Annotated in this window: 93 protein-coding genes, 11 tRNA genes and 3 pseudogenes (1 of these 107 running past the window's edge); 26 read left to right on the top strand and 81 right to left on the bottom strand. The window is 34.8% G+C overall.

Translation table 11 applies throughout. The features are described from left to right. Together DET63_RS22485 and gerKC are read left to right on the top strand one after the other, a co-directional pair. Positions 1-276 carry the final stretch of a GerAB/ArcD/ProY family transporter gene (locus DET63_RS22485; RefSeq protein ID WP_000185782.1) on the top strand. It extends 831 nt beyond the left edge of the window, so the window shows 276 of its 1,107 coding nt (coding positions 832-1,107); the start codon falls outside the window, past its left edge; it ends in the stop codon at positions 274-276. Further along, entirely contained in the window at positions 257-1,381 is a 1,125-nt protein-coding gene (gene gerKC, locus DET63_RS22480) for a spore germination protein GerKC (RefSeq protein ID WP_113937899.1), read from the top strand. The genes DET63_RS22485 and gerKC overlap by 20 nt, the downstream gene beginning before the upstream one ends. 31 nt (positions 1,382-1,412) lie before the next feature. On the opposite strand, the gene treC is transcribed toward gerKC, so the two are convergent. From treC to treR, 3 genes are all read right to left on the bottom strand, one after another. Then, positions 1,413-3,074 carry an alpha,alpha-phosphotrehalase gene (gene treC, locus DET63_RS22475; RefSeq protein ID WP_113937898.1) on the bottom strand — a complete coding sequence of 554 codons (1,662 nt, stop codon included), beginning with the start codon at positions 3,072-3,074 and terminating at the stop codon, positions 1,413-1,415. 13 nt (positions 3,075-3,087) lie between these two features. After that, positions 3,088-4,515, bottom strand: coding sequence for a PTS system trehalose-specific EIIBC component (gene treP, locus DET63_RS22470; protein ID WP_002063769.1), 1,428 nt, complete (start codon positions 4,513-4,515; stop codon positions 3,088-3,090). Positions 4,516-4,656: 141 nt separating this feature from the next. Then, on the bottom strand, positions 4,657-5,367 hold the full coding sequence (gene treR, locus DET63_RS22465) for a trehalose operon repressor (RefSeq protein ID WP_002063767.1): 711 nt from the start codon (positions 5,365-5,367) through the stop codon (positions 4,657-4,659). Positions 5,368-5,815: 448 nt separating this feature from the next. On the opposite strand from treR, the gene DET63_RS22460 reads away from it, so the two are divergent. Further along, positions 5,816-7,213 (top strand): amino acid permease, encoded by a 1,398-nt coding sequence (locus tag DET63_RS22460; RefSeq protein ID WP_113937897.1) that lies wholly within the window; start codon positions 5,816-5,818, stop codon positions 7,211-7,213. 31 nt (positions 7,214-7,244) lie between these two features. Here the strand turns inward: DET63_RS22460 and DET63_RS22455 are convergent, their stop codons facing one another. Then, the gene (locus DET63_RS22455) at positions 7,245-8,948 is read right to left on the bottom strand and encodes a putative bifunctional diguanylate cyclase/phosphodiesterase (RefSeq protein ID WP_113937896.1); all 1,704 of its coding nucleotides are present in this window, start codon (positions 8,946-8,948) and stop codon (positions 7,245-7,247) included. A gap of 729 nt (positions 8,949-9,677) precedes the next feature. Continuing rightward, entirely contained in the window at positions 9,678-10,001 is a 324-nt protein-coding gene (locus DET63_RS22450; protein WP_016097214.1) for a hypothetical protein, read from the bottom strand. A gap of 344 nt (positions 10,002-10,345) precedes the next feature. Here DET63_RS22450 and DET63_RS22445 point away from each other — a divergent pair, with 344 nt between their 5' ends. The 3 genes from DET63_RS22445 (at position 10,346) to DET63_RS22435 (ending at position 14,783) form a co-directional block, all read left to right on the top strand. Then, positions 10,346-11,875 carry a cardiolipin synthase gene (locus DET63_RS22445; protein WP_113937895.1) on the top strand — a complete coding sequence of 510 codons (1,530 nt, stop codon included), beginning with the start codon at positions 10,346-10,348 and terminating at the stop codon, positions 11,873-11,875. 127 nt (positions 11,876-12,002) lie between these two features. After that, complete coding sequence (locus DET63_RS22440) at positions 12,003-12,896, top strand: ATP-binding protein (protein WP_000892986.1); 894 nt, start codon at positions 12,003-12,005, stop codon at positions 12,894-12,896. 3 nt (positions 12,897-12,899) lie between these two features. Further along, a complete protein-coding gene (locus DET63_RS22435; RefSeq protein ID WP_113937894.1) occupies positions 12,900-14,783 on the top strand; it encodes a vWA domain-containing protein in 1,884 nt (627 codons plus the stop codon). 37 nt (positions 14,784-14,820) lie between these two features. Here the strand turns inward: DET63_RS22435 and DET63_RS22430 are convergent, their stop codons facing one another. The 3 genes from DET63_RS22430 to DET63_RS22420 are packed head-to-tail and all read right to left on the bottom strand — an operon-like array spanning position 14,821 to position 17,504. Next, positions 14,821-15,243 carry an NUDIX hydrolase gene (locus tag DET63_RS22430; protein ID WP_113937893.1) on the bottom strand — a complete coding sequence of 141 codons (423 nt, stop codon included), beginning with the start codon at positions 15,241-15,243 and terminating at the stop codon, positions 14,821-14,823. 60 nt (positions 15,244-15,303) lie between these two features. Then, the gene (locus DET63_RS22425) at positions 15,304-16,269 is read right to left on the bottom strand and encodes an L-threonine 3-dehydrogenase (RefSeq protein WP_113937892.1); all 966 of its coding nucleotides are present in this window, start codon (positions 16,267-16,269) and stop codon (positions 15,304-15,306) included. Between the two features lie 44 nt (positions 16,270-16,313). Further along, positions 16,314-17,504 (bottom strand): glycine C-acetyltransferase, encoded by a 1,191-nt coding sequence (locus DET63_RS22420; protein ID WP_113937891.1) that lies wholly within the window; start codon positions 17,502-17,504, stop codon positions 16,314-16,316. Between the two features lie 212 nt (positions 17,505-17,716). Here DET63_RS22420 and DET63_RS22415 point away from each other — a divergent pair, with 212 nt between their 5' ends. Then, a complete protein-coding gene (locus DET63_RS22415; RefSeq protein ID WP_113937890.1) occupies positions 17,717-18,448 on the top strand; it encodes a class I SAM-dependent methyltransferase in 732 nt (243 codons plus the stop codon). 184 nt (positions 18,449-18,632) lie between these two features. On the opposite strand, the gene DET63_RS22405 is transcribed toward DET63_RS22415, so the two are convergent. From DET63_RS22405 to DET63_RS22395, 3 genes are read right to left on the bottom strand one after another with little or no spacing between them, the layout of a single operon-like run. Then, positions 18,633-19,454 carry an ABC transporter ATP-binding protein gene (locus DET63_RS22405; RefSeq protein ID WP_002134356.1) on the bottom strand — a complete coding sequence of 274 codons (822 nt, stop codon included), beginning with the start codon at positions 19,452-19,454 and terminating at the stop codon, positions 18,633-18,635. A gap of 12 nt (positions 19,455-19,466) precedes the next feature. After that, positions 19,467-20,525: a FecCD family ABC transporter permease gene (locus DET63_RS22400; protein WP_113937889.1), complete on the bottom strand. Its 1,059-nt coding sequence runs from the start codon at positions 20,523-20,525 to the stop codon at positions 19,467-19,469. Beyond that, the gene (locus tag DET63_RS22395; protein ID WP_113937888.1) at positions 20,522-21,526 is read right to left on the bottom strand and encodes a FecCD family ABC transporter permease; all 1,005 of its coding nucleotides are present in this window, start codon (positions 21,524-21,526) and stop codon (positions 20,522-20,524) included. Before DET63_RS22395 ends, DET63_RS22400 begins: the two co-directional genes overlap by 4 nt. 162 nt (positions 21,527-21,688) lie before the next feature. On the opposite strand from DET63_RS22395, the gene DET63_RS22390 reads away from it, so the two are divergent. Together DET63_RS22390 and DET63_RS22385 are read left to right on the top strand one after the other, a co-directional pair. Further along, complete coding sequence (locus tag DET63_RS22390) at positions 21,689-22,654, top strand: ABC transporter substrate-binding protein (protein ID WP_113937887.1); 966 nt, start codon at positions 21,689-21,691, stop codon at positions 22,652-22,654. A 379-nt stretch (positions 22,655-23,033) separates the two neighbouring features. Continuing rightward, positions 23,034-24,383 (top strand): peptide MFS transporter, encoded by a 1,350-nt coding sequence (locus DET63_RS22385; protein WP_061674012.1) that lies wholly within the window; start codon positions 23,034-23,036, stop codon positions 24,381-24,383. 42 nt (positions 24,384-24,425) lie between these two features. Here the strand turns inward: DET63_RS22385 and DET63_RS22380 are convergent, their stop codons facing one another. Together DET63_RS22380 and DET63_RS22375 are read right to left on the bottom strand one after the other, a co-directional pair. Then, positions 24,426-24,605 (bottom strand): acid-soluble spore protein H, encoded by a 180-nt coding sequence (locus DET63_RS22380; protein WP_002010492.1) that lies wholly within the window; start codon positions 24,603-24,605, stop codon positions 24,426-24,428. Positions 24,606-24,812: 207 nt separating this feature from the next. After that, positions 24,813-25,100: an ArsR/SmtB family transcription factor gene (locus DET63_RS22375; protein WP_001075217.1), complete on the bottom strand. Its 288-nt coding sequence runs from the start codon at positions 25,098-25,100 to the stop codon at positions 24,813-24,815. A gap of 499 nt (positions 25,101-25,599) precedes the next feature. Here DET63_RS22375 and DET63_RS22365 point away from each other — a divergent pair, with 499 nt between their 5' ends. Then, on the top strand, positions 25,600-26,028 hold the full coding sequence (locus DET63_RS22365) for a TlpA disulfide reductase family protein (protein WP_080001734.1): 429 nt from the start codon (positions 25,600-25,602) through the stop codon (positions 26,026-26,028). A gap of 203 nt (positions 26,029-26,231) precedes the next feature. Continuing rightward, positions 26,232-27,851 carry a lactate permease LctP family transporter gene (locus DET63_RS22360; RefSeq protein ID WP_113937886.1) on the top strand — a complete coding sequence of 540 codons (1,620 nt, stop codon included), beginning with the start codon at positions 26,232-26,234 and terminating at the stop codon, positions 27,849-27,851. A 38-nt stretch (positions 27,852-27,889) separates the two neighbouring features. On the opposite strand, the gene aspA is transcribed toward DET63_RS22360, so the two are convergent. The 3 genes from aspA to gloA2 form a co-directional block, all read right to left on the bottom strand. Continuing rightward, positions 27,890-29,323, bottom strand: coding sequence for an aspartate ammonia-lyase (gene aspA / locus DET63_RS22355; protein ID WP_002029742.1), 1,434 nt, complete (start codon positions 29,321-29,323; stop codon positions 27,890-27,892). Between the two features lie 180 nt (positions 29,324-29,503). Continuing rightward, on the bottom strand, positions 29,504-30,802 hold the full coding sequence (locus DET63_RS22350; RefSeq protein WP_113937885.1) for a hemolysin family protein: 1,299 nt from the start codon (positions 30,800-30,802) through the stop codon (positions 29,504-29,506). 107 nt (positions 30,803-30,909) lie between these two features. Continuing rightward, positions 30,910-31,296 carry an SMU1112c/YaeR family gloxylase I-like metalloprotein gene (gene gloA2, locus DET63_RS22345; RefSeq protein ID WP_060751662.1) on the bottom strand — a complete coding sequence of 129 codons (387 nt, stop codon included), beginning with the start codon at positions 31,294-31,296 and terminating at the stop codon, positions 30,910-30,912. 91 nt (positions 31,297-31,387) lie between these two features. On the opposite strand from gloA2, the gene DET63_RS22340 reads away from it, so the two are divergent. The 3 genes from DET63_RS22340 to DET63_RS22330 all read left to right on the top strand — a co-directional run bounded on the left by DET63_RS22340 (position 31,388) and on the right by DET63_RS22330 (position 35,266). Continuing rightward, positions 31,388-32,566, top strand: a complete 1,179-nt coding sequence (locus tag DET63_RS22340) for a NupC/NupG family nucleoside CNT transporter (protein WP_113937884.1) — start codon at positions 31,388-31,390, stop codon at positions 32,564-32,566. 186 nt (positions 32,567-32,752) lie between these two features. Next, positions 32,753-33,769 carry an LCP family protein gene (locus tag DET63_RS22335; protein WP_113937883.1) on the top strand — a complete coding sequence of 339 codons (1,017 nt, stop codon included), beginning with the start codon at positions 32,753-32,755 and terminating at the stop codon, positions 33,767-33,769. A gap of 234 nt (positions 33,770-34,003) precedes the next feature. Beyond that, positions 34,004-35,266: a VanW family protein gene (locus tag DET63_RS22330; RefSeq protein ID WP_113937882.1), complete on the top strand. Its 1,263-nt coding sequence runs from the start codon at positions 34,004-34,006 to the stop codon at positions 35,264-35,266. Between the two features lie 54 nt (positions 35,267-35,320). On the opposite strand, the gene DET63_RS22325 is transcribed toward DET63_RS22330, so the two are convergent. After that, the gene (locus tag DET63_RS22325) at positions 35,321-35,593 is read right to left on the bottom strand and encodes a hypothetical protein (protein WP_016097207.1); all 273 of its coding nucleotides are present in this window, start codon (positions 35,591-35,593) and stop codon (positions 35,321-35,323) included. A gap of 15 nt (positions 35,594-35,608) precedes the next feature. Then, positions 35,609-36,127: an RNase A-like domain-containing lipoprotein gene (locus tag DET63_RS22320; protein WP_002125157.1), complete on the bottom strand. Its 519-nt coding sequence runs from the start codon at positions 36,125-36,127 to the stop codon at positions 35,609-35,611. A 400-nt stretch (positions 36,128-36,527) separates the two neighbouring features. Between DET63_RS22320 and DET63_RS22315 the strand changes: the two genes are divergently transcribed. After that, a complete protein-coding gene (locus DET63_RS22315; RefSeq protein ID WP_113937881.1) occupies positions 36,528-37,076 on the top strand; it encodes a TVP38/TMEM64 family protein in 549 nt (182 codons plus the stop codon). A gap of 63 nt (positions 37,077-37,139) precedes the next feature. Here the strand turns inward: DET63_RS22315 and DET63_RS22310 are convergent, their stop codons facing one another. The 3 genes from DET63_RS22310 to DET63_RS22305 form a co-directional block, all read right to left on the bottom strand. Next, positions 37,140-38,840 (bottom strand): M4 family metallopeptidase, encoded by a 1,701-nt coding sequence (locus DET63_RS22310; RefSeq protein ID WP_113937880.1) that lies wholly within the window; start codon positions 38,838-38,840, stop codon positions 37,140-37,142. Between the two features lie 168 nt (positions 38,841-39,008). Then, the gene (gene nprX, locus DET63_RS30065; RefSeq protein WP_002174820.1) at positions 39,009-39,140 is read right to left on the bottom strand and encodes a quorum-signaling peptide NprX; all 132 of its coding nucleotides are present in this window, start codon (positions 39,138-39,140) and stop codon (positions 39,009-39,011) included. A 2-nt stretch (positions 39,141-39,142) separates the two neighbouring features. Further along, positions 39,143-40,414, bottom strand: coding sequence for a tetratricopeptide repeat protein (locus DET63_RS22305; protein ID WP_016101848.1), 1,272 nt, complete (start codon positions 40,412-40,414; stop codon positions 39,143-39,145). A 199-nt stretch (positions 40,415-40,613) separates the two neighbouring features. Here DET63_RS22305 and DET63_RS22300 point away from each other — a divergent pair, with 199 nt between their 5' ends. Beyond that, positions 40,614-42,077, top strand: coding sequence for a nicotinate phosphoribosyltransferase (locus tag DET63_RS22300; RefSeq protein ID WP_078178067.1), 1,464 nt, complete (start codon positions 40,614-40,616; stop codon positions 42,075-42,077). A gap of 223 nt (positions 42,078-42,300) precedes the next feature. On the opposite strand, the gene DET63_RS22295 is transcribed toward DET63_RS22300, so the two are convergent. From DET63_RS22295 to fdhF, 9 genes are all read right to left on the bottom strand, one after another. Next, positions 42,301-44,661, bottom strand: a complete 2,361-nt coding sequence (locus DET63_RS22295) for a heavy metal translocating P-type ATPase (RefSeq protein ID WP_113937879.1) — start codon at positions 44,659-44,661, stop codon at positions 42,301-42,303. A 20-nt stretch (positions 44,662-44,681) separates the two neighbouring features. Beyond that, positions 44,682-45,059, bottom strand: a complete 378-nt coding sequence (locus tag DET63_RS22290) for an ArsR/SmtB family transcription factor (protein ID WP_002010461.1) — start codon at positions 45,057-45,059, stop codon at positions 44,682-44,684. Between the two features lie 209 nt (positions 45,060-45,268). Beyond that, entirely contained in the window at positions 45,269-45,820 is a 552-nt protein-coding gene (locus DET63_RS22285) for a class I SAM-dependent methyltransferase (protein WP_113937878.1), read from the bottom strand. Positions 45,821-45,946: 126 nt separating this feature from the next. Beyond that, positions 45,947-47,362, bottom strand: coding sequence for an amino acid permease (locus tag DET63_RS22280; RefSeq protein ID WP_002063741.1), 1,416 nt, complete (start codon positions 47,360-47,362; stop codon positions 45,947-45,949). 103 nt (positions 47,363-47,465) lie between these two features. After that, positions 47,466-48,599, bottom strand: coding sequence for an alanine dehydrogenase (gene ald, locus DET63_RS22275; protein WP_113937877.1), 1,134 nt, complete (start codon positions 48,597-48,599; stop codon positions 47,466-47,468). A 368-nt stretch (positions 48,600-48,967) separates the two neighbouring features. After that, on the bottom strand, positions 48,968-50,839 hold the full coding sequence (locus tag DET63_RS22270; protein WP_113937876.1) for a glycerophosphoryl diester phosphodiesterase membrane domain-containing protein: 1,872 nt from the start codon (positions 50,837-50,839) through the stop codon (positions 48,968-48,970). Continuing rightward, the gene (locus tag DET63_RS30375) at positions 50,826-50,993 is read right to left on the bottom strand and encodes a hypothetical protein (RefSeq protein WP_157264618.1); all 168 of its coding nucleotides are present in this window, start codon (positions 50,991-50,993) and stop codon (positions 50,826-50,828) included. Before DET63_RS30375 ends, DET63_RS22270 begins: the two co-directional genes overlap by 14 nt. A 1-nt stretch (position 50,994) precedes the next feature. Continuing rightward, positions 50,995-51,477: a helical membrane plugin domain-containing protein gene (locus DET63_RS22265; RefSeq protein ID WP_002010449.1), complete on the bottom strand. Its 483-nt coding sequence runs from the start codon at positions 51,475-51,477 to the stop codon at positions 50,995-50,997. A 12-nt stretch (positions 51,478-51,489) separates the two neighbouring features. Continuing rightward, positions 51,490-54,432, bottom strand: a complete 2,943-nt coding sequence (fdhF, locus tag DET63_RS22260; RefSeq protein ID WP_113937875.1) for a formate dehydrogenase subunit alpha — start codon at positions 54,430-54,432, stop codon at positions 51,490-51,492. A 295-nt stretch (positions 54,433-54,727) separates the two neighbouring features. On the opposite strand from fdhF, the gene fdhD reads away from it, so the two are divergent. Together fdhD and DET63_RS22250 are read left to right on the top strand one after the other, a co-directional pair. Next, positions 54,728-55,534 carry a formate dehydrogenase accessory sulfurtransferase FdhD gene (fdhD, locus tag DET63_RS22255; RefSeq protein ID WP_033727980.1) on the top strand — a complete coding sequence of 269 codons (807 nt, stop codon included), beginning with the start codon at positions 54,728-54,730 and terminating at the stop codon, positions 55,532-55,534. 348 nt (positions 55,535-55,882) lie between these two features. Further along, the gene (locus DET63_RS22250) at positions 55,883-56,389 is read left to right on the top strand and encodes a GNAT family N-acetyltransferase (protein WP_002010444.1); all 507 of its coding nucleotides are present in this window, start codon (positions 55,883-55,885) and stop codon (positions 56,387-56,389) included. Between the two features lie 362 nt (positions 56,390-56,751). Here DET63_RS22250 and DET63_RS30800 read toward each other — a convergent pair whose 3' ends face one another. Further along, entirely contained in the window at positions 56,752-56,874 is a 123-nt protein-coding gene (locus tag DET63_RS30800; protein WP_002010441.1) for a hypothetical protein, read from the bottom strand. 333 nt (positions 56,875-57,207) lie between these two features. Here DET63_RS30800 and DET63_RS22245 point away from each other — a divergent pair, with 333 nt between their 5' ends. From DET63_RS22245 to DET63_RS22235, 3 genes are all read left to right on the top strand, one after another. Then, on the top strand, positions 57,208-57,879 hold the full coding sequence (locus DET63_RS22245) for a response regulator transcription factor (protein WP_002134324.1): 672 nt from the start codon (positions 57,208-57,210) through the stop codon (positions 57,877-57,879). Between the two features lie 77 nt (positions 57,880-57,956). Further along, on the top strand, positions 57,957-59,405 hold the full coding sequence (locus DET63_RS22240) for a sensor histidine kinase (RefSeq protein WP_002134322.1): 1,449 nt from the start codon (positions 57,957-57,959) through the stop codon (positions 59,403-59,405). Positions 59,406-59,551: 146 nt separating this feature from the next. Continuing rightward, positions 59,552-60,064 (top strand): GNAT family N-acetyltransferase, encoded by a 513-nt coding sequence (locus tag DET63_RS22235; RefSeq protein WP_113937874.1) that lies wholly within the window; start codon positions 59,552-59,554, stop codon positions 60,062-60,064. 34 nt (positions 60,065-60,098) lie between these two features. On the opposite strand, the gene pdxR is transcribed toward DET63_RS22235, so the two are convergent. Next, positions 60,099-61,499 carry a MocR-like pyridoxine biosynthesis transcription factor PdxR gene (gene pdxR, locus DET63_RS22230; protein WP_113937873.1) on the bottom strand — a complete coding sequence of 467 codons (1,401 nt, stop codon included), beginning with the start codon at positions 61,497-61,499 and terminating at the stop codon, positions 60,099-60,101. 120 nt (positions 61,500-61,619) lie between these two features. Between pdxR and DET63_RS22225 the strand changes: the two genes are divergently transcribed. From DET63_RS22225 to DET63_RS30795, 3 genes are all read left to right on the top strand, one after another. Beyond that, on the top strand, positions 61,620-62,546 hold the full coding sequence (locus tag DET63_RS22225) for a DMT family transporter (protein ID WP_113937872.1): 927 nt from the start codon (positions 61,620-61,622) through the stop codon (positions 62,544-62,546). A 206-nt stretch (positions 62,547-62,752) separates the two neighbouring features. Beyond that, positions 62,753-63,277 carry a DUF4871 domain-containing protein gene (locus DET63_RS22220; RefSeq protein ID WP_113937871.1) on the top strand — a complete coding sequence of 175 codons (525 nt, stop codon included), beginning with the start codon at positions 62,753-62,755 and terminating at the stop codon, positions 63,275-63,277. A gap of 120 nt (positions 63,278-63,397) precedes the next feature. Beyond that, entirely contained in the window at positions 63,398-63,520 is a 123-nt protein-coding gene (locus DET63_RS30795) for a hypothetical protein (protein ID WP_002134312.1), read from the top strand. A gap of 202 nt (positions 63,521-63,722) precedes the next feature. Here the strand turns inward: DET63_RS30795 and DET63_RS22215 are convergent, their stop codons facing one another. The 19 genes and pseudogenes from DET63_RS22215 to DET63_RS22120 form a co-directional block, all read right to left on the bottom strand. Next, positions 63,723-64,925: an NAD(P)-dependent malic enzyme gene (locus DET63_RS22215; RefSeq protein ID WP_002134310.1), complete on the bottom strand. Its 1,203-nt coding sequence runs from the start codon at positions 64,923-64,925 to the stop codon at positions 63,723-63,725. Positions 64,926-64,984: 59 nt separating this feature from the next. Beyond that, positions 64,985-66,331, bottom strand: coding sequence for a 2-hydroxycarboxylate transporter family protein (locus tag DET63_RS22210; protein WP_016093372.1), 1,347 nt, complete (start codon positions 66,329-66,331; stop codon positions 64,985-64,987). Positions 66,332-66,453: 122 nt separating this feature from the next. Next, on the bottom strand, positions 66,454-67,161 hold the full coding sequence (locus DET63_RS22205) for a response regulator (RefSeq protein ID WP_002063727.1): 708 nt from the start codon (positions 67,159-67,161) through the stop codon (positions 66,454-66,456). 2 nt (positions 67,162-67,163) lie between these two features. Beyond that, a complete protein-coding gene (locus DET63_RS22200; RefSeq protein ID WP_113937870.1) occupies positions 67,164-68,768 on the bottom strand; it encodes a sensor histidine kinase in 1,605 nt (534 codons plus the stop codon). 78 nt (positions 68,769-68,846) lie between these two features. Further along, the gene (locus DET63_RS22195) at positions 68,847-70,829 is read right to left on the bottom strand and encodes a methyl-accepting chemotaxis protein (protein WP_016093373.1); all 1,983 of its coding nucleotides are present in this window, start codon (positions 70,827-70,829) and stop codon (positions 68,847-68,849) included. A gap of 295 nt (positions 70,830-71,124) precedes the next feature. Then, complete coding sequence (locus DET63_RS22190) at positions 71,125-71,853, bottom strand: C39 family peptidase (RefSeq protein ID WP_113937869.1); 729 nt, start codon at positions 71,851-71,853, stop codon at positions 71,125-71,127. A gap of 43 nt (positions 71,854-71,896) precedes the next feature. Beyond that, positions 71,897-72,718 carry a transporter gene (locus DET63_RS22185; protein WP_113937868.1) on the bottom strand — a complete coding sequence of 274 codons (822 nt, stop codon included), beginning with the start codon at positions 72,716-72,718 and terminating at the stop codon, positions 71,897-71,899. A gap of 234 nt (positions 72,719-72,952) precedes the next feature. Then, the gene (locus tag DET63_RS22180) at positions 72,953-74,188 is read right to left on the bottom strand and encodes a sensor histidine kinase (protein WP_113937867.1); all 1,236 of its coding nucleotides are present in this window, start codon (positions 74,186-74,188) and stop codon (positions 72,953-72,955) included. Between the two features lie 11 nt (positions 74,189-74,199). Continuing rightward, positions 74,200-74,871 carry a response regulator transcription factor gene (locus tag DET63_RS22175; RefSeq protein ID WP_113937945.1) on the bottom strand — a complete coding sequence of 224 codons (672 nt, stop codon included), beginning with the start codon at positions 74,869-74,871 and terminating at the stop codon, positions 74,200-74,202. Positions 74,872-75,083: 212 nt separating this feature from the next. Continuing rightward, positions 75,084-75,788, bottom strand: coding sequence for a metallophosphoesterase family protein (locus DET63_RS22170; RefSeq protein WP_113937866.1), 705 nt, complete (start codon positions 75,786-75,788; stop codon positions 75,084-75,086). A gap of 419 nt (positions 75,789-76,207) precedes the next feature. Then, positions 76,208-77,584 (bottom strand): ABC transporter substrate-binding protein, encoded by a 1,377-nt coding sequence (locus DET63_RS22165; protein WP_113937865.1) that lies wholly within the window; start codon positions 77,582-77,584, stop codon positions 76,208-76,210. 27 nt (positions 77,585-77,611) lie between these two features. Continuing rightward, positions 77,612-78,433, bottom strand: coding sequence for a carbohydrate ABC transporter permease (locus tag DET63_RS22160; RefSeq protein WP_113937864.1), 822 nt, complete (start codon positions 78,431-78,433; stop codon positions 77,612-77,614). Then, positions 78,430-79,362 carry a carbohydrate ABC transporter permease gene (locus DET63_RS22155; protein WP_113937863.1) on the bottom strand — a complete coding sequence of 311 codons (933 nt, stop codon included), beginning with the start codon at positions 79,360-79,362 and terminating at the stop codon, positions 78,430-78,432. The genes DET63_RS22160 and DET63_RS22155 overlap by 4 nt, the downstream gene beginning before the upstream one ends. After that, positions 79,362-80,459, bottom strand: coding sequence for an ABC transporter ATP-binding protein (locus tag DET63_RS22150; RefSeq protein ID WP_113937862.1), 1,098 nt, complete (start codon positions 80,457-80,459; stop codon positions 79,362-79,364). Before DET63_RS22150 ends, DET63_RS22155 begins: the two co-directional genes overlap by 1 nt. Next, the gene (locus DET63_RS22145) at positions 80,456-81,022 is read right to left on the bottom strand and encodes a glycerol-3-phosphate responsive antiterminator (protein ID WP_002169199.1); all 567 of its coding nucleotides are present in this window, start codon (positions 81,020-81,022) and stop codon (positions 80,456-80,458) included. Before DET63_RS22145 ends, DET63_RS22150 begins: the two co-directional genes overlap by 4 nt. A gap of 307 nt (positions 81,023-81,329) precedes the next feature. Continuing rightward, positions 81,330-81,437: pseudogene (locus tag DET63_RS22140) on the bottom strand (GNAT family N-acetyltransferase); the annotation flags it as partial. 153 nt (positions 81,438-81,590) lie between these two features. Further along, complete coding sequence (locus tag DET63_RS22135) at positions 81,591-82,469, bottom strand: ankyrin repeat domain-containing protein (protein ID WP_113937861.1); 879 nt, start codon at positions 82,467-82,469, stop codon at positions 81,591-81,593. 439 nt (positions 82,470-82,908) lie between these two features. After that, on the bottom strand, positions 82,909-83,412 hold the full coding sequence (locus DET63_RS22125) for a nitrous oxide reductase accessory protein NosL (protein ID WP_113937860.1): 504 nt from the start codon (positions 83,410-83,412) through the stop codon (positions 82,909-82,911). A gap of 136 nt (positions 83,413-83,548) precedes the next feature. After that, the gene (locus tag DET63_RS22120) at positions 83,549-83,803 is read right to left on the bottom strand and encodes a hypothetical protein (RefSeq protein WP_113937859.1); all 255 of its coding nucleotides are present in this window, start codon (positions 83,801-83,803) and stop codon (positions 83,549-83,551) included. 257 nt (positions 83,804-84,060) lie between these two features. Here DET63_RS22120 and DET63_RS22115 point away from each other — a divergent pair, with 257 nt between their 5' ends. Further along, on the top strand, positions 84,061-85,365 hold the full coding sequence (locus tag DET63_RS22115; RefSeq protein WP_113937858.1) for a CitMHS family transporter: 1,305 nt from the start codon (positions 84,061-84,063) through the stop codon (positions 85,363-85,365). A gap of 69 nt (positions 85,366-85,434) precedes the next feature. Here DET63_RS22115 and DET63_RS22110 read toward each other — a convergent pair whose 3' ends face one another. The 20 genes and pseudogenes from DET63_RS22110 to DET63_RS22020 all read right to left on the bottom strand — a co-directional run bounded on the left by DET63_RS22110 (position 85,435) and on the right by DET63_RS22020 (position 113,226). Further along, entirely contained in the window at positions 85,435-86,127 is a 693-nt protein-coding gene (locus DET63_RS22110; protein ID WP_044444439.1) for a response regulator, read from the bottom strand. Continuing rightward, on the bottom strand, positions 86,127-87,737 hold the full coding sequence (locus DET63_RS22105; RefSeq protein ID WP_113937857.1) for an ATP-binding protein: 1,611 nt from the start codon (positions 87,735-87,737) through the stop codon (positions 86,127-86,129). Before DET63_RS22105 ends, DET63_RS22110 begins: the two co-directional genes overlap by 1 nt. Before the next feature lie 308 nt (positions 87,738-88,045). Further along, a complete protein-coding gene (locus DET63_RS31080; protein ID WP_369811976.1) occupies positions 88,046-88,864 on the bottom strand; it encodes a methyl-accepting chemotaxis protein in 819 nt (272 codons plus the stop codon). Positions 88,865-88,984: 120 nt separating this feature from the next. Continuing rightward, positions 88,985-90,022: pseudogene (locus tag DET63_RS31075) on the bottom strand (HAMP domain-containing protein); the annotation flags it as partial. A 259-nt stretch (positions 90,023-90,281) separates the two neighbouring features. Continuing rightward, positions 90,282-91,856 carry a flotillin lipid rafts scaffold protein FloT gene (locus tag DET63_RS22095; protein WP_113937855.1) on the bottom strand — a complete coding sequence of 525 codons (1,575 nt, stop codon included), beginning with the start codon at positions 91,854-91,856 and terminating at the stop codon, positions 90,282-90,284. Positions 91,857-91,868: 12 nt separating this feature from the next. Next, the gene (locus DET63_RS22090; RefSeq protein WP_016121430.1) at positions 91,869-92,417 is read right to left on the bottom strand and encodes an NfeD family protein; all 549 of its coding nucleotides are present in this window, start codon (positions 92,415-92,417) and stop codon (positions 91,869-91,871) included. Positions 92,418-92,663: 246 nt separating this feature from the next. Continuing rightward, a complete protein-coding gene (colA, locus tag DET63_RS22085) occupies positions 92,664-95,561 on the bottom strand; it encodes a collagenase ColA (RefSeq protein ID WP_061689358.1) in 2,898 nt (965 codons plus the stop codon). Between the two features lie 302 nt (positions 95,562-95,863). Continuing rightward, positions 95,864-98,785 (bottom strand): leucine-rich repeat domain-containing protein, encoded by a 2,922-nt coding sequence (locus DET63_RS22080; RefSeq protein ID WP_113937854.1) that lies wholly within the window; start codon positions 98,783-98,785, stop codon positions 95,864-95,866. A gap of 128 nt (positions 98,786-98,913) precedes the next feature. Then, the gene (gene yhbH / locus DET63_RS22075; protein WP_016089393.1) at positions 98,914-100,089 is read right to left on the bottom strand and encodes a sporulation protein YhbH; all 1,176 of its coding nucleotides are present in this window, start codon (positions 100,087-100,089) and stop codon (positions 98,914-98,916) included. Positions 100,090-100,539: 450 nt separating this feature from the next. Further along, a complete protein-coding gene (locus DET63_RS22070) occupies positions 100,540-102,435 on the bottom strand; it encodes a PrkA family serine protein kinase (RefSeq protein ID WP_113937853.1) in 1,896 nt (631 codons plus the stop codon). 403 nt (positions 102,436-102,838) lie between these two features. Next, complete coding sequence (locus DET63_RS22065; protein ID WP_113937852.1) at positions 102,839-104,908, bottom strand: sensor domain-containing protein; 2,070 nt, start codon at positions 104,906-104,908, stop codon at positions 102,839-102,841. Positions 104,909-105,031: 123 nt separating this feature from the next. Further along, a complete protein-coding gene (trmL, locus tag DET63_RS22060) occupies positions 105,032-105,520 on the bottom strand; it encodes a tRNA (uridine(34)/cytosine(34)/5-carboxymethylaminomethyluridine(34)-2'-O)-methyltransferase TrmL (protein WP_000538149.1) in 489 nt (162 codons plus the stop codon). Positions 105,521-105,578: 58 nt separating this feature from the next. After that, a complete protein-coding gene (locus DET63_RS22055; protein ID WP_113937851.1) occupies positions 105,579-106,466 on the bottom strand; it encodes an amidase domain-containing protein in 888 nt (295 codons plus the stop codon). A 44-nt stretch (positions 106,467-106,510) separates the two neighbouring features. Beyond that, entirely contained in the window at positions 106,511-107,653 is a 1,143-nt protein-coding gene (gene queG, locus DET63_RS22050) for a tRNA epoxyqueuosine(34) reductase QueG (protein WP_002115986.1), read from the bottom strand. A 200-nt stretch (positions 107,654-107,853) separates the two neighbouring features. Beyond that, positions 107,854-107,927 (bottom strand) — tRNA-Gly (locus DET63_RS22045). Between the two features lie 115 nt (positions 107,928-108,042). Further along, positions 108,043-108,696 (bottom strand): DsbA family protein, encoded by a 654-nt coding sequence (locus DET63_RS22040; RefSeq protein ID WP_002091101.1) that lies wholly within the window; start codon positions 108,694-108,696, stop codon positions 108,043-108,045. Positions 108,697-108,881: 185 nt separating this feature from the next. Further along, positions 108,882-109,658 carry a transglycosylase domain-containing protein gene (locus DET63_RS22035; RefSeq protein WP_113937850.1) on the bottom strand — a complete coding sequence of 259 codons (777 nt, stop codon included), beginning with the start codon at positions 109,656-109,658 and terminating at the stop codon, positions 108,882-108,884. A gap of 518 nt (positions 109,659-110,176) precedes the next feature. Beyond that, positions 110,177-110,638 carry an NUDIX hydrolase gene (locus DET63_RS22030; protein WP_002063701.1) on the bottom strand — a complete coding sequence of 154 codons (462 nt, stop codon included), beginning with the start codon at positions 110,636-110,638 and terminating at the stop codon, positions 110,177-110,179. A gap of 332 nt (positions 110,639-110,970) precedes the next feature. Further along, positions 110,971-112,005: an acyltransferase family protein gene (locus DET63_RS22025; RefSeq protein WP_181777948.1), complete on the bottom strand. Its 1,035-nt coding sequence runs from the start codon at positions 112,003-112,005 to the stop codon at positions 110,971-110,973. Positions 112,006-112,506: 501 nt separating this feature from the next. Next, entirely contained in the window at positions 112,507-113,226 is a 720-nt protein-coding gene (locus tag DET63_RS22020) for a YebC/PmpR family DNA-binding transcriptional regulator (protein WP_002091105.1), read from the bottom strand. A gap of 661 nt (positions 113,227-113,887) precedes the next feature. On the opposite strand from DET63_RS22020, the pseudogene DET63_RS22015 reads away from it, so the two are divergent. After that, positions 113,888-114,205 (top strand): annotated as a pseudogene (locus tag DET63_RS22015) (DUF3884 family protein). A gap of 208 nt (positions 114,206-114,413) precedes the next feature. Here the strand turns inward: DET63_RS22015 and DET63_RS22010 are convergent. From DET63_RS22010 to DET63_RS21965, 10 genes are all read right to left on the bottom strand, one after another. Continuing rightward, positions 114,414-114,495, bottom strand: a tRNA-Leu gene (locus DET63_RS22010). Between the two features lie 9 nt (positions 114,496-114,504). Next, positions 114,505-114,575 (bottom strand) — tRNA-Cys (locus DET63_RS22005). Between the two features lie 14 nt (positions 114,576-114,589). Then, a tRNA-Gly gene (locus tag DET63_RS22000) sits at positions 114,590-114,664 on the bottom strand. 5 nt (positions 114,665-114,669) lie between these two features. After that, positions 114,670-114,744 (bottom strand) — tRNA-Gln (locus DET63_RS21995). A gap of 64 nt (positions 114,745-114,808) precedes the next feature. Then, positions 114,809-114,884 (bottom strand) — tRNA-His (locus tag DET63_RS21990). Positions 114,885-114,903: 19 nt separating this feature from the next. Next, positions 114,904-114,977: transfer RNA gene (locus DET63_RS21985), tRNA-Trp, on the bottom strand. An 8-nt stretch (positions 114,978-114,985) separates the two neighbouring features. Next, positions 114,986-115,069: transfer RNA gene (locus DET63_RS21980), tRNA-Tyr, on the bottom strand. A gap of 10 nt (positions 115,070-115,079) precedes the next feature. Then, positions 115,080-115,155: transfer RNA gene (locus tag DET63_RS21975), tRNA-Thr, on the bottom strand. 14 nt (positions 115,156-115,169) lie between these two features. Then, a tRNA-Phe gene (locus DET63_RS21970) sits at positions 115,170-115,245 on the bottom strand. A 9-nt stretch (positions 115,246-115,254) separates the two neighbouring features. Further along, positions 115,255-115,330, bottom strand: a tRNA-Asp gene (locus tag DET63_RS21965). Positions 115,331-115,343: the final 13 nt, after the last annotated feature.

Below are 115,343 nucleotides of genomic sequence, written 5' to 3'. Positions count from 1 at the left end.
ACTGTTGTAGCTTCTATTGCTAGTTATTACTGTGCCGCTTCTATAGGAATTGGACATATCTTCAATCTGGCTAATCATAAAAAGGCTGTTCCAATCGTTGGTATTATTGCTTTTAGTGTAGCCCTATTTATAGATACACCTGAAGAATTAAAAGTAATTGCAACTTTTACTGATAAGTTCACGTATATTTTCATAGTTGTCCTCCCTCTTTTATTTCTACTTTATTCAGTAATAAGGAATAAGAAAGGAGAACAGTATGTTCCAAAAAAGAGTTAAATTACTTTTTATATTATGTACTAGTGCATTCCTTTCTGGCTGTTGGGATCAAGAACCATTAAGAGAAGCGAGATTAGCTTATAGCATTGGATATGATATTACGGAAGAAAATAAACTTCAGCAAACGCTTGAACTCGTAAAAAGTTCAAGCGGAGAGCAATCTTCATTCGAGAATGAAATACATTCAGCAAACGGGCATAACATAAGGGATACAAGCGATGCCCTAAAAAAAAATGTGACTGGGAATATTCGCTATTTTAAATATGGTGTTCAATTACTAGGAACCAAAATTCTAAAAAAAGGTATACTCCCCTATTTAGATGTCAGCTTTCGGGACCCAACAAACCCAACTGCTTTAGTAAAACTTATTGCAGTAGATGGTGAAACATCCGAGGTACTAGAAAAAAAGAAGGTAGGAAATTTACTAATTGGAGATTTTCTAAAGAAAAAAGTGAAAAGCTTAGAAGATATGAGTGTATTTCCAAAAGAAACTTTAGAAACAGCTGCTACAAAAATGTTAGATCCCGGTAAAGACTTTACCCTCCCTTCTATAAAAATAAAAGGAAAAGAAGTAATTACAAACGGGTTAGCTTTATTTAACAACGATAAATTAACTGGGCATTTACCTTTGAAACAATCTGTTCTATTCGTGTTATTAACCGGAAAAATGGGAACAAGTGCCCGTATAACCCAAAAACTTACTAGCGATGAATCAGAGAAGACATCTGATTATTTAACAATGGAAGTGAGCAATCGGAAACTAAAAAGAGACTTGAATATAACGACTGACAAAAAAGGAAATGTTTACGCTCATCTAAAACTAAAGCTACAAGTAATCGCTCTTGAAGCACCGAGAGATAATCTTTATAAAATGGGAGAAAGAAAAAAACTAAACAAAGAATTATCTAAGCAGCTCACAAAAGAAGCAAAACAAATAACGAAAAAGCTACAAAAAGCAAATTGTGACGCTTTCGGTATAGGTAGAAATCTTATCGCTTATCATCCAGAGTTATGGAAGAAAAAGAATTGGAATAAAGATTATGCAAAGGTAAAATTTAAACCGGAAGTAGAAGTAAAGATTTTATATAGTGGCGTCTTAAAATAAAAAGGTTGGACGCCCGCCGGCATCCAACCTTTTATTTCATATAACGATATACAATTGACTCATACGGTCTTAAGTTAAGATTGGTAATATCTTTACTTGAATCTTTGTAATTTGATAATAATACTTCTTGTTTCATACCATCTAATTGAACATGAACTGGTACAGAATACGTTATTTCTTCTCCATAGAAGTTATTTATAACAAGTAATACTTCATTATTTACAGTACGTGTATACGCCCAAATGCTAGGATGATTTCCATCTAAAATAGCATATTTCCCTTCTGTAAGGACATCGTATTTTTTTCTAAGTTCAATTAGCTTTTTATAATGATAAAATACAGATTCTCTATCTTCTAATGCCTTCTCTACGTTTATTTCTTTAAAATTTTCAGCCACAGAAATCCAAGGTGTACTTGTTGTAAAACCACTGTTCACCTCTTCATTCCACTGCATCGGAGTACGGGAATTGTCACGAGATTTTTGTTTTAAAATCCCGATAATCTCTTTTTTTGATAATCCTTCTTCTAGCTTTATATCATATATATTTAACGACTCTACATCACGATATTGCTCGATGGACTCGAATTTAGGATTCGTCATACCGATTTCTTCACCTTGGTAAATGTAAGGCGTTCCTTGCAACATATGCATAGCTGTCGCTAACATTTTCGCAGATTCATTTCGGTACTTCTCATCATCACCAAACCGTGAAACGATACGAGGCTGGTCATGATTACACCAGAATAACGCATTCCATCCTCCGCCCTTTTGCATTTCAATTTGCCAATTAGACATAATTTCTTTTAATTTAATGAAATCAAAATCAGCTTTCGTCCACTTATCACCATTCGGATAATCTACTTTTAAATGATGGAAACTAAACGTCATGCTTAGTTCATTGCGCTCAGGATTCGAATATTTAATACAATTATCAATTGTCGTAGATGACATTTCTCCAACTGTAATTACATCTTTCCCTTCAAAAACATTTTGGCTCATCTCTTGTAAATATTCATGGACGCGTGGACCATCTGTGTAATATTTACGCCCATCACTTGTAGCAGTGGTGCCTTCATCACTTAAAAATCTTTGATCTTTTGAAATTAAGTTAATAACATCAAGGCGGAATCCTTTTACACCTTTATCGAGCCAAAAGCGCATCATATCGTACACTTCTTCACGAAGCTTTTCATTTTCCCAGTTTAAATCAGCTTGCGTCTCATCAAATAGATGTAAAAAATATTGCCCTGTTTTCTCATCATATTTCCAAGCAGATCCTCCAAATTTAGACTGCCAATTATTCTTTTCATCACGCCAAATATAATAATTTCGATACGGACTATTCTTATCTTCTTTTGCTTCTTTAAACCACTTATGCTCCGTTGAACTATGATTTACAACGATATCAAGCATGATTTCAATGTCACGTACTTTCGCTTCTTTTAAAAGCTCTTCAAACTCTTCCATCGTCCCGTAAGATGGATCAATGCTGTAATAATCACTTACATCGTATCCATTGTCATTTTGTGGTGATCGGTATATCGGTGTTAACCAAATATAATCCACTCCAAGTTCCTTTAAATAATCTAATTTCTCTGTAACTCCCTTTATATCACCGGTTTCTTTATTATAGTAACTATTAAAGCTCTTCGGATAAATTTGATAGACTACACTTTTATGCCAATCTTTCATGCTTAATTTCCTCCTACTTCTGTTTTACTCGTTTCGCAAATAACCATGTTAATGTAAATGGAATTACTACTGCGATTATCATCCCTACAATAAACATTGGAATCGATTTCGGAATGATAGAAATAAATGCTGGCAATCCGCCAATTCCGATTGCTGGTGCTAATACACCATTTAATGTAATAAATATCGCTGCTATAGCAGACCCAATAATCGCTGCATAGAACGGGAATTTATTTCTTAAATTCACACCGAACATCGCTGGCTCTGTAATACCGAAGTACGCTGAGATTGCTGATGTTGATGCCATACTTTTATCATTTTGATTTTTAGAAATCCAGAACATCGCTAGTGCCGCACTACCTTGTGCAATGTTAGAAAGAGCAATCATCGGCCAAATAAATGTACCGCCGTGCTGTGCAATTAGCTGCAAATCAATTGCAATAAACATATGATGCATTCCTGTAATTACGAGCGGTGCATATAATGCTCCAAATAATACTGCTCCAAGTACTGGTACCGTTTCATATACGCCAACTAATCCAGCCGTTAATAAATCGCCAATATGACGTGTAACTGGACCGATAATTCCTAACGCTAATACACCTGTTACAACGATTGTTGTAATTGGTACAACTAATAATTGAATTGCGTTTGGCACATGTTTCTTTAAGAAGATTTCAACTTTACTTAATACGAATGCTGCTACTAAAATGGGTAAAATTTGACCTTGATACCCTACCTTTTCAATTTGGAATAGCCCTAAAATATCGAAGTACTCAATCTTTTGTCCCTCTAAACCAGTCGCTGCTTTTCCATAATCCCACGCGTTTAATAAGGCCGGATGCACAAGCATTAATCCCATAACAATCCCTAGTATTGGACTACCACCAAAGCGCTTCGTTGCTGACCAACCAACAAGTGCCGGTAAGAATACGAATGCTGTATTGGCCATCATATTAATTAAATCCCAAAGCCCACCTAAGTTCGGATATACTTCTAATAAATTTTTCCCATCAAAAAATAAGTCCTTTGCCCCTAACAGATTATTAATCCCCATTAGTAAACCTGCCGTAATAATTGCTGGCAAAATCGGCATAAATACATCTGAAAATACTTTTACAAACTTTTGAACTGGATTTAATTTTTTATCCCCTGAACCTTTTACGTCAGCTACTGTCGATTCTTCCATACCTGCAAGCGTTATCAATTCAGCGTATACTCGATCGACATCACCTGGACCAATTACAATTTGAAATACCCCAGCGTTATGAAACGCTCCCTTTACTAATGAAACAGACTGTAATTTATCATTATCTATTTTATTTTCATCTTTTAAAGCGATACGTAGCCTCGTTACACAGTGCGCAGCTTGTTCAATATTGTCTTTCCCACCAATATACTGCAACACTTCTTCTGCTGTTTTACGATAGTCTTTCCCCATATTCCCGTCCCTCTTTTCTTTTTTTGATACCGTTTACACTTACATATTAACTCGTATATATAAGTTAGTCAACACTCATATATATAAGTTGATGATTTTTTTATAAATAAAGAGATGGAACGATTATTTCGCTCCATCTCTTTATTTTCTTCGCGCCACATCCGAAAAGTGAAAAATATCTAAGCGGTGACGTGATTCCGTATATTCGAACTGACTCCCATCGTATAAATGAGTAAAGTTTTTTACAACGACAACATAGTCTGTTCCATTTAAATCTAAATACTTTCGGTCATCATCTGTACATGGCTGTACTTCAATTACCCTCTGTGAATAGCTAATATGTAGTCCTAATTCTTTTTCGATGTATTTATAAATCGATGCAGTTGCAATTTCTCTCGTTAATCCTGGAATATATTCCGATACAAAATGGTTTATATCTAAAATTACTTTTTCTCCATCAATATTTCGTACGCGTTTAATATGATCTATTTCCGTTTTTTCTTTCACATTTAATAACTTTGCTACATCTTTCGTCGCTTTCATTTTCTCTATTTCCACGACTTCTGTAATACAGTAACGTCCTAAACGTTCATTTTCTTCTTGAAAACTTACAATACCACCAAAGTTAAATTCAATGTTTTTGCGCTTTAATACAAAAACACCTTTTCCGTGTATTTTTTGAACATATCCACGCTCTTGCAATAAATCTACAGCTTTTCTTACAGTACCCCGGCTTGCCTCGTACTGCTTCATTAATTCCGTTTCTGATGGAATTTTGCATCCTTCTTTTAATTGTTTATTATCAATAGACTTGCTGATTTCTGTATAAATTTGTTCATACTTACTCATCATCTACAATAGCCCCTTGTCACCTTCTAATTCTATATGTATTATACCACGCTATACTCTTCTGCCAATCTCTCACTTATTTTCCAGTACAAGAAAACTATAGGTAAATATTTAGTCCCTAAAACGTATTTTTATAAATTTTTTAATATTTTTCTTTTCATTCAAAAAAACATATAGTATACTAACTTCAAAATCAGAGGAGAAAGGGAGCAAAGAACTATGCTTACTTATACAACTGTAGTTACATTTGCACAAAAACATCATCATCATACTTAACCCTTGAAACCTAGCGGAAAAATTACGCGTAGGTACAAGGGTTATTCCCGTTGTACCTACGCTTTGGCAAAGAGCCATGTAGGTATTTTTTATCTACATGGCTCTTTTTTTATTGCCAAAAATGCTAGTAAAAAATGATGTTTAAGCAAAACTTACTACAAAGGAGTTAACAAAAATGGAAACGAAAAAATGGGGATTATGGATTTTAATAGCTTTTGTTATCGGGAATATGGTTGGTGGCGGTGTATTTATGCTTCCAGCAAACTTAGCGCAAGTATCAGGTCCAATGGGATCTACACTTGCATGGAGCATTACAGGACTGGGTGTATTTATGATCGCTCTCGTATTTGGTAATTTAGCAATTCGTAAACCAGAATTAACAGCAGGACCACAAAGTTACGCCCAAGCAATGTTTACTTCCCAAAAAGCAGGTAAAGTTGCAGGATATAGTATGGCTTGGGGGTACTGGGCTGCTAATTGGGCTGCTACAGCATCTGTAATTATTTCCTTTGCAGGATATTTATCAACCTTCTTTCCTGTTTTACAAAGTAAGCAAATTCTCTTTTCAATAAATGGATTTTCACTAGAGCTCGGAAAAGGATTAACTTTCATGGTATGTAGCCTTATGTTATGGGGGATTCAATATATTCTGTCTCAAAATATTGATAGAGCCGGAAATATGAACCTTCTTGCTACCATTGCAAAGATTATCGGATTTACAATGTTTATTGTTATTACATTATTTATTTTTAATGCCTCTAATTTCGGGGACGGTCAAACATTTATGAATGAAGCTGGACAACCTATTTCGTTGGGGGGACAAATAAATTCAGCAGCTATCGCAACACTTTGGGCATTTATCGGTATTGAGTCAGCAGTTATGCTCTCTAACCGCGCAAAATCTCAGCGCGATGTTAAGAAAGCTACGATTTTCGGATTAATTATCGCTCTTCTTATTTACATGGCAATTACTCTACTCACAATGGGCGCTCTCTCGCAAGATGCTTTAAAAGAGTCTCAAAAGCCATTAGTAGATGCTTTAAATTTAGCAATTGGTACTAAAGGTGCTTATATAATGGCACTACTTGCGCTCGTATCTTTATTTGGATCTACTGTAGGCTGGATCGTTGTTAGCTCAGAAGTACCTTACCAAGCAGCAAAAAAAGGACTTTTCCCTAAGGTTTTCGGAAAAACGAATAAAAAAGGAAGTCCTTCAAAATCATTATTTATTACAAATGTGATGACACAAATTTTCTTATTTTCGACGATTTCTGGTACTGTTTCAGAAGCATATAATTTCGCTATTGTTGTAGCAACATTAGCATTTTTAATCCCGTACCTTGTTTCTACCTTGTACCAGTTAAAATTAGTTATTACGGGGGAAACGTATGATATAATGCCTGGATCTCGAGTAAAAGATGGGATCATTACTGCATTAGCATTTTTATATTCCTTATGGGTTATTAAAACGGGAACTGCTGATTTAAAAACATTCTTCTTAGGCATTGGTTTGTTTGTATTAGGTCTTCTTCTTTATCCAGTTTTAATGAAAGATTCACAAAGAAAACAATAAAAAAGAGAAGCTTTTCGCTTCTCTTTTTTTATTAAAAATCAGTTAATAATTTTTCTTTTAGTTCCCCTATATCTAACGGTTTCGCATAATAAAAACCTTGTACAAAGTCGCAACTCATTGATTTTAATAAACTTTCTTGTTCTACCGTTTCTACCCCTTCAGCTACCACTAATAAATTTAAACTATGGGCGATTTCAATAACCGATTTTACAATCGTTCGCTCTGGTTGTGCATGATCATAATGAAACTCACGAATAAAATTACGATCAATTTTCACAATATCAAGTGGTAGTTGTTTTAAATAATATAATGAGGAATACCCTGTTCCGAAATCGTCTAAAGCGATTAAAATTCCCATACTTCTTAATTCTTGTAATGTAGCAATAATATAATCAAAATGACGTACAGCTATACTTTCTGTTATTTCTAATATTAAACGATTTGGCGGAAACCCTGTTCGCTTCAATATACTACGAACAGATAAAATAAATCGCTTTTGCATCAATTGTTGTATTGATAAATTAACAGATAACTTCAGTCCCTCTTGATAATCTGGTAAAGTTTTAAACAGTCGACATGACTTTTCTAGTACCCAGTCTCCTAGTTTTATAATAAGTCCACACTCTTCAGCTACAGGGATAAATTCACTTGGCGAAATAGGACCTTCTTCTGTCTTACAGCGTACTAAAGCCTCAATACCAGTACATTTCTTTGTTTTCAAATCAATAATGGGTTGTAATGCCACTTTTAATTCTTCGTCACGAATCGCTTTTTGCAAAGCAAATTCTATTTTCATTCTACGGTTTATTTTCGCACGTAATTCATCTGTAAAGAAGCACGCCACATTTCTTCCTTGCTCTTTCGCACTATACATGGCTAAATCCGAATTTTTTAATAACGTTTCAACGTCTTTTCCATCTTGCGGATAGGAACAAAGTCCTAGACTAGCTGAAATATATACTTCATGACCTTCAAGCATAAATGGCGCTTGAAAGCATGACAACACGGATGTCGCTAACTGCCTCATCTCATCATGTGTATGAGTTTTTGTTAACAGTACAAATTCGTCGCCACCAAGCCTAGCTAGAACATCTTTCTCTCCTAGCACATAATGCAACCGTGAAGCAACTTCGCTTAAAAGTAAATCTCCTATCATATGACCTAACGTATCATTCACTAATTTAAAACGATCTAAATCAAAGTAAATCATGCCAAACTCTATTTTCTCTGCAATCATCTTATTTACAGTCGTAATTAACTGTAAACGGTTCGGTAAACTTGTTAACGCATCATGATAAGCAAGTTCCCTATAACGACTTTCGCTTAATCGTAATCTTTGTTCTGCTTCTTTCCTACTACTTATATCATTTCGAATTGCAATAAATTGATAAGGTTCTCCCTTTTCATTTAAAAATGGAACAATTGTTGTTTTAACCCAATAATACGAACCATCTTTTGCTTGATTTCGAATTTCCCCCGTCCAAACTTTTCCACTCAAAATACGCTTCCATAGGATTTGAAAAAATGCTTTCGGATGATATCCGGAATTTAAAATACGGTGATCTTTTCCTATTAACTCTTCTCTTTTATATTTTGAGATTTTACAAAATTTATCATTCACATATGTAATAAGACCATTTCGGTCTGTAATAGCAACAATTGAAGACTCATCTAATGCTAATTTTAAATCTTGCAATGAAGAGTCATATAATGCATGACCTCTTTGTTCTAGCATGCGCACCTCTCCTTGCTTCCTATCTGACTAAAACACAACTCGTTTCTCTTCATAGAAATAGAGATATTTCATTTTCTAACAATACGCCTTTACATAAAATGAAACTTTAATCAGTGGGGGGGTGTTCATCCCCCACTGATTATTAGCCTTCACCAATTGGGCTTTTATCTCCCACCTAACTTCCTCACATTCACCGAATTTTGAGGTGGGAGTCTTACTGCCCGTTAATGCGGGATAAATCACAATTTTTTTCTAAATAGGCCGATTAAAATAACATAATATTATTTATAAAAAAAAGCAATATGGTGCTGTTTTAATTATAGTAGAAGCTTCTCATCTCTCTACTTATCTAAGCTTATTATACAGTATTCTCTTACATTCTTTGAATTTGTAAAGTGACAATTTCATCACTATTAGCCTCTGCTCCCTACTAATACGACCTCACACCTAACCTCTTTTATTTCATTAAATGTTAAGATGTAAATCTAACTGCCGATACATAATGAAATAGAGATTAATATACAAAATGCAACGATTCACGAATACTAATATAAAGTGAAACTTTAATCAGTGGGGGTTTTACTACCCACAAATAGCGGGATAAAGCCAAAATTTGCATTTAACATATTGAATTATAATAACAAAATATTAACATATTTTCACCTTGTTTTTGGAAATATTTTATAAATAAAATATTAAACTAAAAAAGAGGATATCCTCTTTTTTAGTTTAATACTGATATGGTATTTGCTGATAACCCGGGTATGGCATTGGATATGGTGCTGGATATGTTACTGGGTACGGTGCTGGATAGTAGCCTCCACCTGCTGCACCCGTTAATGCGCCAGCTGTAAGCCCACCTAACATGCCTCCAGCAAAACTTCCTGGGAAAAATCCTCCGCCCCACGAGCCGCCACCCCAGCCCCATCCACCACCGTGATGATGATGATGATCATAATGATTGTGCCCACCATGGTGATTATGTCCGCCATTATGATGGTGCCCTCCATGATTATGACGATAATACAATCCGTTATTTTCTATATAATTCATTATTTCCCTCTCCTTTCCATTTCCTCACCTTAATAAGAAGAATTCGCGTAATATGGATAACCATATCCTGGGCTTCATAATGCACCTGCTACAAATCCAGGAAAGAAACCTCATTCCCTTTCCTATATAAGAGGCAAGGGTTTTGTCCCTCCTACACTGATCATTAACCAGCAAATAGCGGGATAACAACGTAACAATATACTGTATGTAGGACAAATGCGGAAAGTATAGGACAAATGTCTATATTTTGTAAAAAAAACAAAACACTTTATAATAAGGATGTCAGATTATATCTTCTATTTAAGAAGTCTATATTTAAGAAAGATTAGAGGAATTATATAGAAATGAAGAAACCTATCGTTCAATTATTATTAATATTTACAATCGTATCTATCGTTCTTTTCCTATTAAATACATCGGTTATTTCGTTATATACGTTTGTTGGTGCTCTATGGTCCATCACAATCGTAGGAATTTCATTCGTTATTTTTATCGAAAATAGATCACCCCAAAGCACCTTAGCGTGGTTTTTAGTATTAGCACTTCTTCCTGTTGTAGGTGTACTTTTATACTCTATTTTCGGGCGTAGCCGTTGGAGAAGAAAAAAACATCTTCATCGTTCAGAAGAACAAAGAAAATTATTCCGCGAAATATTAGAAGGAAGACGACTAGAATTATCACTCACAGTCCCATTACATGAACGTTCTATACATTTAACAGAAGTCGTACAAAAATTCGGAGGCGGGCCTGCCGCGGATAGAACGACAACAAAACTTTTAACAAACGGTGATCAAACCTTTTCAGAAATTTTGAACGCAATCGAGAATGCAAAACATCACATACATATTCAATACTATATTTATAAATCTGATGAGATTGGTAAAAAAGTACGCGATGCTTTAATACAAAAAGCAAAAGATGGTGTTATTGTACGCTTCCTTTATGATGGACTCGGAAGTAATACGTTAAGACGACGATTTTTACAACCTATGAAAAAAGTTGGAATTGAAATTGTCGAATTTGACCCTATTTTTTCAGCTTGGTTACTCGAGACAGTTAATTATCGTAATCACCGTAAAATCGTCATTGTAGATGGAGAAATTGGTTTTACCGGAGGGCTCAACGTCGGTGATGAATATCTTGGTCGCTCAAAAAAATTCCCTGTTTGGCGTGATAGTCATTTAAAAATAGAAGGAAAAGCATTGTATAAATTACAAGCCATCTTTCTAGAAGATTGGCTTTATGCGTCTAGTGGATTGAATACTTATTCTTGGGATCAATTTATGAATAGACAATACTTCCCAGGAAAAGAAATTCCGGATGCAGAAGGTGCGGTGCAAATTGTAGCAAGTGGACCAAGCTCAGATGATAAAAGTATTCGTAATACATTACTAGCTATTATGGGCTCAGCCAAAAAATCTATTTGGATCGCTACACCATACTTTATTCCGGATCAAGAAACTTTAACATTATTACGCCTAAGTGCAATATCTGGCATAGATGTACGTATTTTATATCCTGGTAAGAGTGATAGTATTATTAGCGATCAAGCATCTCAATCCTATTTCACTCCACTTTTAAAAGCTGGTGCTTCTATTTACAGTTATAAAGATGGATTTATGCATGCAAAAATTGTACTCGTTGATGATACAATCGCAACAATTGGAACAGCAAATATGGATGTACGTAGCTTTGAATTGAATTATGAAATTATTAGCGTACTATATGAATCAGAAACCGTTCATGATATTAAACATGATTTTGAAGAAGACTTTAAACACTCCAATGAAATTAAATGGAACTCGTTCCAAAAAAGAAGTATCAAAAAAAGAATATTAGAGTCCTTTATGCGACTCATTTCTCCTTTACTATAAGCAATCAATGTGATATTGATTGCTTTTTCTTTTATATTTCCCCCTTCTCCTTTTCTTTGCATACCATATTAAAACAAGTTATCATAAGATGTATTACTTTATGAAAATAATGTTAGGTGGGAAATACATGTTAGAACAATTTCATATACATTCTGATTTAAAACAGCAGCTTTCTACAATTCATGAAAAGAATAAACAAGAAGCTGGTGAAAATGCACATTTAATTGGCAAGAAAATATATAAAGCATCTGATAACAGCATTATTGAAGATGCCATTACAGCACTTTTACTTGGTAAAAACATTCTATTAAAAGGGCCAACTGGTAGTGGTAAAACCGTACTAGCAGAAACTCTTTCTTCTTTATTCCAAAAACCAATGCATAGCATTAACTGTTCTGTCGATTTAGATGTGGAAGGTATTTTAGGATACAACACATTACAAACGAAAGACGGAGCATCTGAAGTTACGTTCGTTAACGGTCCTCTTATGAAAGCAATGAAGAACGGTCATTTCTTATATATTGATGAAATCAATATGGCAAAACCTGAAACGTTACCACTTCTTCACGGCGCATTAGATTACCGTAAAATGATTACAAACCCATTTACACAAGAAGTTGTATACGGTGATGACGAATATCGCGTAATTGCTGCGATTAACGAAGGTTATGTTGGGACAAGTGAACTAAACGAAGCGTTAAAAAACCGTTTCGTTATTATTGAAGTTCCTTACATTCAAGGTGATACATTAAAAGAGCTATTACTATCTGAATCAAAATTAAATGATGTTGCAACAATTGAAAAGTTCGTTGCATTCGCAAGCGATCTTATGCCTTTAGCTCGTGATGGGCGCGTAAGTGAAGAAGCCGCTAGTATTCGTGGCATTATCGATGCATGTGATTTAGGTGTATATATTCCTGTTATGCGTGCAATTGAACGTAGTATTATCGCAAAATTAAACGATGAAACAGAACAAATGACTGTCCGTGAATTAGCAGAAAGTTATTTCTTTGAGGGATAATTCATGAGACAAATTTTTAGTGACAAAAAAATTGATGCGTCGCTGTTTCTACAAATGGAAAACTTAATGTATGCTCTTCTAAAAGAAGACGATGCCTATCTTGAGTATGGCTATAAAGCATACTACGACGAAATTGAAAAAAAGGTTGTCATTAGTCACTTTTGGGATGATCGAAAAGAAGAGGATACAGTAATCGGATTAAAAAGCGAAGTGTTCTTAAAGGCACTTGGTAATAAACATTACTCGGACATGACTTTAATTCGTTCTTATGCGATTGAGTTACAAGAATCGCCTCTAAAAAAGTTTTTAACACAATTATTTGTTCTATTAGAAGATTTACGTGTTGAGGAAATCGTCAAAAATTTACGTCCTGGCACAAAGCATATTTTTAAACGCCGAAAAGAAATGTATCGCAATTACTTTGGCTCACAAAATGAAATAAATCGTGTTCGTAATTATCACGGTGATCGTCTATTTTGTCTATGCTATCTTTCATTAACGAGTGATAAATATGAAATGTTTAATAATGAATATTTCGAGCAAATTGAATCAATTTTGCATGAAACATTCCAAGCTCATAATACGGAAGATATTATGTATATTGTTGAGAAAATTCGCTATCGTTTAGAAGGACTTCTTGAAAGTGATATGCTTAATAATTATTTCGGACATGCACCGCTTTATTTATCTGTTATTACAGATGAGAAAGACAGTCGCGCTGAAAAATTAGCAAATGATGATACGCAGCTCCTAGATGACGATGATAACAAAAACAAAATGGATGAAAGCTTCTCGACATGGCACCGTGAAAATAAAAACAATGAAAACGAGAACTTTTTACGCTTTGATTTAGAAAGCGGAACAAAAACAAATATGATGGGTGATACTGCTCGTGAATCAGAAGATGGTGACCAAGCACTTGGTTCTGTACAAGGTACTTCCCAAAAAAGTACACAATCTAACTTTGATGGTGCTGATACAGAGGAAGCAAGAGCGTCTCATACTTCTAGCCAAAACGACGGTGCATACGGCAAGTATAATGTGGGAGCTTCTCATACATTTAAAGAAGCTCGCAAATCGAATACTGATGAGAAAAAAGATTACCAAGCTATCAAATCAGTCGTTAATAAAGATGTAAAAGAATTAAAGAAAATTATCGAAAAAACAATTGAAAACAAAACGAATGCAAACAGTGATAAATATTACGGAAGGCTTCGTAAGAAATTCCTTCGTATTTATACTGAAAAGCAGCCGCGTATGTTTTATAAAAAAGGACAAGAATCACAAGAGCTCGACGTTGCATTCCAACTATTAGTGGACTGCTCTGGTTCTATGTATAACAAAATGGAAGAAACGAAGAAGAGTGTGGTCCTATTCCATGAAGCTTTAAAATCTTTAAAAATTCCGCACGCTATTAGTGGATTTTGGGAAGATGCTTCTAGTGCTAAGCCTGAAGATAAACCGAACGTTATCCATGAAGTTGTTACGTATAAAAACTCAACGTTACCAAACGTCGGTCCAGAAATTATGCAACTTCGCGAAGAAGAAGATAACCGCGACGGGTATATTATTCGTATCGTTTCCGAAAAGCTTGCGAAAAGACCAGAAAAACATAAATTCTTACTTGTCTTTACAGACGGTGAGCCTTCTGCGCTAGACTATCAACAAGACGGTATTTTAGATACGCATGAAGCTGTCAAACTTGCTCGTAAAAGTGGTATGGAAGTAATCGGAATCTTCATCGAAGAAGGCGAAGCGAAAGAAGCAACTTATCAATTAATGAAGAACATTTATAACCATCACTTCTTAGTTGCAAATCATGCTGAAGATTTACGCCTGAAGATTAAACCATTGTTGAAGAAACTATTACTGAAGACGATTGAATAGAAAACAGGAGCCTTGTGGCTCCTGTTTTTTCGTTCACTCACTTTGTTTCTGGTTGAAACTTGTATGGAATGGAAACTTCTAATAATAATTCGAACCCTCCATCATAGTATGGGAATCGCTCATTCGCGATTTTTCTATCTACCCACTCGATTGCGGAAATTTCTCCTTCATCTTCTGCACGAAGTTCACCTGTTACTACATTTGCTCGGAATGTAAAAAATAATGCATGATGTCCTTTCTCTTCAAAAAACTTCTCATTTATTGCAACAAGCCCACCTGCTGTAGCAGTTAAACCTGTCTCTTCTTTCACTTCTCTTACTAGTGCTTGCTCTAACGTTTCTCCTTTTTCAACAGCCCCGCCTGGCAATGACCAAACGTTTTGTTCTATATTATGTACCATTAATATTTTATCTTTTTCGCTATCGTGTATTAGTGCATATACGACATCAACTCTTTGCATGTTGCTTTTCTCCCTTCCTAAAATAATTAAGAGCCAATTCCTAAGAATCGGCTCTTCCTATTAATTCATTACTAACTCAGATGCGAGCTTTTTTTTTAACTTAGCCAGCATATCAGTTGTCATTCTGTCTAAATCATATTCTGCCTTAAAGCCCCACTCTTTCATTGCTGCTGTTGCATCAATAGAGTTCGGCCAGCTATCAGCGATTGTTTGACGAGCTGGATCTACTGCGTAATCCATTGTAAAGTTCGGAATGTGTTTACGGATTGATGCTGCAATTTTCTCTGGTTCAAAGCTCATTGCTGTAATGTTAAACGCATTTCTATGAACTAGTTTATTTGGATCAGCTTCCATTAATGAGATGATTGCTTGTAAAGCATCTGGCATATACATCATGTCCATGTATGTTCCTTCTGCAATGTATGAGGTGTATGTACCTTTTTTAATCGCCTCATAATAAATTTCAACTGCATAGTCAGTTGTTCCGCCTCCTGGAGGAGCTACGTAAGAAATTAAGCCTGGGAAACGTACACCGCGCGTATCAACGCCAAACTTTTGATGATAATAATCACATAATAATTCTCCTGCTACTTTGTTTACCCCATACATCGTAGTAGGACGCTGAATTGTATCTTGTGGTGTATTATCTTTTGGCGTTGATGGACCAAATGCACCGATAGAACTTGGCGTGAAAAACTTACAGTTTAATTCACGTGCTGCTTCTAATGCATTTACAAGTCCGCCCATATTTAAATTCCAAGCAAATAATGGATTTTTTTCTGCAGTTGCTGAAAGTAAAGCCGCTAAATGAATAATTGTATCTACTTCATTACGCTTTGCAATATCATGTAATTTTTGTCCATCTGTTACATCTAACGTTTCAAATGGACCAGACGTTACTACTTCACTATCTGTTTCACGAATATCAGTTGCAATAACGTTCGATGCGCCGTATACATCACGAAGTTTCATTACTAGTTCAGAACCAATTTGCCCTAAAGAACCGGTTACTAGAATTTTTTTCATTTTCCCCACTCCTCATTTGCAAGCTATTCAAAAGATGTCGTTACTTAAATGATACCCATTTCTTTCCCTACTTTTTCATACTTACGAATTGCTTCATCTAACAGTTCTTTCGTATGAGCTGCTGTAGGCATATTACGAACGCGTCCCATTCCTTTTGCTACAGTTGGGAATACGATAGATTTTGCGTATACGCCTTCTTCATTTAGACGTTTACTAAATTCTTGTGTTAATACTTCATCACCAATAATACAAGGCGTAATTGGTGTCTCACTTTCTCCAATGTTAAAGCCAAGTTCTTTTAACCCTTGTTTTAAATAGCGACCATTTTCCCATAAACGATCGTGTAACTCTGTGCTTTCCATTAGAATTTCAATTGATCTCATACAAGCAGCTGCATCAGCTGGTGTTAAAGCTGTTGAGAATAAGAATGGACGTGAACGCACTTTTAACCAATCGATTAAGTTTTGTTTCCCAGCTACATATCCACCAATTACCCCAATTGCTTTTGATAATGTACCGATTTGGAAATCAACTTTATCAGAAAGACCGAAATGTTTTACAGTGCCTGCACCTTTGCCAAGTACACCTGAACCGTGTGCATCATCTACATATGTCATTAAATCCAGCTCTTCTGCAATTTCAACAATCTCTGGTAATTTTGCAATATCTCCATCCATTGAGAAAACACCGTCTGTAATAACCATTAATTTATTATAAAGACCTGATTCTTTTGCCTCGATTGCTTTTTTGCGTAAATCTTCCATATCAGAATGCTTATAAACGATGATTTTCGCTCTTGATAGACGACTACCATCAATAATAGATGCATGGTTTAATTCATCTGAAAGAATCGCATCATTTTTATCCATAACAGCTGAAATCGCTGCCATATTACAGTTAAATCCTGATTGATAAGCAATTGCTGCTTCTGTATGTTTAAACTTTGCAATTGTTTCTTCTAATTTAATATGCAAATCTAAAGTACCGTTAATTGTACGAACAGCTCCTGCTCCAACGCCGTACTTATGAATTGCACCAATTGCTGCTTCTTGTAAGCGATTATCAGTCGCTAATCCAAGATAGTTGTTTGAAGATAAGTTAATATATTCTTTTCCGCCAATTGTAATAATCGGTCCATTTGGACTTTCAAGCGGATCAATTACGTTATAAAGCCCCTTTGATTTTAAATCCTCTAAATTTTCTTCTAAAAAGTTTGCAAGTGTTTTACTAGACATCGTGAAGCCTCCCATCGTTCATGTAAGCGGATTATTATCTTAATAGTTCTAATAATCCCTCTACTAGCTTAACACGTTTTCAGAATTTATTATAGAAAAATAGCTTAGAGAAACCGCTTACAATTTTAGATTATATATGATTCATTACGAGAAATCTATCATTTACTTTTCATATTTGATAGAATTAAAAAAATATTTAGGGGGCTTTTAAAATGGCATTTACTGAATCTGATGTATATAATAACGAATCATTTTTAGAGCAATATATGCAGCGAAGATATCGAGAAAATAGTCCAAACGAATCCCTTGAAAAACCAGCATTCTTTCAGCTCATTGGCAATGTAACAGGAAAACAAATCCTCGATTTAGGTTGTGGTGATGCTAAATTCGGCGAAGAATTATTAGAACATGGATGCCACTCTTACACTGGTATTGAAGGCTCCGAGCTTATGTATGAAAAAGCTAAAAAACAACTAGAAAATAAAAATGGCACCGTTCATTTTTTAAACCTCAAAGACTACACATACCCTCCTTCTACTTTTGATTTAGTAACATCTAGACTTGCCTTACATTATATTGAACACCTTGATATCATTTTTCAAAATGTGTTTCAAACTTTAAAAACAAACGGAACCTTCACCTTTAGCGTTCAACATCCCGTTATTACCTCTTCATTTGAAAGCTTGCAAACGAGTGGTAAAAGAACTAGTTGGCTCGTCGATGATTATTTCAAAACAGGAAAACGAGTTGAGCCATGGATTGATCAAGAAGTTATTAAATATCACCGGACTACGGAAGAATATTTTACATTATTACAACAAGCCGGATTTACGATTACAAACTTAAACGAAGCTACACCAAATCGAAACTGTTTTCAAGATGAAGAAGAATATGAACGACGTTTACGTATTCCCCTTTTTCTATTATTTTCTTGCCGAAAATAAAGTGAAACTTTAATCAGTGGGGGATGTTCATCCCCCACTGATTATTAGCCCTCACCAATCGGGCTTTTACAGGCAGTTGATCCCCCAACCAGCTTCTTTGCTTTCGCTGAATTTTGAGATGGGGATCTTACTGTCCTCAAATAGCGGGGTAAAAAAGACGATGAATCCTCATCGTCTTTTTTCGTTATCTCATCGCTTGAACAGCCTCTTTAAGTACACGTCTTCCTCTTCCATGTGGGATACAGAGCGGTGTCCCGAATAACGGATCAGCGCTTATTTGACACTCCATACGGAATACATCCCGAACTAACTTCTGGTCAATAACTTCTTCTGGTTTACCTTGCGCATATATTTGTTTATCTTGAATAGCTACAATATTGTCTGCATAACGACATGCCAAATTTAAATCGTGCAATACCATAACAATCGTTCTTTGCTCTGTTTCATTTAATTCGAATAATAAATCTAACACTTCAATTTGGTGCGTCATATCTAAATATGTAGTCGGCTCATCAAGCAAAATAATATCTGTATCTTGTGCAAGGGTCATTGCAATCCAAGCACGTTGACGTTGTCCACCTGAAAGGGCATGAACATCACGCTCAGCAAATTCTGTCATACCCGTTGCAGCAAGCGCTTTTTGTACCATTTCCTCATCTTTTTCGGACCATTGCTTCAGCCATGTTTGATATGGATAACGTCCTTGCTTTACAAGTTGCAATACTGTAAGTCCTTCTGGAGCTTGTGGCCCTTGCGGTAAAATTGCCATTTGGCGAGCAATTTGCTTCGTTTGCATACTTTGAATTGCTTGATTATCTAACAAAATGTCACCGGTTGTTGGCTTTAATAATCTAGCTAGTGAACGTAATAAAGTTGATTTCCCACAACCGTTAGAACCGATGAAGATTGTAATTTTCCCTTTTGGAATTTCTAAATTCAGCTCATCAATAATAATCGTTTCACCATACGACAGCGTCAAGCGTTTCGTCTCCAATGCTTTTTGCATATTAATCTCCCTTTATGAATTCCGACTTTTATAAAGTAAATAAATAAAATAAGGTGCACCAATTGCTGATGTAAATACCCCTGCTGGAATTTCAAGTGGTGTGAAAACTGTACGCCCAATTAAATCTGCAGCGAGTACTAGAATTGCACCGATAATCGCCGCAACTGGGAGCAATGCACCGTAGAAAGAGCCAACTAATCTTCGCGAAATATGAGGTGCCATTAAACCAACAAATCCAATTCCTCCTGCAAAGGCAACTGCCCCGCCAATTAAAGCTGTACTAAGTAACAACATAAATACACGCGACTTCGTTAAAGGAACACCAAGTCCCACTGCTATATCATCCCCTAGCTCTTGTGCATTTAAATGTCTCGCAGCGATAAATGATATTGTCGTTAAAATGAGAACCCACGGCGCAAGTACCATAACATTTTGCCATGAAGAACCGTAAACAGTACCTGTGATCCATACATTCGCTTGACTTGCTTGATAAATTGGTGCTAACAACATAAATAAAGTTGTTGCTGCTTTCGTTAATGCCCAAAATCCAACACCAATTAAAACAAGACTAATCGGTGATAACCCGTCATTTCTCCATGCAAATAAATATACAAACAACGCTACAATCGTTGCACCAGCAAAAGCTGCTAATGGCATATAATGAATGCTTACTGTTAGCGCATTATTTTTATCACTAAATATAGCTAAAAATAGTACAACTGCAACACTTGCCCCGCCCGTAATCCCAATGATATCAGGAGAAGCCAGTGGATTTCGAACGAGCCCTTGTAAAATACAGCCCGCTACAGCAAGTGCGATTCCTACAAGGATGGCAATTAAAATACGCGGCATACGAAATTTATTTACAACCATATTTGACATCGCATCGCCATTTCCCGTAATCGCTTGCCATACATCATAAGGAGCAATTTTCATATCTCCCATACCTGCACTCGCAAAAAATAATCCTATTAAAACAACTAGTAAACTAAACAAGACTAGAACAGCTCGTTTATACATTAAAAACGAGAGCCCACCTTTTCCTATACGAAACGGAATATACTTCTTCATTTGCTAAGCCCTCTCTTACGTGCAATATAAATAAAGAATGGGGCCCCGATAAATGCTGTCATAACCCCTACTGGTACTTCTTGTGGCATAATGACATATCTAGCTGCTATATCAGCTAAGAGTAATAGTATTGCACCTAACAAGCCGCTATACGGTACTCTCCACCTGTGATCTACTCCAACAAGGAATCTGGCAAAATACGGAGTAACAATACCAATAAATCCAATTGGACCAGCGACCGCAACTGAACCACCAGACAGCAATACAATAATAAGTAGTACGAATGATTTCATTAAAATTGTTCGTTGTCCAAGTCCTTTTGCAACGTCTTCCCCCATCATTAATGTGTTTACTTTCCCTGCCATCATAAGAGATGCGATCCAGCCTATTAATAAATATGGGAATACAGATTGTAAAATTTCTAACTTTCTTCCTTGCACAGATCCGGCAAGCCAAAATAACACTTCTTCAAATGCTTTTTCATTTAAAACAAGTAACCCTTGTGTTAATGATGAAAATAACGCACTGATTGCAACACCTGCTAACGTTAACTTAAGAGGTGTTGTCCCTTCTTTTCCTAAAGAACTAGAGGCGAATACAAGTACTGCTGCAACTGCCGCTCCTAAAAAGGCAATCCAAGTGAAAGCCGATAAAGACGTAACGGAAAAAAGTACAATTGCTACAACTATAAAGAACGCAGCGCCTGAATTTAATCCAATAAAATCTGGAGAAGCAAGCGGATTCTTTGTTAAAGTTTGCATTAAACAACCCGCAATGGCTAAACTAGCACCAACACTAGCTGCAATTAATGCCCTTGGTAGACGCACATTTTGAATAATAATATGTTCATTGGAACCATTAAAATGAAAAAAAGCATCTATCGCTAATTTCCAACTCGTATTTATATACCCGAAAATAATACTTCCCCAAATACAAATAACGACTGCAATGATTCCAACAAATAATCCAATCCATTTTGCTTGATTTGTTTTTAATAACATGCAGCGTTTCCCCTTCAATGTATAATGATACGTTGTAAGTGTATTTCAACTTAATTCTCATTGTCAATGATAATGAGAATTATTTTCATTGACAAATGGACCATGAAGTATTACTATCATGCTTGCTATTGAAAAAACTTCTCAGTATGTAGGGGGTACATAATGAAATTTATGCGAAAGAACTCGTTTACAGTATTTGTATTTTTACTAGCCTTTTCATTACTTTTAAGTGCTTGTGGAAAATCAAATACTAAAGAGGAAACAAAAGAAGATACGAAAAAAGAAATGATTAAGGTTGAACATGCAATTGGTAAAACAGAAGTTCCTGCTAATCCAAAACGTGTAGTTATTTTAACAAATGAAGGAACTGAAGCTTTACTTGAGTTAGGGGTAAAACCAGTTGGTGCTGTAAAATCTTGGACTGGTGATCCGTGGTATCCACATATTAAAGACAAAATGAAAGATGTAAAAGTTGTTGGTGATGAAGGACAAGTTAACGTTGAAACAATTGCTTCTTTAAAACCTGACTTAATTATCGGTAACAAAATGCGCCACGAAAAAGTGTACGAGCAACTAAAAGCAATCGCACCTACTGTGTTCTCTGAAACATTACGCGGTGAATGGAAAGATAACTTCACATTTTATGCAAAGGCTTTAAATAAAGAAAAAGAAGGTCAAAAGGTTTTAGCTGATTACGAAAAACGTATGAAAGATTTGAAAGGCCAACTTGGCGATAAAGTAAATCAAGAAATTTCTATGGTACGTTTTATGCCTGGTGATGTTCGTATTTATCATGGCGATACATTCTCTGGTGTTATTTTAAAAGAACTTGGATTTAAACGTCCTGGAGATCAAAACAAAGATGATTTCGCCGAACGTAACGTATCTAAAGAGCGTATTTCGGCAATGGATGGCGATGTATTATTCTACTTCACATTCGATAAAGGCAATGAGAAAAAAGGTTCTGAACTAGAAAAAGAATATATAAACGATCCTCTCTTTAAAAACTTAAATGTAGTAAAGAGCGGAAAAGCATACAAAGTTGACGACGTTATTTGGAATACAGCTGGTGGTGTAATGGCCGCTAACTTACTACTAGATGATATTGAAAAACGCTTTGTTAAATAATTTTATTCTAACCAGCTCCCTCTTTTATGGAGCTGGTTTTTTCATTTCACTGAAGTGTCACATTATTTCATTTTGTATTTTTATTACCGATATGTTATATTATAAAAGTAAATATAGTTTTTTTTCTCTATATCAGAATAAATATTCTAATCTAAATTTTCTGATTTATCACTATTTTACTTTCTTTTAGAATTCAATTACTACATTTGAAAACGCTTATTATCTTGTTTTCAGGGAAAAATACAATAACGGTTGAAGAAAAATAGATTTTTTCAGAAATTTTCTTGCTATTTCCATATAATTCTATTGACTTCTAAATATTTTGTGAATTAAAATAATTACATAAATATCCGTTATACAGGATTAGGGGGAAACAAACATGGATGCAGCTTTAAAATTAGACAAAGCTGGAGAGCAACAATCACCAAAAAAACATCCACCAGGATTATATTTGTTGTTCTTTACAGAAGCATGGGAAAGATTTAGTTATTACGGAATGCGTGGCTTATTAGTTCTTTATTTAACAACGAGCTTAGTAAGTGGCGGTTTAGGATTTGATAAAGCAGTTGCAGTTCAAATTTACGGTATTTTCACAATGCTTGTATATTTCACACCGATTATTGGTGGCTGGTTAACTGACCATTTCATTACGAAACGACATGCCATTACCATCGGCGGTATCATTATGGCGATTGGTAACTTCGTACTATTTTCAATGAACACGAAAACTGGACTATTTTTAGGATTAGGATTATTAGTTATCGGTAACGGATTCTTCAAACCAAATATCTCGACTTTACTAGGTCAATTATATAGCGACAACGATTCTCGTCGTGATAGTGCCTTCACTATCTTCTACATGGGAATTAACTTAGGAGCTCTTATCGCTCCATTCATTTGTGGTTACTTCACAGATTATAGATACGGTTTCTTAACAGCTTGTATCGGTATGATTATTGGACAGATTGCCTTTAATTTCTTAGCACCTCGTTACTTAGGGTCTATCGGAACAACTGTTGTCGGTAAAAAATCTAAAGAACAAAATGCAAAACCTATTGAGAAAAAACCTTTAACAACACAAGAGAAAAAGCGTACAACTGCAATTTTAATTTTAACTTGTTTCGTTGTATTCTTCTGGGCAGGATTTGAACAAGCTGGTAGTTCTTTAACACTTTACACAGATAAGTTCGTGGATCGTACAATTGGTGGATTTACAATTCCAACACCTTGGTTCCAATCTGTAAACCCACTATTCATTATCTTACTAGCATTACCAGTTTCTGCATTATGGATTAAACTTTCAAAAACAAAAAATGGTGATTTAAAAATCCCTACAAAAATGGCTTTTGGTATGATTTTACTAGGAATCGGGTACTTAGTTTTAACTTTAGCTGTTCTAAAAACTGGTAGCGATGAAGGTAACATTACAATGAAAGCAAACTTACTATTCATTGTATTCACTTACATGTTCCACACAATCGGTGAATTATTCTTATCACCAATCGGATTATCTATGGTAAGTGCAATCGCACCTCTTAAATTAGCATCTTTATTAATGGGTGTATGGTTAGCTGGTACTGGCTTTGCAAACTTATTAGCAGGACAATTAGCTGCTTTCACTCAATCTTTAGGATATTTAGAAGTATTCGCAAGCATCGGTGTTATCGTAATCGTGCTAGGATTAGTACTTCTTATGTTCTCTAAGAAAATTGCACATATGATGGAATAGTGAATAAAAAAGACGCTTCTACAATTAGAAGCGTCTTTTCTATTACATCTCTTCTAAAGCCGTCACATCCACGTGAACGCTCTCTCCTGGGTTGGATACGTCATACACTTGAGCACTACCCTTCTGCTCATCACAGCTCTCAATCCATACGGGGACTCCCTCGTATGTAACATCAATTCTACTTGAAGAAGATAATATCTGTTTCACACGTTTTACATCCATTATATTATTCCTCCTTTGGCTTACAACACTCCTTTCTATCTTTTCATATCCCTTCAGAATATATTCCGTCAATTTAGTACTTCAACCGATAGTTTGTTTCTTTCTAACGCGCTAATATATACGCTCTCAAATCTTCCTATTATTAGATCCTTTCCAAATAAAAAAAGACGTATATTTCACACGTCTTCTTTCCGTAATATTCAAAAATTAAGAAAATAATGTTTTTACTACTTCACTTACTTTATCGTTATGAATTTGATAGTACACTTCTAACCCGCGTCTCTCAAAGCGTACTACTTTATTTTGTTTTAATTTCGTTAAATGCTGCGAAACAGTTGATTGCGGAATTTCTAATACCTCTTGTAATTGTGTTACATTACATGTTCCACGCTGCATCAGTTCCATTACTAAACGTAGACGAAGTGGATGAGCTAATGCTCTTAACATCTGTACGTCTTCTTCTGAAATACGACAGTCAAATTGGTTTTGGTTCATAAAATTCCCCTCATTTTCATTTTTTATTTTCTTTTTATTTATTTATATATCTGTTCTTATATTTCCTGTTACGACATAACTTTATCAACCTATAATGCTGAGAAAATTTTCCGACTTTTATCAGCACACAGTTCAAGAAAAAATCCCACCTGATTTTGAATATTATACTATATGATACAATAAAAAAGCAAAACAAAGGGCTAGCAATACTTTGCTTACAAACGTTGTTTTATCAGGCTTTTTGTTATATTTTCACCTTACTGAAATGTACAGTAATGATATTGTAAAATATCGTCCATAATTGATAACCTATCGTAAAGTAATTTGACCATATTTAACCACTTTGTTACGATAAAAAGGAAATTTAAGTAAGGAGGATGATGTAATATTAAAAAATGGTTTATTATTGCGTTAATTAGCATTGCGGTTGGCTGGACTATTATCGATCACTTCCTATTAGACAACAAAGAAGATATAGCTTCAAAATCAAACACCCCCCATTGGAACTGAAGTTGGCAATGTTGCCCGCAATTTCCTTCTAGAAACAACCACTGGTCAAGAAGTTCGTCTTACAGACTATAAAGGAAAAAAAGTAATATTGAATTTTTGGGCAAGCTGGTGTGGTCCATGCAAAATAGAAATGCCTGATATGGAGAAGTTTTATCACGATACTAAAGATATGGGGATTGAAATTGTCGCTGTAAATGCGACAGCTACTGAAAAAGACCCGAACAATGTAAAACAATTTCTTGAAGAAAACAAATATACCTTTCCCGTCCTATTAGATCAGAAAGGACAGGCAAGTGCCGCATATCAGATTATCAGTATTCCAACATCTTTTGTCATCGATTCAAACGGTGTCATTCAATATAAGCATGTAGGACCAATGACATATGAAAAAATGAAAGAATATGTAAATAATTTATAAAAGCGTAATCAAATCAATTTGATTACGCTTTTTGTCTACTTTATGAACAAAATGTTACTTTTAATACTATTATGGAATAATTATACTTTTTCACGTTGACAATAGTGTTGAAGGAGAATATACTAAGCATGTAAGTTGATTGTGAATAGTTTCACAAATAATGTGAATTTCTTCACATATAATAGATAGGAGTTGTCATTATTATGAGTACTTGGACACAAATTTATGACCCATTAAACAATATTTGGTTATCTGCACTAATCGCAGCACTCCCAATTTTTTGCTTCATTATTTGTTTAGTGGGATTCAAAATGAAAGGTTACATGGCTGGGCTTTATAGTGTGATCGTCGCTATTATTCTTGCTATATTTGTTTATAAAATGCCCGCAACTGTAGCTGTAGCATCTGCCGGATTCGGTGTTTTATCTGGATTTTATCCAATTTGTACTATCGTTATCGCAGCTATCTTCCTTTACAAATTAACTGTTAAAACAGAACAATTCAATGTCATTCGTGATAGCATTTCAAGTATTACAAATGATCAGCGTTTACAAGTATTATTAATCGCTTATTCTTTCGGTGCTTTCTTAGAAGGCGCAGCTGGTTTCGGTGTTCCAGTTGCTATTACAGCTGCATTACTTGTAGGTATGGGCTTTAATCCATTAAAAGCAGCAGGTATTTGCTTAGTAGCTAATATCGCTGGTGGCGCTATGGGTGCTATGGGTATTCCAGTTACAGTACCTGCACAATTAACTGGGCTAGATGCATTAACTGTCGGTCGTCAAGCTGTTTACATTTTGCCATTCATTAGCATTGTTTTACCGTTCTTACTTGTTTCAATGGTAGATGGATTTAAAGGCATTAAAGAAACTTGGCAAGGTATTCTTGTAAGTGGTGTTTCTTTCGCAATTACTCAGTTCCTTGTGACTTACTTCTTAGGCGCTGAACTTACTAATATTTTCGCAGCAGTCGTAAGTATGGTCGCTCTTACATTATTCTTACGTGTTTGGCAACCAAAATCTTCTGCTAAAGAAGAAAAACAAGAAGAAAAAGAATCTCATACATTCAATCAAATTTTATATGCTTGGTCCCCATTCGTATTCTTAACTGCATTTGTAACAATCTTTAATTTAAAACCAATTAAAGCTTTATTTGCTCCGGATGGTCCATTGGCAAACTTAGTATTTAACATTCAATTCCCTGGTCTTCATAATGCGGTTATGAAAACTGCACCAATTACAAAGGCTGATACACCTTTCGCAGCGATTTTCAAACTAGATGTATTCTCTTCTACAACTACTGCGATTGTATTAGCAATCATCGTTTCACTTATCGTCTACCGTGTAAACGGCAAAATGATTAAAGAATTAATGATCGAAACAATAAAAGAACTAAAAGTTCCAGTATATACAATTTGTAGCGTTATCGCTTTAGCTTACGTAGAAAACTACTCTGGTATGTCATCTACACTTGGACTTGCATTCTCTTCTACAGGAAATGCATTCCCAGTTCTTTCTCCAATCTTAGGATGGATTGGCGTATTCATTACAGGTTCAGTCGTATCAAGTGGTTCATTATTCGCACCACTTCAAGCAGTAACTGCCGATCAGTTAAACATCGTACCATCTACTCTCGTTTCATTAAACGTAGTTGGTGGTACAATCGCAAAAATGGTTTCACCACAATCTGTAGCAGTTGCTTGTGCAGCAGTTGGACTAGTTGGTCAAGAATCTGCTCTATTTAAAATAGTAATGAAATATAGTTTAATCTTCTTAGCTATTATTAGCTTACTTCAATTAAACGCTGTATTTAATATCTTCTAAAAAAAAGCACCGATCCAAATGGATCGGTGCTTTTTACATTACATTTTTTTAGTCTTTAATAAAGAAGCACCAGCAATTTCAGGATGCGTCATTTCGTATGGATCCAAAATAATATCAAGCTCTTCTGCTGTAAGTACACCATGTTCTAAACATAGCTCCCTAACAGATTTTCCTGTCGCAATTGCTTCACGTGCAATGCGAGAAGCTGCTTCATAACCAATATGAGGATTCACTGCTGTAATAACTCCAACACTTTTTTCAACATATTGCTTAAGCAACTCTTCATTCGCTGTAATTCCCTTTATACAGTATTCACGGAATACACGGAAACCGTTATTCATAATACTGATGGATTGAATTAAATTAAATACTAATACCGGCTCCATTACATTTAACTCTAATTGTCCAGCTTCTGACGCTAAGCAAATTGTATGGTCATTTCCAATTACTTGGAAAGCAACTTGGTTAATTACTTCTGCCATAACTGGATTTACTTTCCCCGGCATAATAGATGAACCTGGTTGACGAGCTGGTAATTGAATTTCCGCCAACCCAACACGTGGACCAGACGCCATAATACGAAGGTCATTTGCAATTTTAGACATATTCATCATACATACTTTTAGTGCTGCAGATACTTCTGTATATGCATCTGTGTTTTGCGTCGCATCAACTAAGTGCTCTGCACCAACAAGAGGGAAACCACTAAAAGTTCGTAAATGCTTCACAACTTGTTCTATATAAGTAGGGTTTGCATTTAATCCCGTACCGACAGCTGTCGCACCCATATTAACTTCGTATAAATGTTGACGAGACTGTTTAATTCTTTTTATATCACGCTCTAGCACTCTGCTATATGCTTCAAATTCTTGTCCAAGGCGAATTGGAACTGCATCTTGCAAATGCGTACGCCCCATTTTAATAACGTGATCAAATTCTTTTGCTTTATCATGAAAAGCAGAGTGAAGTTCTTCCATTGTAACAAGAAGTTCTTCCAGCATCATAAGAGTTGCTATATGAATCCCAGTTGGGAACGCATCATTTGTTGATTGGGCCATGTTCACATGAGTGTTTGGACTAATTTTCGCATATTCACCTTTTTCGTATCCCATACGTTCTAGCGCTCTATTAGCAATTACTTCATTAGTATTCATATTAATTGAAGTCCCTGCTCCGCCTTGAATCGGGTCTACGATAAATTGATCATGGAACTTTCCATCAACAATCTCTTGTGCCGCTTCTGCAATTTCTTGTCCGATATCTTTAGCTAAGTAACCTGTATCTATATTCGCAAGCGCTGCCGCTTTTTTTACAATTGCCATTGCCGTAATGAGTGACGGATGAATGCGGTATCCTGTAATAGGAAAGTTTTCTACGGCACGTAATGTTTGTACACCATAATAAGCTACACTCGGTACTTCCTTTTCACCTAAAAAATCTTTTTCTATACGTATATCCTTCGTTGCTATCATTTTTCATCACCTATACTTTTCATTCTAAATCCTTATCTAAAGAATTCGCCCTATAAAATACGAGTATCATTAAATGAATTCTTCAGTATCCACTTTCACTATATAGCACCTTTTTGAAAGCGCAAACATTTATTTTTCTATATATACTTTTTATTAAAGTTTATATAATAGAAAATCCATTCATTCTTCTACTTTCTTTATTTCAACTCGCTTAATTTGATGCATATCCTTTTCAAGAACTTTAAAAGAAAAGCCGTGTTTTTCAATAATATCTCCTTCAGCAACGATTTGCTTTTGTACCATAATCCAACCACCAATTGTATCAACATCATCAGCGACCAAATGTATGCCAAATAAATCATTTACTTCGCTAATAAGCACTTTCCCCTCTACAATTTTACACACTTCACTTATATGTTCTATAGGTGGATGCTCATCTTCATCGTATTCATCTCGGATTTCTCCAACAATTTCTTCTAAAATATCTTCCAATGTAACAATCCCTGCTGTGCCACCATATTCATCATATAATACAGCTAATGGAATGTGCCTTCTCTGCATTTGCAATAGTAAATCATGGATTGGGATATTTTCTAACACTTCAATAACTGGACGTGTATATGGTGTAATCGAACACTCTTCATCTCGATTACCATCCATATAACGAATAAATAAGTCCTTTACATTAACCATCCCAATAATTTCATCTTTATCTTCACCAAATACTGGATATCTCGTATATTTTTCTTGTGCAATTACTTTAATATGTGTCTCAAACGGCTCATCTTCATATAAGCCAACAACTTCAGTACGAGGTACCATAATTTCCTTTGCTACCCTGTTATCAAATTCAAAGATGTTATTCACATATTTAAATTCAGTTTGATTAATCTCGCCACTCTCATAACTCTCAGACAAGATTAATCTTAGTTCCTCCTCAGAATGCGCAACTTCATGTTCAGAAGCAGGATGTAAACCAAATAAGCCTGTCACAAATCGTGCAGAGCCATTTAAAGCCCAAATAAATGGATACATAACTCGGTAAAAATAAATAAGGGGCTTTGATAATAATAAGCTAACTTGCTCTGCTTTTTGGATTGCAAAAGTCTTTGGAGCGAGTTCACCAATTACAACATGTAAAAACGTAATAACTGCAAATGCAATAATAAATGAAACTGTACTTGTAATTGCAGGAGATAAATCCAATTTTAAAAACAGCGGTTCGAGTAAATGTTTAATCGTCGGTTCTCCTAACCACCCGAGCCCTAAAGCAGTAATCGTAATTCCTAACTGACATGCCGATAAATACTCATCTAAATTTGAAGTTACTTTTTTAGCTGCCAATGCGCCTCGTCTTTTTTCACTAACGAGTTGATCGATACGACTGCTACGCACCTTTATGATTGCAAACTCAACAGCCACAAAAAATGCTGTTAACGCAATAAGGATGGCTACCATCAGTAATTTTAAAATATCCACATATGTCCTTTAGCTTTCTTAGCTAAAGTTACACCTCCTTTAAAAAAGAAGTTTCACTTTAGTTTCTTCATTTATTTGAAAGCAACCCTATATAAAATTCACCAATTTCAAGCCTCATACAATTCTAAAGGCAAGCCATCAGGATCTTGGAAAAAGACAAATTTTTTATCCGTAATTTCATCCATACGTATCGCTTCAGTCTCCACACCGCATTGTTTTAAATGGTTTACAGCTTCTTCTATATTTGTAACAGCAAATGCTAAATGTCTAAGTCCAGCTGCTTCTGGAAAACTTGGGCGCTTAGGTGGACTAGGAAATGAAAATAATTCAATTTGATACTCTTCCCCTACACATAAATCTAACTTATAAGAATCTCGTTCTTTTCTATATACTTCATTTATCGCTTTAAAACCTAATATCCGAGTATAAAAATCCTTTGACAGTTCATAATTCGAACAAATAATTGCAACGTGGTGCACTCTACATATATTCATGCTCTCTCTATTCCTTTCTTTACCAAAGATGCATATTCTCCCTTAAAATGAAAAACATATATAGCAGAATATCTCTTTTAGGGGGCTTATTATGAAATTTATCACTTTTTTCGTTGGACTTATCGTTGTTTTTCTCCTTGCCTACATCGCTAGTAACAATAAAAAACATATTAAATTCAAGCCAATTTTCATCATGCTTATTATACAGTTAATTTTAACCTATTTATTATTAAATACAGAAATTGGCCTCATCCTTATTACGATAATTTCCAACCTGTTTACAAAGTTACTCGACTATGCTGCATCTGGTATAAATTTTGTATTTGGAGGTCTTGCAAACAAAGGTGAAATGCCATTTTTCCTTAATGTATTATTACCGATTGTGTTTATTTCCGTCTTAATTGGTATATTACAACATTTCAAAATACTACCATTATTTATTCATTGGATTGGTTTCTTTCTTAGCAAAATAAATGGTCTTGGGAAATTAGAATCTTACAATGCCATCGCTTCCGCTATTGTCGGCCAATCAGAAGTTTTTATTACGGTAAAAAAACAATTAGCTCAAATCCCAAAACATCGACTTTATACACTTTGCGCCTCTGCTATGTCTACCGTATCTATGTCCATTGTTGGTGCCTATATGACGATGATCGAACCAAAATATGTAGTAACCGCACTCGTTCTGAACTTATTTAGCGGTTTTATTATCGTACTCATTATTAATCCTTACGACGTTAACGACGACGAAGATATTTTAGAAATAAAAGGTGAAAAGCAAAGTTTTTTTGAAATGCTCGGAGAATACATCCTTGATGGTTTTCGCGTAGCAATTGTCGTCGGCGCTATGCTCATTGGATTCGTCGCATTAATGAGTTGTATTAATGACCTATTCCTCATTATATTCGGCATTACTTTCCAACAACTAATAGGCTATGTATTCGCCCCTATTGCATTTCTTATCGGCGTACCAAGTTCTGAGATTGTCACAGCTGGTAGCATTATGGCAACAAAGCTTGTAACAAATGAATTTGTAGCAATGATGGATCTTAGTAAAATTTCCAGCACTCTCTCTATCCGTACAGTTGGTATTATTTCTGTCTTCCTCGTTTCTTTTGCCAACTTTTCTTCCATTGGAATTATTTCCGGTGCTGTAAAAGGGTTAAACGAAGAACAAGGAAATGTTGTTGCCCGGTTCGGCTTAAAATTACTATACGGAGCTACTCTCGTTAGTATTCTATCTGCAATTATTGTAAGTATTATGTTGTAATTAGGTAAAATTTTATCATTTTCTTATCCTTATCTTTTGTATACAATAACGAATAGATGTCTCATAAATAATCGAGACATCTATTTTTTATACATGTACAATCCATTTTATTTAGCGTAAAATATTTTTTATGTGTTTTAATACGCTTCTAGATATATACACTTTGATAGTTTTAAAGGAGAACAAATGATGAAATCCGACGTTAACAAAAATAATCGAACCACAAAAAAACAATTAAAGAAAAAACGCCTACTTTGGTTCATTCTCATTCCATTACTTATTGTAGCAATGGGAGCAGGAGGCTATTCCTTCCATATATACAGTAAAGCAAAATCTGTCTTAAGCAATGCCTATTCTGAACTCGGCCGGGGAGATAAATCCAGCAAACGTGAAAAAGCTGTTAAACCTATGACTGACAACATTTCTGTCCTTATTATGGGTGTTGATGAAAGTGATATCAGGGAAAAAGGTTACGGAAAAGCAACTCGTACGGATGCATTATTACTTGCAACAATTAATAAAAATGATAAATCAGTTAAACTTGTCAGCATTCCACGTGACTCACGCGTCTACATTAAATCACGTGATAAATATGATAAAATCACACACGCACACGTATTTGGTGGTGTAGACAGCACAATTGATACAGTAGAAAACTTTTTAGATGTCCCAGTTGATTACTATGTAAAATTTAATTTCAAATCCTTTATCAAGATCGTTGATTCTCTAGGTGGTATAACTGTCGACGTTCCCGTTGAGTTCACAGAACAAAATAGTAGCGACGAAGCAGATGCAATTCACCTCAAAAAAGGACGTCAACATTTAAATGGAGAAGAAGCACTTGCACTAGCTAGAACTCGCCATATTGACAGTGATTATATGCGCGGTCAACGACAACAACTTGTTTTAGAAGCTATTGCTGAGAAAGCACTATCTCTCAATTCCATTAATAAAATCGGAAGCCTATTAGATGCTGTCGATACAGACTTAAAAACAAATTTAACTTTTGATGATATGATAACTATTGCAAAAAATTCAATGGATTCAAATTTAAAAATGGATAAATTGCAAGTGGAAGGTACTGATAAATATATAGGTGGTATTTATTATTACGTTCCAAACGAAAAGAGTGTTAATGATATATCGACAACACTTCAAGAACATCTCGGTGTTACGAATAAAAATGAGCATAAAAAATTATAATAAAAAGGCTGCTAGATTTTTCTAAGCAGCCTTTTTATTATAATTTTCAACATATTTCTCATTCATATTGTGACAAAAAGAGACAATTATTACAGCAGTGTAACATTTTTTATGAAAACATTACACACGTAGTGAAAATAATAGTATACTAGGACGTACATAATGTTATTTTCATCATTTTTATACAAAAAATGTAATACATATATTTATACAAATTTTTCTGGGGGGAAATAAATGAAGCTAGGCAAAATCCTGATCGGTTCCGCTATCGCTGGTGGCATATTACTTTGCGTTGGTGGTGTTGGTGGATATCAATATGTATCCAAATTAAATAATCAACTAAATACAACTGCACTACCAAACACTACATTTGAAGGTATTTCTCTTGATGGAAAAAATAAAGCAGCTATTCAAGCCCTTGTTAATCAAAAGGTGAATGAATTAAATCAAAAACCTCTTAACTACGTATTCCAAAATGATAAGCAAAATTACACGTGGAAAGATTTAGGAGTAGATTATAAAGAGAAGGATATTGTCGACAATATCTTTAAAGAACAAGAAGGGAACGTAATGAATCGTTACAACATGCGTAAGCAAGCTGAAAACGGTGAAGTAAAACGTGACTATAAATTAACACCACAATTAAATACAACAACTTATGAAACCTTTATAAAGGATAAATATAATGAAACATTAAAAAATCCTGTCAACGCCGAATTAAGTGTTGAAGGCTCTACAGTAAATATTAGCCAAAGTCAAACTGGGGAAAAAATTGATAAAGGAAAATTAACCGATTTAACAAGCGCAGCTATTACTTCTGGCACATCCGATGTTGTATTACCAGTTACACTAATAAAACCTGAACGTTCTACAGAAGATATACAACAAATGGGGATTAAAGAAGTGATTGCTGAATACTCTACCCCAATGGCTGGCCGTAATGGAAATCAGTCCTATAATGTAAATAAGTCAGCTAATACTTTAAGTGGAGTTATTGTAGCACCTGATGAAACGTTTAGTTTTAATGGCCGTGTTGGCGTAACTGATGCTGCACATGGTTATAAATCCGCAGCAGTATATTCACAAGGTAAAGTTATACAAAGTGCAGGCGGAGGTGTTTGCCAAGTAAGTAGTACTTTATACAGCGCAGCTTTAAGGGCAGATTTAGGAATTGTTTCTCGAAGCAATCATTCTATGCCCGTAAATTATTTACCACTTGGGCAAGATGCAGCAGTAGCAGATTATGGTCCGGATTTAAAATTTAAAAACAATACAGGTAAGCATATTTACATTCAAGCATTTTCAAATGGCGGTAGTATTACTACACGTATTTTCGGTACAAATACTGGTAAAAATGTTGAAGTTTCTTCTCAAGTAGTTAGTAATACTGGTGATAAAATAACAGCGGTTACGTATAAAAAAGTAACACAAAACGGTGAAGTACTCTCAAATGGACAAATTTCAAAAAGCGTATATAAAAGTGCCCCAAAACAATGAGATAATATCAAACGGACAAATTTCAAAAAGCGTATACAAAAAGGCGTGATCTACTCACGCCTTTTTCTTTTGCAATAATAGTAAAAAATTTTCCAGATGATCTTTCGTTTCTTCTAAAGACCACACACGATTGCCTTGCTTCGCAGCTAATACGCACGCTTCTTCCCACGCGTTCTTTTTCTTCATATTTACTAATTCATCGCGTAATTTCAAAACAATCTCTTCGTCCTCTTGCTCTATAAACTCTTCCATCACGCTTACTATTTCATCCTCATGAATACTTAACGTACAGTACGATTTAAGAAAGTATTGTAATGTTGGATACATATATACTCCCCCCCTTTATTTATCTGATGGATAAGAAGTAATAATCTTAAATCCTAGATTTCCTGATTTATCTCTCGCTAAAACAGTAACAGTCTTTACTAGCTTGTCTTTTACATTCATATTTTTCTTTATTACTGTTTTTCCAACTGGGAATGAATGAGTTGTATTCAATACAAGACGAGCCTCTTTAGAGTTTTTCAACCAATCCTGAATTTCTTTATCATGTTGTTTTAAACTATCTTTCACAGCCTTTGTCGCTGTTTCCTTATCATAGTATGTACTTGCCGCTGAAACTTTATCTGTCTTCAAACGATTCTTCAAATCCTCTTCCGATTTGCCTACATGCCTTTCAATCGTATGACCATTTTTAGGTGGCCCTTCCATTTCATCTAAAATATTATCACTAATTTTTTCTACTGATGTAGAATGATCCTCTTTTGGTTTTTCTGTTTTTTGTTCTTTTCCTGCACATCCACTTAAAATCAGCATTAGTGCCAATAAACTACTCAAGAAAAGACTACTTAATCGTTTCATCGTATCACCTCTTCCATGATTATTATCGTAACTCCACTAAAAGTCAATTTCACAAAGAAAAAATGTATACGGTTTTAAAATCCTCATTCATTTTGCTATATTTTCCACCCCCCCTTTCATCAAATCACTGTTTTTCGCCCTTCTTAAAATATACCCCCATGTTTTTATAATTATTTCCCGGATGAAAACACCAATCAAAACACTCCACGAGCCCTTTAAATATAGGATTTTCGGAGTGTTTTTCAAATAAGTTAAATATACCCCTGTTTTTATATACCCAATACCTACATAAGGTATATAAACAGCTTTCTATCAACTGTTTTCTACATTATGTAAATTTGCACTTGCCTATACAATAGAAATATGGTGTAATGCAAAAAAAGATAAAGGATTTTATAAAATGGTTGAAACAATTCAAAACTTCTTAACAGATTATTATTCAATCGCAATTCCACTTAGTATCTTAATCAACATCATCATCAGTCTTTTAGGTTTTATCCCTAGTATTTTTTTGACCGCTATTAATATACAACTCTTCGGTGTAACAAATGGTACAATCATTTCGATCACAGGCGAGGCATTAGGGGCTATTATCTCGTTTTATATTTATCGTATAGGCCTTCAAAGGTTCACTCACGATAAAGTAAATAAGTATCCAAAGGTAGAGCGCCTTCTTTACGTAGAAGGCAGGGAGGCATTTCTACTCGTCCTATCTTTTCGTTTTATTCCTTTCATTCCGTCCAGTATCGTTACTTTATTTGCAGCTCTAGGCAAGATGTCATTACTCTCTTTCAGTATTGCCAGCACAATAGGGAAAATACCGGCCTTATTGATTGAAGTATATTCTGCATATCATGTCATAAACGGAACAAATGAAGCGAAGTGGATTATAACAATCGCGGGTTGTGTTGGATTATTTTATTTGTGGAAAAAATGGAGAAAAAAATAAAGAAGGAGCCTATGCTCCTTCTTTATTTTTGAGGTATTTTATTAATAACTATCCCTTAAAGCCTTAGTTTACACCAACAGCACTAAATGATTGCTTAACTGCTGCTACTTCTGCAGAGCTAGCACCATATAAATCAGCTGCAGCTTGTACTGCACCAGCACGAGCTTGACTAAATGTAGTAGATTGCGTGAAATACTGTGTATTTGCACGGTAGTAAATCGCACCTAATTTATCTTTACCGATACCAGTTACAGTTACACCAGAATGCGTACCACCATTTGCTAATAAATAAGCTTGTTTGTTAATAATACCACTGTTTGTATGAACGCCACCGTTATCACTTGAACCAGTGTAACGCTTAGAATAATGGTCTGGATCACCATATTTCGTTGGATCACTCATAGAACGCAGTGCATCTCCTGCTTTACCAGGCGTGTAAATATCTTCACCAATCTCCCAATCCGGGTTACGGTTATCATAGAATTCTACTAACGTACCAAAGATATCAGAAATTGCTTCATTTAATGCTCCTGATTCATTTTGATAAATTAAATTCGAGCTATTTTCCGTAACTGCATGCGTTAATTCGTGACCAATTACGTCAATACCACCAGATAATGAAGTGAATGTTACACCATCACCATCTCCGTATACCATTTGTGAACCGTTCCAGAATGCATTATTATACTTACTTCCGTAATGAACAGTTGATTTTAATGGTGCTCCTGCATCATTAATAGAATTTCGGTTAAATGTATCTTTATAGTAATCATATGTTTTACCTGCATAGTAATGAGCATCTACTGCTGCTGCATCATACGCTGCATTGAAAACATTATCTGCATCTGCCCATAATGTTCCTGGTAACGTCGAACGATTTTTCGCATCATATGTGAAAATTGTTGCTCCGCGCGTATTATCTTGCAAGTAGTAAGATGATCCAGATAACGTTGTATTAAGCGATTTCGTATCTCCTAATACACCTTTACCAGTTCCTACTTTATTCGTTCCTGTTACAGGCTTTATAACCGCTTTCGCATCCTGTTTAGGAGCATCTTGTTTAACAGGAGACTTATCATCATTTGTTACATGATCAATTGTATTAAACTTATTTAATACTTTACCGCTTTCCGCCTCAATGAAATAGTAGTAATTTCCTGGGCTTGGATCTAAGAAGTTTAGATTTACAACGTATGCATATGTCGTTTCTTCACCGTTTTGATATACATATAAGTCCGCTTTTGGTTCTACCTCATATTTAGGTGTTACTCCTAAATCTTGCTGCGCGATTTCAATTGCTTTTGCGCCTTCAATCTTATTTTTGTTTTTTAACTTTTCCTTTTTGTCTAAATCAGGCGCAACTGTTCCAGACAATACCTTTAAAGAACCATCTTTACTTACGTGAGCTACTTGAGTAGATCCCCATACAGGTACTCCCTCGTAAACTTGTTGCATACGTACTACTGTTGAATCAGTTACAGCGTCTTTTTTCACTTGTTTCACTTTGAAAGAATCTTGCGCACTCTTTTCCCCTAACTTATAATCACCTTTTGCCGCGTTTAAGTAATCAAACACAACAGATTCCGCTTTCTTACCAGTCGCTCCAGTTAGATCACCAGAAATAAACTCAGGTGACTGTACCGTCTCATTGTACTTCTTAGTAGAGAGTACATTTTTAGAATCCGCAAATGCAGAGCCTGTCCCTCCGAACGTAGTAACTGCCATTCCTGCCGCTAACACTAACGCTAAACTCTTCTTTTTCATCTAACATTCCCCCTAATAAAAAATTTTTGAAAAAGAGTAGTTTCATATTATCATTATGTTTCCATTATTAATATACTAAAAATTCAAATAATTGTTTTCTCAAGTTTTGTAGAATTTTCGGGAGCAAATATTGAGAAACCCCTTTCCGTTTGGAAAGGGGTTTTTTGGTTATGAATTAATTTGTTGAACCGTTTTAGCTTGTTGACCAACGATATCAGGTTTACTACTATACTGATGTATTCCTCCAGCAACTGTAAGAGTTACTATAAACGCCAATACTCCAAATACCATCTTTTTCATTTTCACTCCTCCTTATTATCATTCATCAAATCAATAACTAACCTATAATATCGATTACTTTCCTCAAATCTCGATAAACTAGCGAAATGTTCTGCGAGTTCAACGTATACTTTCTTTAATTCTATTTTATTTCCCGCAGATTTATACAAAGGAATAGCCTCATTTTCCAAAAATACTTTATAATCTTTTGCTTCTTCAAAATGTTTATATCTAAGAATTAAAAGCAAATATAACTTTGCATTAAATCTCTCTTCTTGTTTTGCTGCAACAATTCCCTTATCAATCCATTCTTTTGCCTCTTCTAATTCTTCTAATTTAATGCATACTAATGCCAGTTCATATATTGTATCTAGATAGTTTAAATCTACTTGTTTTTGAAGTTGCAGACTATCCAAATAATATTTCTTCGCCTGCTGATATTTGCTTTTTTTATAATATATACTTCCCATATTGCTTAAAGTAATAGCTAAAAGTACATCCTTATCCGCAAAAGATGTGGCCTCCCTCAATATACTCTCATACATTCTTAAGGCCTCTTCATACTGACCTTTTTCTGTGTAACTTACTGCAATAAGTATCTGGCAATTAATTATATTTCTAAACTTATATTCACTACGAAATCCTTCTAATGCTATATTCACAAAATGAATTGCAAGGTGATGAATATCTAAATGAGTATATGCAAGCGCTATATTATAGTACATACCCGTTTCATGATACCCTTGTTCCTTGGCCATTACTTCTGTTTTTAATAAGTGGTCTAGTCCATCCTTCCATCTATACTGCAAACAGCACAATAACCCTCTACTGTACGTATATAATAACTTCTGAAATGGAGAATACTTTTTGTAGACTTTCTTTAATCTCTCTAATTCTTCTTCAATTGCAGATATATCCCTTTTCATAATTAAATAACGTGTATACAGCAGTTTATAATAATTTATAATTTCAAAATCCAACACATGCTTCATTTCACCTTGCAACTCTTCGTATATGCGCTCTACTTGTTGCTTGTCCAAATGAACTAATGCATTCAACCACTCGTCCAACTTCACCTTCACATCTTCTTCTACATCTCTCAAATCCGTCACAGCAATTTCTAGTCTTGTGCAGAGCAATTGTAGAATTTCTTCTGATGCTTCAATCTTTCCATTTTCGATCTTACTTAAGTATGAGACAGAACAAATGCCCTGACATAATTCTTCTTGTGTCATTTTTTGCTGTAGCCGTTTATAAAAAACTTGCTTGCCTATTTTTTCTAATGTTTGTTGCATTGTCCTCCTCCATTCTCATTACCCCCATTACTCTAATAATACATAAAATCTTGAGAAATATAAATTGATAAATGTAAATTTTCTAAAAAATATGCATTATTTCATTTTTTTCTCCCTTGACTTCAATCCCCTATTACTTCTTTGCTACGGAAGGGGGAAAATTGGTATACTATAACCAAATTGCGGAGGTGTTTTCACAATGAATCATTATAAAGACGATAGTTACGCCTTACATACAGATTTATATCAAATCAACATGGCTTATACATATTGGAAAGATGGTATTCATACTCGCCGTTCTGTTTTTGATCTATACTTTCGAAAGCTTCCATTCGAAAACGGCTATGCTGTTTTTGCTGGTCTTGAAAAAATTGTAGAGTACATAGAAAATTTCAGCTTTACCGAAAGTGACATCGCTTATTTAGCAGAGCTGCAATTTGAAGAAGACTTCCTTCATTATTTACAAAACATGAAATTTACTGGCACGATTCGTAGTATGCAAGAAGGCGAAGTTGTTTTTAATAACGAACCATTATTACGTGTTGATGCACCGCTTGGCGAGGCACAAATAATTGAAACCGCCCTCTTAAATATTGTAAATTACCAAACATTAATTGCTACAAAAGCTGCACGTATGAAGCACGCTGCAAATAATGATGAGCTTTTAGAGTTCGGTACAAGACGCGCTCATGAGTTTGATGCTGCCCTTTGGGGAACACGAGCTGCCTTTATTGGTGGGTTTTCATCTACAAGTAACGTTCGCGCAGGGAAACGCTTTGGCATCCCTGTAGCTGGCACACATGCCCATTCTTTCGTTCAAGCATATCGCGATGAATATGTTGCATTTAAAAAATATGCTGAAACACATAAAAAATGTGTATTTCTTGTCGATACATACGACACATTAAAATCTGGTGTTCCAAATGCGATTCGTGTTGCAAAAGAGTTCGGGGATCGTATCGATTTTTATGGCATTCGCCTTGATAGTGGTGATATGGCATATTTATCAAAGGAGGCCAGAAAACAACTTGATGCAGCTGGATTTACAAACACAAAAATTATCGCTTCTAGCGATTTAGATGAATATACGATTATGCACTTGAAATCTCAAGGGGCAAAAATTGATGTATGGGGTGTTGGTACAAAGCTGATTACATCCTTTGAGCAGCCAGCATTAGGGGCCGTTTATAAACTAGTCGCTATTGAAGATACTGACGGAAAATTAAATGATACGATTAAGATTTCATCTAATCCTGAAAAAATTACAACCCCAGGACTTAAACGAATTTATCGTATTATTAACCGTGTTAACGATCATGCAGAGGGCGATTATATTGCTTTAGAGTCAGAAGAACCCGGAAAAGAAGAGCGTTTAAAAATGTTTCATCCAGTTCATACATATATAAGTAAATTCGTAACAAGCTTTGAAGCACGCGAACTGCATCAAGATATTTTCATTAACGGTAACAGAGCGTATGAATTACCTAATATATTAGAGATTCAAAAGTATAATGAACGCAGCCTCTCACTATTTTGGGAAGAGTATATGCGAACTTTAAACCCAGAAGAGTACCCTGTCGATTTAAGCCAAGAATGTTGGGATCATAAAATGAATTATATTCAAACTGTTCGAGAACAAGTTGAAAAAAACATACAAAAATAAAGTGAAGCTTTAATTAGTGGGGTTTTGTCCCTCCCCCACTTCTCCATTTTTCAATACTATATAGATATTTGTAAAAAATATATTAAAATAATAAGAAGAATATTGTTTTTTATAATTTTATATATTACATTATTTAAAAACAAAATAATATTTGATGTTATTTTCTTGAGTCAATTTCAACAAAATAACCAATAAAAAAGAGGACGCAATTGCGTCCTCTTTTTTATAAATCTTTTACTCGTAGTACACGCATTGCATTTAATACTGCAAGTAACGTCACACCAACATCTGAGAAGACTGCTTCCCACATTGTTGCAATACCAAAGGCGCCGAGTAATAACACTAACCCTTTTACCCCTAATGCAAATATAATATTTTGCCAGACAATACTACGTGTACGTTTTGCAATTTTTACAGCTGTCGCAATTTTTGAAGGCTCATCAGTCATAATAACGATGTCAGCAGCTTCAATTGCTGCATCTGATCCTAAACCGCCCATCGCAATACCAACGTCTGCCCTTGCTAGTACTGGCGTATCATTAATACCATCACCGACAAATGCAATCTTTTCTTTACCGCGTTTTGCTGCATCAATTTTTTCGATTTCTTCTACTTTTTGGTGTGGTAATAATTCGGCATGGACTTCATCTAAACCTAATTCTTTACCAACAGCTTCACCAACTGATTTTGCATCACCAGTTAACATGACTGTCTTCTTAATACCTAGTTCTTTTAACTTTTGAATTGCTTGTTTTGAATCCTCTTTTACCTCGTCAGAGATAACAATATAACCTGCATATTTACCATCTACAGCAACATGAACTAGTGTACCTACTGTATTTGGTTGCTTAAATGTAATGTTTTCTTTTTTCATTAATTTAGCATTACCTGCGAAAATTTCTTTTCCTTGTACCTTTACAACCGTACCAAGACCTGAAATTTCACTATAGTCTTCAATACTATTTTCATCGATTGATTTTCCATATGCGTTTCGAATAGATTGTGCAATCGGATGATTTGAATATACTTCTGCAAATGCTGCATATTCTAATAGCTCTTCAGCTGTGATACCTTCACTAGGCTCCATCTTCGTAACTTTAAAGACACCTTTTGTTAATGTTCCTGTTTTATCAAAAACGATATATTTCACATCATTCAATGCTTCTAAATAGTTACTTCCTTTTACTAAAATACCACTTTTAGATGCCCCACCAATACCTCCAAAGAACCCAAGAGGAATCGATACAACGAGTGCACATGGACAAGAGATTACTAAGAACACTAAAGCTCTATAAATCCAATCGGAGAATGTAGCACCCTCTAAAATAAGTGGTGGAATAAATGCCATTATTGCTGCTGTTATAACTACAACAGGAGTATAATAACGTGCAAACTTCGTAATAAAGTTTTCTGTTGGCGCTTTTTTGCTACTTGCATTTTGTACTAAGTCTAAAATTTTCGATACAGTGGATTCACCGAACTCTTTTGTAACTTCGACAATTAATACACCATTTTGGTTTACAAAACCACTTAATACGTCATTACCAACTTCTACTTCCCTCGGTACAGACTCACCTGTTAACGCTGAAGTATCCATCATTGATGTTCCCTCAACTACTTTCCCGTCTAACGGTACTTTTTCACCTGGTTTTACGATAATATACTCACCAACTTGCACATCTTCTGGTGATACTTGTTTCGTTTCGTTTCCAACTTTCACATTCGCATAGTCAGGACGAATATCCATTAATGACGTAATTGATTTTCGAGAACGATTTACTGCAATACTTTGGAACAGTTCCCCTACTTGGTAAAATAGCATAACTGCTACCGCTTCTGGATATTGTTGAATCGCGAAAGCTCCTAAAGTTGCAATTGCCATTAAAAAGTTTTCATCGAACACTTGGCCGCGAGTTATGTTTCTCGCCGCTCTCCAAACGATATCTCCACCTATTAATAAATAAGCAAGGACGAATAATGGAATTGTTATCATTTGCGGTAATCCGGCTAATGCAGCAATTCCTGTCAAAATTCCACCGACTACTAATCGTCCTATCATCTTTTTCACATTTCCATCACCATGATCATGGCCATGGTCGTGTCCTTTTTCCTCTTCACGAACAACTTTTACATCAGGCTCTAACTTTTGAACAACATTTTTTATATTTTGTACAGTCGATTCAAGTTCTCGTTTATTTGCAACTTCTACTCGTAATTTCTTTGATACGAAATCAACAGTCGCTTCTGAAACCGTTGGCATTTCCTTTACCTTATTTTCAATCTTCATTGCACAATTTGCACAATCTAAGCCTTCTAATACAAATACTTCTTTTACTGATTTTGTTTTTTGCTCTTCTTGCACTTTAATATGCGGCTCTAATTTTGTAACAAGTCGCTTCGCTTCCGTAACAACTTGATTTTCTTTATTTTGCGGTGTTTCTAAAAGCATCGTTTTTGTTGCAAAGTTTACGGAACAAGATGTTACCCCTTCTATATTCCCAACACCTTTTTCAATTTTCATTGCACAATTTGCACAATCTAAACCTTCTAGCATAAGTTTCTTTTTCACTAATGCTTCTGCCATCGTTCTCCCTCCTCGCTTTTTTATTCTTCCTCGTTTACGTGTTCAAACGCTTGCTCGAAGATATGAATTACGTGTTGATCAGCTAATGAGTAATAAACTACCTTTCCTTCTTTACGGTTCTTTACAAGCTTTGCTTGCTTTAATACACGAAGCTGATGTGAGATTGAAGATTGCGTCATTCCTAATAAATAAGCTAAATCACAAACACACATTTCAGCTTCAAATAATGCATGTAATATTCTCGTACGTGTGCGGTCACCTAATACTTTAAATAATTCTGCTACTTTACTTAAACTTTCATCAGTCGGAATTGTTTGTTTTACTTGATCCACGATTTCCTCGTGAATTACCGTTTGAGAACATGCTTCCTGTTGCGTTTCTACTTTATTTTCAGCCATCACAGCTCACCTCTTCATTTGAACATATGAACAACTATTCATATGTCTTATACCTTTATTATATGAGCGTCCATTCATATGTGTCAATGAATTCTCATACATTTTTTAAAACATTTCGTTCACATTTCAAAATAAACATATAAATATTCTCCGCATCTATCATGCTCTTCATACAAAAAGGATGCACGAAAACTACCGTGCATCCCTTCTTATTTATTAACTTTTACTGCATCCACAATTAACGAAGCAAATCCTAATTTACCATCTTGATTTCTATGATCAAAACGTTTCGATCGATAAATAAATCCACCGTTCTCTTCCCAATCACTATAATGAAACTGGCCATTCTCATCACAGTATTCTAAAAGCTTTACTTGAAAACCTGCTGCTTCAAACATAGATATAATCGTTTTGTAGTTATGTACAATTTTATGACTTGCAGCTGGATGATCTAACGGGCCAGGTCCTCCCACTTGCACACCACGCTGATACTCTTCATTTGGGAAAAATGCATCCGGCACTGCACAGCAAATATATCCATTATCTTCCAAAAACTCATAGCAAACTTTAGCTGCTTCTATACCTTCTTCATACGATAAATGCTCCCATACGTGCTCAGCCAAAATTACTGATAAAGAATTAGACGGAAATTTATTAATCCACGTTTCTCTTTTTAATAAATGTAATTCTTTTTCATTCGTATGTAACCACCCTGGGTTATTATTATATCCCTCTGCTCCAACGACAACTTTCGTCTCCATCTTTCCACCCCTTCTTATATTCCGACATAAAAATTCGACAACATAACATTGGTCTCCTTTATTTCCCCAAAAGAAAAAGCCTTGCGCGCTCCCTAGACGCACAAGGCTTACTAACTTTATATCCCTTTAATTAGCTTTTTCTAAACTATCTTGCGAACTTCCATCGTCTTTTAAATGACTATGTTTTTTCGAATAAACAAAGTATACAACCACTCCGATTGCTAACCAAACACCGAAGTATATCCATGTTTTTAACGGTAGATTTACCATTAAGAATAGACAGCTTGCAACTGAAATAATCGGTAAGATTGGTACAAGTGGTACCATAAATCCACGTTGTAATTTCGGGTGCGTTTTACGAAGAATGATGACAGTTACACCAACCATCGCAAATGTTAATAACGCTCCAATATTCGCTAAATTCGACAATTCTTTTAAATCGATAAATCCGGCAATTAAAGCACTACCAATTCCTGTTAACCAAACTGAAAATGTTGGTGCTTCTGTCTTCTTGTTAATTTTCGCAAAAGATTTTGGCAATAAACCGTCACGGCTCATAGCGAAGAATACACGTGTCGTAGCGTAGATGTATGCGAAAATTACAGCCATAATACCAATTACAGCTCCAATAGCGATTACACCAGCCACTTTATCTTGTCCTACAACTTCTAATACATAGGCCATCGCTTCAGGTACATCTAATTCCTTATAAGAAACCATACCTGTCATAACGAGACAAACTACAACATAAATGATTGTACAAATGACTAATGAAGCAATAATACCAATCGGCAAATCACGTTGTGGATTTTTCACTTCTTCAGCAGAAGTTGCTAATGCATCAAATCCTAAGAATGCGAAGAATACTGCTGCTCCTCCGGCAAAGACTCCACTTAAGCCGTACGGTGCAAATGGTATCCAGTTTTCTGGTTTCACGTAGAATACACCAACTGCAATGAATAAAACAACAATACCAATTTTAATTAATACCATTATGTTATTCACACGCTTACTTTCTTTTGTACCTCGTGATAATAACCAAGTTATCACCAACGTAACGATAACTGCGGGTAAGTTCACCATACCACCTTGCGATGGAATCGTTAACAACGCTTTTGGAATTTCAAGTCCCAATCCACTCACTAAATTATTGAAATAACCTGTCCATCCGCCAGCTACTGCGGCAGTCGTTACGACATATACGGATAGCAATGTCCATCCCATTAAATGGGCAACAAACTCACCAATTGTTGCATATGAATATGTGTACACACTACCTGAAACAGGAAGTGCAGATGCAACCTCTGCATAACATAAAGCTGCAAATCCACAAACAATTGCTGCAATCATAAATGAAAAAATAACTGCTGGACCAGCATCTCTTGCTGCTACTAATCCAGTTAATACTAGAACTCCTGTACCAATTATCGCACCAATCCCTAGCATTGTTAGGTCAAATGCCCCTAGCGTTTTCGTCAAAGTTTTACTTTTACTTTCCCCTAACAATTGCGTAACGGATTTCTTTTTAAATAGGTTGGCCACGATGAATGCCCCCTTTTACCAAGAAGAGCTAAGAGGTATTATCTCTTAGCTCTTATCATGTTGTTTTATATATTGTTCGATTTTGTTTTGTATAATGCTTCTATTAGCAAGATACTGTTTCTGCTTCTAATAATTCTTTAGCACCCTTGTACTCTACACCGTGAGCTTCTGCCACTGCTTCGAATGTTACATAGCCATCTAATGTGTTAATACCTTTTAATAATGCAGTGTTGCCTAGGCAAGCTTCTTTGTAGCCTTTGTTAGCAATTTGTACTGCATATGGTACTGTTACGTTTGTTAATGCAAGAGTTGATGTACGTGGAACCGCACCTGGCATATTTGCAACTGCATAATGAACAACACCATGTTTCTCATAAGTTGGGTTGTCGTGAGTTGTAATACGGTCAGTTGTTTCGAAAATACCACCTTGGTCAATCGCGATATCTACAACAACAGAACCTTGTTCCATTGATTTAATCATTTCTTCAGTTACAAGTTTTGGAGCCTTTGCACCTGGGATTAATACTGCACCGATTACAAGATCAGATTCTTTTACAGCTTCTGCAATATTGTAAGGATTAGACATTAAAGTTTTTACTTGGTTTCCGAAAATGTCATCTAATTGACGAAGACGTTCTGCACTTAAGTCGATGATTGTTACATCCGCACCTAGTCCAACTGCAATTTTAGCAGCATTTGTACCAGCTTGTCCACCACCGATAATTGTTACTTTACCACGTTTAACTCCTGGAACACCTGCAAGTAAGATACCTTTACCGCCTTTGTTTTTCTCAAGGAATTGCGCACCGATTTGTGCAGCCATACGACCAGCTACTTCACTCATAGGTGCAAGTAATGGTAATGAACGGTTTTCTAATTGTACTGTTTCATATGCGATAGCAACAACTTTCTTTTCAATTAACGCTTTTGTTAATTCTGGTTCTGGAGCTAAGTGTAAGTATGTGAATAAGATTAAACCTTCGCTGAAGTGTTTGTATTCGCTTTCAACTGGTTCCTTAACTTTCATAACCATTTCCATGTTCCAAGCTTCTTCAGCCGTCTCAACAATTTTCGCTCCCGCTTCAACATACTGAGCATCTGTGAAACCAGATCCTACACCTGCGTCCTTTTGAATGAATACTTCGTGATTGTTACGAACTAAATGTACAACACCTGCTGGTGTCATTGCCACACGGTTTTCGTTGTTTTTAATTTCTGCTGGTACCCCAATACGCATAATGAAATGCCCCCTTATAATTAACAGAAAAAAGGAATTCTTTTTTCTTTTTTAAATAATTAATAACTTATGTCCTTATTCTAGCATAACTTAAAAGTTATGAAAACGCTAACATACTATTTTTTTAAAGTTTATATATTTAGAATAGTGTAAATATATAAAACATTGATTTTATTGGGTTCTCCGTACCACTCCATCATCTATTACTCTATTTCTATTATATCCATTCAAAATGCATAGTAATTATTTATTATTTGACTATAATAAATAATGTAAAAAAACTAAGCAATGACGTATACATATACACTTATTACTTTGTTCAATACTTTAGAAATATATTCTTTTCACAAAAAAACAGCTACTGGCATTTAGCCAGCAGCTGGATAACTTATAAATAACTTTGAAAATAGATCTTCTGTCGTCTCACTAATTTTATCAAACATATCACTTTCACGATCTTCTTGCTCTTTTAACATCTTAATTGTTTCACGTGCATCTTCAGGATAATCGGTAATGATACCATCTACGTTTAACTTATAATATCCCTTTAACCTTTCCATATCATTTACCGTCCATACGTAAATTGGCTTGTTTAACTTCCTTGCTTCTTTTACTAATTTCTTATTTAACATGTATTCTTCTGCTACATAAAAATCAGCCTTCACATTCTTTAAGTTAGCTCTACTCGCATACAGTATATATCCTACTTTTATATTTGGATTTGCACGTTTAAACTCTTTAATAAGCGGATAGTGTAACGTTTGAATGACACATTGCTTCTCAAATTCATTATCTTTAATCGCTTTTAATACTTTGTTTACGAAATCTTTTTCGCCACCATGAAGCTTCACTTCAATATTAAGTTTGATTTTTCCTTTTGCCAGCTTAATGATCTCATCAAGTGTACTTATTTGTCCTGAAAAACCATCTTGACTAAGGGTAAGCTGTCTTAACTCCTCCATCGTTAAATCTGACACATGAACATTAGCATTAGCAAGACGTTTTAGCTTCAAATCATGTATAACTGCTAGTTCACCGTCTTTTGTTTGCAGTACATCAATTTCAGCGTAGTCTGCTTTGGCATCAATAGCCCCCTGCACAGCTTCTTTCGTATTCTCTACACCTTTTGAAATATAACCACGATGAGCCATAATAATTGGTTCTTTATATGAATTTGAAATAAACGTTACAATGAAGGCAACGACCATTCCGGCGGTAATAATTCCTACAATATATACACCAATAAATTTCCAACGATGTTTTTGGAAGAAACATTTATCTGCTTTTGTTTTCGAATAATCTAATCCTTCTTCTAATAAAACATCTTCAACCGGAACCTTTTGTAAATACAATCGTGTTATTCCCATAATATAAAATGGCGTCACGATAAAACTAAATAAATACAATGTACTCGTTAAAAATACAGACATTGTTGATTCCGCTAATAATGCAAATGTTCCCTGTGGATTTGTAAATTCATACATGCCCCATAGACACAATAAATACACTCCCAAAAATACACCGTAAACAATCCCTATTGAAATAAAAAATCCTACTAAAAAGAATAGTACTTTAAAAAAACTTTCTTTTACTAACGTTGCACTTTTACGTGCTGCTGTGCGAAACGGCTTTTGCTCTAAAACAACAATAGGTAGAACAAAAATCCAGCGAAGGTTCAAATACGCAACTACAGCAAAGAACGTGTAATAACCAACTTGTCCCATCGTTGTCTTAAACAGTTCTCCTGTAATAAAGTTAGGAATTTGAATTTGTGGAATTAATGCCGTTTCATATCCAATATTTAAAAGAGGTAACAATACAACCGCATATAAAATAAATCCTGGTAAGCAATATGTGAAAAGATTAGGTAAATACGTTACGGTTTTATATAAAATCGGACGTAATTTCACCTTTTGTCTTTTATGAGCGAAGTACGAAATGATAATAAGCACCGCAAATTCCGTAAAGATAAGAAACAGTGCTAACAATGATAAAATGACGATTGCCAAAATGCCGTATGATGTCTTTAAAAACGCTAATAATTCATCATTCGTCGCATTTGCATAACCACCAAAATACAATAACTTATTAAAAATGATCCCAAATAGCGGGACAAATACAATCGCTGCTAATAATTTATAAGCAAGTTGAAAGGTTAATACATTCCAAAAAGCAAATCTAACTGTTTGAAAGGAATGTCCCATTACTCCTGGTATAGATAGTCTTTTACGGTGTTGCATATATTCCTCCACATTCTAAAACGATATTTGAGATGGATTCCACATTTCCAATTTCAATCCATCTTTTTAATAATAATATATTCCGCTTAACATGAACACTCTTATACATATAATGAAAAAAGTGATGGCTAATCCCATCACTTTTTTCACTCACTCTATTTTTTCTCTAATCCTTGTCCAAATGCTTTTAAGAAACTAAAACCGAATGTAATCGCCCTGTTGATATCTGGATCTTTTAATACTTTAAAGAAATCCATCACTTTTGTTTTCTTTCCGTTTTTCAGCTCATCCGTTGCAAATTGTAATCCAGTGACTAAACTAGATGTTATTTGTTTCGTTATTTCTGGGTCCACTGAAGATAATGCCTCTCCTGCCCCCATCATATTGTTTAATGCGTTTTTTACTGGTTCACGATTCAATTGTTCAACAGCTATTTTGGAAACATCTTCTTTTGCAGCAAGTAAACTAATTGCTGCATCTAAAATTCCAGCTTTTTGCAACTGCGCTAATAGCTGCATCGTCTCTTCTACTGCTTCTCTATTTTCAGCTAGATCATTTAACAACTCATCTGTTACTTGCTGTTTTTTTTCTTCTTCTGTTACAATCTTCTTTTTAATTAAAGTAATCTCTTTTGCCATGATCTCCGCCCCCTAATTCTGGTCCACAAGTGATACGTATTGTTTTCTTTGCCACTTTTGCTCGATTTCAACACCATTTTGCGGATGACGTTTTTTATCTCTCGGGTTTGAAGATGGTAACGGACGATTTCCTTTTTCACGTAATACGCGCAGTTTCACCATTGTTTGTTTATAAGCTGGTGTACACGTATAAATGTCTGTTGCTGTTCCTGTTAAAATATTGATTGCCTCTTCATTTACTGTCGCATGCATCGGCAAATATAACTCATTTCCAGTTACACGATCTGTAACAAGCGCTTGTACTTTGATTTTTCCAAATGGTGATGCTAACTCTACAAGACCACCATCTTTCACATTGCGTTCTTTAGCAAGTTCAGGTGAAATTTCAACAAATACTTCAGACACTTTAGATAAAATACCAGCCGACTTATTCGTCATATTCCCTTCATGGAAATGCTCTAGCATACGGCCATTATTTAATAGTAAATCATACTCATCTGGTGCTATAACTGGCGGAACCCATTCATCTAGTGATAAACGTGCTAGTTTGTCTGGGAAGTTAAATCCATCTACATATAATAATGGTGTATCACTACCATCATGGCTACCCCAACATAAACTATTCCAGCCTTCTAGACGGTCGTACGTCGCTTGAGAGTATAACGGTGCAAGCGATGCAATTTCGTCCATAATTTCACTTGGACTTCCATAATTCCAGTCTCCGCCCAGTGCACGAGCTACTTTTTGTAAAATCCACCAATCTGGTTTTGAATCACCAAGCGGTTTCAATACTTCGTATAATCTTTGAATACGGCGCTCTGTATTCGTAAACGTTCCTTCTTTTTCTAAGCTTGGTGCTGCTGGTAAAATAACATCGGCGAAACGAGCTGTTTTCGATAAGAACATATCTTGAACAACAAGGAAGTCTAAATTCGCTAAAATATGTTGTACATGGTTGGCATTTGAATCTACTAAAGCCATTTCTTCTCCCATAACATACATACCACGCAGTTTTCCTTCTTCGGCCGCAAGTAACATTGCGATATTATTTAATCCCGGTTCTTTCGGAATGGTAGTACCGTATGCTTTTTCAAATTTCGCACGATGTACATCATCTGAAACTGCTTGGTAACCCGGAAGCCAGTTCGGTAATGTCGCCATATCACAAGCACCTTGTACGTTATTATGCCCGCGTAACGGATACGCACCGGCACCAGGACGACGGTAGTTACCTGTAACGAGAAGTAAATTTGAAATTGCTGCTGACGTTGTACTTCCTCCTGTATTTTGAGTTACACCCATTCCCCAAAGTACACAAGTACCATCTGCTTCATATACCATACGAGCCATTTCTTTTAACTGATCTTTAGAAATCCCTGTAATTCCCTCAGTATAATCAAGCGTATATTTTTCTAGCATTTTGCTATATTCATCAAAATTCTTTACATTTTCAGCTATGAACTTTTTATCGTGCCAATCTTGATCGATAATGTATTTCGTTATCCCAGCAAGCCATACATAATCTGTCCCTTGACTCGGGTGAACAAATATATCAGCACGCTCCGCCATTTCATGTTTACGAAGGTCTGCGACAATTAGTTTTTGTTCATATAATTTATGAGCACGCTTCACTCTAGTTGCAAGTACAGGATGTCCTTCTGTTGGATTTGCCCCAACAATAATAACAAGACCTGCCTCAGCAATATCTTTCACTGTTCCAGCATCTCCGCCCATACCGACAGTTTTAAATAAACCGTCTGTTGCTGGAGATTGGCAATAACGGGAACAGTTATCTACATTATTTGTTCCATATATTTGACGAGCTAGTTTTTGCATAAGATAGTTTTCTTCATTTGTTACTTTCGAAGAAGAAATAAACCCAAACGCATCGCTACCATACTCTGATTTAATATGTTGCATATTAGATGCAACAACTTCAAGAGCCTCTTCCCATGAAGCCTCAACAAACATATCCCCTTGGCGAATTAACGGCTTTGTAATACGCTCTTCACTGTTCACAAAGTCCCATCCGAATTTTCCTTTTACACATGTGGAAATACCATTAACCGGTGCATCTGAAACAGGTTGCACTTTTAAAATTTGACGATCTTTCGTCCATACCTCAAATGAACAACCTACACCACAAAATGTACAAACTGTTTTTGTCTTATTAATTTTCGTCTTACGCATCGCGGACTCTACTTCTGAAACTGCTAAAATACTGCTATATCCAGGCTCTACATCTTTTACAAAATCAATCATTGGATTTAGCACATCTGGTTTTAAACCAGTCATAAATCCAGCTTCTCCTAGCATCGTTTTTTCCATTAATGCATTACAAGGACAAACTGTTACACATTGCCCACAGCTAACACAAGACGAGTCATTTATACTCACACCATTGTCCCAAATAACACGTGGACGGTCTAAACTCCAATCAATCGATAAAGTTTCATTTACTTGTAAATTTTGGCATACTTCTACACACTGCCCACAAGCAATACATTGATTTGGATCGTATCGATAGAATGGATGCGACGTATCCACTTCGCATGCACTTACTTTCGGTTCATATGGATATTTCTGTTCTTCAATCTCCATCATATGTACTGTATTATGGACTTTACAGTTACCATTATTGTTATCACATACTGTACAATACAATAAATGATTCTCTAATATTCGATCCATCGCTTCAGTTTGTGCTTCCTTTGCACGTTCCGATTGCCTCTCAATATGCATGCCATCTTCCAACTTCGTCGAACAGGCACGTAGTAAACTTCCATTCACTTCTACAATACATGTATCACAAGTTTGAATAGGATCTACCTCTGGTACATGACAAATTTGAGGATGTTCTAAATTACTTTCGTTAAACAATTGGAGTATCGTCTTTTCACCTGATACGAAAAATTCTTTACCATCAACGGTTACACGGACTGTCTGTTCTGTCATAGTTTCCCCTCTCCTTACAACTAACTGTACAACACAATTATGAATCCGTTTTCATAATTGTGTTGTACATATTTTTGAAGCGCCCTGTTGAAATACTTTCCTTTGGAAGTCGATTCTAGATGTTATAAGGTATAACTACGAAAGCTTGAAAATGTCGCTATTCTACAAATCTATTATATCGTACATATACAATAATAACCAAAATAATCTGCCATCTTCTTGTTAGTAGATGCTTTTGTTTTTTCGATGTTTTATGATAAATATGGAGAAAAATACATATAAAGGGGAATTTAATATGGGGCCTATTCAAGAAACATATACAATTGTACGTTATCAATCTGGTACATTTTCAAAACAAACCGATGAGGTTGTTACGGAATCTCCTATTACAATTAAATTAAATAGCGAAGAATACGTAACAATTGTATGCACTCCTAATTACATTGAAGATATGGTAACCGGTTTTTTAATTTCTGAAGGAATTATTTCTTCTTATAAAGATATTGAAGAATTATGGATCCAAAAAGAAAACGGAATTGTCCATGTAAAATCATCAAAAATTAATCCGCTCTATCAAACTTTATATAATAAACGGTACGTAACTTCTTGTTGCGGGAAAAGTAGACAAGGTTTTGTTTTCGTCAACGATGCAGCAAAAGCAAAAAAGTTACATGATATACATATAACTATTACTCCGGAAGAATGTTTTCACCTAATGACTTCCTTACAACAATCTTCAACTACATTTCGCCAAACGGGTGGTGTGCATAATACCGCTTTATGTGATCGAAATAACATTCTTTTATCAAGAATGGATATCGGAAGACATAATGCGCTAGATAAAATATACGGTCATTGTTTACGAAACAATATCTCTGTTCAAGGGAAAATCATTGCGTTTAGCGGACGCATCTCATCTGAAATTTTGTTAAAGGTTTCAAAAATAGGTTGCGAAATTGTTCTATCTAAATCAGCTCCAACTAAACTAGCTCTGCAACTCGCCCACGATTTAGGTATTACCGTAGTAGGATTTATTCGAAATGGATCTTGCAATATTTATACACATCCGGAACGAATCGATGGCTACAAAATAAACGATTGAATACGTAAAAGAAAGTGAAAATTTAATCAGTGGAGGGTTTTCCCTCCCCACTGATTATTAGCCCCACCAATCGGGCTTTTACGGGCAATCCGAATCCCACGAATAATTGGATAAAAATAACTCCTTTACAAAGTGGGAATTTTAGTTATAAAAATGTAACATATTAAAACCTTGAATAGTTAATAAAGTTAATATATAATTTCATTACATAAATAAAACGAAAACATAGTAGCATAATCTTTTCATTCTTTTACAAATTAAGAAAGAATAGTTACAGAATACATTTAACTAAACTTAATCTTACAAAGTTAATGAATTAAATTTGAATCAATCTAGGAGGTTACAACTATGGAAATTCGCTTATTAACAACAGAGGATGCAGAAATTTATTTGAAAGTGTGTATGGAAGGTTTAATGAAAAACCCTGAGGCTTTTAGCTCTTCTTATGAAGATGTTCTTAAACAGGAAAACCCTGTCGCTGCTATGGCAAAGCGATTAAGCAATCCGGATAAGTATACTCTAGGTGTCTTCAAAGATAATGATTTAATCGGTATTGCTACTCTAGAAACAAAGCCATTTATTAAGCAAGAGCATAAGGCAAAAATCGGCTCAGTTTTTGTTTCTCCAAAAGCGCGTGGCCTCGGTGCAGGACGAGCTTTAATTAAAGCGATTATTGAAAATGCCGATAAATTACATGTAGAACAGCTTATGCTTGATGTTGTCGCTGATAACACTGCTGCAAAAAAATTATATGAGTCCCTCGGCTTCCAAACTTACGGTGTGCAAGAACGGTCCTTAAAACATAATGGCCAATATTGGGACGAAGAGCATATGGTTTTATTCTTAAATAATTAACATTTTAATATAATTTTTCAAAAGCATCTTCTTATTAATTAAGATGCTTTTTTCATTACAACAATGTAATCTTCATGTCACCTTTATCGATCGTTCCAATCCTTTCCATTCGTTATACTAAAAATATAAAGTGAAACTTCACTCAGCGAGGAGGATCCGTCTCCCGCTAATTATTAAATGAACGTATAGCATGCAATTGATATGTAGAGGAGAATGTAACATGAAACAAAACAAACAAGCTATCTTTTTAATATTTGCTACAGCAATTGTAACTTCTGGACTGGCAATTCTACCTTGGTTTATTATATAGAACACATTAAAAAAGCTTATTGCTTCTTAAGAAGCAATAAGCTTTTTTTCTATTATAAAATCCCGAAAAATTTATTTACACAACTTATCATAATAAGCATAGATACCGCAACACACATTACAATCGCATTACGATCTTGCTTTTCTTTTTGTAAAAGTTCTACTTTTTTACTCATGTGTACAATCCCCTTTATATTAAAAAAAGTGTGAGATAGGAAATTTTTCTTATCCGATGCGAGGTGAATACGAAAACCCTCTCTATCTCACATACACAATAGAATGGAATTGTCATTTTATAAATAAAATGACATGACGTTATGTCGCAACATAGGGTATTTGTGTCGCTACGTTTTCTATTATAAAAAATAGTTGTGCAAAACTAGTGCATTTTTTATGTCAATTGCCCTGATTGAAAAAATCAGCCATCCATTCAATCACATAAAAAGAGTTTTTTATTATTTTCATGTAAACTATACAAGTAGAATGAATAGTTTGGGGTGCACAAGATTATGGTGAAAATTTTATTAGTAGACGATGAAGAACGTATGTTACGATTGTTAGATCTGTTCTTAAGCCCTCGTGGCTATTTTTGTATGAAAGCTACTTCTGGCCTTGAAGCGCTAGAATTAATCGAACAAAAGGACTTCGATATTATTTTATTAGATGTTATGATGCCGAATATGGATGGGTGGGATACTTGCTATCAAATCCGTCAAATTTCCAACGTTCCAATTATTATGCTAACAGCTCGCAACCAAAATTATGATATGATCAAAGGCCTGACCATGGGAGCAGATGACTATATTACAAAACCATTTGATGAGCATGTATTAGTCGCACGAATTGAGGCCATATTACGCCGTACGAAGAAAGACGGATTTGTTAGCTTCAATGGAATTGAGTGGGATAAAACGAAACATACTGTTACAGTTTATGGTGAAAGAATCTCACTAACTCCTATTGAATTCTCGTTACTTGGACTCTTTTTACAAAATACAAACCGTGCTTACAGCCGTGATGATTTAATTGAAAAAATTTGGGGATATCAAACAGACATCGAATACAGAACTATCGATTCACATATTCGTAATATCCGTGATAAATTACGCAAAAAAGAATTTCCAGTTGAAGATTACTTAGAAACCGTCTATAAAGTCGGATATAAATGGAAAAGTGAATAATTACTTCGGTCAGTGGGGATGGATAAAACCCCACTGATTAAAGTTTCACTTTATATGAAATAAGGTATGGTGAGAAAATGAGCAAACTTTCCCTTAAAGTTGGGACATACTTTTTAATATTAGCTTTATGTATTGAGACAATTGCTTTCGTATCTTTTTATAAAAGTCTTTCAAAAATGCGGGTTGAAGAGGAAACCGTTGCTCTATTAGAGAAAGGCAATCGGTATCGTGACAAAATTGTAAACCGAGCAAAATGGAATGAACATTCTAAACAAACTCCAAACACCGAACGTCCTAAACGCCCTTGGTATCAAGAGTTCACTATCGAGCATGCAGCTGAAGAATTAATTGGATCAGAATTAATTGCTAATACCGATATCACTATCATTATAACTGACAATAACGGCAAAATCATTTCCACCTCAGAACCCGTAACGAAAGAAATGCAAAAACAACTTACTTGTAAAACAGAAACTATTCCTAAAAGTGGGTTGATTGTAGAAAAAAACTGGAAAAAATCGAAATTCATCTCAACAGTAAGCCCACTTGAAATAAATGGATTTCAAGGTAACTTACATATGTTATTAAAAACATCCTTCTTAGAAAATATGCTACTTAAACTCATGGATCAATTCATTATCGTGAGTATTTTAACACTTATTTTAACAACTATTTCTGTCTTTGTTTTTTCTCGTGTTATTACAGAACCGCTTATAAAAATGAAGCGGGCGACAGAAAAAATGTCGAAATTAAATAAGCCGATTCAATTAGGAATTAAACGAAATGATGAACTTGGAAGCTTAGCAAAAACGATTGAAGATTTATCTAGTGAACTTACGTATATGAAAAAAGAACGAAACGAATTTCTCGCTAGTGTAGCCCATGAATTACTAACTCCATTAACCTATATGAAAGGTTATGCAAAGGTAGCAAAAAGAGATTCTCTAACGAAAGAAGAACGTGAAGAATACTTACAAATCATTGAAGACGAAACGGATAGTGTAACTGATCTCGTACAAGATTTATTTATGCTCGTACAATTAGAGCAACATCAATTCGTTATTAAAAAACAAAAAATGCTCCTGAGGCCATTTTTAGAACGCATGGTTGAAAAAACAAAAACAACATTAACGAACAAACAAATGCAAATTCATGTATACTGTAAAAATGATTTAGAAGTTTGTATAGATGAAAGGCGTATGGAACAAGTGATGTTAAATTTATTGCATAATGCTTATCAACATTCGCTAGAAAACACTTCTATAACAATACGTGTACTAGCAGCCAGTGCGAATACTTTTACAATAAGTATACAAGATGAAGGTGAAGGTATTCCTGAAGAAGATATCCCACACATTTTCGATCGCTTTTATCGTGTCGATAAATCTAGAACACGAGCTACAGGTGGAAAAGGTATCGGACTGGCTGTTGCAAAAGAAATTGTAGAACTTCATAATGGTTCTATTGAAGTTAAAAGTGAAGTAGAAGTCGGAACAGAATTTATAATTGAATTACCATTTGAATAATATATGCGTGAAATCACCAGTAGTAGTCAACACTACTGGTGCTATTTTATTTATAAAACCAGCTCATATAAGCTAAGCTTTTGAAATTATTCTTATTTCAATATAAAATATAGGTATAACTGTCAAAGATTTGGAGGGTGATACAATTGGATATCCATGTATTAACAAAAGACGAAGCAGAAATTTACTTAGAACTTCGAGTAGAAGGATTAAAACAAAATCCGGAAGCTTTCAGCTCTTCTTATGAAGATATTATTAATAAAGAGTGTGCTATTGAATATAAAGCCCAAAAATTAGCACAAGATGAGAACTATACGCTAGGTGCATTTAAAGATGGCACTTTAATCGGAGTTGCAACACTGGAAACGAAACCATATGTAAAACAAGAACATAAAGCAAAAATCGGTTCAGTATACGTGTCTCCAAAAGCACGCGGACTTGGAGCGGGAAAATCACTTATTAAAGAATGTCTTGAGCTTGCTAAATCTTTAGAAGTAGAGCAAGTTATGCTTGATGTTGTTGTCGGAAACGATGGTGCAAAAAAACTTTATGAGTCATTAGGCTTTAAGACATTTGGTGTGCAAGAACGTTCATTAAAATATAACGGACAATATTGGGATGAAGAGCATATGGTTCTTTTCCTAGATGAAGAAAAATAATAAAAAAACATCCTCCATTTATGAGGATGTTTTTTTACTTTCTTGTAAACCATGCTGTATATAATAATTGAATGGCCTCTTCAATTTCTTCCTCTAATAAAGTCGCAAATCCAAGCAATACTGTACTTTTGGGAGAAGTCCCTTCCTTATAATATATTGAAGCAGGATACACTTTAATACTCCTTTCAGCTGCAGCTTCCATTAATTCTTTCTCTTCCATCCCATTATGCACTTTTAATAAAATATGTAGGCCGGAATCTTCCCCTATTACTTCAATGCGATTAGAAAAATATTTTTCTAATACAGAAATAAGACGGTCTCTCTTCTTTCGGTACACAACACGCATTTTATGAATATGTTTTTCCCAATGCCCGTCATTTAAAAATTTCCTAATGATCTCTTGATCCATTCTTGAAACGCTTTGTGTGTAAAATAAATATTGCTCTTGATACTGCTTAATGAGGGATTTTGGTAACACCATGTAACTCATCCGTAATGATGGCAATAGCGCTTTAGACAGCGTCCCCATATAAATAACTTTCCCATCTCTATCTAACCCTTGCAGCGCTGGAATCGGCTTTCCTGAATAACGGAATTCACTATCATAATCATCTTCAATAATATATCTTCCTTCATCTTTTTTTGACCATTGTAAGAGCTGCATCCTTCTCGTAATTGGCATAATCATCCCGCAAGGAAACTGATGAGAAGGTGTAACAAACACAATATTAGCTGAACTATTTTCTAACTCTGAAATACAAATACCATCTTTATCTAAAGATAACATTTGAACATTTTGTTCACCCTGCTCGAAAACAACCATCTTTCGGTGGTAGCCTGGATTTTCAACTGCATAACCACTTCCTTTTAACAATTGAAATAACAACTTCACTAATATTTGCGTACCAGCTCCGATTACAATTTGACTAGCCGAACATCGCACACCTCTTGATTCATATATATAGCTCGCTATTTCTTCACGCAAGCTCACTTCACCTTGTGGATGTCCAAGAAAAAGTAATTCTTTATTCTCTAATTGCCATACCTCGTTTGTAATTTTTCGATATACATGAAACGGAAAAGTACTAGTATCCACACCCGTTTGAGTGAAGTCAAATTTATACACCTGCTCTTGAAAAGGTACTTCCCCTATTACCTCTTCGCTACCTTCCACATAAATCATTTGCTCGATTTCACATACAAAATAACCTTTTCTAGAAATCGACTCAATATATCCTTCGGCAAGAAGTTGCTCATAAGCAGCTTCAACTGTATTTTTACTCACTTGTAAATATGTCGCCAGCTTCCTCTTAGCCGGTAATTTCGTAAAGGCCGGAATCGTTCCATCTTTAATCTCTTTTTTTATATACTCATACAATTGTACATACAATGCTGTCTTACTATTTGCACTCAAATTAGGCGTTAGTTCTAACACAACATCTGACCCCTCTCAAAAACACATAACTGATACTTTTTACAGTACCAGAAGTTCTATATAATTCTTTTTATCATGTAACACATTAATAATCAAATACTAGAGAGGAGATGCATGATAATGAACAATGGTAGACGCATCGGACTTATGATGATTATTACAGGAGCTACCCTATGGGGATTATCTGGTCCCATGATTCAGTGGCTATTTCAACATACGAACGTATCATCAATTGATTTTTTAACAATTCGCCTGTTACTCGCAGGAATATTCATTTTGGCTTTCTTGCTTATTACAAAACAAAACATATTTCACATTTGGAAACATCCTAAACACTTTATACAACTTATAATTTTCTCTATTCTTGGCATGCTTGGTGCGCAGTACGCTTTTATCGAAACAGTTCATATTAGTAATGCGGTCACAGCAACACTATTTCAATTTCTAGGTCCTGTTCTTATTACCATTTACGTTGCGTTTGAGCAAAAGAAATTCCCTGCTTCTATGCAAATACTCGCAATTATAACTGCTCTAACAGGGACATACTTTATTATTACAAACGGTTCAATTGAAAATATTGTTTTATCTAAAGCAGCTATTACTTTCGGCCTGTTAACAGCGATTGGTTTTGCGTTTTATACCCTTCATCCGGCTTCTCTTATTAAAGAATGCGGAACAACTATAGTAATTGGCTGGGGGATGTTAATTGGAGGGATCGCACTGCTTATTTGTAATCGTTCTTTTGGATGGAATCAGATTTCGCAAACTTTCACACTTCAAACTTTTTCTATGCTTATTCTTATCATTATAAGTGGCACTCTTTCTTTCCTTCTTTATATCGGGAGTCTTAAATATTTAGCAGCAACAGAAACAAGTATTTTATCTAGCATTGAACCACTTGTAGCTGCCATCGTTTCAATCACCTGGCTTAATGAGTCTTTTGGAGCATATCAATTATTAGGCGGAGTATGTATCGTTCTTTCTGTTATTTTCTTAACAATGCCTCAAAAAGAGAGCGAACCAACCTTTTCAACTGAGCAAATATAAAGTGAAACTTTAATCAGTGGAGGTTTTGTTCATCCCCACTGATTATTAGCCCGCACCAATCGGGCGTTTACGGGCAGTTAATGCGGGATAGAAAATGTCAAAAGAGGTCGTACAAAACTTACGACCTCTTTTTATGATTTAAAGGAATTGTCCCGCCTGCTAGCAAATACAATTACACTAACAATAAAAATTAGGAGTGTGGCACTATGAAAAAAATCGGAACTATGCTACTTTTCTCCTTCCTCATTACTGGCTGCGCGCAAATGCAACCCGATTCAAATGCACCTAAAAAAGAAGTAATAGAAACGTCATCCTCTCAAATTAACGCACCTTCCTTTTTTCACCTTAGTGTCTTAAAAGATGTAAATTGGGAAGAAGCACCATCATTCGTAGAAGGAAAAATACCGTTAAAAGGCATTGAAAGAAAAATTGCAATGGCTGATAGCTCTATTATCGCAAATGAGCAAAATGAAATAATGTGGTTCTTCCTGGATCCTGAAATGCCAACTGGAAAACTATCTATTATCGCGTTAAAACAAGGAACTACAACTCCAACACCAGTACTCTTTCAAAAAGAAACTTCCAAACAAACTTGGACTACTTCAAATACAGTCGATACAACCATAAAGGAACTCCCTCTCGTAATGTCACTACCTTCATCTGGATTATGGGTATTAAACATATATGTGAATGAAAAATATTATGATCAATTTGTAATCAATGCCGAATAAAGTGACAAAACTGAAACACTTCCTTACAACAATGTAATTTCTACGTCACGTACTTCGATAGTTGGATTATCTCTCTTCTCTTATACTTAAAATAAGAAATGAAGCGAGGAGAGATGAGAGATGAAAAAAATGATAGAAGTGATCGTAGCAGTAACTGAGGTTTTAGTAAATGGTAAACAAGTTGCAATGGAATTAAATAAAGTGAAACTTTATTCAGTGGGGGTTTTCCCCATCCCCCGCTGAATATTAGTTGAACCAATCGGGCTTTTACGGGCAGTGGATCTCCCAACTAACTTCCTTGCATCCACTGAATTTTGAGTTGGGAGTCTTACTGCCCGTTAATGTGGGATAAATAATGAAAGGGGCTTGAATAAATTTACACTTCTTCATTATTTTGATTTCTTATCTCAAAAAAAGCAGTGCCTTTTTAAGGCGCTGCTTTTGACTATTTATAACTTGGCATTTTCGTAATTTGCGCCACTCCTGAATCAATGGCTGCTTTCGCTACTACTTCTGCAACACTTGGAACAACTCTTTTATCTAATGGATTTGGAATTACATAATTCGCATTACGCTCTTCGTCCGTAATTATGTTAGCGATCCCATATGCTGCTGCTAATTTCATCTCTTCTGTAATATCAGTCGCGCGTACGTCTAATGCACCACGGAATATACCAGGGAACGCTAATACATTATTTACTTGATTTGAATAATCAGAACGACCAGTTCCAACTACAGCAGCTCCAGCTTCTAATGCATCTTCTGGGAATATTTCTGGAATTGGATTCGCCATTGCAAACACAATCGCTTTCTCATTCATCGTCTGTACAAGTTCTTTCGTTAATACGTTAGGAGCAGATACGCCAATGAAAATATCAGCCTGATGAATCGCTTCTTTTAATGTTCCACGTACATATTCGCGATTTGTCTTCTCTGAAACTTCGATTTGTGCTTCGTTCATCCATGTTTCACCTTCACAAACAATACCTTCTAAACTAACTAACGTAATATGTTTTGCGCCAGCTTTTAATAATAATTTTCCAATTGCAATTCCTGCCGAACCCGCACCGTTAATAACAATTTTCACATCGTCCATTTGTTTACTTACAACTTTTAATGCATTAATAACAGCTGCTAAAACAACAATAGCCGTCCCATGCTGATCATCATGAAATACAGGAATATTCGTTTCTTCTTTTAATCGTTTTTCAATTTCAAAACAGCGTGGTGCTGCAATATCCTCTAAATTAATACCTGCAAATGTAGGCTCTAGATTTTTCACAAGGGTAACGATTTCATCCACATCCGTCGTCCCTAAACATAACGGGAAAGCATCTACATTCGCAAACTTTTTAAATAAAATACTTTTCCCTTCCATAACAGGCATAGCCGCTTTCGGCCCAATATTCCCTAAACCAAGTACTGCTGTTCCATCTGAAACAACTGCAACCATATTCCCTCTTGCTGTATAGTCATACGCTGTTTCTTCATCTGCCGCAATTGCTTTGCAAGACTCCGCTACACCTGGTGTATAAGTCAGGCTTAAATCATCCGCTGTATTTACTTCTACCTTACTTGTAATCTCAATTTTCCCTACTAACTCTTTATGCAATAACAATGATCTTTCATTAATTTGATTTTCTAACATACTTATAATCTCCCCTTAATTTGACAAGCTAGCTATATGAATATAGCTAGCTTGTTTGATCATGAAAACATTGTTAATAAGATTGTCGCTGTTACAACCATTGCTGCCCCGCCTAAACGCGTCGAAATTTGCGCAAATGGCATTAATTCCATACGATTTGAAGCTGATAAAATAGCAACATCTCCAGTTCCACCTAAACCGCTATGACATCCAGTTACAATCGCTGATTCAACTGGATACATTTTCATCACTTTTCCTATAAGAAAACCTGACGCTACCATTGTAAGAACAACCGATGCACAAACAACAACATATCCTACAGAAAGAACTGCCGCTACGTCTTTTAACGGAATATATAGCAATCCTAAACCGACCATTAGCGGCCAAGTTAAATTCTTTGAAATAAATTTATATAAATGGAATGCTCCTTGTTCCATTTTTGCTGGCATTAATTTAAAGTATTTCACAAGTGCCGCTGAGAAAATCATAATGATTGCTCCTGGAATACCGATGAACTTAGAAGCAAATCCTCCAAAGATGAAGAACGTACACGCAATTAATAAACCTGCGCCCATTAATGAGAAGTCAATTGGCTTCTCTGTATTTTGTTCTTTTAATAACTCTGCTTGATTATCTGTTTTCACTAATACACCGTTACCACTAAGCTCAGGTCTCTTCTCACCTAAACGCTTCATATACCCTGCACTCACGATTGCAAACATATTCCCAATAATAGCTGCCGGAATAAGCTGTGATACAAACGTTGCTGATGATTCATTTAAAATATCACTATAAGCTAGCGACAATGGTAAAATCCCTTCCCCGATACCACCACTCACAATTGGTACGATGATAAAGAAAAATGTCTGCTTCATTTCAAATCCAAATAGTGAACCGACTAGTAAGCCCACTGCTACAGAAGCTAACGTCCCTACTACTAAAGGAATAAACATACGAACGAAACCCTGCACTAACACTTTACGGTTCATTCCTAAAATACTTCCAACTACTAAACAAGAAATATATAAATATAAAAAGTTTGATTTTTTCATTAACATAGTCGCAGCTTCCATTGAAGCTGGATTCATCCAGTTAAAAAATACAAGTAACGATGGAATAAATAATGAGAGAATTGCTGGACCACCGATATTTTTTAATATTGGAATTCTCATCCCAATGTCACCTAAGAAAATACCCATGATCATAATAACTGCAAAACCACCAATCATATCTGCTGGTAATTTATTATATACAGATGCTCCATAAATAATAGCAGCCAATACTACATATAACGGTAAAGGTATAACACCGATTTTAACGTTCATAATTTTAGAAGCGAAAGATTCACTTTTCAATTCATTGCCTTCAGAAAATGATACCGCTTCCACATTCTTTTGAATTCCCATATGGCACCCCCTTGTTTTCTTAATAACAATATTAAAACGCTTTCAATAGTAAAAATAGTTTTTGTAAGTTTTGTAACTGGTTTTGTAATTAAAAAAAGTATAAGCGACCTATAATAAGTCGCTTATACGTAAAAGTCTATTTTATTCCGGTCAATACACCTTAATTTACTCACCGGTCTTCCCACATTTTGATACACCATTTCATTCTCTAATACTCCGATTTCAGTCAAAAACATTACATACTTTCGAATAGAAACTCTCGAGACCCCTACTAATTGCGCCATTTCATCAGTTGTAAATGCTTGTCCATTAAGCGATGCGATTTTCTGCCAAATGAGTTGCAATGTTTGCTTTGTTAATCCTTTCGGAAGCTCTTTAGTGACAGTTGGCTCTCTTCTTTCTTTTTGCAAAATTAATGAATCTAATTCCGATTGACTAATTTTTTGTTGTTCTTTCATGAAAGTAAATTTTTCTCGATATACAGTTAACGCCTCTTTAAATCGTTCAAATGTAAAGGGTTTAATTAAATAATCTACAACCCCGTATTGTAATGCTTTTTTGATACTTCCCATATCATGCACAGCTGAAATCATCATAATATCAATTTCTTTTTCTTGATTTCGAATATACATTAACAGCTCAAATCCAGTCTCCTCAGGCATAAAAATATCAAGTAATATGAAGTCTACCCGTGACTTCTCTAATACTTCTATCGCTTCTTTAACTGAGTTAACTGCATGAACAAGTTCAAATCCTCCCACTTGCTCTAAATAATGCGTATTTAACATCGCAACCATCGGATCATCTTCTACAATTAAAACTTTAATCATCTTTACCTCTCATCCCTACTATTAGGTATTTCAATTGTTATCGTTGTTCCTTCTCCTACCAATGAATGAATATGAATTTCCCCATTTATTCGCTGTATACTTTCTTTTACAAGATACAAACCATAACCGCGATTATCTCCCTTTGTGGAATAACCTTTTGTAAATAATGCATCCATCTCCTCTTCTTGTATACCTTTCCCCGCATCTTGTACTGTAATAATTAATGTGTCTGTGTCCCCATACTGTATACCAACTTCAACTTGCTTCTTTTTACAATTCGCTACCGCATCTAACGCATTATCAATTAAGTTTCCGACAATCGTAATAAGTTCATGAATCATACTTTCATCATATATTTCTGGTAAATAAGAGCCTTCACTTATAATTAACTTTATATTTTTCTCTCTAGCATAGCTAAGTTTACCTAATAAAAAACCAGCAAATACTGGGCTTTGAATTTTTTTCATAATCCCCCCAATTTCATATTGATGCTCTGATACCATACTACTTACATATTTCTGCAATTCTTCATACTGTTTCATATGTGTTAGCCCTAATACGACATGCATTTTATTCATAAATTCATGAGATTGTGCCCGTAATGCTTCCGCATATAGCCTAATACCAGTTAATTCTTCTGCCAATTTTCTGATTTCTGTTTTATCACGAAATGTTGCAATCGCACCAACTATTTCTCCTTTTACATATAAAGGAACACGATTCGTAACAATCGTAATCCCATAAATTTTTTGTTCTTCGTTTAATTGTACCTCTCCTGTTTGCAACACTTCTTTTATACGTGAATTCGGCATATACAATTCAACATCTTTACCAATAAAGTCTTCTTCAAGTCCACTTTTCTTAAATAGCCGTTTTGCTTCATTATTAATTAACGTTACTTTCGCTTCTTTATCTACAGCAATAATACCTTCTTTGACCGATTGTAACATCGTATTTCTTTCTTCAAGAATTTTCGCTATCCTGTGCGGTTCCAGACCAAACAGACTCTTCTTTATATGTCTAGCTAGCAATATCGCTCCTATAATGCCAATTAACAATCCAACTCCGACACCAATATAAATAATATGTCTACTTTCCTTAACTCTCTCTTTTACATTATCTGCTGAAATACCAACAGCAACCGCACCAAGCTGTTCACCTGTGTCAGCAAAAACAGGAACGAATACTCGCATTGAAATCCCTAAAGTTCCTTCTGCTAAAGATACGTGTTCCTTTCCCTTCAATACCGTTCCTTCATCCCCTCCAACGAAATGAAGACCTATTTTTTGAGGATTTGGATGAGACTTTCTTATCCCATCCATGTCCATAACGACAATAAATTGAACACCTGTATTTTTTAATATCCTATTTGTATACGTTTGGATGGCGGATGTATCTGCTTTCCCAATTAAACCATCGATTACCACCGAATCATTCGCTACAATATGTGCAATCGTTTTTGCCTTCTCTGCTTGGCTTTCTTCTGTCGTTCGTTCAACATTATGGCTGATTAAAATATCTGTCACAAGTAAAGAAAAAATGACAACGGTACACACTAATAATGTAATCGTTTTCCATAAATTCCATAGTCTTTTTCTTTTTTTCATCCCGTTAATGACTCCCCTAATTGCTGAATAGAAAAATAAGTAAGGTGATATTATTTTCACCTTACTTATTTGCTGTTATTATACTTTAAATTTACTAGTCATTGCTTGTAGTTCTTCGGCCATCTCAGCTAAGTTTTGTGAAGCTGAACTAATTTCTTCCATCGAATTTACTTGTTCTTCTGTTGAAGCTGCAACACTTTGCATACTAGCTGTATTTTCTTCTGCCGCCGCTGCAATTTCATCAATAGCATTTGTCACCTCATTTGCATCTCCAGCGATTCTCTTCGTTGTTTCTACCATTTGATTAACCTGAGAAACAATATGAGTAGTAGAACTTAAAATTTCTGTAAAACTTACTTTCGTTTTCGTTACAACATCTAAGCCCTGCTGAACTTCCCCACTCACATTATCCATTGCCTTAACAGTATGTTCAATATCAGCCTTAATTTCTGCAATTAAATTTGCAATCTCTCCAGATGATTCTCCTGATTGCTCTGCTAACTTTCTTACTTCATCTGCTACAATAGCAAAGCCTCGGCCCTGTTCCCCTGCTCTTGCTGCCTCAATAGCCGCATTTAAAGCTAATAAGTTCGTTTGAGTAGCAATGGTTTGAATTGCTTCAGAAATAGCTCCTACCTGCTTTGATTTTTCATCAAGAAGTTTAATAATAGCATCTGACTGGGATACCGACCTAGAAATAGACTGCATTTGTTTTGCGGTTTGTTCAACTAAATCTTCTCCCTCTTCAGCTCTTTCTCGCGCATGTAATGAGGAAATAGAAATTGACTCTGCGCTTCCAGTTACATCTTGAATTGCTGTATTTACTTGTTGTAATGTAGCCGCGCCTTCTTCAACACCTTGGCTTTGTGATTCAGCCCCACCTGATACTTGTTCCATTGCAATTGTAATTTGATCTGTCGCATCATTCGCTTGCTGTACGCTCGCTGTTAATTCTTCTGCCGATGCTGCAACATGTTCTGCTGAAAAGCTAATTTGGGTAATCACATCTTGTAAAGAGGTAGACATTTCATTAAATGAATCCCCTAATTTTCCTATATCATCCTTGGAGTAAATAGTAATTTTTTCTGTCAAATCCCCCTTACTAATCTTATGTGCCGAATCAGCTATTTTTCGTAATGGCCTTGTAATAGAATTTGTAATGAAATAAATTAATACACTACCAAATGCAATAGCGATAGCAATGACAATCAAAGTCTTATAAAACACTGGATTCGCAGCTTGGGTAATTTCTTCGTCAAACATAACTCCAACTATCTTCCATCCTGTTTTCTCATTTGTTGCAAAGATTAAATTCTTTCTATCAGCTTGTTCTGTATAAGATACATTTCCTTGTTTGTCTTCATAAATTGGTTTAATCCAAGGCTCAGTAACCTTTGAACCTGGTTTTCTAGACGGATGACTAACAATTTGCTTATTTTGATCTAAAATAACTGCATAGCCTTTTTCACCAATGTTAATCATTTTTGAAACCTTTAGGATGTTATCCAAATTCAAGTTAATCCCTATAACACCTTTACCATCTTTTACTTCCTTAGCAATTGTCACTACCATATTTTTTGTAGATGCTGATTGATACGGTGCAGTAACAATTACCTTTCCTTTATTTTCATGCGCTTCTTTATACCACGATCTATCTGTTGGATTATAGCCATCAGACATTTGAATAAATGGTTCTCTTATAAACTTCCCCGTCTGCGTTCCAATATAAATACCTTCTACTTCTGGATGAAGCTTTATATATTGTGCTAACTTCGTTCTTACTATTTCTTCTTGTCCATTTGGATATGTATCCTCTGTTAAGATTTCTGCAAAGTACGTCGCATCAACAAATTTCTCTTCTATATTTTGAGAAATAACAGTATTTAAAACTGAAATATTCTCCTTTGCTTTATCTGTCATTTGATGTTCAAAATTTGTTTTGGCAGTTTGATATGAAACACCACCGATAATAAGTCCTGGTATAGTTAAAATAATAAAAAATGAAATGATTAATTTTTTCTTGATACTCATGCTTTTAACCCAATTGAATATATTTTGCATAATAAGCCTCCTTTATGTAATAGAACACTTGTGTAATTTTATACAATCAACATGTATAAAACAATATATAATGATAACATGTAATTTTTTCGTCAATTATGCATTTTTACATATCCGCTTCTCCTAAACATTTTAATCCTAAAAAATAAGAGAACTTTAGCATATATAATAAGCTAAAGTTCTCTTATTTCTTAACAGCTTCTCTTCAAAAAAAAATCTACAAAACTTCTCTTACAATTCCTTAAATCTTTATCCTTCATCTTATAGTTATATAGTTCATGCTCTTCTTCCTAATTTATTTGGAGTTATTTACATAGCTAATTGCCTGACTCCCCATCTGCACCCATGCCTGTTCAAAGTTTCCTCTTGGCACTTTTACATCTAAGCTATCATCGAGGGGATCTCGAATATATACAGATTCCTTATCGTGCCCAACAAGTACAACACAATGTTCATTATACGTAATAGAAACATCCCCACTATTTGTTTCCCATGTAGTAAATTCATCTTCATCTAAAGGAACATATGTTGCATTCGTAATCATGACTACCGGTTGCCCTGCTTTTACACTCTTATAAATTTCTTCTATACTCTTCCCTGTTAAGTCCACAGCTTTATTAGGTAAATATTTTTTCGCTAACTGAAAAAGTGGTCCGTGATATACACCGTATCCAGATTCAGAAAAGGTATAAATATTCCCTACAAATCCTTCATTCGGATTCCCACGTACACCATCTTCCATAAAATTAACTTTTTTTATTTCATTTGCTAATTTCATCTTATCTACAGAAACACCTGCGTATTGTAACATCATCGCTAAGCTTGTCACTTCGCAGCCTCTCTCTAGCTCTGGTAACTGCTGAATTAAAGGCACATTTGATAACATGACTTTTTCATCGTTATTACTAAACTCTATTCGTTTTTGACTTTGTATACTTGATAATAGTAATCCCTTTACTTTCTCCACATACTCTGTAATCCCATTTGTATATGCACCCCATATTCCTATACATAGTACGGACATACATATATACCACTTCCATTTCCGTATCACTCTCACGCCCTTTTTAATTCGTTAAATACGAATAAAACGCATCAGCATCTGTTTGAATCATCGGTACAAATTTTAGTTCTTTTCCTTTTTCAGGTTGTTCTCGTTTTATTTTTTCCGCTAGCTCTTGAATGCCTATATTCGTTCTATCCATATTAAGCTCATCTGCCATTTCTACTACTTTTTGTTCATTAATTTCTCTTAATACTTGATATATATCTTTGCCGTATAAATCAATATGATATTTTTTTGCTTCTCCCTGCACTTTTTGTTCGTACACTTCTTGTGCTAAATCTTCCATCTCTTTTCCTTTTTGAGAAATACCTAACTTTCCTGCTTCTTCTCTTACTTTCGTTCCATAGATTTCTTCCGCAATGTCTTCTATTTCTTTTCCATTTGTCGAAATACCTAATTTATCCGCTTCATCATTAATTTTAATCGTATTAATTTGAGTAATCAAATTCACAATCGATGTATTATCTATAGATATGCCTAGTTTTGACGCTTCTTGCTTCACTTTTGTTTCATAGATTTCTTCTGAAAGAGTTCCGACATCTTTTCCTTCTGCCGAAATACCTAATTGTTCTGCTTCTCTTCCTACCTCAGTCTCATGAATTTCTTTTTCTAACGTAATTTGTTCTTTCCCATCCGTTTCAATGCCTAACTTTTCTGCTTTTTCTTCTGTATGCATTGCATGTATTTTCCCATCATTTAATTGTTCTTTACTACGCTGCGTGTAATCTGTCTTTCCTTTTTTCATTCCAGAAGGAGAGGCACCCCCTAATATACTTAAACTCATTACTCCAATAGTGAATACCGTCATCATTTTCTTTTTCAAGACTTCTTCCTCCCTCTCACGCTTTCTTTTCCCAGCTTTCCCATAATTTTTTTTATACTATACATAAACTTCATCTCTGTTAGAAATAACCTTATGATTTATCCAGTTCATTCAAAAAAACTTACAATTTTTCTTTCCATCACAAGTTTCCATTATGTAATACATGATACAAGTTGTTTCTTAACTTTCCCTTAAAAAAAAGACGACCTTGTAAAAACAAGATCGTCTTCTCACTTATATTCTTTGGTTTTTAGGGAAAATCACTTCAAAACAAGTTCCTTCTCCCCATTTGCTCTCTACCGATATTTTTCCATAATGCTTTTCTACAATCCAATTAGCGATTGAAAGACCTAACCCCGCTCCTTCTGATGGACTTCTTGCTTTATCTCCTTGATAAAAACGATCAAATAACTTTGGAATATCCACTTCTTTAACTCCTATCCCGTTATCCTTCACTTGTATGCGAATCGAACTACTCGTTTGCATACAAGTAATTTGAATATATCCACCTTCATTCGTATACTTCATTGCATTATCTAGCAATATGACCATCAATTGATGAATTCTCTCTCTATCGCCAATAAACGATATGTCACGTTCTACTTTTAATATCATCTCTTTTTCTTGATAAGAAGCAATCTCTTTATATGGATCTACTATTTCTTCTAACAATTTATCCACTTCAAATGTTTTCTTATCCATCTCGATTTGATTAGAATCCGAACGTGCTAACAATAATAAATTGTTAACTAGTTTTGATAGCCGTCTACATTCCTTTGAAATTGTAGAAATATCCATCGCCTTTTCTTCTATCGTCGCAGATGGTGACTGGAATAATACATCTGTTTTTGATTGAATAACCGCAAGTGGTGTTCTTAATTCATGCGATGCGTCCGAAACGAACTGCTGCTGTTTCTCCCATGAATTTTGAATCGGTATGAGTGCTCTACCCGCTAGGAAAAAGCCGATTCCTATTGCACATAGACTTCCTATGCTGCAACCTATAACGAGAATTAAAAATAAAGTATTTATCATTTCTTTTTCGGCTGTTGTATCACGTACGATTTGCACAATTTGTCCGTCATCCTGAAACGCTAATGTTCTGAAATAATGCCCCTTTACTTCTATATCCTGAAGAACTCCTAATTTTTTTGGCGCAAAAGCTGGAATATTCTCTGTAAAAATAGAGAAAAATCTAGGGTTTTTCTCATCCATTGAGATTGTATTTCCCTTCCAGAACAACTTCATGACTCTTGGATCCCCAATTTGAATATTTTTCATGCCTCCCTTTGGAGGATTCTTAGATTTAACCCCATCTTTATATTCAATTATTTTTTCAAATGATTTATCTACTGCACCATAAATTCGATTATATGTGTATAAATAAATTATACTGCCTAATACCCCAATTAATACGATAAAAACTAATGAATTTACTATAGTCAAACGAATGCGTGTTTTTTGAAACATACTTCCCTTTTTCATTGTTCTTTTAATATATATCCAATACCACGAACAGTTTGAATATCTTTCTGATAACCGAATGGTTCTAATTTTTTACGTAAATGATGAACATACACTTCTACTATGGCTACTGTTGTATCCGAATCAAATCCCCAAACACGATCGAAAATTTGTTCACGCATTAAAATCTTCCCGCTATTTTGAATGAGATACTCTAGTAGCTCGTATTGTTTTAATGTCAGCTTAATACCTTGTCCATCTACTTGAATGTCTTTATCTTTTCCGAACAATTCAATTCCTTTATAGCGAATGGTCTGCTGTGTTGTTAAACTACCACTTCTGCGTAGTAATGCACGAATTCTCGCTTTTAATTCAGGGGCCTGAAACGGTTTAACAATATAATCATCTCCACCAAAGTCCAACCCTTTCACTCGATCTTCTAAAGAATCCCTCGCTGTCAAAAACAGGACTGGTGTTTCAATCTTTTCATCACGTATTTTTTGAATCACTTCAAAACCGTCCATTTCTGGCATCATCACATCAAGCAAAATGGCATCATATATATTCTGTAAAGCTAGAAATAATCCATCTTCTCCATTCAATGCTGTATCTACTTCAAATTCATCGCGTAAAATTTGTACGATAGACTCTAATAACGAGGCATTATCTTCTACTACAAGTAAGCGCATATTCTCACCTTCCACAATCTATTTCAACTCTCTTTATTATTGCATCTCTTCTCTTCATAACGAAATAATGTAATCATATTATGTAATTTCATTTTCAACTATTTCCTTCTAAAGTTTTGCTCGATATAAAATTTTGAACCTTTATTATAAAGGCTCTTTCTTAAATTTTGCTTAATAAAAAATTGAAAGAAATAAGATTCCTCTTATCTCTTTCAATTTTTTACTACATATACCTTTGTACTTGGCAACTCCAAACAATTTAACTGACCACCATACACAGCCCCGCCATCAATTCCAATAATACGATTACTACCAAAATACACTCCGCAATTCTCACTACCATGAAGCGTTTTTGTTTCCGTATGGCCAAATACAACAACCTTTTCGCCGCTATATCCATTATGAAATTCATTACGGATCCACATTAATGTATATGGTTCAGATTCAGAAACTCGGTTCATCGGCTCAACACCAGCATGTACAAAGATATACTCCTCTGTTTCAATGTAATGATCTAATTCTTGAATAAACGTTACATGTTCCTCTAATATATGAGATTGTAAAATCGGTTTTTGGAAGTTTTCCTCATTAACCGCAATGTCTTCTTCTACAAATCCATAGCTATATAACGTTTTATCTCCACCATTCCTTTTTACCCAATGGTTCCATGAACGTTCCTCATCTGTCGTTAACGCCTTAATCATCATATCTTCATGATTTCCCTTTAAAACGAAGGCTCCCTCTTCTTTTAACTCTTTTACCTTTTCAATGACAGCACTTGCATTCGGGCCACGATCTACATAATCCCCCAACAAAATTAGTTGATCCTGTCTTGCATCGTATTGAGCTTCTTCCAATAACTGTTCGAACTTTTCTATTTCTCCATGAATATCACTAATAACAAGTATTCTCTTCATTTCTTCTCCTTCTTTCTAAACCATTCTCTTTCTAATTATAGATTAAAATGAAGGAAATTTCTGAATACTAATCCGAAATAGCATTTATTACAAATAAAACTATTATCCTTACAACACTGTAAGTCTCTTGTCATCCAATTCGATGGTTGCAATTACTTCATTTCCTTATACTAAAAGTAAGAAATGAAACAAAAAACAAGGAGAGATGAGATATGAAAAAAGTGATGGAAGTTGTAGTAGCGGTGGCAGAGGTTTTCGTAAATGGTAAACAAGTTGCAATGGAGTTAAACAAATAATGAAAAGGACAATATTCTTTCTAGACCCTTTACTCATATAAAATAGATAAGAATTCATCATTTCTTTGATCCCTTATCTCCTTATAAAGAAAGCCGTATCCCTCATAAGGATACGGCTTTCTCTTATTTTTGATTCGTACGGGCTGAAATACTAATTGCTCTATCTGTTGCTTTTGCAGCTTCATCTAAAGCTTCTTTACTATTCTTTCCGTCATACATTGCTTCTAATGCTTTTACAACTGCATCTCTTGATTCTGGGAATACACTAATTAATGCCCCTTGAGTTGCTAGAGATTGCTTCGTCGCTTGCAATTGTTCTACTGTTACTTTTAGCTGTGGATATTTTTCGTATTGATCTTTTACTAACGGCTCATTATATGCATCTGGATTAATTGAGAAATATCCTGTTGCTGTATGCCATTTTGCTTGTACATCTGGCTTCGTTAAATATTTCATAAAGTCCCACGCACCTTGCTGCGTTTCTTCTGAAACCATATTCGTCATCCATAATGATGCACCGCCAATAACAACACCATTTTGTTTCGAATCTTCTGGATACGGAATATACGAAACGCCTACATTAAACTTAGATGCATCAATTAAATCACGAACACCTGCTGAAGAATCTAAATACATAGCAACTTGTCCAGACTGGAACGCAGCACGAATATCATCCCAACTTGCTCCATACTTTCCAAGTGCACCAGCTTTATTTAGTTCATCTAACATTCCAAATACTTTCTGTCCTTCTTTACCGTTAAATACCGCTTTCTTTGCAGCATCTTTACGGCCGTTTTCGTTGTCTACATATAAAGCACCTTGTGTCGCTAACAATTCTTCAAAGAACCAACCATAATTCAGCATTGAAAATCCATACTGTTTTACATTTCCGCCTTCTTTAATCGTTAACTTTTTAGCCGCTTCTTTTAATTCTGCATATGTTTTCGGAGCTTTCTCTGGATCTAATCCAGCCTTTGCGAAAGCATCCTTATTATAAATTAATACTGGTGTAGATGAATTAAACGGCATAGAATACATTTTTTCATCAACTGAATAATAGTTCGTAATTGCTTTTTCTAATTTTGATGTATCGTACTTATCTTTTTTAATCCAACTATCGATAGGCGTAATCTTTTTGCTATCAATCATATACTTCGTTGTAATTTCACTCGATTGAACAAGAGCTGGCGCTTCTTTCGTTGCAGACATCGTTTTAAATTTCGTTAAAGACTCTTCGTATGTTCCTTGGAACTCTGCCTTTATCTCGTATTTATTCTGCGACTTATTATAGTCTGCAACAAGCCCATCTAGTACACCTTGTGTTTTTCCACCCATTGCATGCCAGAAACGAATTACAGTTTTATCACCATTCTTTTCAACTGGAGCTACTTTTGCCTGTGCTTCAGGTTTCCCCTCTGTTTTACTATTTGAACAAGCTGCGCCGGTTAATGCCATTGTGGCTGCCATTAAAAGAGCAGCACTTTTTTTCAATAAACTCATCTCAATCCCACCTTTTCCTATGTATGCTTATTTAATTGCACCTTTTGTTAATCCTTTTTGTAATTGCTTTTGCCCTAAAAATAATAAAATCAATGTTGGAATGACGATAACCGTAACACCGGCCATTACACTGCCCCAATCAGTTGCAACTTCTTGAGATTGAAGCTGCTTTACACCAATTTGAACCGTTCTTACTTTTTCATCAGTGGTTACTAAAAGCGGCCACAAATACATATTCCACGTTGTTAAAAAGCTATATACTCCAAGAGTAATAAAACTCGTTTTACAATACGGCATTACTACGCTGAATAAAAACCTTACATTTCCAATACCTTCAATAAAAGCAGCTTCTTTCAGTTCATTCGGAAGCGTCATAAAATGTTGACGTAGTAAGAAAATACCGAAAGCTGTTGCAAAAAACGGCACCGTCATCCCAGCAAAACTATTAATCCATCCGAAGTTTTGAATCGTTAAAAAGTTCGGTACCATCGTCGCTTCCCACGGAATAAGCATTGTTGAAATAAACAAGAAGAAAATTAAGTTTCTACCTTTAAACTGAAGAAAAACAAAAGCATAAGCTGCTAAACTGGATACGATAAGTTGTCCAAGCATAACAACTGTCGATACAATTAAACTGTTATATAAGTATGTAAAAAGAGGTACTTTTTGAAAAATATTAATGAAATTATCAAAAGTAAATTGAGTTGGAAATAACCTTCTCATTTGAATATCGTCTGGTGTCATAAAGCTTATTAAAAACGCATACAGTACAGGAAAAAACACCATTACTGCACTAATAATGAGCAGCATGTATAATAGGAAATTTTGTTTCCACTGTTTAACGATCATTTATAATGCACCTTTCTCTCAGCAAACTTAAATTGAAGTAATGTAGCAATGAAAATGAAAATAAATAATACCATAGCTTGTGCACTTGCTGTTCCAAATTGATGATTCACAAATGCCTCTTTATAAATTGAATACACAATTAAATTCGTTGCATCATTCGGTCCACCGTGCGTTAAAATATCAATTTGTCCAAAGCTTTGGAACGCACTAATTAACGTTACTGTCACGATAAAGAATAAAGTTGGTGATAGCATCGGTAATGTGACGCGGCGAAGCTTATATAAATAACTAGCACCATCTATAGATGCACTCTCATATAAAGACGTATCAATATTTTGTAAACCACCTAATATAACTAAAAATGCAAATCCTGTATTCACCCAAACCGTTGTAACCGATACAGAAAACAGTGCCCATTCTGGACTCGTTAACCATGCGATTGCAGGAAGATTCATAGAGGCTAATATATTATTAAATAACCCTACACTTGGATGAAATAAAAATAGCCAAATCACTGCACTAGCAGCTACTGATATTCCCATCGTTGAAGAAAACAGTACTCGGAATAACCCGATCCCTCTTACTTTTTCATTTGCAATTAATGCAAGAAATAAGGCGAATACAATGCTAGTAGGCACTGTATATAAAACAAATAATAAAGTTGACTTTATACTTTTGTAGAAAGCAGGATCCGAAAATAAATATTGATAATTTTCTAAGCCAACGAAAAGATTAGCTTCTCCGTGTATATCTGTTAAATAAAAGCTATAGTAGATCGTCCTAAACAATGGATAGAAAAGAAAAATTGAAAATAACAAAATAGATGGCGCCAAAAACAATAATCCTATTCTTAAATCTTTCGTTCTGCCCCATAAACTCTTCTTTTTTGACACTGTTGTTTGAACTGGTAACTTACCTACTTCAATCATTATTTCGCCACCACTTTCAACTCTTCTTCAGCTACCACTTTTAATCTTTCATTCGTATTTTGGTGAAAGAAGCATAGTTTTTCTTGCGAGAATAATAATTTTACTTTGTCACCTTTGTTCAGGAGTAACTGTCCGATGACTTTCGCACTCCAAGTTGTTCCATTTACCGCAAAGTTTAATATAGATTCATTCCCTAATACTTCTACAGATTGCAGCGTAACTTCTTGTCCTTCCTCAGACAATGCAATATGCTCAGGACGCATGCCGATTCGAATTATTCCTTCTGGTAATTGCTTTAACTGTCCAATAGAAAATGGAATTTGCAATTGACCTATATGTAATATGCCTTTTTCTTTATCCACTTCCCCATCATTTATATTCATAGAAGGCGAACCTATAAAACTTGCAACAAATTCATTTGCTGGTTCGTTATATATATCAAGCGGTGTTCCAACTTGTTGTATAGTTCCTTTATTTAAAACCATAATACGATCTCCCATAGTCATTGCTTCTATTTGATCGTGAGTAACGTAAATCATCGTAATTCCTAATCGTTGCTGAATTTCTCTAATTTCAATCCTCATCTGTGCACGTAATTTCGCATCTAAATTCGAAAGTGGTTCATCCATTAAACAAATCGGTGCTTGACTGACGATGGCCCTAGCAAGTGCAACACGCTGTCTTTGCCCACCTGATAGTTGCCCAGGCTTCATTTTGACATATTCCTTCAACCCTACCATCTCAACAGCTTCCATCAATCGTTTTTGTCGTTCTTCTTTCTGTACTTTTCTTACCTTAAGTCCAAATAAAATATTTTCTTCTACAGATAAATGTGGGTATAACGCATAATTTTGAAATACCATTGATAGATTACGGTCTTTCGGCTCTAAATCATTTGCAACATGTTCATTAATCATTAAATCTCCCGAAGAAATTTCTTCTAAACCAGCCAGCATTCGTAATAATGTACTTTTTCCACATCCCGAAGGTCCAACTAAAACAAAAAATTCTCCTCTTTTAATATGAACTGATACGTCTTTAACTGCTGTCTCTTCCGCATTTTTATATACCTTTGAAACATTTTTCAATTCAATCACAAGGTTGCACTCCTTTTTTCTTCTTGTATCCATACTTCATAATGACTCGTTGAAATTGCACTTGCTCCTGCACGAATTGCGATTTCTGCATCCTCTCGCGTTTGAATCAGCCCACCTGCAATAATAGGGAATTTTATTTCCTCCGCTAGCTGTTTAATAATAGAAGGCATAATGCCAGGCATAATCTCTACTGCATTCGGTTTAGTCGTTTTACAATTTTCAATTGATTTTGTAAGAGATAAAGTATCAACAATAAAAATGCGTTGAATCGTTTTCAATCCAATTTTATTGGCATTTCGAATTGTCGATCCCTTTGTCGAAATAATACCTTGTGCTCCGATAACATCTTGAATATATAAAAGTGCTTCCTCTGTGTTCGTATTTAAGCCTTGTATAAAATCACAATGAAGAAATACATCGTGTCCATGTTTCTGTAGTTCATATACACGCTCTGGTAACTCCAGCATTGAACCAGTCATAAGAAAAACTGTTTTCGGTAATTTTTTGTATGTTTTGTACCCTTCCCAATCCTTTATCATTGCAATATAAGGTTCTTTAAACATTTATTCCACCTAGCTTTTCTATTTTTATCCAAACTAAAAACACCTACTTACATAGAACACCTTTCTCCTTATTTGAACTCTAGGGAATAGAGCACACTTAAGAAAGCGGCACGTTATATGTAAGCGGGTGTTCTCAAATGTTCTCTACCCTAGTTATTTTGTTACCTTTACTATATTACGCATTTATTAAGTCAGTTTTGATAAATTGTTAATTAGATGTTAATCGAATGTTAATATTCACTATATTACTTTTACATTAATCTAGATATACGAATAAACCCCAACAGAACACAACAATGTTTAAAATTCAATCAATATGTAAATTCATTCCATAGCTAATGAGTTTTAGTTTTCTCGCCACTGCTTGTGAAGCACAATTATCCCAAGAAGTACTATACAGTGGAATACGTTTTTCTTATTTATACTATCTATCCATTCATACTCTATTTTTCATGTTCAAAACAAAAATCCCATTTAAATACACATTACTGAATCCATCATACTAAATGACTTCTTCATTCTGCCTATCTAAATGGGATTATTTCGTACTTTCTATTTCTTCAGCTTGTTATTCCGCCAGTTGTGGTTGTGGTTGCGGCTGTACTACTTCATTCGCTCCAGCTATCCTCAACGTATTCGCAATATCTTTAAAATCTCTTTTTTCAGCATATTGCAGCGGCGTAATATTTTCCTTATTGGCCATATTTACATCTGCCCCGTGGTCAATAAGCATTTGAATTACTTTCTTATGACTTTCACTACCATTTCCTAATACAATTGCGTCTAATAAAGCTGTTCCACCACGTTCATTCTTATAATTCACATCAATATCTGTATGCTCTAATAATTCTTTAACAACCTCTACATGGCCACGCTCAGATGCAGAAATAAGTGCTGTTCCACCTGACTTAGTCGTTTCCTTCGTATTAACTCCTGCATTAATTAATACTTTTACAATATCCGTATATCCTTCTCTACTTGCATAAAGAAATGGATTGCTTTGTTTTTCGTCTTGAATTTCAATATCAGCACCCGCATCAATTAATGCTTTAACTGTCTCTACATGATTTTGATACGTCGCTGCAAGGACAGGCGTTTCTCCGTTGTCACCTTCTACATTGATATTCGCTCCATCTTGGATCAGCTTCATAGCTGTTTCTGTGTCTCCAAGCGTCGCAGAAAGTAGCAACTGTTTGTCCATTAAATTTATACTTTTTTCTTCTTTAGATTCTTCCTGTTCTTTATGCTTTTCTTTTTTCTTTTCGTTTTTCACATGAACCGGTTTTGATTCTGGCTCTTCTTGCTTATCGCAAGCCACTACCGTCATTAAAAGTCCTAATAACATACATAATAAAATTTTTTGTTTTCTCACAACTACAGCTCCTATGAAAGATAATGTTTTCTTAACCATTCCTCCATCACATACAATAACTCTTCTTGAGTACATTTATCCATAAGCCCTTTAGATTCCTTCTTTAATCGGATTATCTTAAACTTATACTATGTTTCTCAACCTATTGGAATGATACGCCTGATGGCCTCATCATTAACATTATGAAGCAATTAGTTTAGCACGTTTTTACCGCATTTGTATACATTTCTAAAAAGTACATAAAGTGAAACTTTAATCAGTGGGGGTTGTTCATCCCCCACTGATTATTAGTTGAACCAATCGGGCATTTACGGGCAGTTGATCTCCCACCTAACTTCTTCGCTCCAGCCACATTTTGAGGTGGGAGTTTTACTGCCCGTTAATGCGGGGTAAATGATTGCTTTAGGTTACTATATTCCATTGTAACCGTTCTTCTAAAATTTTTACACCTTTTCTATATTTGCACCTGAGTAATAATAGAAAAAGACAACTATATAGTTGCCTTTTTCTATTATTAATGATGCCCATCGTGATTCCCCGTTTTCGGTTTTCCCATCATCTCTTTATTCATTTCCCATTTATGCTCTGATAACTCTTTATACGAAAGAACTTTCCCCTTATAGTTAGATACAAAACTCTCTGCATCTTTTTTATTTTTAAATGAAATGACATTATAAGCCATCGGTGTCGTTATTGTTTTATCATATACGTAAGTAGCATCTTCTAACGAAACCCAATCTTTCGAATCATAATCTCGAACAAATTTTTCTTTCGTCTTTTCACCTGAATTAATCTCCATCCATTTATACATGCAACCAATATCATCAAACTTTAACGCTTTTCCATTTTCTAAAATAATTTCGGTTGCGAATTGATTATCAATTACCCCAATTTGGCAAATGTCACACTTATCATTTTTCTCATTAATCGCAACAGCTGTTAGTTCTTTTTTCCCACATCCTACTATCGTAAATATGAAACATAAACATATAACAAGTACGACATATTTTACTTTCATCAATATTCCTCCCTAGAAACCGTATACTCCACGAAAAGAATACCAAAAGGTTGTGTGAGATTTGTGAAAAAACAATGTTCTTTTTGTAATATATGGAACAAAAAAGAGATGTGCAGTTACTTCTACACATCTCTCATCATTCACAACCAGTAATTAATAAATCATCTTCTAACTTAACTAATAATGTGTCCGTATCAATGTTTTGTCCAACTTCTACATTTACTAACCTTATATTCCCACTGATCCCTACCCCGATTTTCTCAAGCTCACCATCGTGCTTTCGAATCATCATTAATTTTTCCCATTCATATACGTAAGAGGATTCATTAATAAAAATCTCCTCTACTTTTCCTTTACACGAACTATAAATTTCTTCTATTCTTGTTTGCATTCAAAATCTACTCCCTACTTCACGCTTCGCTATTTCCATCTTATTCTACCATTCTTGCATACAGGCATTTATCTTTTTAAAAATTCAAAATTACCCTGTGAACAAAATGATCAAAATAAAGATTATGCTTCTAATGATGTTATTTTTCAAATTATTTACCATTCCAATTGAACCTTTTATTATAAACAAAAAACCTTTTATCTGAATTTTTATTTTATTTTGAAAGCGTAATCATTTTTTTTGGAGGGGGAGATTACATGTTAGCATTACTCGGATTTACAATGGTATTTGTCTTTATGTTTTTGATTATGACGAAACGTATGTCTGCATTAGTAGCATTAATATTAGTTCCAATTATTTTCGCATTAATTGGTGGCTTTTATGCCAATATGGGCCCGATGATGTTAGAAGGAATTCAAAAGCTAGCACCTACTGGTATTATGCTTATGTTCGCCATTTTATATTTCGGAATTATGATTGATAGCGGTTTATTCGATCCTGTTATTAGTAAAATTTTAAAATTTGTAAAAGGTGATCCTTTAAAAATTGTTGTTGGTACAGCTATTCTTACTATTATCGTTTCATTAGATGGTGACGGAACAACAACATATATGATTACAGTTTCCGCAATGTATCCATTATATAAACGTCTTGGGATGAATCCACTTATATTAGCTGGGGTTGTTATGTTAGGGGCAGGTGTTACCAATCTTACACCTTGGGGTGGACCAACTGCTCGGGTTATGAGTGCTCTTGGACTTGATGCATCAGAGCTCTTCACACCACTTATACCAGGAATGATTGCTGGTGCAATTTGGGTAGTTTTCGTTGCCTACTATCTTGGAAAAAAAGAAAGAAAACGTTTAGGAATTATGGATGTCCAATATTTAAAACACATGCAAACAATGGATGAGCAAGCTGCGACAGTCGAAGCTGAAATACATAAACGCCCGAAACTACTATGGATTAACTTTTTATTAACTGTTGCCCTACTCGTCTGTCTCATACTAGAAATTATGCCGTTACCTGTGTTATTTACAGTCGCTTTTGCTATTGCGGTGATGATTAATTATCCAAGCTTGGAACAACAAAAAGAACGTATTGCTTCTCACGCTGGAAACGTATTAGCGGTTGTTTCTCTCGTATTTGCCGCTGGAATTTTCACTGGTATTCTATCAGGGACAAAAATGGTAGATGCAATGGCTCAAAGTGTAGTGACTCTTATACCAGATGCTCTTGGACCACAACTACCAATTATTACAGCTCTTCTTAGTATGCCGTTCACATTTTTCATGTCCAATGATGCTTTTTACTTCGGTGTACTACCTATTTTAACAAAAGCTGCCGCTGCTTACGGAATTAGTGCAGCAGAAATGGGACGTGCTTCGTTACTCGGTCAACCTGTTCACTTACTGAGTCCCCTCGTGGCTTCCACTTATTTATTAGTCGGAATGGCCAAGGTTGATTTTGGTGAACACCAACGATTCACTTTACTTTGGGCTGTTGGAACGACAATGGTTATGTTGATTACTGGAATTGTAATTGGAATTATTCCAATATAAGATGAAACTAGAAAAAACAGTAGAGGAAATGTAATAATCCTCTACTGTTTTTATTGTTGTAAAAATCCCCTATGAAGAAACGCGGAAATACCTTCTTTCTGGCCTTCCCACACTTCCATATATAAGCTCCGCATGCACTTTCTTTCCAGAGATCAAATACTCTAAATAACGCCTCGCAGTTGATCGGCTTACACCTACCATTGAACTTAGTATCTCTGCAGTAATTCCCTCTTCATTAATAGTTAGCATATGCTTTTTTATTTTTGCTAACGTTAAAGGGTCGATTCCTTTTGGCGCATATTCTATTGGATTTGCCTGTACCCCTCTTTGGGACCATAGATGTTCAATCTGTTCTGAAGATAATTGAGCATTTTTCTTTAACTTCGTAATCTTCTTTTGATAACTTTCTAAACTTGTTTTAAACCGATCAAATGTAAGAGGCTTTACGATATAATCTGTTACCCCGCCTCGTAAAGCATGCCGCACTACATCCGTCTCTGATGCGGCTGTGATCATAATAATATCTGTATCATGCAAATTATGCCTAATATATGTGACGAGTTCTGTCCCTTGCATGTCAGGTAAATATACATCTAATAAAACGAGTTGTGGCTTTACAAATTCTAACCATTCCTTCGCCTGTTCTCCAGTCGTTGCTGTTCCAATTACTTTAAACCCCTCAATTTTTTCAGTAAAACGACGATGAATTTCCGCAATCCGAATATCATCTTCTACAATTAATACTTCAATCCCCTCATTCATTACAATTCGCCTCTCTCTTTCGGTAATGCAATGATAAATAAAGCACCACCTAAATCCCCTTTTTCAATCGCAATACTCCCGTTTAAATCTTCTACTAACTCTTTCACTTTTGCTAATCCATACCCACGTTTTTCGCCCACTTTCGTCGAAAAACCTTTATAGAATATACTTGTAATTATTTCATCATGAACACCTTGTCCTGAATCTTCTACTTCAATTAATATTTCTTCCCCAATGTCTGTTACAAACATTCTTACTTTCTTATCATGATCTTGATTTCTTTCAATTGCTTCAAATGCATTCGTGATCAAATTCCCTAAAATAGAAACAACGTAATTACTCTCAATATGCGGACTTAACTCTTCTAAACTACTTTCCCGATCTAACATAAAATCAATCTTCAACTCTCGCGCCCTATTATAAAATCCAATTAAAATCCCACCTAACCATGGATTTTGAATTCGTTTCATAATAAATTGAACGAACTCTTGATATACTGCCGTTTCCTTATGAATAAGCTCTAAAGCATCTTCATAAGACTCTAATTGAATAAGCCCTGAAAGCGTATACAATAAGTTGTTATATTCGTGCGTTTGCGCCCGCAATGCCTCTGTATACTGCCGTGTTTGAGATAATTCCGCTGTTAATTGATCCATCTCAGATTTCAAGCGCAAGCTGGATACTACACCAGTTACTTTATTATTAACTTTAATAGGTAGGCGATTGGCAATAACATCCTGCCCTTTTATATTTAATTGGCGATCAAATTGTTCTTCTCCGGTTTGAAGCACATCCAGTATCGATGAATTAGGAATAACATCTAAAATAAATTCTCCCATTATATTTTGTTGTTTATCTAAAGAAAGGATATCGTATGCCGCTTGATTTACTAAACTAACCATTCCATTTTTATCGATTACTACAATCCCTTCACGTACAGATTGAATAACTGTACTATGCTCCTCGTATAAAGATGAAATTTCTTCTGGCTCCATTCCAAACATCATCCGCTTAATACTTTTTGCTAAATATACAGAGCCCATTATCCCAATTAACAGACCTGTTATTGTAATCCAAAACACACGCTTTCCATACACTTCTATCGCTCCATGAATATCATCCATTGAAAAACCAACAGATACTACACCAATAATTTCATTATCCTGATTACGAATCGGGACTTTTCCGCGTAGTGAAGGCCCTAATGATCCCGTTGCTTTCGAAACGTAAGATTTCCCTTCTAATAGAACCCCTTTGTTATCTCCGCCCACCATAGCTTCTCCTATTTTATCTCGCTTAGGATGTGCATAACGAATACCATCTTTATTTCCAACTACAATAAAGTCAGCATCTGTTTCGATTCGAATTTTTTCTGCAATTGGCTGAATAATAGAAGCTGGATTTTCTTTTTGAAAAGCTTCCTGGATTTCCGGTATAGCAGCAACTGTTTTCGCAACATGCAACGCTCTTTTTCCGATTTGGTCTTCTACCGTTTCAGATAATATGTAGTAAAATAAATAACTCGTTAACAAAAGCACAGCAAGAATAAGTGTACTAATAGTTAATGTAATTCTCGGTTGTAGTTTCAATTTCTTCAATTTCAAAATCATTCCCCTAACATGGCTAAAGATAGAATTTAAAGAAAATACAGTCTTTTTAATTATCACCTTTTATCATAACACGGTTACTATATATTTCTTTATCTTTATCTTCATAAAGTGAAACTTTAATCAGTGGGGGTTTTGTTCATCCCCCACTGATTATTAGCCTTCACCAATCGGGCATCTACGGGCCGCCCGACTCCCACCTAACTTCTTTGCTCCAGCCGAATTATGAGGTGGGAGTTTTACTGCCCACAAATAGCGGGATAAAAAAAGAAACGAAGTAAAATTACTACCTCGTTTCTTAATGCTTGTTATTACACTTTAAATTTACCAATCATCTCTTGTAATTCTTCAGCCATTCGCGATAAGTGAACTGCTGCTGAATTTATTTCTTCTACTGAAGCTACTTGTTCTTCAGAGGAGCCAGCAATATTTTGAACGCTTGCTGCATTTTCTTCAATCGTTGCTGCAATTTCATTAATAGATGCACTTACTTGTTTTGTATCTATCGTCATTCGCTTCGCTACATCTACCATACTATCAATTTGTACAACTGTATCATTTGTAGATTTCAATATTTCTACAAAGCTTTGCTTCGCCTCATTTGCAACTACAAGCCCTGATTGTACCTCTGTCCCAACTTGATTCATAGAACTTACAGTTTCTTTTATATCAAATTGTATCTCTTTCACTAACTTTCCAATTTCCGTAGAAGACTGTCCCGATTGTTCCGCTAGTTTACGTACTTCATCTGCTACAATTGCAAAACCTCTTCCTTGCTCTCCAGCTCTTGCAGCCTCAATTGCAGCATTTAATGCTAATAAGTTTGTCTGCTGTGCAATATGTTGAATCACTTCTAGAATAGCTCCAATTTGCTTCGACTTATCATCTAATAAAGAAATGACTTTGTCTGACTGTGACACAGATTCATGAATTAATTGCATTTGATTCACAGTTTGTTCAACTAACTTTCCACCATCTTCAGCTTTTTGCTTCGTATACATAGATGCTGTGGACACTAATGAAGAGCTATCCGCAACACGCTGAATTCCTTCTGTAACTTCTTCTAACAAAGTCGCTCCTTCTTCAACTTCCCGCGTTTGTATTTCTGCCCCACTCGATACTTGTTCCATCGCCCTTGTAATTTGTTCCGTCGCTTCACTTGCTTGCTTCATACTAGCTGTTAATTCTTCCGAAGAAGCTGCTACATGACCAGCTGAAGTATTAATATTTGAAATTACATCATGTAATGATGCCGCCATCTCATTAAAGCTTTCACCTAACTGACCAATTTCATCTCTTGAACGAACAGTAATTGACTCCGTTAAGTCACCTTCGCTAATTTTCCTCGCTGATATAACAAGTTGTTTTAACGGTTTAATAATAGATGCGATTATGAAGTAAATTACAATCCCACCAATTATTAATGAGATACCAATAACAGTTAATGTTTTATAGAAAATAGGTTCAGCCGCTTCAATTATTTCTTTTGAAGGCATAATTCCTGCTATTTTCCATCCGGTTTGCTTATTTGTTTTAAAAGTGATATTGCGATCCTCGCCATCTAATGAAAATTGAAAATCACCTGTTTCTTGTTTATACAGTTCCTTTTCAAGTTTCTCTTCTACCTTTTCCCCTGGCTTCAGCATTGGATGTGCTACTACATTTTTATCCTGATCAAAAATTGCAACATACCCTTCTTTACCGATATTAACCATTTTCGAAGTATTTACAATATCATTTATAATTAAATCAATACCGAGAACACCACTTTTATCCTCATTTTGTTTTGCTATTGTAACAACAATATTTCCTGTCGTTTTTGATTTATATGGAGCCGTAATAATTACTTCTCCACTTTTTTTCACTGCCTCTTTATACCAATCTCTTTCTGCCGGATTATACCCTTCTGGCATTTGAATTGCCGGTGATTGAATAAATTGCCCATTACTAGATCCAGTATATATTGCTTCCATTTCTGGATGTAATTTATTATATTCTTCTAATTTATTTTGCACGTTTTGAAGCTGATCTGCTTGATAACTCGCTCCAGTGAATAATTTTGTAAAATATGCTGCGTCTACTTTCTTACTATCTAACTCTTTATTAATTACATTATTTAAAACCTTCACGTTATCTTTCGCCGATTTTAAAATCGTTTCATTAAAATTTGTTTTCGCCTGCTGATAAGACGTCCAACCAATTACAATACTTGGAAGAATTAAAATAATAATAAATGACACAAGTAACTTTGTTTTTAAACTACTACTCCTTAATTTCCTTTGAAACATATTCCTACCCCTTCATACCGTTTTACATGCAATAACTTACAATTAATCTATTTATAAAAATTATAAGATATAAATACGTTAATGAGACTCTTTATTTCTCTTTACTCATCTTTCTAAATTTAAAAGATTATTGCATACATACTTCATTCTATAAAAATTTAATAATTAAAACAATGTATAAAAATGTATATTATTCGAAATATTATAATTCACAGAAGAACCTCTAGTATCCCACTTACTAGAGGTTCTTTCCATCTTACTATTCTTTAGTTTTTTCTACTTCTTTTTCCTTATCTTCTACTACAGATACAACAGGTTTATCATTTGCTAATTGTTGTACTGCCCCTTTTCCTGCAAACCCTTCTAATAACTCTTTTAAATCAATACCAGAAGAAGCTTTTAGTGTTTCCTGCATTGTTGCCATTAAATCAGTCGCATACCCTGCAACTTTTCCGGCACCGCTATTCTTTCCACCACCGCCTGTATCAACGACTGTAATTTTATCAATGTTGCTAAGCGGACTCGCAATTTCTTTCGCATAACTTGGAAGCATTTTAAGAACCATATCCATAATCGCGGCTTGCCCATATAATTCAAATGCTTCTGCAATTTTTTGTTTCGCTTCTGCTTCTGCTAAACCTTTTAACCTAATAACATCTGCTTCCGCTGTACCTTGCGCCTTTTGTACTTCTGCCTTTGCCTGACCTTGTGCTTTTTCAATTTCTGCTTTTGCTAAACCTTCTACACGAACTTCTTCTGCACGTGCTCTTGCTTCTGCTTCAATTTTATATTGATCCGCATCTGCTTTTTTCATTTGTTTTACTTTTTCCGCTTCAGCTGATTGTTCAACAGCATAGCGATCTGCATCTGCCTTTTTCTTTACTTCTGCATCGTATTGCTTTTCACGACGCGCAATCTCTTTTTCTTCTAACTCAATTTGCTTTTCACGCTCAATGATTTTAACTCGCATTTGCTCTTCTGTAACACCTTGTTGCGCTTTCGCTTGTTGTAATTCGTAAGAAAGATCTGCATCTGCACGAGCTTGTTCTTGGTCCCTCTTATAAGATTGTACTTTTAATTCCTTATGTTTTTCAGCTTCAGCGATTTGTGCATCACGTTGATATTCTGCTTCTTTTGCTTCTTTCTCAGCACGAGCTTTTTCAATTCGTGCCTCTTTTTCACGCTCTGCATTCGCAACTGTTGCATCACGCTTAACCATTGCAATTTGCGGCTGACCAAGTGCATCTAAGTAACCGTTTTTATCCATTATTTCTTTAATTGTAAAGGAAACGATGCGAAGTCCCATCTTCTTCAAATCAGTAGAAGCCACTTCATGCACCTTTTGTGCGAATTGCTCTCTATTACTATAAGCATCTTCTACTGTCATAGAAGATAAAATAGCACGTAGATGCCCTTCTAAAACTTCTTTTGCTTCTACTTTTAACTCTTCCGTTTCTTTTCCTAAATATTGTTCAGCCGCTGTAGAAACTTCTTCAATTGTCGATCCTACTTTAATAATAGAAACACCGTTTACTGTAATCGGTACACCTTGTTTCGTATACGTATCACGTGTTCCAACTTCTAATTTGTAGTTTAATAAGCTAAGAAGTTCTGCCCGTTGCATAATTGGAACAACGAAAGTACCACCACCGCGGATAATCTTAATCTTCTTTCCATCATCAGTGGTAACGACATTCTTTCCACCACCAAGCCAGTTCCCTGTTACAATTAATGCTTCGTCCGGGCCAACTGTACGATACTTCGTAATAAATACTAAAATGAGTAAAAGTAAAATTGCGAGTAAAATTCCACCGATAATTAATGGAATCGTCATATAAATTCCCCCTTATAATTTTGGTTTCTTTAAAGAATAAGCGATGTTTTGTACAAGCAAAACACCATCTTGAACTCCTTCAATAATGACCTCGGTTCCTTGTGAAATATCTTTTTTTCCAATTGTTTTCGCTGGTATTGCATTACTTCCAAATTGGGATGAGATTAATACTTCTCCAAATCCTTCTGTAGGAATTGTCGTAATGACTTCCCCCTTGCAACCAATGAATTCATCCATACGTTGCACAGTATTTTGTTCCGCTTCTGCAATTGGTTTTAAAATTAGTATTTTCATTATGAAAACACCGATAAAAGATATAGCAAATGAGGATCCGAAAATAACGAGACTATTATAAGAATATAAATATTCTCCTATATAACTAAGTCCACATAACATGGCGAAAAAACTAAGTAGCAACGTTACAACGGATACAGATCCTCCACCAAAGCTAAATATTGATTCAAATATATCTCCAAAGAAGATATAAATGACAGTAAGTATAGTTGCAATTATAAATCCGTATAAATAAATTGTTTCAAGTGGATAACCAAACAAGACCATTTCTTATCCCCCTTTCTTAAACAATCCCTTTTTTGTTATGTGTATGCCCCACCTCTTTCAAAAAATATTAATCTTAATTTTCAGTTATTTAATTTTTAAAGAAAAACCTGTAAGACAGGTCTCTAAAAAAGAACAGGAGAAACCTATTGTGACAGGCTCCTCCTAGTAAATAACCGATATATTGTATATCTATATAATATACTGTTTTCCACAAAAAGTAAAGTTAAACATACATTGGAAAAGCACTTATTTTACTGATAATGCGTACGTTCCATCGCCATTATCATATTTATATACATACAAGTAATACTTACCTGGTTTTGCATTAAATTTTGCTTCTATATGATTTCCATTAGCTTGACCGTAAGCTGCGTAATTTTGCATATCTGATTCATGGTGAAGTACCCATGTCATCCCGATTCCATACTCATTTAAAACAGAAATATCGATATCTTTCGCTGATGCGACATTAAATGTATAAACATCGGTATGATCCCCACCGATAAGGCTACCTTTTATAGTAGTGTTTAACCCAATACGATTTGCTTCCTCTGAACGATTATTTGGTTCAGATTCTGTTAAACTCCCATCTTTAATCGTAACAGTTGTTTCATTTCTGCTCTCTTTACCTTTATCATCTTTTACTCTTAACGCTACTTTATAAGTTCCTTCTCTTTCATATGCATGTACTGGATTAACTTCTGTACTTGTACTTCCATCCCCGAAGTCCCATAAATAAGAAACGATTTTTCCATCTTCATCGTTTGACCCATCACTTTTGAATTGAATTCCTTCTTTTACAAGCCCGTTATAAGGTCCGTTTACATTAACCGTCGGAGCTTTATTTTCTCCGTCATCTTTTGCGATACCGTGGAAGACTACATCATATTCAAATTGATTAGAGCTATTCACACGGTAATTGACGAAATATGCTGTAACCGTTTTGTAGCCACTCCATTCTTTTTGCGTCAATTGTTCTAAAGCCTCATTTACTCTTTTACTCATTGCTTTCCAGTCTTCTGACTCACCTTTTGTTACACTACCTGTAAATGTGCCTTCTAATGTAAATGTATTAAAGAATTGAGATGTATGCTTTGTCATTTTTGTATCTTTCATAGACAACGTTTCACTAATTTCTTTCTTCACTTCTGTTAGTGCTTTTGGTGCATGTTCAGCTAAATAATCATCTGCTACTTCCGGCACATTGTACTTATCTTGATTATCAATTAACTGCTGCATATACTCTTGATACTCTTTATTTAACTTAGAATCTTTACTTAAAGTCTCACGATACGTATCATAATTTCCCACATCATTCGCACGAATTAAATCTTGAATTTTATCAAACGTTTCAAATTGATGAGTATATAAGTAAGACTGCAATGCGAACGAGTAGTTATAGAAATCCCAAGAACCATATTTAGCAAATAGTGTACGCTCTGCTGTATAACGACTTGCAGGATCAGATGATAATCCACTAATGATGCTCTTTCTTGGTACAACGTTATTTGTACGAGTAGATCCTGCGAAAAATTCTGCATTCCCTTCTTGGAACCAAGTTAATCTTTCATTTTGATACATATCTCCTCTTCCAAATAAACCGGGAACTTCATATCTCCCTTGAAGATAATGAGTAAACTCATGACGGAATAACTCTTCTAAACTATAAATACTTTGCTCTGGCGTACGCTCATATGTAAAGAATGTCCCTGTCTCTTCAATATAAATTCCACCGTTGTTTGTTTCATATCCATACAATTGTCTATTTAACTGGTATTCGTCTGGAGTGTTATAGATTACTATCGTTAATACGTCGTCTGCATTACCTTGTTCTAAAGCTTTGTCATTTCCGATCACACGGTGATATTGCGCTTTTACTTCCTTCGCAGCCCAATATAATCTCTTGATTTTTTCTTCTGACACTTTATCCCCAGTTTTAAATACAATAGATCCATCATCGAATGTATACGTTTTTGGTAAGTATTGCTCTTTTCCTTCTTTACGTATCTTCTCTAAATCTACCGTATTCCCGCTATAATCTTTCCCATTATAGTTTGTTGTAATTTGTTCTACTGCAACAAAATACGGCTCACTTAAACGTGGGTACATATGCATTGCCTGTGTAACAACCTCTAATCCTTTATTTGGATTACTATGAAACTTACCTAAACGACTAGCAAAATAAATTCCATTATTAACGAGCCATTTATTCTCTGGCGTTACTTCATTTAGAAGAGCAATACGATTTATTTCATTAATAAACCCATCTACTTTTCCATACCACATCGTTTCATTCGCTTCTTTACGAGCCTCATTTAAGTAAGATTGTATATCATAATCAATGCCTTGCATCATATCGTATACAGCTTGTCCTTTCATACGATCGTCTACATATGCATTAAAATTATCATTATATTGTTTTAAAATATTCGATGCGTATTGCACCGTTTCAACATCACTTGATGCATTACTAATTAATTTTCCATATGCAGATACGACTGTATCTTGCTCATTTGTTCCAAGCTTAAAGTTGGGATTTTTCGCAATAGCTTTTAACGCTGGTAAACATTTGTCCTGGAAGCTTCTTTCATTTAAGTCGCTTAATTCATTATTATAAAATGCAAGATAAAAAGCTGAACGTAACACCTCAGTAAACGTTTGAATTCCTTTTGAATCATCTTTCGTAAATGTACTACCTCTATGAGCTAATTCGTCTATAATTACTTGCATTTTTCCGTTATCTTTATAAAAGGCTTTTGCATCTTCATTAAACTGGAATAAGTCTGTAATTTGGTGCCACTTAATACTGCCTAACGTTTCAATTAATTCTTGATCATTCATTTTGTTTAAATCAGCCATTGAATAGCTTTCTTTAGCTTGCTTTACTGCCGAGTTCTTCGTAATAGATGCTGGTCGCTGTGAAAAATCTCCTACTTTTAAACGTTCTTGAAATGATAATGTTTCCTCAGCTTTAGAAGCGTGTCCGATCTCATCTACTGGTTTTTCAATTCCAACTGGTTTCGAATGCAATACATTATACGGTACCTTTTCTTCTGCTGATACATTCGTTTGAATTGCTCCGAGCGATAGCGCCATTGTACTAATACTAAGCAACACTTTATTGATCTTTGATTGCTTGTTCATATTATTGCCCCCTATTTATATATTCCATTCAAGAAATTAACATATTATCTGGATGAAATGATATAAAATGCAATATTTCATATTATTTCTTCATACATTTTGAACATATAGTGAACGAAAGGGACTTACAGTTGCCACTACAGTTGCTCCATTATTTAAGCAATCGAAACATCCTCGTATTAATATCCTTCCCCTATTCAAAAAGCCCTTATCATAAGCATATTTCAACATGAAATTGTTATAATAAGGGCTTCTCAAAAACTTATATAATTATTTTATATAATAATAAGATAAAACGTTATTTATTTCTTAAATAATCTCTTTCTAAATACAAACATACTTAATGCTGAAAGAACAAGTGCTAATCCAGAAAGTAAGGTCGGTGTGTTAGCTTGACCACCAGTTGCTGCTAAAGACTTCTGATTTTCCTCTTGCTTATTAGCATGTTGTTTATTTGAATCTTTTTCTTTCGCACTCTCTTGTCCTACCACTTTTACTGGACCAACTTGATTATTCCCTTTTGGCTCTTGATCCAATCCAGTTGCTGATTCTTTTACCTCTTCTTTTGTACCTGCAACTTCTTTCGCCGGCTCTTTTACTTCTTCTTTTGTTTCTTCAACTTCTTTTATCGGCTCTTTTACTTCTTCTTTTGTTTCTTCAATTTCTTTTACCGGCTCTTTTACTTCTTCTTTTGTTTCTTCAATTTCTTTTACCGGCTCTTTTACTTCTTCTTTTGTTTCTTCAACTTCTTTTACTTCTTCTTTTGTTTCTTCAATTTCTTTTACCGGCTCTTTTACTTCTTCTTTTGTTTCTTCAACTTCTTTTATCGGCTCTTTTACTTCTTCTTTTATTTCTTCAACTTCTTTTACCGGCTCTTTTACTTCTTCTTTTATTTCTTCAACTTCTTTTGTTGGTTCTGTCACTTCTTCTTTTTCAACTATATTCTGGATAACTGTTCCATTAAAGCTTATACTAGTTTCATCCGAATCTAAATCAAATTTATATACCTTTTCACCTGGAGTACTCCATTTCATTACTCCGTTATTAAACGTTCCACCCTCACTTGTTAGTTTAATATTCTCAATAGTTTCTCCTTCTAAGTCATATACCGGAACTTGAATTTCTTCATTTACTTTCGCTTCATTTAAAATGATTTTTTGTCTTCCGGCATCAATTGAAAACCATTGACCTAATTGTATTAACGGCCTTACATCACGAATCTCATTTCCAGCTAATTTTAAACTTAGTAGGTCTAACATTGAACCAAGAACTGATACATCTTTAATATGATTATCCGCAAGGTTTAACCACTGTAAATTTTCCAGTGAAGATAACGGCGTTATATCTTCAATTTTATTATGAGATACATTCACGTCTTTCAATTGTTTCAAGTTTGAAATGAACTCAATATTTTTCAACCCTACTCCTTCTAAAGTGAGGTTTTCTAAGTTCGTCATGTATTCTAAACCAGTTAGATCTTTTATCTCTTTTCCTTTTTCTTTAAGTATCTCTAATGTTTTAATCTGTAATAAATCTTCTTTTGTTATAGGGGCATTTAGATTCTCTCTACCAAAATTCTTTTTATTAATATGTTGTTGTAAATTTTTATCAAGAATTACATTTTTATTTTCTGTTTGTTTTTCAACTATACTTTGTATAACCGTCCCATTAAATCTTATTTTACTTTCAGCAGGATTCGTATCTAGTTTAAATTCATATATTTTTTCTCCAGGACTATTCCATTTTATAAATCCGTTACTCAGCGTAGCCCCCTCACTTTTCAATTTAATATTTTGAAGTGGCTCTCCTTTAAAATTGTATACTGGAATTTTTATTTCTTCATCTACGCTTGCTTCATCTAAAAAGATTTTTTGTCTTTGAATATCTATTGAAGTTCGCTTACCCAATTCCTCAACAGACTTTATGTCAGAAATTTCATTCGCTCCAAGATTTATCTCATGTAAATTTGTTAAATTACTCAGTGGCGATATATCAGAGATATAATTCTCTTCTAAATTCAATACTTGTATTTTTACTAATTTAGATAATGATGATATATCTTTTATTTCACTATCAGCAATTTCTAGTTCAATAAGATTACTCATTTTACTAATAGGCTCAACATCACTAATTTTATTATTTCCTATCCATAATAGATTCACATTCTTTAACTTCTCAATACCCGAAAGATTACTAATTTGATTATTTGCTAAGTATACTTCTTCTAACGATAATACTGTAAATAATGGTGTAAGATCCTTTATATTATTACCAATTAAATCTAATATTTTAATCTTTTTCATTTGACTTAACGGTGTAAGATCTGCAATTTTGTTATCTCTTAAAAAGAGCATGTCAAGATTCTCTAGCTTAGAAACGGGTTGAATGCTTTCAATTGGATTAGAGGATAAATCTAAATATTTCAAATGTCTCAATCCCGAGATAACAGATATGTCTGTTATATTAGACTCTCTTAATGTCAACTTCTCTAAGTTTGTCATATATTCTAAACCAGCTATTTCATTTATCCCCTCACCTGAGTATATGGATAATGTTTTAATTTGTAATAAATCTTCCTTCGTTATAGGTTCATTTATATTTTTTCTCTCTAAATTATTTTTATTAATATGCTGTTGTAATTTCTTATCAACTATTACATTTGCACTTTCATCTTGTTGATCCACTTTATCCTCTTTATTTTCCTTTTGTTCTTCTGGAACATTGCCTTCTAAACTCAATGTATTTACTTCAAATTGCACTTGATACTTATTATCATAGGCCATTGTTGGAATATAAATATGCATTTGCATATTATACCTCTTTCCTAATTCCCCTACTTCAAACTGAATCACTTTCGTTCCATTTTTCTTTTTATCTTCTGATATTACTTTTACATCATGAAACACACCAGGAGTATGAATATCTTCTGTTTTCAAGTATTTGAAGAAATCACTATCACTTAACGTTGCCGTTACAATTTTCTTCCCATTCTCAATTGTTAATTTCGGATTTTTTATATAAACAGCTGCCATAGACTCTTCATTCGTTTTATCTTTATACGCTTTAATAACAGCATCATATGTACCATCTTCTAAAGCATATCCCGTTTTATTAGCCTCAATTGCTACCGCTGCTAAAGCAGGTGTTGAATACGCAGCAAACGGTAGCGATAACGCCGCAGCGATAATCATCGCATTTATATGTTTTCTTTTAGTTTTTTTCAACTTTACATCTCCTCCAAAATATATAAATCGAAATGTAATCATTTCTCGAATAAATGATAATGATTTTCATTATCATTGTCAACTAAAAAAATAAAAAGTTTACAAAAAAACAACCCCTTTACAAGGGGTTATGCCATTTTTTCTCCTGATTCTTCTTTAAAAAAGCTTTTCATCGCATGGAATACATCTGCTTTTTGCTTTAAAATATAATATCTGAAATTCTCGTCTTTAATATTTTTATATGCTGACATAAGCGTACTGTGGCGGTTGTACTGATTCACTTCCCCATACCCAAACATATTACACTTCTTCATCAACTCTTCCACAAGCTTTACGCATCTAGCATTATCCGAAGTTAAATTATCACCGTCTGAAAAATGGAATGGATAAATATTATAACGGTCTGGTGAATATTTATTATCGATTAACTCAAGTGCTTTTTTGTATACAGAAGAACAGATCGTTCCACCACTTTCCCCTTTTGAGAAAAACTCTTCTTCTGTGACGACCTTTGCTTCCGTATGGTGAGCAATAAACTCAATGTCTACGGTTTCATACTTTGTGCGTAAAAATCTTGTCATCCAGAAAAAGAAGCTACGTGCCATATACTTCTCCCATATCCCCATCGATCCACTCGTATCCATCATCGCTAATACAACGGCTTTTGAATCTGGCTTTAACACTTCATTCCAAGTACGGAACTTTAAATCTTCTTGGTGAATTGGATGGAAAGATGCTTTACCACGCATTGCATTTCGTTTATATGCAGATATCATCGTCCGTTTCTTATCAATATTTCCCCATAATCCTGTTTTTCTAATATCATTAAATTCAATATGTTCAATCCGGTTTTCATCCATTTCTTTTCTCTTTAAATTAGGCAGCTCTAACTCTTTGAAAAACGCTTGCTCCAATTCTAAAATTGAGACTTCTGCTTCATAATAATCTTCTCCAGCTGCATCTCCTGCCCCTTGCCCTTTTCCTGGTCCCTTCTGCTTTTGACCACCGGATCCATCTCTTGCAACAACATCACCAACTTTACTGTCACCGTTTCCTTGCCCAACGTGTTTGTTTTTATCATAATTGTATCTAATCTTATATTCATCTAAAGAACGAATCGGTATTTTCACAACATCCTTGCCATTAGACATAACTATACTTTCTTCTGTTACAAGGTCTGGTAAATTATTTTTGATTGCCTCCTGCACTTTTTCTTGATGGCGTTGTTGGTCGTCATATCCTTTGCGATGGAGGGACCAGTTTTCCTGTGAAATCGTATAATTTGGTTGGTTTTCTTCGCCCATTCCTTTCCCTCCTTACTGTAATTGTCTTCCTCTATGAACAGCAATCTATAAATTTTGTTCTGTAATATGCCAAGCTAGAATATTTGAAAGGTAACTGTCCATCGAAAATCATCCCATAAACATATATAGCGTTTTTCATACAATACTCCGAGCATCCTAAACAAAATTTTGCCACTCACATACTAGAAAGAAATATTCAGCCGTTGATAAGAAAGAAACACAATGCATTGTTGCACACATTTTCACTTTGCAACATATTGTATTGTGTTGGCTTTTTTCGTATGAATGGTTGGTTACTCTATCATATGCATATTGTAAAAATAATTGACAATAAATTCATGAAATTGCATCTTAATTTATTATATTCGGACAAGGTATGACACTTTTTACAAGTATCAATAGATAACAAAACGCCGTCCCAAGAACAAGAGACAGCGTTTTGTTATCAAACTATCGATTTAACAAACTACCTACATATCGTAACAATTCATTCGCAGATGAAGAATTATAGCCATGCTCATCAATTAAGCGTGCAACAACATCATTAATTTTCTTAAGCTGATTTTCATCTGGCGTTTTCGTTGATGTTGTAATTTTCACTATATCTTTTAAATCAGCAAATAGTTTTTTCTGAATCGCTTCACGAAGACGTTCATGTGAATTATAATCAAAGCGCTTTCCTTTACGGGCATAAGCAGAAATTCGAATTAAAATTTCTTCACGGAATGCTTTCTTAGCATTTTCTGAAATTCCAATTTGCTCTTCAATCGAACGCATAAGTTTTTCATCTGGGCTCATTTCTTCGCCCGTTAAAGGATCACGTAATTTTGATTTATTGCAGTACGCTTCGACGTTATCTAAGTAATTATCCATAAGTGTCTTAGCTGATTCTTCGTATGAATAAACAAACGCTTTTTGTACTTCTTTCTTAGCAATTTCATCGTATTCTTTTCTCGCTAATGAGATGAAATTCATATAGCGCTCTCGATCTTCATTACTAATTGATGGATGCTGATCCAACCCGTCTTTTAGCGATCTAAGTACATCTAGTGCATTAATAGATGGTACCTCTTTTCGAATAATTGTAGAAGAAATTCGGTTAATGACATAACGAGGATCAATCCCCTTCATACCTTCATCTTGATATTCGCGTTGCAATTCTTCTACATCAATCGCATTATATCCTTCTACCGTTTCTCCATCATATAAACGCATCTTTTTAATTGAATCAATATCCGGACGCTTCGGATCTTTTAAACGAGTTAAAATAGTGAACATTGCCGCAACGCGAAGTGTATGCGGTGCAATATGAACATTAGACACATCACTTTCACGAATCATTTTTTCATAAATATGTTCTTCTTCACTAACCCGTAAATTATATGGAACCGGCATTACAATAATTCGTGAATGCAATGCTTCATTTTTCTTATTTGCTATGAAGGAACGATACTCCGTTTCATTTGTATGCGCTACAATTAATTCATCTGCTGAAATAAGCGCAAATCTTCCTGCTTTAAAATTCCCTTCTTGTGTAAGCGATAGTAAATGCCATAAAAATTTCTCATCACATTTTAACATCTCTTGGAATTCCATCATGCCGCGGTTCGCCTTATTTAATTCTCCATCAAATCGATATGCACGAGGATCTGATTCCGAACCGTATTCTGCAATTGTAGAAAAGTCTAGACTACCTGTTAAATCGGCAATATCTTGTGATTTTGGATCAGAAGGACTAAATGTACCAATTCCTGTACGGCGATCTTCAGAGAAGAAAATACGCTCTACAACTACATCCTCAATTCTTGATCCATATTCTTGCTCTAAACGCATAACATTTAATGGTGATAAATTCCCTTCAATCCTTACTCCATATTCATCAAAGAAATCATTCCGTAAATGCTGTGGAATTAAATGAAGTGGATCTTCATGCATTGGGCATCCTTTTATTGCAAAAATCGCTCCACGATCTGTTCGTGAATATGTTTCTAATCCTCGTTTCAACATCGTAACTAATGTTGATTTCCCCCCACTAACAGGCCCCATTAATAACAAAATACGTTTCCTAACATCTAATCGTTTTGCAGATGGATGAAAATATTCTTCCACAAGGCGTTCTAAAGCATCCTCTAATCCAAATAGCTGATTACTAAAGAAGTTATATTTTCTTCTACCATCAACTTCTTCAATTCCAGCATCTTTTATCATATTGTAAATGCGAGAGTGTGCTGTTTGAGCCACCCATGGTCTTTCTTTCACAAGCTCCAAATACTCCGCAAACGTACCTTCCCATTGTAAACGTTCTTCTGCTTCCCGATATTGTTCAATTTTCTTTAAAATATCCATTATAGCTCCTCCCCCATCTCCTTGTTCAATCGGATTATTATAAAAGGTATGCTAGGATGTCCTTAAACATTCTTTAAATCAAAACGAAATATATAATAGCGCTATAAAATTCTCTCCAAAATTCAAAGAAAATTCTGTATAATAAAGGTATTAAAGTTTTCACGCTGCTATTCATTGTAAATAAATTCTTTTCTTCTAGGAACCTTACATACATTTCGATTCACAAATAGGATTCGTAAACCGAAAAAGTAAGGAGGAAATTAGTATGAAGTTATTATTAATTTTAGGTGTATCCCTCACATTTCTTACAGCTATTTTCACATCTGGTTATAACGATAAACCAGGTACACAAAAAAAGTGATGTGCTTTTCAGCACATCACTTTTTTTCTTGTTTTTTATACACTATTTAAAATAAATATTTTCCACATCGTATATCGATAAAGGGCGATTATAAAAATAACCTTGCGCTATTTTTACATTTTTCTCCTTTAAAAACTGTATTTGTTCCGCCTTTTCTACTCCTTCTGCAATTACATTTAACCCTAGAGTATGTGCTAAATTAATAATTGCAGCCGTAATATTCGTATCTCTTTCATCTTTATATATACCTTCCATAAAAGAACGATCAATTTTTAACGTATCAATCGGATATGTTTTTAAATAACTTAAAGATGAATATCCCGTTCCAAAGTCATCTAAATGAATCTTTAAATTTTGTTCCTTTAACTGCAATAACACTCTTTTTGATACATCTTTATGTATAAGAGCCCCTTCTGTAACTTCTATTGCTAATAAATGAGGGGGAACGTTGTACTTATTTAAAGCACGTGTAATCATCTCTATTAATGTAATAGAGCGAAAATGTTTAGCTGAAATATTAACTGCGATTGGTACAACCACATATCCTTTATTTAACCATTCACGTATCTGTTCACAAACTTGATGTACTACCCATTCATCAAGTTTAATAATAAACCCTGTTCTTTCAGCAAGTGGGATAAATTGATTGGGCGAGACAAAACCCAGCTCCTTATTCTCCCACCTTATTAAGGCTTCCATACTGGCTATCTTCCCCGTTTCAATATTGATTTGAGGTTGATAATATAGGGAAAATTCATTTTTTTCTATAGCACGATGTAACTGATTTTCTATTATAAATCTTTGTTCACGTTCACAATCTAATCCACTACAATAAAAATGATAATACCCTTTTCCTTTTTCCTTTGCATTTTCCAAAGCTGCGTCGACTCTTTGGAAAAGTATTTTTTCATCCATTCCATCTTCTGGGGCCATTACAATCCCAATTGATGCACTCAAATAAACATCCTCTTCTTCTATTACAAAATGCCCACTAATTTTTTTTAATATTGTTTGTGCAACTTCCTCTACGTATTCTCTCGTTATATTTTCTATTAACATAACAAATTGATCATCATGTTCTCTAAATAAATGCATATCTTCTATTTTTAGGTCTCGTAAGCATTCAGTAACTTTTTTTAAGACTTGATCCCCTTCTTTATGACCAAATGTATCATTAATAAGGTGAAATTCATCCAAATCTATAAAAACCAATGCGAATTCTTTATTCTCAGCTAAAAATTCATTTAGCTTATTTGTACATGATATTCTATTCATTAACCCCGTTAACTGATCAAAGTAAGCCAAATATTCTGTTTTCATCTCATTTAATACTTGCTTCGTAACATCCCTCGTAACAATGTACACCCCGACGATTTCACTATTCACAATAATGGGGATTGTCCTCACGGAAATATAAAGTTCATATCCTTCTTTATGAATATATTTCTTTGCAACAATTTGTTTTGCTCTTCCCTGTAAAGCATTTTTAAATATAATTTGAAAAGTTTTTTCATATTCTTTATTTATAAACTGAAAAATAAATTGGTCCTTTAACTCTTCATATCGATACCCAAAAATTTCATAAGTCGCTGGATTTGCATATGTAATTCTTCCCATAGAGTCTACAGATATAATGGAATCATTATTATATTCTAGTAATGACTTAAATAACATTTGTTTTTCTTCTATTTCCACTTTTTTCTTAACCTGTGCTGTAATATCTCTAGTAATACAAATAATAAACTGACATGTTCCATTTACATCGCATACTGGATTAAGTGAAGATTCATAATGTATATCACCAGTTGGCAAACTAATTACATCACAAAATGTAATTGCTCTCGCTTCTCTCATTACTTTTGCATATTGTCCTTGCAATAACCTTGCCGTATCTTCTGGTAATACTTCTGCAAAAGTTTTCCCATAACATTCTTTCCCTAGCCTGGCGTGATTCATTCCTATTTTATTCACATAAATATATTTAAAAGTTTCATCATCAATAACTTTCACAATAAACACTAAATCTTGAATAGCATGTAACAATCCCTGTCTTACTAAATCCATATCTATCATACTTAAAAAGGTATTTTGATTATTATATTGTTCCTTCATATTTATCTCAACCCGTCTTATCTATTTTTATTCATATATCTCATTCTATATGAATATGTACCTTTTTTAAAATGTATGATTACATATTTTTTTAAAAATAAAAAAGCCGCCAAATGGCGACTTTTAATAAACGATTTCTAAATCTAATCCTGGATAATTTTGTTGACGGAACGCTTCATAAATTAAAATTGCTGCTGTATTAGATAAATTTAATGAACGTACTTTATCCGTCATTGGAATACGTAAACAATGATCGAAGTTTTCTTCAATTACATTAGCTGGTAATCCATTTGTTTCTCTTCCAAATACGAAATAGTAATCCTTCTCACGTTTGCTATAATCAAATGCTGTATGAGCTTTCTCGCCATACTTTGTTAAATAAAAGAATTCACCATCTTTATTTTTCTCATAAAATTCTTCGATTGAATCATAATACGTAACTTTTACGTGCTGCCAATAATCTAATCCTGCACGCTTTAACATTTTGTCATCCGTTGAAAATCCAAGCGGTCTAATCAAATGCAATTCTGTTCCAGTTGCTGCACAAGTACGTGCAATATTTCCTGTATTTGCTGGAATTTCTGGTTGATATAAAACAACATGTACTCCCACGCGATATTCACCTCTATTTTTTATCTACTACGTATTATACCACTTGAACGAAAAATCTCTACCCATTAATAATATGAAAGAATTTATATTTCATTTGTGGTGTATATTTACTAGAATCTTCATAGTTCCAATAACGCCTGCGGCTATTCGCTGAATGTGCATTTACAAGCGGCATACCATCTGCGTCTTTTGCTACTACAATTGTCGTATGATTCCACCTACCATCATCCTCAAAATCATACGCAATTACATCGCCAAGAATAAGGTCTTCTGGCCTTTCTACTGCTTCTGCTCGAAGCCCTGTTGTAGCACCTGACAAATACCAATAAAAAGAGTGTGCTACAGCCCAGCTCCAACTCCACTGGTTTCCCCTTTGCCACCACCCTTTACGAATGTTAGGATGTCCATTCATTGGTACTTCTCCAGTGTGCAGACATTGTGAAATGAAATTTGTACAATTATCCGGAAAATTACGGTATGCAGAATTACGATCATCCCACCAACGCTCTGCATATTTCACTGCCTCTAAACGATTATATTGATATGAACCGTATTTTTCTTTCGTGACTTCCCGTTCTAACGTTTCACCTATTCCTATTTCTTCTGACACTTCAAGAGCATAATCATCTATTATACAACTATTTTTTAAATAAACTCGTCGTTTTAATTGTTCCTCTTCGATATAAAATAATTCTTTATGCTTAATTAAATATTTCAAGTGTATTTGATAATCAATTTCTTGATGCTCATTACTATTTAATTGTCTAATGAAAGAAATATCTGCAGTTGCTTTCACTATATGTGCACTACGCTTTTGAAACAATTGTTTCTTTCTCTGTACCATTTGTAACAAATCTACTGCAATACCATCTACATCTGTTCGTTTCTCTGTTATATATGCTAAAAACTGTTGCACTTGCTTTTCAATATTCGCTTTTACAACCATTTCGTCTCCCTCCCATATTACAATATGAAAAAGGGAGATATTATCTACTCTTTTTTCTGTGCTAACAATTCAAGTCCACGATTCATTTCATGAAGAACCTCTTCATCTTTCTCACGTTCCATCGCTTTTTCAATCGCTTCTCCTACTCCATCTCCACCAATTTTCCCAAGTGCCCATGCTGCTGTTCCTCGAAGTACTGGTCTTGGATCATCTTTCATAACACCGATTAAATCAGGAATTGCTGCTGTTTCTTTAAAATGTGCAAGTGCTAAAATAGCATTTCGTTGCAATGGTTTTTTACCTCTCCATGAACCAGACATAATTCCATACTTCTCTTTAAAATCACGATTACTAATTGTTAAAAGTGGTGTTAATAACGGTTTAACTAACTCAGGGTCAGGCTCCATTTCAGGATGGTTATGAAAATCCATTCCTTTATTTTTCGGACAAACAGTCTGACACGTATCACATCCATATATACGGTTTCCTATTTTATCGCGATATTCTTCAGGCAGAAACCCTTTTGTCTGTGTTAAAAATGCAATACATTTCTTCGAGTCCAACTGCCCCCCTTGTACTAAAGCACCTGTAGGACAAATATCAATACATTTCGTACAACTTCCACATTGATCTTCTATTGGCCGATCAGGAGGGAATGGAACATTCGTAATCATTTCTCCTAAGTATACATACGAACCAAATTCCGGCGTAATAATAGCGCAGTTCTTACCACTCCATCCAATACCGGCACGCTCTGAAACAGCTCGATCACTTAGCTCCCCTGTATCAACCATTGATTTCACTTCTATATCCGGCAGCTTTTCGATTAAATACGCCTCTAACTTTTGCAAACGATCTCGTAGAACAAGGTGATAATCTTGGCCCCAAGAAGCACGGCAAAAAATCCCACGTCGTTCCCCTCGTTTACTTAATGGTGCATTTTTTAATTTTGAAGGGTATGCTAAAGCAATCGCAATAATTGATTTCGCACCAGGTAACAATAGCTGTGGATTCGTTCTCTTCTCTATATCAGGCTCTTCGAATCCAGACTGATAATTCAATTGTTGTTGCTGGATTAGACGCTGCTTTAATTCCTCAAATGGTGAAGCACTGGCAAAACCTATTTTATCTATACCAATCGTTTTACTATACGCAATTACATCTTGCTTTAATTGTTCAAAGTCCATTTTCAATCGCCTCCACCGATGAATTCATCCCTTATGTAACGACTATATTGGTTATCAATTCACTTTTGGAATAATATTCTTCACTTCTATTTTCGCATACAATTATGATTTTCAAACATTAAAAAACGCAATGCTTCGTTTATCTTAGAAACGAAACACTGCGTTGATCACAATTTATTAGAAAAACATTAAATAAAATTTGGAGCGGGTGAAGAGAATCGAACTCTCGACCAGAGCTTGGAAGGCTCTTGTTTTACCACTAAACTACACCCGCAAATATGAAAAAAATATAAGATATTGAAATAACTTATGTAAAGTAGTATAGCATGTAAAAAAAATCGAAGCAAGAAATTTATCGAAAAAAGTCGAAAAAGTGATGAGATACCTCATCACTTTTTCAATTCTTTATCAATCGCCTTCTTCATACTATCGAAATCAGGGTTTGCAAGATTCCCATTTATATATACTGAAGGAGCACCTTGAACTTTTAATTTTTGAGCACGATCTGAATCTTTACGTACTTTGTCTTTCATTTCTTTACTGTGTAAATCTTTTTTAAACTGTTCTACATTAATTTTCGGAAGCTTTTCTTTCACAATATTAAGAAGTAATTCTTCTGTAATCCATTCTTCCGTATCTTTCTTTTGATTTTGATAAATCTCATCATAGAAAATCCAGAATGAATCTTGATCTTGTTTATAAATTGCTTCACCGGCAGCTGCACCTAAATCAGAGTCTTTTCCGATAAACGGGAAGTTAATAAAATATAACTGCACTTTACCTTTATCAATATACTCTTCTTTTAATCGTGGTAATACTGTTACATCCCAAGTACGACAAGCTGGACATTTAAAGTCTCCAAATTCAACTACCTTAACTGGAGCATCATCTTTCCCTAAAGATTGTTGCGTAGAATAAGCAAACATCTCATTCCCTTTATCTTTCTTGTCATTTATGATGCTATACACAATCGTCCCGATTACAATCAATACTGCGATAGAAAAAACTATACCAAGAGCCATGAGTTTGTTTGATGATTTCATATACATTCCTCTTTAATTTCATATTCTGTATACATCATTGTACACAATACACATAATATCAATACTTACATAGGTCACGCAATGAACACGCTCACATAAATTACAAAAATACAACATTTGTGACAATATTGTGTCGCCTTTTGTCACAAATTATTAAAAAAGAAGCTCCTATGTAGGAACTTCTTTTAACTTACTGCTTTTTCACGGGCATTTTTTAACATGGATTGCTCTGTTTTTATATCATGGCGAATTACTAATTTCTCACTAACTGCTTGCACATATTCATCATGATTTATATACCCTTCTTTCTCCATTAGCCTTAAAACTACATTCCGTCTCTCAACTGCTTTATCATAATTTTGTGCAGGTGAGTAATAAGCCGGTGCTTTTACTATAGCAGCCATCATTGCACTTTCAGCCAGTGTTAATTGATCCACCTTTTTACCGAAGTAAAGGTTTGCTGCTTTTTCAATCCCCCATGCGCCTTCTCCGTAGTAAATATTACTTACATACAATTTTAATATCTCATCCTTTGTGAATGTACGTTCAATCTTTTTCGTATAAAAAATTTCTTTCCACTTACGGGAAAATGTACGTTCATTAGATAAGAAAGCATTTTTAGATAACTGCTGTGTAATCGTGCTTCCTCCTTGCACAACACCACCAGCTTTTATATTTTCAATAGACGCCCTGATAATCGCTATATAGTCTAAACCGTTATGATGATAAAACCTTTTATCTTCCGTCGCAATAAATGCGTTTGTTAATGATTCTGGCACCTCTAACTTAGCGGGTACATGTAATTTACTAATATCACTTCGCTCAATCATTACATTTCCAGCGAATAATAATGCAAAACTTAACAATAATAATAATATAATGGCTTTATAAAGAAATTTAGTTAATGGATTTAATGCAACTTTTTGATGATAATTCACTCTAGATAATACTCGTTCTTTCATCTCGAACACCTCTTTTCCACACAGCATATAACTCTTAATTTAAGAATACCTTGTTATAAAAGAATATCCCATCGATTTCTCTTACACCTACCTTACAACATTGTAAGGTGTAAAAATGTATTGTATCACAGTCCCTTTTTATCTACTATTCATATGAAATGTTGAATATACATTTGTTTATCACACTATTTATAGGCAGTAGGACTCTCCTTAATTTCACTTTATTCTTTTATTATATCAGTTTATACATTTATACTTTTAAACATCTAGCAATCTAATTATATACGATATATCACCATTATACAGAACAAACGTTCCGTAAATCAATACTAATCTCGCTATTTGTGAGCAGTAAGTCTTCTCCCTCAAAACTTGGCTAAAGCTAGGAAATTAGGTGGTAGTCCTGCTTCCTCCACCAATTATTAGCCTACACTTTATTATTGTGACCTTTTTCTGAAACAGTATACATAAAGAAAAGGTTAGCAATTTGAGCTGTCCTCAAATAACTAACCTTTTCTTTACAACCTTCCTATAAGATTATATGGCTGAACTTCCCATGTTTCGTATGGAATAAAATGCATTGCTTTCATCGCATCAAGTGTCCTTGATTTCATATGAGGACGCGTTATATACTCATCAATGTTCTCTTCGTTTAAAGCAACAAATTTAGCCTCTTGTATTTCTTCAGGTTGAATTTTTATTTCACCACTAACATATGCTACTTTAAAAACAACAGCTACAATATGCATAGAAGCATTATAATAAATCCCTGTAACTCCGATAGGCTTCACAGTTAATCCTGTTTCCTCCATTATTTCTCTGCAAACAGCTTGATCGAGCGCTTCCCCTTCTTCTACCTGTCCTCCAGGCATTTCCCACGTATCAGCTCGCCAGTGCACTTTCGTTAAAAGCACCTCATTCTTTTCATTTGTTAAATAACCTGCTACGGCAACAATATGCTTTGGTGTTTTATGCTCCACAGAAATACCTCCTAGAAATCCAGTTATTTCATGTACAATCTATAACCATATTCCCTACCTACAACAAAACACCTTTAATAATTCATCATCTTAATTAACTTCACAAAAAAAGACCTATTCGTTAAACGAAAGGATCTTCTGTCTTATTATTCTCCTAAGTCTACGTTGTGGTAAACTTGTTGTACATCTTCTAAATCTATAGATGAATAATTAATATATCAACGTTATTTAATTTTCCATCCCATATTTATACAAAGGGATATTACTTAATTGAGGTATATCATTTTTATCCATTCAAGCTACATATTAATAAATCTAAATATTAATTTGCGCTATGCTGAAACATTTTTTGCGGGTAATTCATTTTCTCTTCCTTTATTATATCTAGTTATTAGAAATCCTTGTATAGGTTTCTCAACACCAAAAGTAATAACTGTTGCTAAAGCTATTGATATTAATATTGGAACAAGGATAAATATCTCATTTATTAAGCCAAATTGTTCTATAAAATCAATAATGATATATCCAATACTTTGATGTATCAAATATAGACTGTAAGATATTGTTCCTAAGAATGTAAATATTCTAGTACCTAAGAAGCTCAATTTATTATTAATTAGTAAATAAAAGACTCCAACGAAACAACAGATTATTAAACCTGACAATACACCATGAAAGCAAAATTGAAACACTAATGCAAAAACAATAATCAAATAGTTGACTATCAATTTACTTTGTTTCAATTGATAAAACATGATACCAACAATGAATAAATTCGAATAATTTATTATACCTAAATCACCAATAATAGGAGTTATAAGGCTATTTACATAAAGTATTTTAATTGTAAATAGCCCCAGCAACCATAAACTTGTAATTAATACAGGTCGTTTAGCTAGTCCCATTGATAACAAGATTACACAAAAGATATAAAAAGTTACTTCTATACCTAAACTCCAATATGAACCATCCACCAAATCAATTCCTGTGCCTGGAATAACCCCTTGAAACATGGTTAAGTTAAACAAATAATCCCTTAAACTAACCCCCATCCCCTCTAAACCCATTAAAACTATAGTCATGAAAGTTAATGTTACTGCTACCAAATAAGCAGGATAAAGTCTAACCGCCCTCTTAAAGATGAAATCTTTTGTATTATTAGTTTTTAAAAGTGTCATGTATATAACAAAACCACTAATCATAAAAAATAAGTGTACCCCATAACTACCGTACTTAAAATTTAATAAATACTCTTCTTTTACGTGACCATAGGATTGATTATAAAAATAAGTGTAATGAAATAGTAGTACAGACAGTGCTGCTAAACCACGTAAAGCATCTAGTTCAGTTAACCTTTTCTCCTTCAAAAAGAACGCCTCCAAACAAATTGCGCTTTATTAAGAACATAAAATATATCATTCCCCATAAATTATTTAACTTCTACACTTTCATTTCGTGGCTAACTAAAGCTAATCCTTTTTGTTATTATATTTACCTTATTTAATTAACTAACCAATTGTATTACTTTATAGTAGTTATAGGTTTTAATTGTTCGGTTGGAGTAGTTCTTAATTTGCAAATCAAAAAGAAATCCCTTATAAATATATTCCAACAACGAAAAAACTCACCTCTTATATGAATGGTTTTCATACAAAAAGTGAGTTTTTATGTGTTTTGTTTCCCAAAATGAAAATGGTAAATTTATCACAGTATTTTTAAGAAATCTTCAAAATGGATATCGTAACCCTAAAAAATACTGTTTATATTTTACGGCTCTTTACCACTTTAAAATACTTACACTTTGATTATATACTTGGATTTAGTAAGACTGGCAGACCTTTCCTACAAACAAAGGATCTTCTGTCTTATTATTCCCCTAAGTCTACGTTGTGGTAAACTTGCTGTACATCTTCTAAATCTTCTAATGCATCAACCATTTTTTCAAATTGTACTTGAGCATCTTCAGGAAGTTCTACATCACTTTGTGCAAGCATTGTTAATTCTGCAACTGTAAATTCTTCAACACCAGCACCTTTAAGTGCAGATTGTACTGAATGGAACTGATCAGGTTCAGCATAAACGATAACAGAATCTTCTTCTTCTAGAATGTCACGTGCATCTACATCTGCTTCCATTAAGATTTCAAGAACTTCATCTAATGTTTTACCTTCAAGACCGATAACAGCTGTCGCATCAAACATGTAAGCGACAGAACCGTTTACACCCATGTTACCACTGTTTTTGCTAAATGCAGCTCGTACATCTGCTGCAGTACGGTTTACGTTATTTGTCAGTGTATCTACAATTACCATAGATCCGTTTGGTCCAAAGCCTTCATAACGAAGCTCGTCATAGTTTTCTTCTGAACCGCCTTTTGCCTTTTCAATCGCACGGTCAATAATTGTTCTTGGCACGTTGTATGTTTTCGCACGTTCTAATACAACTCTTAACGTTTGGTTTGATTCTGGATCTGGCTCGCCTTGTTTTGCTGCCACATAAATTTCACGTCCAAATTTCGCGTATATACGGCTTGTATTTGCATCTTTTGATGCTTTTTTTTCTTTAATATTGTTCCATTTACGGCCCATACTTTCCACTCTCTTTCCCATTTTAAATCTACATAAAAATATTAATATGAAATATAATGTGTATTCAACACATTTTTAAAAGAAATATAAAAAGTTCATTTTTGATTCATATTACAGACATAATATAAATCATTATCATTTTGTTCTTTCAACAAGTTATATTATACATGAATTCCTAAGTTTATTACGAATTTTAGAATCACATAGCATAATTTAACAAAAAAGACCCTAACATTTCTGTTAGGGTCTTTTTAGGTGACATTTATATAGAGTGCTACCCTTAAAATCCTTTATTTTAAAGCATTTTAAAAATTTTGAGCTTCTTTAAACATGATAAATTAAAATGAAACGGAGCCAAAATGGAATCATATTAAATAACTGACACCTTTTACTTTCATTTCTCTCCCTTGATTAAATTTATCATATTTCATTTATTACTGTGATGATTTATTTTATTATTTCTCGCTAAACAATAAGAAACAGGGCAAAGCTGCCATGTCCTTTTAAAGATTTGTTATGTAGTATGTTATGAACTATTCATTATTAAACTAAAGCTATTCCTTTTCATCCCTCTATTAATCCCCTAATATTACCATAATTACTTTCTATTGCTGTATAATTAAAATAGGAAAAAATTTGAAGAAAAAGATAGGGGAGAATTATGACACATTCAAATGAGAAAAAAGCGCATGGTCTTAAAGGGATAGGATAGGAGAAAAGCTAAACCCAACTATCTATCAAGTGAGATTCATAAAATTGGATGGTCCAATTCAATTTTAGCCGTTCCCTAAATTAAAGGAATTAGGGGACTGGTTGAGTACTTCAACGCAAATATGGTCGTGTCACTCAACTATGTACAAGTACAACAGAGAAGAGTTTGAAAAGAAGTTTTTCGAAATTACCAGCTGATAATGTGGTAATTTCAACTGGTGGTATCGGATTTAACTTCATGTCACCAGGGTGGAGAGATTCTCTCTAGAGTGCTCGAAAAAATTCTTGTATATGTAATATTCTACTGAAATTTTATCCTTTTAATACTCATAGTTTCTTCCAACTGTATCTAAAGTTCGTCACTTACTCACCGCACACTACCCCAACGCACTATTAGTGCTTATTTTGTAGTGTGAAGAAAACACAAAAAAACTCTACACAATTAGTGTAGAGCCTTAATGTTACGCCGTTCGTGATACCGATGGTCGGGGTCGAACCGACACTCCCGAAGGAACACGATTTTGAGTCGTGCGCGTCTGCCAATTCCGCCACATCGGCATAAAAGAAAGGCGGCAACCGGATTTGAACCGGTGGTAAAGGTTTTGCAGACCTCTGCCTTACCACTTGGCTATGCCGCCATATGAAGTTAAAATGGAGCGGAAGACGGGATTCGAACCCGCGACCCCAACCTTGGCAAGGTTGTATTCTACCACTGAACTACTTCCGCAAAAATGGCTGGGCTAGCTGGATTCGAACCAGCGCATGACGGAGTCAAAGTCCGTTGCCTTACCGCTTGGCTATAGCCCACCGAAGTTTTACTTAATTATATGTAAGTATCCATTAATTTATTTGTAATTTTAAAAAATAAAAATGGGGCGACTGATGGGAATTGAACCCACGAATGCCGGAGCCACAATCCGGTGCGTTAACCACTTCGCCACAACCGCCATGTTGTGTTTATATATTTGGCAGGGGCAGTAGGAATTGAACCCACACTGGAGGTTTTGGAGACCTCAGTTCTACCTTTAAACTATGCCCCTATGTAAAATGGTGGAGGGGGGCAGATTCGAACTGCCGAACCCGAAGGAGCGGATTTACAGTCCGCCGCGTTTAGCCACTTCGCTACCCCTCCGAAACTTACATGGTGCCGGCTAGAGGACTTGAACCCCCAACCTACTGATTACAAGTCAGTTGCTCTACCAATTGAGCTAAGCCGGCATATTTTATTAAAATGGTGGCTCGGGACGGAATCGAACCGCCGACACGAGGATTTTCAGTCCTCTGCTCTACCGACTGAGCTACCGAGCCTTATTAAAATGGCGGTCCCGACCGGGGTCGAACCGGCGATCTCCTGCGTGACAGGCAGGCATGTTAACCACTACACCACGGGACCATTTGGTTGCGGG

Origin of the sequence: Bacillus sp. DB-2 (assembly GCF_003315125.1) — a bacterium.
In the GTDB taxonomy this organism is placed as follows: Bacteria; Bacillota; Bacilli; order Bacillales; family Bacillaceae_G; genus Bacillus_A; species Bacillus_A mycoides.
The sequence above is the reverse complement of the archived record's forward strand: the minus strand, read 5'-3'. Positions and strand labels throughout refer to the sequence as shown.

What these genes read in the sequence shown, in the direction of transcription:
- DET63_RS22190 (WP_113937869.1), bottom strand. Translation starts at nt 71,853, where the DNA reads ATGTCCGTACTATGTATAGGAATATGGGGTGCATATACAAATGGGATT.
- DET63_RS22310 (WP_113937880.1), bottom strand. Translation starts at nt 38,840, where the DNA reads ATGAAAAAGAAGAGTTTAGCGTTAGTGTTAGCGGCAGGAATGGCAGTT.
- treC (WP_113937898.1), bottom strand. Translation starts at nt 3,074, where the DNA reads ATGAAAGATTGGCATAAAAGTGTAGTCTATCAAATTTATCCGAAGAGC.
- DET63_RS22440 (WP_000892986.1), top strand. Translation starts at nt 12,003, where the DNA reads ATGTTAGAACAATTTCATATACATTCTGATTTAAAACAGCAGCTTTCT.
- DET63_RS22195 (WP_016093373.1), bottom strand. Translation starts at nt 70,829, where the DNA reads ATGCAAAATATATTCAATTGGGTTAAAAGCATGAGTATCAAGAAAAAA.
- DET63_RS22220 (WP_113937871.1), top strand. Translation starts at nt 62,753, where the DNA reads ATGAAAAAAATCGGAACTATGCTACTTTTCTCCTTCCTCATTACTGGC.
- yhbH (WP_016089393.1), bottom strand. Translation starts at nt 100,089, where the DNA reads ATGGGCGAAGAAAACCAACCAAATTATACGATTTCACAGGAAAACTGG.
- DET63_RS22215 (WP_002134310.1), bottom strand. Translation starts at nt 64,925, where the DNA reads ATGTTAGAAAATCAAATTAATGAAAGATCATTGTTATTGCATAAAGAG.
- DET63_RS22285 (WP_113937878.1), bottom strand. Translation starts at nt 45,820, where the DNA reads ATGGAGACGAAAGTTGTCGTTGGAGCAGAGGGATATAATAATAACCCA.
- ald (WP_113937877.1), bottom strand. Translation starts at nt 48,599, where the DNA reads ATGCGTATTGGGGTACCAGCAGAAATTAAAAACAACGAAAACCGTGTG.
- DET63_RS22435 (WP_113937894.1), top strand. Translation starts at nt 12,900, where the DNA reads ATGAGACAAATTTTTAGTGACAAAAAAATTGATGCGTCGCTGTTTCTA.
- DET63_RS22295 (WP_113937879.1), bottom strand. Translation starts at nt 44,661, where the DNA reads ATGGCAGAAGCATTAGTGAAAAAGAAACTTATGCTAGAAGGTTTAGAT.
- DET63_RS22090 (WP_016121430.1), bottom strand. Translation starts at nt 92,417, where the DNA reads ATGGTCTTGTTTGGTTATCCACTTGAAACAATTTATTTATACGGATTT.
- DET63_RS22405 (WP_002134356.1), bottom strand. Translation starts at nt 19,454, where the DNA reads ATGCAAAAAGCATTGGAGACGAAACGCTTGACGCTGTCGTATGGTGAA.
- DET63_RS22300 (WP_078178067.1), top strand. Translation starts at nt 40,614, where the DNA reads ATGAATCATTATAAAGACGATAGTTACGCCTTACATACAGATTTATAT.
- DET63_RS22245 (WP_002134324.1), top strand. Translation starts at nt 57,208, where the DNA reads ATGGTGAAAATTTTATTAGTAGACGATGAAGAACGTATGTTACGATTG.
- DET63_RS22125 (WP_113937860.1), bottom strand. Translation starts at nt 83,412, where the DNA reads ATGAAAGTAAAATATGTCGTACTTGTTATATGTTTATGTTTCATATTT.
- DET63_RS22360 (WP_113937886.1), top strand. Translation starts at nt 26,232, where the DNA reads ATGAGTACTTGGACACAAATTTATGACCCATTAAACAATATTTGGTTA.
- DET63_RS22205 (WP_002063727.1), bottom strand. Translation starts at nt 67,161, where the DNA reads ATGATTAAAGTTTTAATTGTAGAAGATGATCCGATGGTTGCGATGTTA.
- DET63_RS22290 (WP_002010461.1), bottom strand. Translation starts at nt 45,059, where the DNA reads ATGGCTGAAAATAAAGTAGAAACGCAACAGGAAGCATGTTCTCAAACG.
- DET63_RS22325 (WP_016097207.1), bottom strand. Translation starts at nt 35,593, where the DNA reads ATGTATCCAACATTACAATACTTTCTTAAATCGTACTGTACGTTAAGT.
- DET63_RS22035 (WP_113937850.1), bottom strand. Translation starts at nt 109,658, where the DNA reads ATGAAAGAACGAGTATTATCTAGAGTGAATTATCATCAAAAAGTTGCA.
- gloA2 (WP_060751662.1), bottom strand. Translation starts at nt 31,296, where the DNA reads ATGAATATATGTAGAGTGCACCACGTTGCAATTATTTGTTCGAATTAT.
- DET63_RS22375 (WP_001075217.1), bottom strand. Translation starts at nt 25,100, where the DNA reads ATGAACCAAAACCAATTTGACTGTCGTATTTCAGAAGAAGACGTACAG.
- DET63_RS22170 (WP_113937866.1), bottom strand. Translation starts at nt 75,788, where the DNA reads ATGAAGAGAATACTTGTTATTAGTGATATTCATGGAGAAATAGAAAAG.
- DET63_RS22320 (WP_002125157.1), bottom strand. Translation starts at nt 36,127, where the DNA reads ATGAAACGATTAAGTAGTCTTTTCTTGAGTAGTTTATTGGCACTAATG.
- DET63_RS22115 (WP_113937858.1), top strand. Translation starts at nt 84,061, where the DNA reads ATGTTAGCATTACTCGGATTTACAATGGTATTTGTCTTTATGTTTTTG.
- DET63_RS22165 (WP_113937865.1), bottom strand. Translation starts at nt 77,584, where the DNA reads ATGAGTTTATTGAAAAAAAGTGCTGCTCTTTTAATGGCAGCCACAATG.
- DET63_RS22145 (WP_002169199.1), bottom strand. Translation starts at nt 81,022, where the DNA reads ATGTTTAAAGAACCTTATATTGCAATGATAAAGGATTGGGAAGGGTAC.
- DET63_RS22240 (WP_002134322.1), top strand. Translation starts at nt 57,957, where the DNA reads ATGAGCAAACTTTCCCTTAAAGTTGGGACATACTTTTTAATATTAGCT.
- DET63_RS22040 (WP_002091101.1), bottom strand. Translation starts at nt 108,696, where the DNA reads ATGAAATCATCAAACAAACTCATGGCTCTTGGTATAGTTTTTTCTATC.
- DET63_RS22335 (WP_113937883.1), top strand. Translation starts at nt 32,753, where the DNA reads ATGATGAAATCCGACGTTAACAAAAATAATCGAACCACAAAAAAACAA.
- DET63_RS22305 (WP_016101848.1), bottom strand. Translation starts at nt 40,414, where the DNA reads ATGCAACAAACATTAGAAAAAATAGGCAAGCAAGTTTTTTATAAACGG.
- DET63_RS22380 (WP_002010492.1), bottom strand. Translation starts at nt 24,605, where the DNA reads ATGGATGTAAAACGTGTGAAACAGATATTATCTTCTTCAAGTAGAATT.
- DET63_RS22265 (WP_002010449.1), bottom strand. Translation starts at nt 51,477, where the DNA reads ATGGCAAAAGAGATTACTTTAATTAAAAAGAAGATTGTAACAGAAGAA.
- DET63_RS22210 (WP_016093372.1), bottom strand. Translation starts at nt 66,331, where the DNA reads ATGGGAATTCAAAAGAATGTGGAAGCGGTATCATTTTCTGAAGGCAAT.
- DET63_RS22110 (WP_044444439.1), bottom strand. Translation starts at nt 86,127, where the DNA reads ATGAATGAGGGGATTGAAGTATTAATTGTAGAAGATGATATTCGGATT.
- DET63_RS22390 (WP_113937887.1), top strand. Translation starts at nt 21,689, where the DNA reads ATGAAATTTATGCGAAAGAACTCGTTTACAGTATTTGTATTTTTACTA.
- DET63_RS22105 (WP_113937857.1), bottom strand. Translation starts at nt 87,737, where the DNA reads ATGATTTTGAAATTGAAGAAATTGAAACTACAACCGAGAATTACATTA.
- fdhF (WP_113937875.1), bottom strand. Translation starts at nt 54,432, where the DNA reads ATGACAGAACAGACAGTCCGTGTAACCGTTGATGGTAAAGAATTTTTC.
- DET63_RS22445 (WP_113937895.1), top strand. Translation starts at nt 10,346, where the DNA reads ATGAAGAAACCTATCGTTCAATTATTATTAATATTTACAATCGTATCT.
- DET63_RS22385 (WP_061674012.1), top strand. Translation starts at nt 23,034, where the DNA reads ATGGATGCAGCTTTAAAATTAGACAAAGCTGGAGAGCAACAATCACCA.
- DET63_RS22455 (WP_113937896.1), bottom strand. Translation starts at nt 8,948, where the DNA reads ATGCTAGAACAAAGAGGTCATGCATTATATGACTCTTCATTGCAAGAT.
- treP (WP_002063769.1), bottom strand. Translation starts at nt 4,515, where the DNA reads ATGGGGAAAGACTATCGTAAAACAGCAGAAGAAGTGTTGCAGTATATT.
- DET63_RS22155 (WP_113937863.1), bottom strand. Translation starts at nt 79,362, where the DNA reads ATGATTGAAGTAGGTAAGTTACCAGTTCAAACAACAGTGTCAAAAAAG.
- DET63_RS22420 (WP_113937891.1), bottom strand. Translation starts at nt 17,504, where the DNA reads ATGTCTAGTAAAACACTTGCAAACTTTTTAGAAGAAAATTTAGAGGAT.
- nprX (WP_002174820.1), bottom strand. Translation starts at nt 39,140, where the DNA reads ATGAAAAAGATGGTATTTGGAGTATTGGCGTTTATAGTAACTCTTACA.
- DET63_RS22395 (WP_113937888.1), bottom strand. Translation starts at nt 21,526, where the DNA reads ATGTTATTAAAAACAAATCAAGCAAAATGGATTGGATTATTTGTTGGA.
- fdhD (WP_033727980.1), top strand. Translation starts at nt 54,728, where the DNA reads ATGGGGCCTATTCAAGAAACATATACAATTGTACGTTATCAATCTGGT.
- DET63_RS22330 (WP_113937882.1), top strand. Translation starts at nt 34,004, where the DNA reads ATGAAGCTAGGCAAAATCCTGATCGGTTCCGCTATCGCTGGTGGCATA.
- DET63_RS22250 (WP_002010444.1), top strand. Translation starts at nt 55,883, where the DNA reads ATGGAAATTCGCTTATTAACAACAGAGGATGCAGAAATTTATTTGAAA.
- DET63_RS22415 (WP_113937890.1), top strand. Translation starts at nt 17,717, where the DNA reads ATGGCATTTACTGAATCTGATGTATATAATAACGAATCATTTTTAGAG.
- DET63_RS30795 (WP_002134312.1), top strand. Translation starts at nt 63,398, where the DNA reads ATGAAAAAAATGATAGAAGTGATCGTAGCAGTAACTGAGGTTTTAGTA.
- DET63_RS30800 (WP_002010441.1), bottom strand. Translation starts at nt 56,874, where the DNA reads ATGAGTAAAAAAGTAGAACTTTTACAAAAAGAAAAGCAAGATCGTAAT.
- DET63_RS22095 (WP_113937855.1), bottom strand. Translation starts at nt 91,856, where the DNA reads ATGACGATTCCATTAATTATCGGTGGAATTTTACTCGCAATTTTACTT.
- DET63_RS22175 (WP_113937945.1), bottom strand. Translation starts at nt 74,871, where the DNA reads ATGCGCTTACTTGTAGTAGAAGATAATGCCTCGTTATTAGAGTCTATC.
- DET63_RS22065 (WP_113937852.1), bottom strand. Translation starts at nt 104,908, where the DNA reads ATGAAGGAACAATATAATAATCAAAATACCTTTTTAAGTATGATAGAT.
- DET63_RS22425 (WP_113937892.1), bottom strand. Translation starts at nt 16,269, where the DNA reads ATGAAAAAAATTCTAGTAACCGGTTCTTTAGGGCAAATTGGTTCTGAA.
- DET63_RS22340 (WP_113937884.1), top strand. Translation starts at nt 31,388, where the DNA reads ATGAAATTTATCACTTTTTTCGTTGGACTTATCGTTGTTTTTCTCCTT.
- DET63_RS22315 (WP_113937881.1), top strand. Translation starts at nt 36,528, where the DNA reads ATGGTTGAAACAATTCAAAACTTCTTAACAGATTATTATTCAATCGCA.
- DET63_RS22180 (WP_113937867.1), bottom strand. Translation starts at nt 74,188, where the DNA reads ATGTTTCAAAAAACACGCATTCGTTTGACTATAGTAAATTCATTAGTT.
- DET63_RS22055 (WP_113937851.1), bottom strand. Translation starts at nt 106,466, where the DNA reads ATGGTTGTAAAAGCGAATATTGAAAAGCAAGTGCAACAGTTTTTAGCA.
- gerKC (WP_113937899.1), top strand. Translation starts at nt 257, where the DNA reads ATGTTCCAAAAAAGAGTTAAATTACTTTTTATATTATGTACTAGTGCA.
- DET63_RS22020 (WP_002091105.1), bottom strand. Translation starts at nt 113,226, where the DNA reads ATGGGCCGTAAATGGAACAATATTAAAGAAAAAAAAGCATCAAAAGAT.
- DET63_RS22400 (WP_113937889.1), bottom strand. Translation starts at nt 20,525, where the DNA reads ATGAAGAAGTATATTCCGTTTCGTATAGGAAAAGGTGGGCTCTCGTTT.
- DET63_RS22460 (WP_113937897.1), top strand. Translation starts at nt 5,816, where the DNA reads ATGGAAACGAAAAAATGGGGATTATGGATTTTAATAGCTTTTGTTATC.
- DET63_RS22070 (WP_113937853.1), bottom strand. Translation starts at nt 102,435, where the DNA reads ATGGATATTTTAAAGAAAATTGAACAATATCGGGAAGCAGAAGAACGT.
- queG (WP_002115986.1), bottom strand. Translation starts at nt 107,653, where the DNA reads ATGGACTTTGAACAATTAAAGCAAGATGTAATTGCGTATAGTAAAACG.
- aspA (WP_002029742.1), bottom strand. Translation starts at nt 29,323, where the DNA reads ATGATAGCAACGAAGGATATACGTATAGAAAAAGATTTTTTAGGTGAA.
- DET63_RS22135 (WP_113937861.1), bottom strand. Translation starts at nt 82,469, where the DNA reads ATGTACTCAAGAAGAGTTATTGTATGTGATGGAGGAATGGTTAAGAAA.
- DET63_RS31080 (WP_369811976.1), bottom strand. Translation starts at nt 88,864, where the DNA reads ATGGAACAAGTATCGAGTGGGGCAGAAATACAAACGCGGGAAGTTGAA.
- DET63_RS22225 (WP_113937872.1), top strand. Translation starts at nt 61,620, where the DNA reads ATGAACAATGGTAGACGCATCGGACTTATGATGATTATTACAGGAGCT.
- DET63_RS22120 (WP_113937859.1), bottom strand. Translation starts at nt 83,803, where the DNA reads ATGCAAACAAGAATAGAAGAAATTTATAGTTCGTGTAAAGGAAAAGTA.
- colA (WP_061689358.1), bottom strand. Translation starts at nt 95,561, where the DNA reads ATGAACAAGCAATCAAAGATCAATAAAGTGTTGCTTAGTATTAGTACA.
- DET63_RS22160 (WP_113937864.1), bottom strand. Translation starts at nt 78,433, where the DNA reads ATGATCGTTAAACAGTGGAAACAAAATTTCCTATTATACATGCTGCTC.
- treR (WP_002063767.1), bottom strand. Translation starts at nt 5,367, where the DNA reads ATGATGAGTAAGTATGAACAAATTTATACAGAAATCAGCAAGTCTATT.
- DET63_RS22430 (WP_113937893.1), bottom strand. Translation starts at nt 15,243, where the DNA reads ATGCAAAGAGTTGATGTCGTATATGCACTAATACACGATAGCGAAAAA.
- DET63_RS22270 (WP_113937876.1), bottom strand. Translation starts at nt 50,839, where the DNA reads ATGCAACACCGTAAAAGACTATCTATACCAGGAGTAATGGGACATTCC.
- DET63_RS22200 (WP_113937870.1), bottom strand. Translation starts at nt 68,768, where the DNA reads ATGAAAAAAAGAAAAAGACTATGGAATTTATGGAAAACGATTACATTA.
- DET63_RS22450 (WP_016097214.1), bottom strand. Translation starts at nt 10,001, where the DNA reads ATGAATTATATAGAAAATAACGGATTGTATTATCGTCATAATCATGGA.